Origin of the sequence: Actinoplanes sp. NPDC051513 (assembly GCF_044454685.1) — a bacterium.
Classification (GTDB): Bacteria; Actinomycetota; Actinomycetes; order Mycobacteriales; family Micromonosporaceae; genus Actinoplanes.
Genome location: NZ_JBITDW010000001.1, coordinates 1 through 114781, shown reverse-complemented (window position 1 = coordinate 114781; position 114781 = coordinate 1). Strand labels below are relative to the sequence as shown.

Here is a 114781-nt window from a genome sequence, read left to right as displayed (position 1 = left end):
CCCCGGTCAAGGGCACGACGATATAACCCGCGTCACACCAGGGTAGTAAGGGTGCCCGTGGGTGAGGAGGGGGTGATCGGGTGGTGCGAAACTCGGTAGGGTCCGTGGTGTGATCTGCCAGGCCTGCCGGGAGCGCCGCCACGACGACTGCCGTGGCGGCTCGTGGTGCGACTGCCAGCACAAGGCGCCTCAGCCGACGCCGCCGGTCACCGGCCCGCCCGGCCCGTGAGCGTCTTCCTCCCGTGGCCGGCCGACCTCGACGGCCTGGTCGAGCTCTACCCGCGCTGCCCCCGGCCGGCGCTGCGGGTCAACTTCATCGCCAGTGCCGACGGCGCGGTGACGGTCGACGGGCTGTCCGGCGGTCTGCACGGGCCGGGCGACAAGGAGATCTTCGATTCGCTGCGGATGGTGTGCGACGCGCTGATCGTGGGCGCCGGCACGATGAAGGCGGAGAAGTACGACGCGCTGCGGCTGTCGCCCTCGGCGCGGTCGTGGCGACTGAATCATGATCTGCCCGAGTTTCCGCTCATGGTGGTCGTGTCCGGTTCGCTCGACCTCGACCTCCACCAGTTGATCTTCAGCGACGCCCCGATCCGCCCGATCGTGCTCACCCACCGTGACGCCAAGGTGGGGCGTCTCGCCGGCGTCGCCGACGTGATCGCGGTCGGCGACGGCGAGATCGACCTGGCCGCCGGCCTCGCCGAGCTGCACGCCCGGGGAGCGACCCAGCTGCTCTGCGAGGGTGGCCCGGCCCTGCTCGGCTCGATGATCGCGAAGGACCTCGTGACCGAGCTGTGCCTGACGGTCTCGCCGCTGCTGGTGGGCGGCGGCCCCGGCCGCATCGCGACCGGGGCGCCGGGTGTCCCGCGTCAGATGTCGCTGCGGCACGTGCTCACCCTGCAGGACATGCTCTTCCTGCGGTACGAGCGTCAGGGCAGCTGACCGGCGCGGTCGACGATTCTGGGGCGCGCCTCCACAGCTTCAGCAAGATCTTGTGGATAAATCTGTGGATGGCCACCAGAAGTTGTGGACAACGCATGCCAACCCCGGCCGCCTGCTCGTTCTGTCGTACCCCTGGTGCACGATGATCGGCGTGTCAGACGAAACTTCCCCCGTCGGGCGGGTGCTGGGCACTGCCGACGCCACGCCGCTCCAGTTCTGGACGGCCGTGGCGCCCGGAAGCTACCTCCAGCTCGACGACGTCGTGGTGACCAAGCGCGAGCTGCCCGACCGCGAGCCCGTGACGATCGCCGGCGTGGTCACCCAGGTCCGCGCGCGGCACGAGGGCGCGCAGTTCGACTCCGACGTCTTCGCGATCGCCGAGGGCACGCTCCCCGCCGTGGTGCAGGAGGCGGCCGAGATCACCACCACCCGGGTCGACCCCGAGCTCTACGTGCCCCCGGCGCCGGGCGCGGTGGTGCACCGGGCCGAGGGCGAGGCACGCGACGCCGCGCTGCACTTCGACCGCATGGAACGGCGCATCCCGATGGGCACCGGCCGCGACGGCGTTCCGGTCTTCCTCAACGCCGACTTCCTCGACGGCACCCGCGGCGCGCACGTCTCCATCTCCGGCATCTCCGGCGTGGCGACCAAGACGAGCTTCGCGACGTTCCTGCTCTACTCGGTGTTCCGCTCGGGTCAGCTCGGCGCCGACGGCGCGAACGCCCGCGCCCTGATCTTCAACGTCAAGGGCGAAGACCTGCTGTTCCTCGACTACGCGAACACGAAGCTCGATGAGCCGACCACGGCGGCCTACAAGCTGCTCGAGCTGCCCGCGACCCCGTTCTCCGACGTCCGGGTCTACGCGCCGCCGCGGGCCGGCGACTCGTCCGGCGCGCCCGACGTGTCCAGTCGGCTGACCGGCGTCGACGCGTTCTACTGGACGCTCGAGGAGTTCTGCGCCGGCAAGCTGTTGCCGTACGTCTTCGCCGACGCCGACGACGAGCGCCAGCAGTACACGATGGTCGTCCACTCGGTGACCGCCCACCTCAACCGGTACGCCGCGCCGGCCGAGGGCGGCATCAGCATCGACGGCCGCCGCATCTCGTCGTACGGCGACCTGGTCGACCACATCGTCGAGCAGCTCACCGACGACGACACCCGTTCCACCTGGGCCGGCAGCGCGATCAACATGGGCACGGTCAACGCGTTCGCCCGCCGGCTGATCGGCAGCAAGCGCGACCTGGCCCGGCTGATCCGCGGCGACCTCGCCTCCCGCCGCCCCCATCAGATCAAGACCGCCGAGTCGGCCCAGGTCACGGTCGTCGACCTGCACAACCTGCCCGACCGCGCGCAGCGCTTCGTGGTCGGCGTGACGCTCAAGACCGAGTTCGAAGAGAAAGAGAAGGCCGGCACCGGCCGCCCCCTGCTGTTCGTGGTGCTCGACGAGCTCAACAAGTACGCCCCGCGCGAGGGCACCTCCCCGATCAAGGAGGTGCTGCTCGACATCGCCGAGCGCGGCCGCTCGCTCGGCGTGATCCTGATCGGCGCCCAGCAGACCGCCAGCGAGGTCGAGCGCCGCATCGTGACCAACTCGGCGATCCGGGTGGTGGGCCGGCTCGACCCGGCCGAGGCCGCCCGACCCGAATACGGCTTCCTGCCGCCCGCCATGCGCCAGCGCGCCCTGCTGGCCCGGCCGGGCACGATGTTCGTCAACCAGCCCGACATCCCGGTCCCGCTCTGCGTCGAGTTCCCGTTCCCGGCCTGGGCCACCCGCAAGTCCGAATCGGGGCCGCCCCCGGCCGCCTCGATGCGCTCGATCGTCCAGGGCGCCGATCCGTTCGCCGTCGTGGGACGGCCCGGCGCCGACGACGACATCCCGTTCTAGGCCATCTTTCTCATAGTTAGAGTGGGCGCGATGCGCATCCTGCACACTTCCGACTGGCACGTCGGGAAGGTCCTCAAGGGCCGCACCCGGCACGAGGAACACATCCGCGTGCTCGGCCAGGTCGTCGAGATCGCCCAGGCCGAGCGGCCCGACCTGGTGATCGTCGCCGGTGATCTCTACGACACCGCGGCGCCGACGGCCGACGCGACCCGGGTGGTGACCCGGGCGCTCTCGGCGCTGCGGCGCACCGGCGCCCAGGTGGTGGCGATCGGCGGCAACCACGACAACGGCCCGGCCCTGGATGCGCTGCGCCCGTGGGCCGAGGCGGCCGGCATCATCCTGCGCGGATCGGTGGGACAGAACCCCGATGAGTTGCGCATCTCGGGCGAGACGGCCGACGGCGAGCGGTGGCAGCTGGTCGCCGTCCCGTTCCTGTCCCAGCGGTACGCGATCCGGGCCACCGAAATGTACGAGTTGTCCGGCGCGGAGGCGAACCAGACCTACGCCGACCACATCGCCCGGTTGATCGACAAGCTCAGCGAGCCCTTCGCCGAGCCAAACGTGATCAACCTGCTCACCGCGCACCTCACGATCGTCGGGGCCTCGGCCGGCGGCGGCGAGCGCGAGGCGCACACCATCATGGGGTACGCGGTGCCGGCCACGGTCTTCCCGAAGAACGCGCACTACGTCGCCCTCGGCCACCTGCACCGCGCCCAGCAGGTGATCAGCCCCTGCCCGGCGCGCTATTCGGGAAGTCCCTTGGCGATCGACTTCGGGGAGGAAGAGAACGTCCCGTCGGTCGCGATCGTCGACGTGGCCACCGACAAGGCGGCCCGGGTGCGGGACGTGCCGATCTCCTCGGCGCGGGCCCTGCGCACCGTCCACGGCACGCTCGAACAGCTCACAAAGGTGAACCTTCCGGACGCGTGGCTGCGTGTCCTGGTGCGCGAGACGCCCCGGGTCGGCCTGCGCGAAGACGTGCAGGAGCTGCTGCCCAACGCGCTCGAGGTGCGGATCGACCCCGAAATGATGCCGAACAGGGCGGGTGAGCGGATGGGGCAGCGGGCCGGCCGGTCGCCGCGCGAGCTCTTCGGCGACTACCTGGACAGTCGCGGCAACGCCGAGGACGGCGTCCGCGAGCTCTTCGACGAGCTGTACGACGAGGTGAGCAGCGCGCAATGAACGAGCGACACGACCGCGGGCGGCTCGGCGGCCCGTCCGACCGGAGCGAGGCCGGATCATGAGGCCGATCAGGCTGGACATGTCGGGGTTCACCGTCTTCCGCGACGACACGATGGTCGACTTCACCGACGCCGACTACTTCGCGCTGGTCGGGCCGACCGGCTCGGGCAAGTCGACGGTGCTCGACGCGATCACCTTCGCGCTCTACGGCACGGTCCCGCGCTGGGGCGGCGCCCGCGGCATCGCGAACGCCCTCGCGCCCTCGGCCGTCGAGGCCAAGGTGCGGCTGGTCTTCGAGTCGGCCGGCGACCGCTTCGTCGCGACCCGGGTGGTGCGCCGCGACGGCCGGGGCAACGTCAAGACCGCCGGCGCCGGCCTGCAGCTCATGCCGCCGGGCTTCGACGTGACCAAGCTCGACACCGGCATGGACCTCGACGACCTGGGCGAGGTGCTGGCCGGCACCCCCGCCGAGATGGACGAGGCGGTCCTCGGCGCGGTCGGCCTGCCGTACGAGCAGTTCACCAGCTGCGTGGTGCTGCCGCAGGGCCAGTTCGCCGACTTCCTGCACGCCAAACCGGCCGTCCGTCAGCAGATCCTGATCAACCTGCTGGGACTGCGCGTCTACGAGGACGTGCAACAGCGGGCGGTCGCCCGGGAGCGCACCGCCACCGACAAGCTCAGCGTGATCGACCAGCAGCTGGCCGGGCTGGCCGACGCGACCGACGAGGCCGTCGAGACCGCCGAGCGCCACCTGACCCGCATGCGCGAGCTGACCGCCGCCGTCGAGGAATCGATGCCGGGGCTGCGCGCTGCCCGGGCCGCCGAGGCCGAGGCCGCCGCCGCGCGGGACGCGCTCGACGCGGAGCTGCGGGCGCTGGGCAGTGTCCGTACGCCCGAAGGGATCTCGGAGATCGCCGGCGCGACCGCGGCAGCCAGGGTGAGCGCCACCGAGGCCGCCGACGAAGTGCGCACCGCCGAGGAGCGCGAGGAGAAGGTGCGCGGCGAGCTGGCCGCGGCCGGCGACGCGGGCTCGCTCAAGCTGGCGCTCGACCGGCACGCCGAGCTCGAGCGGCTGCTCGGGCAGGAGGAATGGTTCGCCGGCGAGGTGCAGGTCGCCGAGGTCGAGTTCAAGGACGCGCAGGCCGGGGCCGAGCTCGCGCACAGCGCCCACCTGGGCGCCACCCAGCTGCTCGAACAGGCTCGGCTCGATTACACCGAGGCGCAGCGGATCGACAAGGCCGCCGCGCTGCGTGCCCACCTGGCCGCGGGCGACCACTGCCCGGTCTGCGAGCAGACCGTCACCACGGTGCCGCCCATGCCCGAGGGCTCGGCGGTCCGCGAGGCCGAGGCCACCGGCAAGGCCGCCCGCGCCGCCGCCGAGGTCGCCGAGTCGGGCTGGAAACAGCGCGACGCGGTGGCCCGCAAGCTGGAGGGCAATCTCGAGCGCAAGCGCGCCCAGCACGAGCATCACCTGTCCCGGCTGGCCGAGGTGCGCGGCGTGGTGGCCGGCTCGCCCGGCGTGCCCGCGCTGGAACGCCAGCTCGCCGAGATCGGCACACTGCAGCGCAAGCTCGACCAGGCCGGCGTCGCGGTGCGCACGGCCCGCGAGGCCCAGCGCCGGGCGCAGGCCGCGGCCCACCAGGCCGAGGAGCGGGAGCGTACGGCGTGGCGCACGTTCGACGGAGCGCGCGATCTGGTGGCCCGCTTCGCGCCGCCGCCGGCCGAGCGCGACGACCTCGCGGCCGCGTGGGCCACGCTGGTCGACTGGGCGCGGGGCGAGCACCGCAGCCGGGCCGCGGCCCGCGAGCAGGCCCAGGCCGCGGTCGCCGCCACCCACGAGGCGACCGTGCACGCGTACGCGACCGTCGCCGCGCTGTTCACCGCGGCCGGGGTGACCCCGCCGCCGCGTGCCCGCGAGGGCAGCGGCGAGTCCGATCTGATCCGGGCGGCCGCGGTCGCCGCGACGACGGCCGAGGGTGACTGGCGCAAGATCGCCGACCTGCGCGACCGGGCCCGTGGCCTCACCGGGCAGCGGATGACGCTGCAGCGCGACGGCCGGGTCGCCAAGGCGCTGGCCGGGCACCTGCGGGCCAACAACTTCGAGCGCTGGCTGCTCGAGGAGGCGCTCGACCTGCTGGTCGACGGCGCGTCGCGGATCCTGCGCGAGCTGACCGGCGGGCAGTACGACCTGATCCACGAAAAGGGCGAGTTCTCCGTGATCGACCACCACGACGCCGGACTGCGGCGCGGGGTGCGCACGCTGTCGGGCGGCGAGACCTTCCAGGCGTCGCTCGCGCTCGCGCTGGCCCTCTCCGAGCAGCTGGCCGGCATGTCCACGACCGCCGCGAGCCTCGAGTCGATCGTGCTGGACGAGGGCTTCGGCACGCTCGACGCCGCCACCCTCGACGTGGTCGCCGCGACCCTGGAGAACCTCGCGGCCCGCGGCGACCGGATGGTCGGCGTGGTCACCCACGTCAACGCGCTCGCCGAGCGGGTTCCGGTGCGCTTCGAGGTGACCAAGGACGCGCGGTCGGCGCACGTCGAGAGGGTGGGCCTGTGACGAAGATGTACGTCGACACGTGGGACCCGTCCTACGGCTCGTCGTTCGAGGGCGGGGGCGACGACGGCCCCGCATCGCAGTCGAGCGCCCAGGTCGACACCGACGTGGAGGTGCCGGCCGCCGAGTGGGCGCCGATCGACGTCGCCCGCGGCCGGAACCCGCCCGGCGTGGTGTTCCTCGTGGACGGTGTGCGCCGCAACGACGCCGGCCTGTGGACCGCCGAGGAGGACGGCACCTCCTACGCCGGGCTGGCGGCCTCCTTCGCGGCCGGCGTGGTGCGCTGCGACCTGGGCCGGGGCGCGGCCGAGCTGGTAAGCGCCCAGGTCGGTCGTGGACTGTTCACCGCCAGCCCGTCCGCGGGTGACGTGCAGGCCGGTTCGGTCCGCTACGAGGTGCACCGGGTCTCGGGCACCGGCGAGGCCAGCAAGCTGCCGGCCGCGGTGCAGCCCTCACTGACCGCGCTCGAGATCGAGATCTCGTCGATGGCGAGGGACGGCGACGGCGAGGACCTGCTGGTCGTGGACGGTCCGCTGCGCAACCGGCGGCAGTTGCCGCGCACGATCGGCTACGTGAAAACCCAGCAGAAGCAGTACCTCCCGGCCGCGCTGACCGCCGTGGTCACCGCGTTGAAGCCGGGTCAGCGCACCCCGGTCTTCCACTTGGGAACGGTCTGGGGTGGCTGGTCGTGGTATCTGCGGCTGCCGGGCGGCTCGGGCGCGCCGTGGTCGGGGATCGTGCGGGTGGAGTGCTCGCCCGACCTGACCCCGGAGCAGGCGATCGAGCTGGCCGAGTTGTCCGGGGTCACGCTGCCGCGGTTCGCGTCGTCGGCGTACAAGGATCCGCGCGCCCCGCAGAACCTGGTGCCGATAGCCGGGCTCGAGCGGCGGCTGCGCGGGATGCTCGGCGACGCACGGGTGCTCCATCGGGCCTTGACGCTGGCCACAGCGCGAAATCGGGCATAAGACCCGTGGGAGCGCTCCCAGATCGTGAGATGAGAACGCTCCGAGAGCGCGCGCCTACTAACCGGTCATAACCGCACCGCCAGTGCGTCATCCCTGCTCAGCAGGGCATTTCCCGGGACGCGTGTGGCTGAGTATTATTCGGTCGCCCTGGTAGGCATATCGGTCCAGATGGATGAATTTGATCATCTTCCGATATGCCCCGTGACGCCCCCACACGACACCGGAGGACAGTTGATCAGCCGTGTCCCGGAAATTTCCTCACCGCCGTTGATCCCGGCGGGCCTCCCCGGCCGTATCTCAGGCGACGGGGAAGGCTCCGGGCGGAGGTATCAATGCATGCGCTGGTCGAGGAACGACTCGCGCCGGGCGGGGTGTGCCAGATGACACAACAACGTTTCGGTGGTGGTCGGTGGCAGTCTCTCGACGGAGGCCCTCGTGCGGATGACGGTGGTTCGGTGATTCCGCGGCAGGCGCCCCGGCACGGCGCGACCGAACCGAGCCACGAGGACACCCTCGTCAAGATGCTCTACGAGGAGCACGCCGGCCCCCTGCTGATGTTCGTGCTGCGCCTGACCGGCGGCGACCGGCAGCGCGCCGAGGACATCGTCCAGGAGACGCTGCTGCGTGCCTGGCGCAACGCGCACCGGCTCGGCGCGCAGGGCCAGCAGTCGCTGCGTCCGTGGCTCGTGACCGTCGCCCGGCGGATCGCGATCGACGACCACCGCAGCGCCAGCGCCCGCCCCGCCGAGACCTACGACCGCGAGCTGGAGAGCTTCCCCAGCATGTCGGACGACACCGACCGCGTGCTGCAGTCGATGACCGTCTCCGACGCTCTGCGCGAGCTGTCCCAGTCGCACCGGGAGATCCTGATCGAGACATACTTCCGGGGCCGGACGGTGCCGGAGGCGGCGGAGAAGCTCAACCTTCCGTTGGGTACCGCCAAGTCACGGGTGTATTACGCTCTGCGTGCGCTGCGTGCCGCGCTGCAGCAGCGGGGGGTGACGGAGTGATGACACAGGAAGAGCACTACGACGTTGCGTCGTACGCACTGGGCGTGCTGGACCAGCACGACGCCGCGCGGTTCGAGGACCATCTGATCGAATGCCCGCGGTGCGCGTTCGAGCTGGAATCCTTCGTGCAGGTCGCCGACCTGCTCGCCGACGTCGACGCGGGCGCCGTGATCGCCGCCGAGGAGGCCAAGCGCGACGGCGTCATGCTGCACAGCATGCTCGGCGAGGTCCGCACCGAGCGACGCCGGGCCAACAGCCGCCGGCTCTACTCGCTGGCCGCGGCCGTGGTCATCTTCGCGATGTTGTCGATCGGCGCGCTGTTCGCCGGTGGCAAGTGGTTCGCGCCCGATCAGAAGTCGAGCTCGAACACGGCCCAGCGCGGCAGCTCGCAGCTCGACCCGCTGCCCAACAGCCAGGACGGCCCCGGCATCGGTGGCCCCGACCTGGCCGGCCAGAGGTACAGCGGCACCGACCCGCGCACCGGCGTGCACCTCGACGCCGCCCTGGAGAAGAAGGACTGGGGCACCCAGATCTCCTTCGCCATCTCCAACATCACGGGTCCGCTCGAGTGCCGGCTGCTGGCGGTGCACACCGACGGCACCACCGAGCCGCTCGTGTCGTGGAAGGTGGGGGACAAGGGCTGGGGCACGGCCGCCAACCCGTCGCCGCTGCTGCTCCAGGCGATCACGGCGACCTCCCGCGAGGACATCGCGCACATCCAGGTGCAGGAGGTCTCCGCCGCCGGCGGCGGGGACACGCTGGTCCGCGTACCCTAAAAAGATCTTGAAGTAATGAAGGGCCCGGCCGATCGGCCGGGCCCTTTGTGCATGCGCCGATACTTTGCGTGCTTCAAACAAAATTAAGGGAATTGATTGGGCCGATTGTTCAACCGACTCGGCCCGCCCCTCCGTACTACTGCGCGGAAACACCAGAAGCGGGAATCCCTGGAGGGGCACGTGGTACCGGAGAAGCGCAAGTTGATGGTCGTGGGAGCGGCCATCGCCGCGGCGTTCGCAGTTACCGGCTGCGCACCGGCCGGATACAACGCCGCCGACTACGGCAATGCCGCGGAGCCCGCCTCGAACACGGCGGCAAGCCCCGGCGCGACCGCCGATCCGGCGGCCACGAGCGACCCGGTTGCCGAGGCCGACCCGGACGCCACCGCGCCTCCCGGCTCGGACGCGAGCACCGCGCTCTCCGACGATCAGGTCACCAACAAGCTGACCGGCACCGCCGTGAAGCGCATGGGCCAGGTCGTCGAGAACGAGGACGGCTTCGTCCTCTACCGCTTCGACTCGGACTCCAACAACCCGGCGAAGACCAACTGCAACGGCGACTGCGCCAAGATCTGGCCGCCCGCGCTCACCAACGACGGCAAGCCGACCATCAAGGGCGTCGACTCGAAGCTCATCGGCACGATCACCCGCGCCGACGGCACGAAGCAGCTGACGCTCAAGGGCTGGCCGGTCTACACCTACATCGGTGACAAGCAGCCCGGCCAGTGGAAGGGCCAGAACGTCTCCGGCAAGTGGTTCGTGATCAAGCCGGACGGCGCCAAGAACCTGACCTGCCTTCCCGCGATCTCCAAGCCGGTCGCGCCGCCCGCCGACGACTCCGGCTCCGATTCCAGCGACACCGGCAGTTCTTCAGGTGGCGACTACAGCTACTAGTGAGGGTTATTCGCGACGGTGGAGACCGGGCCGCCTACCTCGCTCTTGCTGCAACTCGAGGTCGGTCGCGAACAACCCTCAAGTTAAGCGCGATTTAAGAAACTGCTGATTTCGGAGGTTGGAAATGGTTGCCGCCCGCTTCTCTCACCGGTCGTCGCGCTGGTTGGTGGGCATTTCGGCAATGGTCCTGACGTTCCTGCTGGCGCCGGTCTCGCCGGCCCGCGCCGACGGGAACGTCCCGGGTATCCCGGTGCCGCAGAACTCGTTCAACGCCAAGGGCGCCGGCTCGGTCAGCCCCGCCGATCGTGACTTCGTGATCAAGGTTCGGCTGGCCGGGCTCTGGGAGATCCCGGCCGGCAACATGGCTCAGGAGAAGTCGGACGACCCCAAGGTCGTCAACATCGGCAAGTCGATCGCCGCGCAGCACGTCCTGCTGGACAAGCTCGACCGCGACGTGGCCAAGAAGCTCAACATCGAACTGCCGGGCCAGCCCAACGCCGACCAGCAGTTCTGGCTCAGCGAGATGCGCAACGCGAACGCGACGACGTTCGACCAGATCTTCATCGACCGGCTCCGCGCGGCGCACGGCAAGATCTTCCCGGCCATCGCGACGATCCGGGCCAGCACCCGCAACGACTCGGTCCGCCAGCTCGCCCAGCAGACCAACCAGTTCGTCATGACGCACATGACGCTGCTGGAGTCGAGCGGGATCGTCGACTACGGCGCGCTGCCGACGGCGGCCGCTCCTACTACCCCCGGCAGCGGACCGGTGCCGGTGGACGGCCAGATGATCGCGGCCGCGCACAGCAGCACCGGCGGTATTCCCGGTGTCAACACCACTGTGATCCTGCTAGTCCTCGCCGCCGCACTCGTGGCCGGCGTCATCACGACCATGCGCATCTTCCGGGCGAGGTAGCCCCGAAACCCCGTCCAGGTCGAGACAGAGAAAGGTGTCCCCCCATGCGAAGGTCCAAGTACCGGCGCGCATCATCCAGGAATTCGGGTTGGTTCAGCGGCCGTCGCCGGATCATCGCGGTCGCCTCGACGCTCGTTGTGTTCGGCGGCATCGTGACCGTCACCCAGATTTCGAGCGCGTCGACCAACCGGACGCAACGGAAGGCGCTGTCGGCATGTGACAACGTCCAGGCTCCGGCCGGGACGAAGCTGTCCACCAAGACCCGGAAGGGCTCGTGGACCGAGGAGAACGGTGTCGTCACGCAGCATGCGGACGACGGTGCCGGTGACGTCGCAACCACGGCCGAGCTGCGGGCCCGCTGCCGCCGCTGGGTGATGAACAACGTCGGCAACAACGGCAACGCCACGACCGCGCCGACCACGGCCGCCACCACGGCGCCGACCGAGGCCGCGACGACGGAGCCCGCCGCCGACCCCAGCGCCGCCGACCCGAGCGCCGCCGACCCGAGCGCCGCCGACCCCAGCGCCGCCGACCCGAGCGCCTCGGGCGACACCGGCAACAACGGTGGCGACACCGGCAACAACGGCGGTGGCGACAACAACGGCGGCAACAACGGTGGCGGCCAGCAGGAGACCACCGCGCCGGCGCCCGACCCCACCAACTCGGGCGGGGCGACCACCCCGCCGCCCGGTGCCGGCCTCGGCATCCTGACCAACAACTGCTCCACCAGCAACCTGCCGCAGCACGACGGCTTCCAGAAGGGCGACCGCTGCGTCACCACCGAGTTCGGTGAGGTCTCCAGCGCCGCCAACAACTCGTCGCTGCTGATCACGCAGGCGCCGCGCAGCGTCACCGTGAACACCCCGTTCACGCTCACGGTGAGCACCCGCAACCTGATCCGTGACCGGTTCCTCGCGGCCGGCCAGGGTGGGTACTACGTGGAGAGCTCGGTTCTCCAGGACGGCATCGTCCGCGGTCACTTCCACACCGCGTGCCGCATGCTGCCGAGCACCAACGAGGCCCCCGACCCGTCGCCGGTTCCCGCGTTCTTCGTGGCCACCGAGGACAGCAAGGGTGGCAAGGCCCCCGACTCGGTCACCATCAACGTGGCGGGCCTGCCGGCCACGGGTACCGCGCAGTGCGCCTCGTGGGCCGGTGACGGCTCGCACCGTATTCCGATGATGGAGCGGGCCAACGAGACGCCGGCGTTCGACTCCGTGCGGATCCAGGTTCGCGCCGGCCGCGGAGGCAACTGACAACCGACGAGGAGCGTCGTCGCAGAGCCGGAGCCGAACCCGAGCGGGACGGGGCAACCGACATTGCCCCGTTCCGACCGGGACCCCCCGTTGGCGCCGGTTGGTCGCCCTTCCCCCTGACGGACGACTTCAGCGGCCAGCTCCCCAAGGCGACCCGGATCACTCGGGTGTCCGGTCGCCCCCCGATGGCCCTGACCGGGAGCGCGGTCAGGGCCATCGGCCTTTCCGTGTGGCAGAGTTGCCGGGTGACTCGTCGCCTGACGCCGCCCGAGCGGTATGCGTTCGGGGCCTCGCTGGCCACGTTGCAGGCGCCGAACGGCGATCCGTGCGTGCGCGTGACCGCCGGCGACCTGTGGATGGCGGCCCGCACGCCCGATGGTCCCGGGACGTTGCATCTCTCCCGGGAAGGCGACGAGCTGGTCGCCACGGCGTACGGGCCCGGCGCCGCCTGTCTCGAGGACCGCGCCGACGCCATCGCCGGCATCCGCGACGACGTGAGCGACTTCCCGCCCCTCGCCAAGACCCACCCGCTGGTGCATCAGCTGGCCCGCACCTTCGCCGGCCTGCGGATGCCGGCCACCGGACTCGTCTTCCACCGCGTGCTGCGCGCGATCCTCGAGCAGAAGGTCACCGGCGTCGAGGCGTTCCGGGCGTACCGGAAGATCTGCCGGAAATTCGGTGAGCCGGCGCCGGGCCCGATGGATCTGTTGCTCCCGCCCGACCCGGCCGCGATGGCGGCCTCGCCCTACTGGGTGTTCCATCCGCTCGGCGTCGAGCAGCGCCGCACCCAGGCCCTGCTGCGCGCCGCCCGCGAGGCCGCCCGCATCGAGCGCTGCGCCGACTCGGCCGAGGCCACCCGCCGGCTGACCGCGCTGCCCGGCATCGGCCCATGGACGGCCGCCGAGGTGGTACGCGTGGCCTACGGCGACCCGGACGCGGTGAGCGTCGGCGACTACCACGTGCCCAACACGGTCGCCTGGGGCCTGGCCGGCGAGCCGCGCGGCACCGACGAGCGCATGCTCGAGCTGCTCGAGCCGTTCCGGGGCCACCGCGGCCGGGTCTGCGACCTGCTCGCCCACGGCGGCATCGGGGCCCCGCGCTTCGGCCCGCGGATGCCGATCCGGTCGTTCGCGCGGTTCTGATTCGGCCGGGTCTGACGGGTGTGCGGGTGCCACTCCGGGTACGTTGATGCCCTCGTGATCGCTTCGGCCCGGGAGAACTGACGACAAAATGGGTGGCACAGGCGGAGAGATCGCCCTGGTCCTGGTGCTCGTACTCGTGAACGCCGCCTTCTCCGGAAGCGAGATGGCGCTCGTGTCGCTGCGGGACAGCCAGATCCAGCGGCTCGAACGGCAGTCCCGCGGCGGCAAGACCCTGGCCCGGCTCACCCGCGACCCCAACCGGTTCCTGGCCACCATCCAGATCGGCATCACGCTGGCCGGCTTCCTGGCGTCGGCCGCCGCCGCGGTGTCGCTCTCGAAGCCGCTGCTCGGCCCGCTGAGCTTCCTCGGCAGCGCCGCCGAACCGGCCGCCATCGTGATCGTCACGATCGCGCTGACCTTCGTGACCCTGGTGATCGGCGAGCTCGCGCCCAAGCGGATCGCGATGCAGCGCACCGAGGGCTGGGCGCTGCTGGTCGCCCGCCCCCTCGACGTCCTCGCGATGATCTCCCGGCCCGCGGTCTGGCTGCTCGGCGCGTCGACCAACGTGGTGGTGCGGCTGGCCGGCGGCGACCCGTCCGCCCAGCGCGAGGAGGTCACCACCGAGGAGATCCGCGACATGGTCGCCGCCCAGCAGGACTTCTCGATCGAGCAGCGCACGATCATCAGCGGCGCCTTCGAGATCGCCGACCGGATCCTGCGCGAGATCCTCGTGCCCCGCCGCGACGTGCTCACCCTCGCCACCGGCGCCCCCGCCCACCAGGCGCTGCGCTCGCTGATCGCCGGCGGCCACTCCCGCGCGCCCGTGGTCGGCCCGGCCGGCCTCGACGACGTGATCGGCGTCGTGCACCTGCGCGACCTGGTCGACGCCGAGGGCCCGGTCGACGCGGTCTCCCGCCCCGGGCTGTTCCTGCCCGAGACGCTGCGGGTGAGCGACGCGCTGCGGCAGATGCGCGGCGAGCACGCCCAGTTGGCCCTCGTGGTCGACGAGCGCGGCGCGATCGACGGCATCATCACGATGGAGGACCTGGTCGAGGAGATCGTCGGCGAGATCTACGACGAGACCGACCGGGATGTGGCCGCCGTGGTCCGTGAGGCCGACGGTGCGCTGCTGATGCCCGGCTCGTTCCCGATCCACGACCTGCCCGACATCGGCCTGCACGACGAGTCGCACGCACACGAGGACGGCGACTACACCACGGTCGCCGGCATGGTTCTGGCCGCGCTGGGGCACATTCCCACCGGGCCCGGCGAGGTGGTGGAATTGCCGGAGTTCACGGCGGAGGTGGTCGAGGTGACGGGCCGGGCCATCACGCGCGTGCGCCTTCGCCCGCTGCAGACCGCGGCCGAGGAGGCGTAGGCGTCACAATTACTGTGCGAGGAGGTGACCTCCATGCAAACTGGCGGCGTGGCATTCACCCTGACGATCGACTGCGGCGGCGGTGGCATCAAGGGCTCCGTGCTCGACGAGGCGGGCACGATGCGTGCCCAGCCCCTGCGCGTGCCCACGCCGTACCCGCTGCCGCCCGACCTGTTCGTGAAGACCCTGATACAGCTCGGTGAGCGCCTCCCGCAGGCCGACCGGGTCACCGTCGGCATGCCCGGCATGCTCCGGCACGGCGTGGTGGTGGCCACCCCGCACTACGTGACCCGCTCCGGCCCGCGCACCAAGGTCGACCCCGAGCTGCTCGCGGCGTGGGGCGGCTTCGACGCCCGTACCGCGCTCGCCGAGGCGTTCGGCCTGCCCACGCTGGTGCTCAACGACGCCGAGGTGCACGGCGCCGGCGTCGTGGCCGGCGCCGGCTGCGAGCTGATGCTCACCCTCGGCACGGGCCTGGGCTGCGCCCTCTTCGACGGCGGCGTGCTCGCCCCGCACCTCGAGATGTCGCAGGCCCCGGTGCGCTGGGGGATGTCCTACGACACGTACATCGGCGAGCACGAGCGCCGCCGCCTCGGCGATGCCCTCTGGTCCCGTCGCGTGCGCAACGTCGTCGACGGCCTGCGTCCGGTGTTCCTGTGGGACCGGCTCTACCTGGGCGGCGGCAACTCCCGCCTGATCACCCCCACCCAGCTGGCCCGCATGGGCGACGACGTGGTGGTCGTGCCGAACACGGCGGGCATCGTCGGCGGGGTCCGCGCCTGGATGCTGGGCACGTCGCGCTGACATGCGTCCCGGCGCCCTGCTCCTCGACTTCGGCGGTGTGCTCGCCGACGCGCCGCCGCAGCGACCCGCCCCGCCCGCGCTGGTCCTGCGCATCTACAACCTGTCCCGGGGCGCGCTGACCCCCGGCGAGATCCAGCGCGCGCTCACCGACGGCGCCGCGGCGTGGGCGCGCTGGCGCGACGAGGACTGGCCCGACGAGCTGTCCCAGGCCGAGGTGTGGGAGCGTTTCGTCATGCCCGGCTGGCCGCCCGCCGCGCGGGTCCCCGTGCGGGGCGCGGTGAAGAAGCTCTCCTACGACTGGGCATACCACGACAATTGGGAGCTGCGCCCCGGCATCCCCGAGGCCCTGTGCGCGGCCCGCGACGCCGACATCCCGCTGGCCGTGGTAAGCAACACCCTTTCCGGCGCCGCGCACCGAGACTTCCTCAAAAAAGCGGAAATATCAGGCTTTTTTGCTGCCCAGATCTACAGCGACGAGGCCGGCGTCCGCAAGCCCAACCCCCAAATGATCTGGAACGCCACCGATGTTCTGGGCGTCCCCCCGGAGTCCTGCTGGTTCGTGGGCGACAGCCGCCGCCGGGACATCTTGTGCGCCCGCCGAGCCGACGCCGCCATGGCCATCCTCATGCGCTCCCCGCGCACCGCCGCCGAGCCCGCGGGCCCGTGGCCCATCCCCGACGAGACCATCGCCGACGGCTTCGAGCTGTGCCAGCTACTGCAGAAACACCTTTAGTCGTACGAGGACCGGCCCGTTCCCGCCGCATTCACGGCCGCTCCCGCCGCGCAGAACCAGCTGGTTGCAACGCGATGCCGTAGACCCGCTGCGGGCCGCACGCTGGGCGTGACCGGGCCGCGCTCAGCGCGACCACCCGCGGCTCGGGCCATGGCAATCCAGGCCGGCCGCACGCTGGGCGTGACGGGCCGCGCTCAGCGTGACCGGCCGTGGCCGGGACCGGCCTGCCTGCCGTGACCGGCCGCGGCCGGGACCGGCCCACCCGCCGCGACCACCCCGATGCCGGCGAATGGCCACGTGGCCGCAGCGGGTCTACGGCCGGGGTTGCAACCGGCCGGTTCTGCGCGGCGGGGACGATCAGGAATTCGGTGGAAGGACCTGTTCCTCGTACCGGAAAAGGATCGTAACCACCCCCCTCGCCGGTGCGGCGCGAAAGAGAGCGACCACCGCTTAGCGTGCGTTTACCTGCCAGACGGTGGTGTGGCGCAATGGCACGCTCTCGAGTGACTCGATCACCGGGACGTCGTACGAAGCCCGCTTGATCAGGCCCTCGGACGGGAGATAGGCGCGCCCGGGATCGCCCACCAGAACCAGGCAGCCGCGGCCCGCCGCGCGGCGCAGGAAAGGCAGCACGCGGGCCGCCATCTCGCGGCTGTAGAAGACGTCGCCGGCCAGGATCACCGCGGCGTCGGGAGTCGTGTCCAGCACGTCGCCCTCGAAGAGCGCGACCTCGACGTTGTTGGCGATGGCGTTGGCCGAGGCGGCGGCCAGCGAATAGGGGTCGATGTCGTTCGCGGTCACGGGGGTGGCGCCGGCGACCGCGGCCGCCACCGCGACCAGGCCCGAGCCCGTCGCGAGGTCGAGCACCGACCGGGCCGCGACCAGGTCGGGGTGGTCGAGGACGTGGCGGGCCAGGGCCTGGCCGCCCGCCCACGCGAAGGCCCAGAACGGCGGCGGCTGTTCGGCTCCTGACTCCTCGGTCTTCTCCCAGAGCTCGATCGGCTCGGCGGCCTGGAAGAGGGAGATCTCGGGGACGAAGGGCACGGGGGCCAGGGCGGTGTTGGCGCGGATGAACTCGAGGAGCACGACCCGATTGTCTCAGCTGGCGAACGGCCGGGCCGATCTGCGACGAGGACGACGCACGAACGAGGACGACGCACGAACGAGGACGACGTCCGAACGAAGACGACGCACGAACGAGGAGCAGGATGCCGCCACGCTGGGCCGTCGGGGTCTTCGGCGGGTGGATGGCGGCGCTCGCGGTCGCCTTCTGCCTGGTTCCGGGGGAGCGGCCGGCCATTCGCCTGGCGGCGGGCCTCTCCGCGGTCGCGGCGATCTGGTGGGGTGCGCGGCGCAATCGGGCCGGGGATCGTACGCCGTGGGCCTGGCTCGCCGCGGCCGTCGCGTTGTCGACGGCGGGCTCGGCGCTCTACCCGGGCCACGTCGGAGCGGCGCTGGTCATCGCGGCCTATCCGGTGCTCGCGGGGGTGCTGCTGACGTTCGTGCGGCGCCGGGCGGGCGCCGCACGGGACCGGGCGGCGCTGCTGGACGCTCTCACCGTGACGGCGGGCGGCGCGCTGATGGCGTGGACGTTCGTGCTCGGGCCGCGGGTGGCCGACCAGGACTGGCTGATGCTGGCCTATCCGCTCGGCGACCTTCTCTGTCTCGGCCTGGTGACCCGGCTGCTGAGCCTTCGCCGGCTCGCGTCGGGCAGCCTGCTCGGCGGCGGCGTCGTGCTGATGCTGCTGGCCGACGTGGGGTACGAGCTTGGCGGGCTCGGCGACACGGCCGCGCTCGGGCGCCTCGCCTTCTACGCGGGCGCGGGCCTGGCCGCGCTGCACTCGTCGATGAACTTCCTGAGCGTCCCGGCCGACGAGTCGCCGAGCGAGCGTGGCCGCCTGCGGGTGGCGCTGCTGGGTCTGGTCGCGCCGGCCGTGCTGCTCGCGGTGGGCCCGACCGTGGTGGCGGTGCTGAGCGCGATCACGTTCCTGCTGGTGCTGCTGCGGATGGCCGGCGCGATGGCCAACCACCGGCAGGCCCTGGCCCGCGAGCGCGGCCTGCGGCAGGCGTCGGCGGCGCTGGTGTCGGCGGCCGATGTGGACGCGGTCGCCGACGCGGTGCGTACGGCGGTGGAGCAGTTGCTGCCGCCGCACACCCCGCACGGGGTGGTGCTGGCCCGGGCCGTCTCGCAGGAGGGCCCGGCGGTGCAGCGAAGTGCCGGAATTGTCGCGACCCGCGACCTGGACTGGTCGGTCGCGGTGCGGCTCACCCAATTCAGCACGACGCTGCGCTGCCCCATGGTGCTGGCGGACCGGCCGGCCGGCGAGCCGCTGGTGGGCGTGCTGCACGTGGGCGCGCCGGACAGGGAGCTGCCGGGGCTGCGGAGGGCGCTCGAGGTGCTGGCGGGGCAGGCGGCGCTGGCGCTGGAGCGGATCGAGCTCAGCCAGGAGGTCACGCGCCGCGACAGCGAGACCTATTTCCGGACATTGGTGCAAAACACAGCTGATGTCATTCTCATCCTAGATGATCTCGCCATCCGCTATGCCAGCCCGTCGGCGGTGCGAGTCTTCGGCGTCGATCCAACCGGGGCAGTTTTGTCCGATTTGATCCACCCGGACGACCTGCATCTTCTGGCGATCGACGGCGCCGATCTCCGTGGGCCGAATGACATGTTGCTCGAAATGCATATGTCCGACTTGTCGGATGAGCCGACCGTGGCCGGCCTGGTGGTCACGCTGCGGGACGTCACCCGGCAGCGCCGCCTCGAGCAGGAGCTCACCCACCAGGCGTTCCACGACGCGATGACCGGGCTCGCCAACCGCGTGCTGTTCCACGACCGGCTCGAGCACGCGCTGGCCCGCGGCGCCCGCGACGGCTCGGTGGTCGGCGTGCTCTTCATCGACCTGGACGATTTCAAGATCGTCAATGACACGCTCGGGCACGCCGTCGGGGACGCGCTGCTGATCGCGGTGGCCGACCGGATCGCCGGCGCGCTGCGGGCCGACGACACGGCCGCGCGGCTGGGCGGCGACGAGTTCGCCGCGCTCGTCGAGAACGTGCAGGACCCGGGCGCGGTGGAGGAGACCGCCAACCGCATCCTGGCCGCGCTGGCCCAGCCGATCGTGATCGACGGCGAGACGTCGCTGCACGCGGTGGCCAGCATCGGCATCACCACCACCCCCGAGGCGGACAGCGCCGACGCGCTGCTGCGGCAGGCCGACCTCGCGCTCTACGTGGCCAAGGGCGCCGGCAAGAACCAGTGGCGGCGCTACCAGGCCCACCTGCACGGCGCGATGGTCGAGCGGCTCGAGCTGCGATCGGCGCTGGACCACGCGGTGCACGAGGGTCACTTCCTGCTCGCGTACCAGCCGATCGTGGATCTCGGCTCGGGCGAGCCGGTGGGCTTCGAGGCGCTGGTCCGCTGGTCCCACCCGACCAAGGGGATCGTGGCGCCGGCCGAGTTCATCGCGGTCGCCGAGGAGAGCGGGCTGATCGTGCCGATCGGCCGCTGGGTGCTTCAGCAGGCGCTGCACACGGTCGCGCAGTGGCGCCGTGCCCTTCCGCCGGACCGCCAGCCCTACATGAGCGTCAACGTCTCGGTGCGGCAGTTCCGCGAGACCGGCTTCGTCGACGAGATCCTCCAGGCCCTGGACTACGCCGGCGTGCCGCCGGAGGCACTGATGATCGAGCTGACCGAGACCTTGCTCGCGGGCGATCACGAAACGGTCTGGCGCGACCTCGCGCTTCTTCGAGACCATGGCGTACGGGTGGCGATCGACGACTTCGGGACGGGCTATTCGTCGCTCGGCTATCTGCACCGGCGCCCGGTCGACGTCGTGAAGATCGACAAGATGTTCGTCGACGACATGGTGGACAGTCCGCAGCAGCTGGCTCTGGTGACCGGCATCGTCGGTCTGGCGCAGACGCTCGGCCTCACCGTGATCGCCGAGGGCATCGAGTCCCCGGTCCACCGCGACCTGCTGGCCCGCCTGGGCTGCCCGTACGGCCAGGGCTACCTGTGGTCGAGCCCGGTGGACGGCACCGAGGCACTAGCCCAGATGTCATATGCGCGGGGTTCGATGGCGGCGTAGCGTCCGCCCGATGAACATGATTTCTCTGCGCGGCCCCCGCCGGGCCGCCGTGGCCGCCGTGGCCATCACGGCGGCGGTCCTGGGTGGCGCCGGCGTCGGCTGGGCCGCCGCCACGAGCACGGCCCAGCCGGCGATCAAGACGATCACGCCGCGCTCCGAGAAGGACGTCACCAACATCGACGTCCTGCGTCAGCAGCTGCGCAACTACTACGGCGACCCGCTGGGCACCGGGCAGTTCGCGTCGGAAGGCAACTATGCGCGCGAGGCGTCGGGGGTCGCCGCCGACGGTGGTCGCTACCTGAGCCACTACAAGGCGCAGGGGCACGCCACCAAGGCGATCGTCCTGGACGTCGACGACACGACGCTCGCCACCTGGAACTACGAGGTGTTCAGCAACTGGGCGTACAACCCGGCGACCAACGCCGACTACGTCAACGGCCAGAAGTTCCCGGCGGTGCCCGGCATGGTCGCGACCGTGAAGGCGGCCGAGCGCGAGGGCTACGCGATCTTCTTCCTGACCGGGCGCCCGACCTCGCAGGAGCCGGCCACGCTCGGCAACCTCACCGCGGACGGCGTGGGCGTGGACGCCGGATACCCGAAGCCGACGACGCTGCGCGACGGCGAGGACGGCCTGTTCACCAAGCCGGACGTGAGCGTGTACCCGGATTACCTGAAGAAAGCGTGCGCCACCGACCCGGACGGCAAGTGCACGACGATCCACTACAAGTCGGCGACGCGGGCGCACATCGAGTCGCTCGGGTACGACATCGTGGCCAACTTCGGCGACCAGTACAGCGACCTCAAGGGTGGCTACGCCGACAAGACCTTCAAGCTCCCGAACCCCAACTACTACCTGCCCTGATCATCTGCTCCTTTTCGCGCCGAGCGCGAGCATGACCTCGTGGACCTGTTCGGGGCTGAGCGGCGCGGTCGGCAGCGGTTGGCTCGCCGCTGCCGGCCGTAGCCCGTCGAGCGTGAACGCCAGCGCCCGACGCCAGGCTTCCGGGGCCGTGTTCGCCGTCGCCCGGACCACGGTCGACGTCGTCCAGAGCAGGAACGGCAGGTCCTCGGCGGTGAAGTCCGCCCGCAACCGGCCGGCGGCGTGGGCCTTCGCGATGAGCCCGCGCACCCCGTCCAGCTGCGCCTCGCAGATCTCGGTGAGCCGCTGCGCGTCGGCGTAGCGCCGGCTCACCGCGTCGCCGAGGGCCAGATCGGCGGCGGTCATCTCGCACAGAAGCGTCACGTACAGCGCGAACCCCTCGAACGGGTCGTCCTCCGCCTCGGCGCGCGCCATCGCCTCCCGCACCTTGGCCTCGACCACTGTCGCTGAACGCCGAGATTGGCCCGCAGGGCGTCTTCGCCGGCGTCCTGCACGTGGCCGCGATGATCAGCGGTAGCGCCGGCCACGCGGCGGCCGTGTCGGGCGAGGTGCCGATCGACGTCACGAAGATCCCGCTGGTCGACCCGGCCGACCTGGCCGAGACCATGTGGACGATGCTGGCCAAGCGGGACCGGGCCGAAGAGGCGGTCCCGGCTTGACGGCTACCGCTTGACGGCTACCGCTTGGCGGCTACCGCTTGGCGGCTCGGCCGGCGTAGAGGCGGTCGGTCAGGAAGGGCAGGCCGTTCGCCACGGTGATCGCCGCCCGGTATTTCACCGGGACCACCATGCGGCGGCGCGGCCGGCGCAGGGCGCTCTCGACCGCGGCAGCGACGATCTCGGGGCCGGGGAGGTTCTTCCGGTTGTTGAAGCCGGTGTCGATGAAGCCCGGCTCGATCAGCGTCACCCCGATGCCGGTGCCCCGGAGCTCGCGGCGCACCGAGTCGGTCATGCCGCGCAGCGCGAACTTCGTGGCCGAGTAGGTGCCGCCGAGGCCGATCTCGCCGGCCACCGAGCCGATGTTCACGATCGAGCCGGCGCCCTGCGAAAGCATGGTCGGTACGACCGCGCGCATCAGCCGGATCGGGGCCAGCAGATTCACGTCGATCATCTGGGTGACCACGTCGTCGTCGGCGAGGATCGAGGACTTGCCGCCGACCCCGGCGTTGTTGACCAGGCCGTCGATGCGGCCGTTCACCTCGAGCGCCCGCGCGACCAGGGCCTCGATCGCCGCGGGGTCGCGCACGTCGGTGGGCACCGCCACGGCCGTGCCGATCTGGTCGGCGGCCTTTCGCAACTCATCGGCGCGCCGGGCGGCGAGCACCACGGTGAATCCGGCGCGACCGAGCCGGATCGCGGTGGCGCGGCCGATTCCGCTAGACGCTCCGGTGACGACTACGACCCGCATGGTTGTCTCCCTTTGCGAGGAAAACGGCGCCGCCGGGACTGGCGACGCCGTTTATCCGGCGATAGGGATCAACCTATCGCTTGCTGTGGTAGGCCTCGACGATGTGGCTCGGGATGCGGCCGCGCTCGGAGACCTCGTATCCGTTCTTGTTCGCCCACTCGCGAATCGCCTGATTCTGGTCGCGGCTGGCGCGGCCGGTGCTGGCCGGTGAGCTGCGCCGGGCGGGCGAGACCAGGTTGCTGCGACCGACCCGGGTGGCCGCGTTCAGGAACGGGTCGAGCGCCTTACGCAACTTGCCGGCGTTCTTCTCGGAGAGGTCGATCGTGTAGTTCACACCGTCGAGTCCGAACTCGACGGTGCGGTCGGCCTCTCCGCCGTCGATGTCGTCGGTCAGAAGGGTTATTACCTGCTTGGCCATGGTGTGCCCGCTCCTACAACGATGTCATTTGAGTGACGACTATGCGCACGCGGCGTGGCGCCGCGAATGTCGATACGCTTTCATTCTGTCTCTCTGCAGTTCTCAGTGCAAATTGCCGCTCTGCATGTCGCAATTCTCTCGGCGCGCGGGGGCACCCGGGCGGGCTCGTTCGGACGTTGTCGGTGACACGCACTTTTCAGGTTCGTCAATGTCCTGTAACGTGTCGTGGGAGCGCTCCCACCACCCCGTCCCCGCGGGATCCCCTCTCAAGGAGCATCGCAATGAGACGTGCCATACGCGCCCTCGCGGCCCTCGGCCTCATGGCCGGAGCGGTCGTGACGGCCTTCGCCGTCGCCGGACCAGCGGCGGCCGACACGCAGATCTGCGAGCAGTACGGCAGCACCACCATCGGCGGCCGGTACGTGGTGATGAACAACCGCTGGGGCACCTCGGCCCAGCAGTGCATCAACGTCACCAGCACCGGTTTCGCCATCCAGACCCAGCAGGGCACCGGAAGCACCAGCGGCGCCCCGGTCTCCTACCCTGCGGTCTACCTGGGCTGCCACTACACCAACTGCTCGCCCGGAACCAACCTGCCGATGCAGGTCAGCGCCATCTCCAGCGCCACCAGCAGCATCAACTACCAGTTCGTGTCGGGCGCCACCTATGACGCCGCGTACGACATCTGGCTGGACCCGTCGCCCAAGAAGGACGGCGTCAACCAGCAGGAAATCATGATCTGGTTCAACCGGCAGGGCTCCATCCAGCCGATCGGCTCGGTGGTCGGCAACGCGACCATCGGCGGCCGGAGCTGGGAGGTCTGGCGGGGCAGCAACGGGTCGAACGCCGTGGTCTCGTACGTGGCGCCGTCCCCGATCACGAGCTGGAGCTTCAGCGTCCTCGATTTCATCAACGACGTGAAGAACCGCGGCGCGATCACCAGTTCGTGGTATCTGACGAGCATCCAGGCCGGTTTCGAGCCCTGGATCGGCGGCGCCGGCCTGGCCGTCACCAACTTCTCGGCGGCCGTCAACAGCGGCGGCCCGACGACAACGCCCACCACGACGCCCACCACCCAGCCCACCACCCCGCCGACCGGCGGAACCGCGGCCTGCCGCGTGACCTACGGGACGAATGTCTGGAACTCGGGCTTCACCGCCAATGTCACCGTGGCGAACACCGGCGGCAGCGCGATCAACGGCTGGACTTTGGGCTTCACCCTGCCGGGCGGCCAGGCGATCACGAGTTCGTGGAATGCCACGCTCACGGGATCGAGCGGCGCGATCACCGCACGCAATCTCGCCTACAACGGCAGCATCGCGCCGGGCGCCAACACGTCCTTCGGATTCCAAGGAACCTACTCCGGGAGTTTCGCCAACCCGCCCTCTTTCACGCTGAACGGATCGACCTGTTCCAGGGCGTGAGAGCACAGACCCGAGCCGCCTCGTCGCCGATTCTCCGGTGCCGGGGCGGTTCGTCCATCCTTGCTGGCTCCGCTTCGCTCCGCGGGCGATCGCCCCTTCGGGGCTGATGAGGAGTCAGCCAATTTCCGGCGACGCAAACCCCGCGTCGACGAAAATCGACTGCCTCCTCATCAGCGGGGCAATCGCGGGCAGCTCACAATTTCGACAGGCGGAGCGCGGCCGGTGCTCCGACCGGAACGGCCGGGCTTCGCGGGGCGATCGGGTCGAGGCGTTCATAATTCGAACCCACCGGGGGGCGTTGATCGGCGTCGCCCTTGTTGGGCCAGAGGGCCATCGCGCGCTCGGCCATCGCCGTGATGGTCAGCGACGGATTCACGCCCAGATTCGCCGGAACCGCCGAGCCGTCGACGACGTGCAAACCGTCATACCCGTAAACACGGTGATACGGATCGAGCACGCCGGAGTCGCGGGAATCGCCGATGGTCGCCCCGCCGAGAATGTGCGCTGTCATCGGAATGTCGAAGATGTCGCCGACCGTGCCGCCCGGGAATCCGCCGATCTTCTCGGCGATCCGGCGCACCGCCTCGTGGCCCTGCGGAATCCAGGTCGGGTTCGGCTCGCCGTGCCCCGGGCCGGTGGTCAGGCGGCCGCGCTTCGTGCGCCGCACGGTGAGCGAGTTGTCCAGCGTCTGCATGACCAGCGCGATGATGGTGCGCTCGCTCCACCGGCGCACCGAGAGGGAGCGCGCCAGGACGTACGGATGCCGCAGCGCCTGAGCGAGGAACTTGACCGGACGGGGCACGCGGCCGCCGCCGTCGACCAGCAGCGTCGCGAGCAGCCCCATCGCGTTGCTGCCCGGGCCGTAGCGGACGGGCTCGATGTGGGTCGTGCCGTCCGGGTGGAACGACGACGTGATCGCCACGCCCCGGGAGAACGGCTCGGCGGGCACCGCGCCGGCCTGCGCGCCGAGCAGGGCCTCCGAGTTGGTGCGGGTCAGCGAGCCGAGCCGCGCCGAGATGCCGGGCAGCACGCCGGTGTCGCGCATGGCGTGCAGCAGCCGCTGGGTGCCGAGCGCGCCGGCCGAGAGGATCACGTGATCGGCGGTGAAGACGCGGTTGCCGGCCTCGACGATCCAGCCGGCGTCACCGGGGCGCACGGCGGTCGCCTCGGTGTCCGCGTACACGATGGCGCCGGCCTTTTCGGCGAGATAGAGGTAGTTGACGTCGAGGCGGTTCTTCGCGCCCACCTTGCAGCCGATCATGCAGTTGCCGCATTGGGTGCAGCCGGTGCGGTCCGGGCCCGCGCCGCCGAAGAACGGGTCGGGCACGGTCCTGCCCGGCTCTCCGAAGAACACACCCACGGGGGTACGGCGGAAGGTCGCACCCACCCCCATGTCTTCCGCCACCTGTTTGATGACGACGTCGGACGGCGTCATCGTGGGCTGCTCGGTCACGCCGAGCATGCGGGAGGCCTGGTCGTAGTGCGGCGCGAGCTCGGCCGCCCAGTCGGTGATGCCCGACCAGTGCGGGTCGTCGAAGAACGTGGCCGGCGGGCGGTACAGCGTGTTCGCGTACACGAGCGACCCGCCGCCGACCCCCGCGGCCGACAGCACCACGATGTCCTTGAGCAGCGTGATCCGCTGGATGCCGCGCAAGCCGAGGCGGGGCGCCCAGAGGAAGTTGCGCAGATCCCAGGAGGTCTTGGGAAGCGACGAGGGGGTGAAACGCCGGCCCGCTTCGAGCACGCCGACCCGGTAGCCCTTCTCGGTGAGGCGCAGCGCGCTGACACTGCCGCCGAACCCGCTGCCCACGATCACGACGTCGAAGTCCGCCATCGCCCCACCCTGTCATTACCGATCGGTAACCGGAAGGGGGCGGGCCTCTCATTTCGATGGCCCGATTTTCTACGGCCCGATTTTCTACGGCTCGATGAGCACCTTGATGTGCTCGCCGCTCGCGGCGTCGGCGAACGCGGCGGCGGCCTCGTCGAGCGGGCGGATCGCGGTGGCCAGGCCGGCGACGTCGACGGCCCCCGACGTCAGCAGGTCGATCGCGTCGGCGAAGTCTTCCGGCAGGTAGGTGGCGCTGCCCTGGATGCGCAGCTGGCTGTCCTGGATCATCGGCAGCGGGATCGTCACCGGTGCGGGCGGAACGCCGACCACCACGACCGTGCCGCCCTTGTTCGCCATGGCGAGGGCCTGGTCGATCGTGGACTGCTCGGCGACGCAGTCGAAGACCACGTCGGCGCTCTGTTTCAGGTGATCGCGCACCTGCGCCACCGCATCGGCCGCGGACGCGTCGACCACCGCGTCCGCGCCGAACGTGGTGGCCCGCTCCCGGCTGCGCGCCGACCGGGCCGTCATCACCACGCTGCTTGCTTTCTGGGCGCGCGCCACCTTCAGCGTGAGCAGCGCGATCGTGCCCGCGCCGAGGATCGCCACCGTCTTGCCGGCCAGCCCGCCCACGAGCCGGGACGCGTGCACCGGCGTGCCCAGCGGCTCGATGAAGGCGGCCCGCCGCCAGTCGAGCTCGTCGGGGATGACGTGCAGCCGGCGCTGGTCGACGGTGAAGTAGTCGGCCATGCCGCCCTGGTCGTGCGCGCAGCCGAAGAAGCGCAGCCGCTCGCAGATGTTCTGCCGGCCGGCCAGGCACTGCTTGCACTCCCAGCAGGGCAGGAACGGCTCCATCGTGACCCGCGTGCCGACCGCGAGCGAGGCGCCGGGGCCGACCGCCTCGACCGTGCCGCTGACCTCGTGACCCGGCGGGTAGGGGAGCGTGATGAACGGGTGTCTGCCCTGCAAGGCATGCACGTCCGACCCGCAGACGCCGGCCGCTGCCACACGTACCAGAACCTGGTTCTGATCGGGATCGGGAACCTCGGCGTCGATCACCTCCACTCCCGAGGGAGTCACGACGACCCGCCTCACGGCAGGTATCCCAGGCGGCGTGCGGTCACAATCGTCTCCATCCGGCCGTGCGTGCCCAGTTTGCGCATCGCGTTGCGAAGGTAGCTCTTCACCGTCTCGGGCAGCAGCCCCAGCCGTCGCGCCGCCTCCGCGTTGCCGCAGCCCACCGCCACCATCGCCAGCACGTCGAGCTCGCGCGGCGAGAGCGGGTTCAGGTCGCCTGCGGCGGGCCGATGCGTGACGAGGCGGTCGGAGATCTGCTGGAGACGCGCCTTCAGCTGCGGGTCCGAGGTCTCCGCGGCCAGCGTACGGAGGTCCGCGTGGGCCAGCCGCACCTCCTCCCACTCGCCGGCGGTGGCATCGGGCGCGCCCCGGACGGCGGCGGTCTCGAGCTCGGCCAACCGGCGGGCGACCTCACGCCGGACGGTCACCTCGGTGCCGAGCCGGAGCGCGACCTGGCTCATGGCGTCGAGCGCCCGGGCGCCGACGGCGATCGGCTCGCGGGTGCCGGCGTAGAGAACGGCCAGCACCGAACCGCCCATCGCGACCGGAACCGCGGCGATGGCCCGCAGGCCCTCGGCGATGACCGGCGCGTCGTACTCGTGGCTGATCCGCGGGTCGGCCGCGTAATCTTCGACCCGGCCGGGGCGCACGGTCGCCACGACCCGGCCGCCGAGTCCGTGGCCGGCGCTGACGATCAGCCCATGCAAGGCGAGCGTCGAGGTGCCGGCGAAGTCGGACAGCCGCATCTGCCGGCAGTCGGCCGCCACCACACCGCCGAACGCGACCGGAAGACCGGTGACCCGGCGGATCCGGCCGAGCGCTGCCGGCAGGTCGGCTGTTTCAAGCACGTTGACAGCATGTCACCGGACCTCTACCCCCGAACAGGGGTGGCGAAATTGCCGTCACCGGGCCCATGCTGCGGAAATGTTGTCCTACGCGTCCGGCACCAGCATCGCGCCCCTGCTCGGCGAGACGATCGGGGCCAACTTCGAGCGCGCCGTCGCCCGCTTCGGCGACCGGGAGGCGCTGGTCGACGTGGCGGCCGGCCGGCGGTGGACCTATGCCGAGCTCGACGCCGACGTCGACCGGCTGGCCCGGGGGCTGCTGCGGCGCGGGATCGCCAAGGGGGACCGGGTCGGGATCTGGGCGCCGAACTGCGGGGAGTGGGTGATCACGCAGTACGCCACCGCGAAGATCGGGGCGATCCTGGTCAACGTCAATCCGGCGTATCGGACCCATGAGCTCGAGTACGTGGTCAAGCAGTCCGGGCTTTCGCTGCTGATCAGCGCGGTGTCCTTCAAGAGCAGCGATTACCGTTCGATGATCTCCTCGATCGGCTTCGACGCCGTCGCGTACATCGGCACATCGTCTTTCGACGATCTGTCGGTCGACGGCGACGCGTCCGAAATTTCGGCACATGCTGCCTCGCTGGCCTTTGACGACCCGATCAACATCCAGTACACATCCGGGACAACCGGCTTCCCCAAGGGCGCCACGCTCTCGCACCACAACATCCTCAACAACGGCTACTTCGTCGGCGAGCTGATCAACTACAGCGAGCAGGACCGGGTCTGCCTGCCGGTGCCGCTCTACCACTGCTTCGGCATGGTGATGGGCAACCTCGGCGCGACCTCGCACGGGTCCTGCATCGTGCTGCCCGCCCCCGGCTTCGACCCGGCTTTGACGTTGGCGGCGGTCGAGGCCGAGAAGGTCACTTCGCTGTACGGCGTCCCGACCATGTTCATCGCGGAGCTCGGCCTGCCGAACTTCGGCGACTACGACCTCTCTTCGCTGCGCACGGGGATCATGGCGGGGTCACCCTGCCCGGTCGAGGTGATGAAGCGGGTCGTCGCCGAGATGAACATGGCCGAGGTGGCGATCTGCTACGGCATGACCGAGACGTCCCCGGTCTCCACGATGACCCGCCCCGACGACAACCTGGCCCGGCGCACCGAGACCGTCGGCCGGGTGATGCCCCACCTCGAGTCCAAGGTCATCGACCCGGCGACCGGCCTCGTGACCCCGCGGGGCGAGCCCGGTGAGCTGTGCACCCGGGGCTACTCGGTGATGCTCGGCTACTGGGAGCAGCCGGACGCCACGGCCGACGCGATCGACGCGGCCCGCTGGATGCACACCGGCGACCTGGCCACCATGGACGAGGACGGCTACCTCAACATCGTCGGCCGCATCAAGGACCTGGTGATCCGCGGCGGCGAGAACGTCTACCCGCGCGAGGTCGAGGAGTTCCTCTACGGCCATCCCGACATCGCCGACGTGCAGGTGATCGGCGTCCCCGACGCGAAGTACGGCGAGGAGCTGATGGCCTGGATCGTGATGCGGCCGGACGCGACCGCGCTGACCGCCGAGGCCGTCCGCGCCTACTGCGCCGGGAAGCTCACCCACTACAAGATTCCCCGCTACGTCCACGTCGTCGACGGTTTCCCGATGACGGTGACCGGCAAGGTCCGCAAGGTGGAGATGCGCGAGCGGGCCGTCGACATCCTGGGCCTTCACGAGGCTGCGGCGATCAGGAAAGCATGACGCGGGCGATTTTGATCGACGTGCTCGTGCTGCCCGCCGCCGGATAGGCGACGCTGCCGTCCGCGTACGCCTTGAAGGCCTGGTAGTTGTGGTCTTTGACGGCGATGGTCAGCTGTTTGCCGACCGTGGCGCCCGTGCCCGCGTCGTAGGCCTGTGCGCGCATCGACGAACCGGAGCCCCAGGCCAGCAGCATCTTGCCGGCGCCGTAGGAGACCAGGTGCGGGTGTGCCGACGAGGCCGAGGTCTTGATGGTCCTGCTCGCGGCCGAGCTTCCGGAGAAGCGCGACAAACGGACCGACCCGCCCTGGCTCCAGGCGGTCCAGTAGCCCGAGGACTTGGCCAGCACCAGGTCGCCGCCGAAGAGGGTGCCGTCGCAGGTGCCGGCGGCCACGGTGCGATAGGGGTTGGGCTGGGCCATCCGGCAGTTGTTGTCGGTGGCGCAGACCATGGTGAACTTCTTGGCGCGCGGATCCCAGACGATGCGGGACGTCCAGGCGTGACTGCAGCCGACCTCGAAGCTGCCGTGCCCGCCGAGCAGCGAACCCGACTTGCTGACCACCTGCATCCGGTCGCCCTCGTGGATGTCGACGCAGCTGCCGTTCTGGACGGTGATCGCCACCCCGAAGTACGCGGCGTAGTTGCTGCCGTCGGAGGCGAGCCGGCCGTGGTGCTGGTACCACCAGACGAACCGGGCGCCGTCGTCGTAGCCGCCGCGGCTGCCGGTCAGGTTGGTGACCTGGCGTTCCCACACCTGGTGGCCGGAGTTGTCGAACCGGACCATCCACATCGTGTTGCACGGGCTCGACTCGCCGCCGCAGAGGGGGCCGGTCTTGCAGTCGCCCTTGCGGGTGACCAGCAGGACGCCGCCCGTCGCGTCGGCCTGCACGTCCTGCAGGTCGATGCCGGTGAAGCTGGTGGGCGTGCCGGCGAGTTTGTCGTCGCAGCCGAGCTTGCCGAGGTGGACCTTGCCGTCGGCGCCGAGCCAGGCCAGCCACGAGCCGCCGCCGGGGGTGGCCGCGATCGCCATCGGCAGCGGGTCGGTGTCGCCCTCGCCGCCGTAGCCCTTCACCCCGGCCCCGACGCTGACCTGCGTGACCTTGGTGACGGGAGCGGCACCGACGGCACGGGCGCAGCCGCCGACCGTCTTGGGGGCGGCGGCCGAGGGGGAGGCGGCGGTGGAACCGACGGGGGCAGCGGCCGAAGAAGATGAGGCCGGGCCGGCGGAGGGTGCGGCGCTTGATGAGGACGAAGCGGACGAGAACCAGCCATTGGCGCCGGCCGGCAGGACAAAAGCCGCGACACCGACCGCCGCAATCACCCCGGCAGCCACACCGATCAGCGCGACACGCCGGGCGGACCCGGGCTTGCGGTGCCCGGCCGGGGGCGGCGGGGAAGGGACGTCATTCGTACTCATCAGCGCGGGACTTTACTGGGCGCGCTCCCACGCCGTCCTGCCCAAGATCTTTGGGCAGACTTAAATTCAGCGCCGATAAATGGTGATCGAGTACCCGACGTTGTCGATCGCCTGGCTGGAGTCGATGAGCTGCTTGAGCTTGCCCTTCGCCAGCGCGACCCGCGAGTCCGACACCACGAGGAGCCCGCGCACCTGATCGTTGGCCACCGTAAGCGGATTTTTCCCCGAAATCCCGTAGTACTGGGGCACGCCGCTTCCCTTGTAGACCAGCCACACCGTTTCCCCCGGATAGCGAGACTTCAGCCGAGCCGACAGCCGTGGCAGATCCTGCCCCCAGTCCACGTTCGAATCGTGCAGGTTCAGATGCGTATGAGACGTCCCGCCGAATGCCTCATTCGAATATGGCAGATAAAACGGAAATGTCAGAACAGAGCTGACGGCCACGAACCCCACCAGCGCCGCCGTCCCGATCCGGGCCCACCGGAAGCGAACCAGCACGACGGTCCCCGCCACCACGGCGCCGAAGATCGGCATGAAGATCACGTACCGGCTGCCGTAATCACGGGCGCCGGTCATCGCCACCAGCATCAGCACCCCGGCCGGCACCAGCAGATACAGCGTCGCCACCCGCAGCGCCGGCTTGACCAGCATCGTGATCGTCCCCGCCAGCCAGAGCGCCATCATCCCCAGCGGCGTCTTGATCACCAGCGCGGCCGGCTGGTAATACCAGAGCGACCCGCGATAGGCCCGGCCGAACAAGAACCCGTTGAAGGATCGCGATTCGAACCGGAACTGAATCAGCACCCCGTCCCGATAGGCCTTGGGCAGCGGCAGCAGATCCACCGCCAGCCCCTTGAGCCCACCCGGATTCACCGCGAGCGCCGGCGAGGTCCACCGCAGCCGCGGATCGACCGCCAGATAGACGAGCCACACCATCGCCGTCGCGATCAGCCCCACCCCGAGGGCCGCCACCACACGCCAGGCCATCCGTTTCCACCAGGCGCCCGGCTTGCCCACCACAAAAGGCGACAAGAGCGTCAAGAACACCACGATGGGTACGGCGGGGAGCACACTCATCCGCGTCGCCAGCGCCGCCCCGAGCGCCACCCCCGCCAGCGGAAGATAGAGCCGGGGCCGGGAGCGCGACCGCCACAGCATCCAGAACGTCGTCAGCAGCAGGCCCGCCGCCGGCACGTCCAGCGTGGCCAGCGACCCGTGGGCGATCACGTCCGGCGAGAAGGCGTAGAGCGCCAGCGCCACCAGCCCCGCCCACGGCCCCGCCAGATCGCGGGCGAACCCGAGCACCACCAGCCCGAACAGCAGCGTCAGCACGATCATCGGGAGCCGCGCGGCGAGCATCAGCCGATAGGGGTTGTTGCCGGTCTCGTACAGCAGGTGCCGGCCCAGATTCGTCTGGTCGCCGGTGAAGGCCGGGTCGAGGTACGGCCGCTCGAAGGCCAGGCCCGCCGCCATCACCAGCTTGCCGAGCGGCGGATGCTCGGGGTTGTACCGCAGGCTGTGCTGCTGGGCGAGCACCTCGGCGGTCCCGACATAGACCGGCTCGTCGATCGTCGGCGATTGCTGCATCGCGGTGGTGACCATGGCGAACGCCATCCCACCCAGCATTGCCGCCACAACGAGCAGGTAGATCAGGCGACCACGAGACACCGCGCAAATTTAGCCGGTGAATTCGCCCGCCGGCCGGGAAGCCGGGTCGGCGTGCTTCTCCTGCTCGGCGGCGCGCAGCTCCACGCGGCGGATCTTGCCGGAAATCGTCTTCGGCAGGTCGGCGAACTCCAGGCGACGGATCCGGGCATAGGGCGGCATGTGCTCTCGCGCGTACGCGAAAATGGTCTCCGCCGTCGTGGCGGAAGCCTCCCACCCCTGCGCCAGCACGACGTAGGCCTTCGGCACCGCCAGCCGCAGCGGGTCGGGCGACGGCACCACGGCCGCCTCCACCACCGCCTCGTGCTCGATCAGCACGCTCTCCAGCTCGAACGGCGAGATCCGGTAGTCGGAGGCCTTGAACACGTCGTCGGTGCGCCCCACGTACGTGATGTAGCCGTCGTCGTCGCGGGAGGCGACGTCGCCGGTGTGGTAGTAGCCGCCGGCCATCCGCTCGGCGGTCAGCCCGGGATCGCCGTGGTAGCCGACCATCAGCCCGGTCGGCCGCGGATCGAGCGCCACGCAGATCTCGCCCTCCACCGCCGGCGAACCGGTCAGCGGGTCGATCAGCTCGATCGTGTAGCCCGGCATCGGCCGGCCCATCGAGCCCGGCTTGACCGGCCGGCCCGGCGTGTTGGCGATCTGCACGGTCGTCTCGGTCTGCCCGAAGCCGTCCCGGATCGTCACGCCCCACGCCTTCGTGACCTGGTCGATGACCTCGGGGTTGAGCGGTTCGCCGGCGCCCACCACGAGGCGGGGCGGGGTGCGCAGCGCGGAGAGGTCGGACTGGATCAGCATCCGCCAGACGGTGGGCGGGGCGCAGAAGCTGGTCACGCCGCAGCGCTGCATCTCGGCCAGGAGGCGGCCGGCGTCGAACCGGGCGTAGTTGAAGATGAAGACGCAGGCCTCGGCGTTCCAGGGGGCGAAGACGTTGCTCCAGGCGTGCTTGGCCCAGCCGGGCGAGGAGATGTTGAGGTGGACGTCGCCGGGGCGCAGGCCGATCCAGTACATCGTGGAGAGGTGGCCCACGGGGTAGGACTGGTGGGTGTGCTCGACGAGCTTGGGCCGGGCCGTCGTGCCCGACGTGAAGTAGAGCAGCAGCGTGTCGGTCGCGCGCGTGCGGCCGTCGGCCTCGAACCCGGCATTTCCGGAATAGGATTCTTTGAACTGCAGCCAGCCTTCGACGTCGCCACCAACGGCGATTTTGGTGGCGGGGACCGCATCGAACTTCGCGGCGGCCGACGACAGGGCGATCACGTGCTTGGCGCCGCCCCGGGCCACTCGATCGGCGGCGTCGGCCGGGCCGAGCAGGGGAGTGGCGGGGATGAGAACGGCACCGAGCTTCATCACGGCCAGGATCGTGTCCCACAGCTCGACCTGGTTGCCCAGCATCAGGACGATCCGGTCGCCACGCGCCACGCCCTGCGCCCGCAGCCAGTTCGCCACTTGGTTGGACCGGCGGGACATCTCGGCGAACGAGAACCGCTGCTCGGAGCCGTCCTCCTCGACGATCCACAGCGCCGGCGCGTCGTTCCCCTCGGCGATCACGTCGAACCAGTCGAGCGCCCAGTTGAACTCGCCCAGCTCCGGCCAGGCGAACCCGGCCACGGCCTCGTCGTAGCGCTCGGAGTGGGCGAGCAGATAGTCGCGCGCCGCCCGGAAAGCCGCCGTCGTCATCCCCTCAGCCTGCGCCCTCGATTTGCGAACGCGCCACCCCCGGAAGGGGGTGCCTAGATCCCCATGGTCCGGGTCGCGACCAGGCCCCGCCGCACGTCACCGGTCACGCAGGCCATCATGACGGTCGCGCCCGGGTGGCCCTCCGCCGTCCCGTGCGCCTGCACGCAGGCGTCGGCCGGCAGCATGATCTCCGCGGCGTGCAGCCGGGTCGCCGGGCACGACGCCGCGGCGACGCTTCTGTAGACCTCGACGTGCAGGCGGGGCCACGCGCCCTCGTGCGAGCCCGGGAAGATGCTGGTGAAGCGCACCCAGCCGGCCGAGTCGGTGGCCTGCATCCCGCGCAGATAGTTCTCGTTCTCGAGCCCCGGCGAGCGCAGCGAGTAGTTGCCGTCCCGGTCGCAGTGCCAGAGGTAGACCGCGTGACCGGCGAGCGGACGGCCCGAGGTCGCGCTGGTCAGCCGCACGCGGATGTCGAGCGGCACGCCGCGGGCCACCCCGTTCGCCGTGCCGAAGCCGCGCCGGATGTCCCCGCGCACGATGCCGGAGCGGGCGATCGGGCCGGCCGGCGCGCCGAGGGTCGACACCGTGACGCCGCGGGCGAGCCCCATCATCCGGCGCCGGCGCGCCAGCGTGAAGTCGTTCGCCAGTCCGCCGTCGTGTCGCGTCCCCAGTTCGAGCATGAATCCATTGGGCGGGCGGTGGGTTGCGCGGCTGCGCCGGTCCCGGTTTCAGATGGGTTGTTTCGCGTACGCGTCATCGCGCGCGCCCGCGAGCTCGGCCGCGCGCAGTTGCGCCGGGAAGGCCTGGGTCTGCCGCCACAGCTTGGCCACCAGCCACGCCTCGAAGGTCAGCAGCAGGACGCCGGCCGCGACCGTCACCGGGATCAGCCACCCGGTCAGCGGCGCGATGATGAACACCGTCATCTCGTACTCGATGCCGCTGAACACGTGCGTGCGGATGCGATGCTGCCGCAGCCAGCCCCCGGCCCGCCGCTTCAAGCTGGCCTGCTGTTCCGGCCCGCCCTGCTCCGGCCCGCCCTGCTCCGGCCCGCCCTGCTCCGGCCCGCCCTGCTCCGGCCCGTCCTGTTCGCCTGTTTCGGCGGTGACCGGCCTCGCCTCCGTGAGCGCCCGGCGCATCTCGGCCCTGACCTTCGCGACCTGGCTGCCGTTGAGGTAGCGGAACAGGTCGAGGAACGTCACCACCGCCAGCAGCCACAGAAAGGCGATCCGCCCGGTGTGCAGGTACTGCCCGCCGAAGAGCGCGACCCCGCAGACGAACACCCGCAGCCGGTCGAAGACGAAGTCGAACCACTGGCCGAACAGCGAGCCGGTGCCGTTGAGCCGGGCGATCTTGCCGTCCATGCAGTCGACCACGAAGCTCGCGTGGAACAGCAGCGCCCCCGCGATCAGCCACCCGCGGGTCTGCCCGGCGAAGCACGCGGCGGCCGCCAGGCCGATCAGGGTGGCGATGACGGTCAGCACGTTGGGCGTGATCCGCCGGTACGGCGCCACCAGCCGGACGAGCCGGGACGCGAGCGGGTCGACGAGCAGCACCGTCCACCAGGCGTCCCGCGGCTTATAGGTGCGTTCGCGAACTTCCTCCAACGTGATCACGGCCCAGAACCGTACGGGTGATCTCTAGGAATTTGCTTTGTGTTCGCTTACATCCCGCTTGGTACTGTCCACCCATGGGTGGTGATCGATACGAAACGGGGACGGACGACCCGCCCGCCGTCCACTACGACGACGAAGAGTTGCCCGCCCGCAACCTGACCGGCCGCATCGGGCTCGGCGTCTCGATCGTGGCGTTCCTGGTCGCCCTGCTCGTGTTGTGGCAGGTCTTCCGCCCCCTCGCCCCGGGCAGCCAGTTCTACTTGATCATCTTTCTGGCGGGCACGTTGCCGCTGGTCTTCCTCGCGTACCGATCTCGCCTGTCCCGTCCGGCGAAAGCCGACCGCGATCGGCCGACGCTGCCCGATTGGGTCCTGGCCGGCGCCACGCTGATCGTCTGTCTCTACCCGGTGAACCCGCTGCGCGGCGGCTACGACGGCTTCCTCGACCGGCAGGGCCTGCTCGAGCCGATCGACATCGTCTTCGGGGCCGTGTTGCTGGTCCTGGTGGTGGAGGCGTGCCGCCGCACCACCGGGGTCGCTCTCCCGATCGTCTGTCTCGCTTTCCTCGCGTACGGGTACTACGGCGGTCTCCTGCCGCAGGACTGGCCGATCGCGCACGCCGGGCTCGACTTCTCGCAGATCGTCGACGCGCTGTACAACTCGGGGAGCGGCTTCTACGGCACCCCGCTCGACGTGGCGGCGACGTACATCGTGCTGTTCACCATCTACGGCGCGGTGCTCGACCTCTCGGGCGCGAGCCGCTTCTTCGTCGACCTCTCGGTGGCCGCCTTCCGCAAGTCGCGCAGCGCGGCCGGGCGCACGGCGGTGGCGGCCGGCTTCCTGCTCGGCACCGTCTCGGGCTCGGGCACCGCGACCGCGGTCAGCGTCGGCGCGGTCACCTGGCCGATGCTGCGCCGGGCCGGCTACCCCGCGGAACAGGCCGGCGGCATGCTCGCGGCGGCCGGCGTCGGCGCGATCCTCTCCCCGCCCACGCTCGGCGCGGCCGCCTTCATCGTCGCCGAGTATCTCGACGTCTCCTACCTCACCGTCCTCGGCTGGGCGACCATCCCGACGCTGCTCTACTACCTGGGCATCCTGCTGGCCGTCGAGATCGACGTGCGCCGCTTCCGGGTACGCGCCCTCGACACGCCACCGGCCTCGGCATGGCGGCTGCTGCTCCGCTTCGGCTACCACTTCTCCTCGCTGATCCTGATCATCGTGCTGCTCGCGCTCGACGTCAGCGCGACCCGGGCCGTCGTGTACGCCACGCTGGCCGCGTTCCTGCTGTCGTTCCTCGACCGGCAGGCGTGGATGACCCCGCGCCGCGTTTTCACGGCGCTGTCCGCCGGGGTGCGCGGCGTGCTCCCGGTCGTCGCGGTCTGCGCCGCCGCCGGCATCATCACGGCGATCACCACCAAGACCGGCCTCGGCGCGCAGCTCGCGTCCCTGCTCGTCTCCGGCGCTCGCGCCGTCACCTCGAACCCGACCGCGGTCCTGGCGCTGACCGTGGTCCTGGCCGCGATCGCGCTGGCCATCCTCGGCCTGGCGGTCCCGGTCACGGCCAGCTTCATCATCGGCTGGGTCATCATCGGCCCCGCCCTGCTGGGCCTGGGCGTCCCGGCGCCCGCCGCCGCGATGTTCGTCTTCTACTACTCGGTGCTCTCCGAGGTGACGCCGCCGACGGCGCTGGCCGCGGTGGGCGCCAGCGCGATCACCGGCGGCCGCACGATCCCGACGATGTGGCAGGCGCTCAAGTACGCCCTTCCCGCCTTCCTGGCCCCGATCGCGTTCGTGCTGACCGGCAACGGCTCCTACCTGCTGGGCCGCGGCTCGTTCGTGGACATCGTGTGGGCCACGGCGGTCGCGATGCTCGCGGTGGCCGGCCTGGCCGTGGCCACCGGCGCCTGGTTCCCCGGGATCGGGCCGGCTCCCGTCGGCGCCCGCGTCCTGGGCGCGGCGGCTGGGCTTCTCCTGCTCTACCTGGAGCCGCTGACGATCGCGCTCGGAGTCGGCGCGCTCGCGGCCGCGGCCGTCTGGACCCTGGTGGCCCGGCGTGCCGCTGCGCCCCCACCTCCGCCCGCCGCTGCGCCCCCGCCTCCGCCCGCCGCTGCGCCCCCGCCTCCGCCCGCCGCTGCGCCCCCGCCTCCGCCCGCCGCTGCGCCTCCGCCCGCCGCTGTGCCCCCGCCTCCACCTTCCGATCCGCCCTCCACTCCATCCGCCGACCCTTCCTCCGCCCCATCCGCCAAGCCTTCCTCCACATCGGACAATCTGCCCTCTCCCTCGGTCAAAGAAGAAACGGGGACGACATGAGACGCATGGCATCAACCGCCGCAGCCCTCGTACTCGTCGGGGGTCTCGCCGCGTGCGGCGGCCGGCAGGACGCCGCCTCCACCGACGCCGGCGGCGACGTGACCTGCGAGGTCACCAAGGACACCCGGGTCGGCATCGCCACCGGCAACGCGACCGGTGTCTACTTCGCGCTCGGCAACGCCTACGCCGAGCAGATCGGCGCGGCCGGCGGCAAACTCAAGGCCACGGCGGCCGAGACCGGCGCCTCGGTCCAGAACATCCAGCAGGTGGTCGCCGGCACCTACAACGTCGCGTTCTCCCTGGCCGACACCGCGGCCGACGCCATCAACGGCACCGGCAGCTTCACCGCCAAGCAGCCGATCGCCGCGCTGGCCCGCATCCACACCAACTACACCCACGTGATCGTCCGCTCGGCCGCCGGCGTCAAGGACGTGGCCGGCATGCGCGGCAAGCGCGTCTCCACCGGCTCCCCGAAGTCCGGCACCGAGGTCATCGCCAACCGCATTCTGAAAGCCGCCGGCCTGGACCCCGCCAAGGACATCAGCGCCCAGAAGCTCGACCTCACCAAGACCGTCGACGGCATGAAGGACGGCTCGATCGACGCCATGTTCTGGTCGGGCGGCCTGCCTACCCCCGGCATCACCGACCTGCTGACCACGGCGACCGGCAAGGTGCAGTTCCTGGACATCACGCCGCTGCTGCCCGACCTGCAAAAGATCAATCCGGTGTACGAGGCGGGCACCGTCCCCGCCGCCACCTACAAGACCCCCGCCGACGTCCCGACCGTCATCGTCCCCAACTTCCTGCTGGTCCGCGAAGATCTGGACCCCGACGTGGCCTGCGTCCTCACCAAGGTCCTGTTCGACCGCAAGGCCCAGCTGGAACAGGCGAACGCCGCCGCCAAGGAGATAAGCCTCGACACGGCCCGCAAGACCGACCCCGTCCCGCTGCACCGCGGCTCGGTCAAGGCCTTGGACGACCTGAACGCCCCGAAGTAGCCTTTCGCCGCCCGGGAATCGCCTTCCCGGGCGGCCATTGTTCGGTCCGCCATGAATTGCACGCCAAAAAGGATTGCTGGATGTGGCGGGCGTGCTCTACTGTTTGAAGAGTCCGCAGGGAGCGCGCACGAAAGGGGATCGAGATGATGTGGCAGGCCGCCAGTCAGGTCGACCTCGCCGCACATGGTGCGACGTTCGATCGTGACGGCATGGCCCGGCCCGTGTGCCGGCGCGTGCGACGAGCGACGAAGTGGCGCTCCCTGGGAGTGAGCTGGCGAAACGGCTGACGCCGTCACGGTTTCCGCCGCCGCCCTCCCATCTCGGGAGAGGCGGCTTTCTTCGTCTCCGGGGCCGGTGGCGGTTCTTCGCCGGCTGTCCCGGTGTGCCTGGGGGCGTCGTCCCGGAGGTGCTCCGGATGGCGTCCGGGGGCGGGGCGGAATTCGTGCGATATTCGACTTACGGGCGTAGCTCAATTGGCAGAGCAACGGTCTCCAAAGCCGTGTGTCGCGGGTTCGATTCCTGCCGCCCGTGCGTGCAATTCTCCATGCAATTGAATAAGCGATTCTGAGATCCCAGAATGGGGGCGAGGAGCGGCGGCCACGCGGGCCGGCTCGGTGGGTAAGGCGACCGCCGGGCTCGCTGGACGGGAACACTTGCGCTACCCGGCCAACGCGGCGTCGCCGCCCTCGCCCCAAGCGACCACGACACGACCCGCACCCGCGGCCGTCCCCGCGGTCCACGAGGGCTCGTAGCTCATCGGGTAGAGCGCCCGCCTTGCAAGCGGGAGGTGGCCGGTTCGAGCCCGGCCGGGTCCACGTGGTGCGACGCCGATCGCACCACGCCACGTCGTCGTAGCTCAGCGGCAGAGCGCCGCCCTCATAAGGCGGAGGCCGGATGGTTCGACACCACCCGACGACACACCCCCGTGGCGCAACGGACAGCGCGCCGGTTTACGAGACCGGAGGTTGGGAGTTCGAGTCTCCCCGGGGGTACTGGCAGGGTGGAGCAGCTCGGAGTGCTCGCGGGTCTCATAAGCCCGAGGTCGTGGGTTCGAATCCCACCCCTGCATCTGCTCGGCAAAACCCCTAGCGTTGACCCATGGCGTACGTGATCAAAGCTCTCGACGCGTCGACCTGGGACGACTTCGCCGCTCTGGTGGAGCGGAACAACGGGGTCTTCGGCGGCTGCTGGTGCATCGGGTTTCACGGCGAGCTCTCCCGGGGCGACGCCGAGGCGAACCGGACGGCAAAGGAGCGGCGAGTGCGCGAGGGGCGGAGCCACGCGGCGCTCGTCTTCGACGGGGACGACTGCGTGGGTTGGTGCCAGTTCGGCTCGCCCGGCGAGTTGCCGGCGATCAAAAGCCGGGCTGCATACGAGAAGGGCCGCACCACGGCGCTGCCCGACTGGCGGATCGCCTGCTGCTATGTGGGTAAAGGGCACCGGCGTCAGGGCGTGGCCACCGCGGCTCTCGAGGGCGCGCTCGATCTCATCGCCGAGCTGGGCGGCGGCACCGTCGAGGGGTTCCCGGAGGGCGCCGACGCGGTCCCGGCCGGCTTTCTCTACAACGGCGCCCTGTCGACGTACGAGAAGCTCGGCTTCGTCAAGGAACGCCCGATCGGCAAGCACCGCTGGGTCGTGAGCAGGGTCGTCGAACCAGCCCAACTCCATCACCCTTTCTCCGCATCCGATCCCTAACGTGCGGGTCATGCGCGTGACGATGATCCTGCCCGCCCTGACCGAGGCGACCAGCCCGCTGTTCCGGCCGATCAAGTACTCGCTGTTCCCGCCGCTCGGGCTGGCCACCCTGGCCGCGTACCTGCGTGCCGACGACGAGGTGCGGATCCTCGACGAGCACGTGCAGAAACTCGACGAGGCGGACGAGCCCGACCTGGTGGTGATCCAGGCGTACATCACCTCGGCCCGGCGCAGCTACGAGATCGCCGACCGCTATCGGGAGCGCGGCGTCTTCGTGGCGATGGGCGGGCTGCACGTGACGTCGCTGCCGGACGAGGCGGCCCGGCACGCCGACGCGATCTTTCTCGGGCCGGGGGAGGACACCTGGCCGCGCTTCCTCGACGACTTCCGCAACAAAAGGCCCCAGCAGAGGTACGTCTCGACCGAGCGCACCCTGCGCGGGCTGCCGCCGGTCCGGCGCGACCTGATCAAGCGGGAGCGATACCTCGTACCCAATTCGATCGTCGTGTCCCGGGGGTGCCCGCACCACTGCGACTTCTGCTACAAGGACGCGTTCTTCGAGGGCGGCAAGTCCTTCTACACCCAGCTGGTGGACGACGCGCTCGCCGAGATCGAGCGGCTGCCGGGCCGGCACCTCTACTTCCTCGACGACCACCTGTTCGGCAACCGGCGGTTCGCCGAGGCGCTGTTCGACGGCATGGCCGGCATGGGCCGCGTGTGGCAGGCCGCCGGCACGGTCGACACGATCCTGGCCCCGCACGGGCCGGGGTCCTCCGCCGGATCAGGCGCGGCCCGGGGGTTGCTGGAGAAGGCGGTCGACGCCGGGCTGCGCAGCATGTTCGTGGGCTTCGAGACGATCAACGCCGCGAACCTGGCCGAGCAGCGGAAACGGCAGAACGTAGGGCACAGCTACGAGGCGGTGGCGCGACGGCTGCACGACGCGGGCGTCATGGTCAACGCGAGCTTCGTCTTCGGGATGGACGGTGACGGGCCGGACGTGTTCGAGCGGACCGTCGCGTGGGCGGTCGGCAACGGCCTCGAGACGGCGACCTTCCACATCATGACTCCGTATCCGGGGACGGCCCTGTTCAAGCGGATGGACGCGGCCGGCCGGATCGTGCACCGCGACTGGGACCGCTACGACACCCGGCACGTCGTGTACGAGCCGCGCGGGATGACGCCCGAGCAGCTCGAAGGCGGCTACTGGCGCGCGTACCGGGACTTCTACCGGTGGGGCTCGATCTGGCGGGGCGCGCGGGGCAAGCCGCGCGCGGAGCGGCTCCGGCATCTCGCGTACGCGGGTGGGTGGAAGAAGTTCGAGCCGGTCTGGGACGCGCTGATCCGGTCCGGGCAGGTGTTGCGCGCGCTGCCCCTGCTGGAGAAGTCGCTCGACATGATGAGCGGCGCCGAGTGGGCCCGCCCGGCCGTCTCAGGTGGTGACGTTCAGCCAGCCCCCATCGACGTAGTACGTCGAGCCGACCGTGTATGACGCCCTCTGCGAGCACAGGAAGACGAACAGGTCGGCGACCTCTTCCGGGGTCGCGAAGCGGCCGATCGGTGCGTTGTCGTCGGCGATCTTCTGGAGGTACTGCTCCCACGTCTGCCCGGTGCCCTCGGTGAGCAGCTTCGCCGTCTTCACCCAGTCGCCGGTCATCACCAGGCCGGGGTTCACCGCGTTCACCCGGATGTTGTCGCCGATCAGCTCGTTGGCCAGGCACTTCGAGAACATCACCAGCGCCGCCTTCGTGACGTTGTAGATCGGCTCGTAGGCCAGCGGCTGGGTCGCACAGATCGATGCGTTGTGCAGGATCACCCCGCCGCCGCGCTCGCGCATGCCCGGCGCGAGCGTCCGCGCCAGCCGGACCGCGGCCATCACGTGCAGCTCCCAGTAGAACTGCCAGCGCTCGTCGGGCGCCGTCAGGATCTTCTCCTCGCTGCCGGTGCCGGCGTTGTTGACGAGGATGTCGGCCCCGCCGAACTCCGCCGTCACGGTCGCGGCCAGCCGCTCGGCGCCGTCGGGGGCGGTGAGATCGGCGGGGACCGCGAGAACCCGTACGCCATGAATCTCGGACGCCGCGGCCCGCAACCGCTCCTCGTCGCGGCCGCACAGCACCACATGCGCGCCCTCGGCCGCCAGGCCGTGCGCGACCGCCAGGCCGATGCCGGCGCTCCCTCCGGTGACCACTGCGACCTTTCCGGCAAGTCCGAGATCCATGAAGCAACTCCGTTCGCGCTGAGGACGGCCAGCACCCACCGTCCCACGGCCGGGAGCTTCGGCTACGCCTTTGGGCTACGCCTTTGGGCTACGCCTTTGCGCGGCGTAGGTCGGCGCCGACGTCGTGCAGGTGGCGCAGGGCCTGGGCGTAGGAGTCGGTCAGGGACGTCATCTCGTAGGAGACGCCGATCTCGGCGCAGAACTGCTGGACGATCGGCTGTGCCTTGCGCAGGTTGGGCGTCGGCATCGCCGGGAACAGATGGTGCTCGATCTGGTAGTTGAGTCCGCCCAGCGCCGCGTCGACGAACCGGCTGCCGCGGACGTTGCGAGAGGTCAGCACCTGCTTGCGGAAGAAGTCTTCCGAGCCGTCGGGGTGGGGCATGCCCTTGTGATTGGGGGCGAACGTCAGGCCCAGATAGACGCCGAACAACGCCTGGTGCACCACGAAGAAGGCCAGCGCCTGAAGCGGGGTGAGCACGAGGAGCAGCGCCGCCGCGTACGCGATGAGGTGGGTTGCCAGCAGGATGCTCTCGATGCCGCGGCGCTTGACCGTGCCGTCGCGCAACGCGCGGATGCTGTCTTTGCGCAGCGAGAGGCCGAGCAGCGTCAGCAGCGGGAAGAAGAAGTATGCCTGGTATCGGGTGAGGAATCCCTTCCCGGTTGCGGCCTCGCGACTCCAGACCAGCACGCCGGGGCCGACGTCGGGGTCGAGATCGTCATGGTTCGGGTTGGCGTGGTGCTTGGTGTGCTTGTCCATCCAGTAGCCGTAGGACATGCCGATCGCCAGGTTGCCCGCGATCAGGCCGGCCCGGCGGCTCGGCGTGTTGGTGCGGAAGACCTGGCGGTGGGCGAGATCGTGGGCGACCAGCGCGACCTGGGCGAAGACCACCGCGAGGAACACCGCTACCGCGAGCGTCCACCAGGAGGCGCCGATCAGGAAGAACGCCGCCCAGCCGCCGGCCAGCGCCGCGGCCACGAGGCTCAGCCGCACCGCGTAGTAGGCCGGTTGTCGTTGCAGGAGGCCGGCGGTGTTGATCCGCCGGCCCAGCTCGGCGAAGTCGCTCCCGGCCGCTGCCCGCGGCCGCTCTGCCATAGTCGTCATGTCCACCAGCCTTCCGGGCCGGCGGGCCCGCGTCAGGAGCGCCAGGTCTACTTCCGGGAGTAGTGCTAGCCCTACCGCGTTCTTGCGGGCCTTCGGTCACGATGGTGGGCATGGAGACGCGAGACTGGATTCGGGACGGGTTGCGGGCGGTGGCCGGCGGCGCGCTCGCGATTGCCCTGTCGATCGCCAATTTCGCGTTGTTCGTGCTCTTCGTCCTCGCGCTCGTCATGACGCCCGTGCTGGGCTTCGGGCTGGTGCTGCTGCCGCTGGTCACGCAGCTGGTCCGGCTGCGCGCCGACGCCGCCCGCCACGTTGCCGGCGGGTGGGGCGTGCCGGTCGCCCGGCCCTATCGGCCGCGGCCCGAGAAGTCGCTGCCGGTCGGCTGGGGCGCCTTCCGCTGGATCGTCACCGACCCGGCCACCTGGCGTGACTTCGCCTGGCTGCTACCCGGTGCGATCGTGGGCCTGACGCTCGGCCTGGGCTCGCTGCTCGCCCCGCTCTACGGCCTCCAGGGCATCGTCCTGCTTCCACTGTGGATCTATTTGGGCGCGGATTGGTACGGCTACGGCGTCATCTGGCCGATCGAGAGCGTCAGCGAGGGCTTCCTCTCCCTCCCGCAGGGCGCGCTTATCCTGGCCATCGGCCTGGCGGCCGCGCCCTATCTGCGCCGCGTCGACGCCCAGTTCGGCCGGCTGTTCCTGGGCCCCACGGGCAACGCCGCGCTGCGCCTGCGGGTCACCCAGCTGACCGTCACCCGGGCCGACACGGTCGACGCCCAGGCCGCCGAGCTGCGCCGCATCGAGCGCGACCTGCACGACGGCGCGCAGGCCCGGCTCGTCTCGCTCGGCATGACGATCGGTCTCGCCGAAGAGATGATCGAGCGCGACCCGGCGACCGCCCGGCAGCTGCTCGCCGAGGCGCGTGAGGCGAGCACCACCGCCCTGGTCGAGCTGCGTCACCTGGTGCGCGGCATCCATCCGCCGGTGCTGGGCGAGCGCGGGCTCGACGGCGCCGTGCGGGCGCTCGCGCTCAACCTGCGCGTCCCCACCAGCGTCGACTCCGACGTGCCCGAGCGGCTCGACACTCCGGTCGAGTCGGCGGCGTATTTCGCGATCGCCGAGGCCCTGGCGAACGCGACGGCGCACAGCGGGGCGACCTTCGCGTACGTGAGCATCAAGCGCGGCGACGACCGCCTCCACCTCGAGGTCGGCGACGACGGGCACGGCGGCGCCGACCCGGCACGCGGCACCGGCCTGCGCGGTATCCAGCGCCGCCTGGCCGCTTTCGATGGCACGATGGCGCTGTCCAGCCCGCCGGGCGGACCGACCATCGTGACCATGGAGCTACCGTGCGTGTTGTCATCGCCGAAGACCATGCTCTCCTCCGGGACGGACTGACCCGCCTGCTGGAGGCCTTCGACTTCGAGGTGGTGGCCACCGTCGACAACGGCCCGTCGTTGCTCCCCGCGCTGATCGCCCACAAACCGGACGTGGCGGTCGTCGACGTGCGTCTGCCGCCCACCTTCACCGACGAGGGGCTCCAGGCCGCGATCGCCGCTCGCACCGAGATCCCCGGGCTTCCGGTCCTGGTTCTCTCCCAGCACGTCGAGGCCCTGTACGCGCGCGAGCTGCTCGGCGACCGCATCGGCGGCGTCGGCTACCTCCTGAAGGACCGCGTCTCCAACGTCGCCCAGTTCATCGACGCCGTTCACCAGGTGGCCGAGGGCGGCACGGTGATGGACCCCGAGGTCGTGGCCCGCCTGCTCGACCGCAGCCGCCCGCTCGACGTGCTCACCGTCCGCGAGCGCGAGGTCCTGGGCGAGATGGCCGCGGGCCGCTCCAACGCCGCGATCGCCGCCAAGCTCTTCGTCACCGAGAAGGCGGTGAGCAAGCACATCAACAACATCTTCACCAAGCTCGGCCTGCCCCCATCGGACGACGACAACCGCCGGGTGCTGGCCGTCCTCGCCTACCTCAACGCCTGACCGACCTCCGCCAGCCCGGGAGCGGCATCGCCGGGGCGGTCTCAGCGGGCGGTCTCAGCCCGTCGGGCGCTTCGGGTCCTTGTCCATGACCGGCTTGGTGATCGGTTCGCGGCTCGGTTTGTCGTTGGTCAGAAAGACGAGCGCGAAGATCAGCGCCGCTACGGCGAGCGGAATGCCGGCGAACAGGAGGACCCCTTCAAGATCAGTCACCTGGTCAACGGTACGCCCGGATAGGTTGGTCCGATGCGGATCGGGGCCTGCCAGACGCCGGAGATTCTCCGGGACGTGGACGCTTCGCTGGGCGTCATCAGGGAGTTCGCAGAACGGGCGGACGCCGAGGGCGTCGACCTTCTGCTGTTCCCCGAGTGCTTCCTGCAGGGATACCTGGTCACCGAGCAGCATGTTCGCGAACAGGCGTGGGAGCTCGGGTCCACCAGGCTGACCGAGCTGGCCGGAATCCGGCCGATGCTGGTGCTGGGGATGATCGAGCGCGACGGCGACCGCTACTTCAACACCGCGGTGGTCGTGCACGACGGGCGGGTCGCCGGCCGGTACCGGAAGACGTTTCTGACGGCCGGGGAATCGGTGTTCACGGCCGGCGACGAGTATCCGGTCTTCGAGTGCGGCGGCGTGCGGTTCGGCATCAACATCTGCTTCGACACGCGGTTCCCGGAGGCGGCGGGCGGGGTCGCGGCGAACGGCGGGCAGGTGTTGCTGGTGCCGGCCCAGAACATGATGCCCCGCGTCAAGGCGTTGTATTGGCAGGAGCGGCACAACGCGATCCGGGCGGAACGGGCCCGCGAGACGGGCATGTGGCTGGCCTCGGCCGATGTCACGGGCGAGCGGGACGACGAGCGGGTCGGGCTGGGGCCGACCGGCTTCCTGAGCCCGGCCGGCGAGGTGGTCGCCCAGGTTCCGGCCGGGACGAGCGGGATGGTCGTCGCCGACGTCCAGCCTTAACGAGACGCCGGCAGATGCTCGTCGCTGAGCAGGAGGGAATGCAGTTCGGCGGATACGCCGGCCACCTGGTCCATGTGGGCGTTGTGGCCGAAGGTGCGCGGCCGCGGGATCGGGATCTCGACCAGGCGGCGCAGGCGGCCGGGGCGGGAGCTCAGCACCGCGACGCGGTCGGCCAGCAGGACCGCCTCCTGGATGGAGTGGGTCACGAAGACGATCGTGGTGCCCAGGTCCATGTGGATGCGCTGGAGCTCGACCGCGAGCTCTTCGCGGGTGAGGGCGTCCAGGGCCGAGAAGGGCTCGTCCATGAGCATGACCTTCGGGCTCTGGATCAGGGCGCGGCACAGCGAGACACGCTGCTGCATGCCGCCGCTCAGCTCGTGCGGCAGGCGCTTGCGGAAGCCGGTGAGGCCGGTCATCTCGAGGAGGTGATCGACGCGCGGGCGGTACTCGGACTTGCGCCAGCCGAAGATCTCGACCGGCAGGAGGATGTTGTCCTCGACCGAGCGCCACGGGAGCAGGGCCGACTTCTGGAAGACCATCGCGACGTCGCGGCGTGGCGAGCGGACGACCTCGCCGGCCACGGTCACCGTGCCCACGGTGGGCTCGAGCAGGCCGGCGATCATGCGCAGCAGGGTCGACTTGCCGCAGCCCGACCGGCCGATGATCGTGAGGAACTCGCCGTCGCCGATCTCCAGCGAGACGTCCCTGATCGCCTCGACCGGGCCGGACTTGCCCTTGAACGTCTGCGATACCCCGTCGATGGTGATCATTTCAGCCCCAGCTTCAGGAGGAGATGGCCCTGGCCCACGGTACGAGCAGGCGCTCGAGCCCGGCGACCAGGTAGAACAGGACGACGCCGACAACGGCCAGCAGGACGAGCGCGACGAAGGCCAGCGTCGTGTCGCTGGAGGCGCTCGAGCCGGCGATGACCGAGCCGAGGCCGTGGTCGGGGTTGACCACCTCGCCGATCACCGCGCCGATGATGGCGAGCGGGGTCGCCACCTTGAGGCCCACGAAGATCTGCGGGAGCGCCCACTTGAGCCGGACCTTCACGAAGGTCTGCCACCACGACGCCTTGAGCGAGCGGGCGAGCTCGCGCAGGTCGGCGGGGGTCGAGGTGAGGCCGGCCATGGTGGAGACGATCACCGGGAAGAAGCTCACCAGCACCACCATGACGATCTTGGGGGTGTTGCCGAAGCCGAGCCAGACCAGCAGCAGCGGCGCGAGCGCGACCTTGGGGATCGCGTTGACCGCGGCGAGCACCGGCATCGCCATCCGCTCGACGGTACGCGACGCGGCCAGCGTCACCGCGATGATCAGGCCGCCGGCGACGGCGATGGCGAATCCGATGAGGACGCGCTGGATGGTGATCCACGACTCCTCGAGCAGGAACTGCGGGGTCTCGAGGAACTTGTCGACGACGTCGGCCGGCGACGGCACGTAGAACGGGTCGATATCGAACACCACGGTCGCCAGCCACCACACCGCGACCGTGATGACCACGCCGAGGGTCGGCAGCACCGCGTTGGCCCAGATCCGCGACCCGCGCGAGCCGGCGTCGATGTCGGTCATGTGCTTGTTGCTCCGTCCATTGTGCGGCCGGGGCGGGATGCTACCCGCCCCGGCTCACCACGGTCAGCTCGCTGGGATGAAGCTGAAGTCGACGACCTTGTCGGGGCTCAGGCCGGCCGGCATCAGGCCGTTGCCCTGCAGGATCGCGATGCTGCGCGCGACCCGCTCCTGGTCGAGGTGGCCGAGCGGGGCGCCGTTCGGCGGCGACACGTACGGCTTCATCGCGTTGATCTCACCGACGGCCGCGGGAACGGCCGCGGTCGGCTCGGCCTTGTGCATGATCTCGGCCGCCTCTTCGGGGTGGTCGATCGTGTACTGCAGACCCTTCATGGCGGCCTCGGTGAACTTCTTCACCATGTCCTTGTCGCCGGCGATCACGTCGTCGCGGGCGATGATCGCGTTGCCGAACAGGTCGGAGAGGTACTGGCTGTACGGCATCACGACGACGTCCTTCTTGGAGGCCGTCTCGAGCGCCTTCTTGGACAGCAGGAACGTGCTCAGGCCGTCGACCTTGCGCTGCGCCATCAGGGAGTTGAGCGCGGTGGTCTGCGCGCCCTGGATCTTCACCTTGGTGGGGTCGAGGCCGGCGAGCTTCGCGTACGCCGGGAAGAGCAGCTCGCTCACCGAGCCGGTCGCCGTGGCCACGGTCTTGCCGTTGAGGTCGGTCGGCTTGGTGATGCCGGTGTCGGCGGTGGTCATGATCGAGACCAGCGTCTGCTGGTGGATCGCCGCGATCGCGCGCCAGTTGGTGAACGCGCCCTTGCCGGCCTGGATCTCGGCGCCGGTGAAGTCGAGCGCCGCGAAGTCGGCCTGCTTGCCCTTGATCAGGCCGAGGATCTGGGCGTTGCCGGCGCCCTTCTGGATCGTGACGTCGAGACCGGCGTCCTTGAAGTAGCCCTTCTCCTTCGCGACCCAGGCGAAGGAGTCACGGCCCACGGCGCCGAACGCGGTCACGTAGGTGACCTTCTTCAGTTCGCCGGACGAACCCGCGGTGCTGCTCGTCTTGCTGCTGTCGTCGTCCGAACTCGAGCACGCGCTCGCGGTCACGAGCACTGCGGCCAGCAGCGTCGCCGCCAGCACACGAGATCGTCTGATCATCCAAGCCTCCTGAGAATCCGCCCGTCCAGCCGGCGGCGTTGCCTTTTCGTCTGACCTGCGTGGACGTTGCGTCGATAGACACCCGTCCGTCCGGCCCCGCGTCCGGACGAGATCGTAGATCAGCCTCGTTGCCATGTCATGGCGTTCATTCCGCGCAAAACGGCCGTCGTATACTGCCTTTTGAGGTCCGAAAAGGACATCTACGCAGGTCAAGACGCGGTTGACAGAAGCGCGGCTGTACACAAGATTGTGAGCAATCCGTGCCCCGGCCCTGGAGAGGACTCCCTTGACGTCGCCCGTCGCTGACGACGCCTATGTGCGACTGCGCGGCCTGATCTACAGCGGCGAGCTGATGCCGAACGAGCGCCTGGTCGAGGCCGATCTGGCCCAACGGCTCCAGGTGAGCCGGGCGATCGTGCGCACCGCGTTGGTCCGCCTCGGACAGGACGGTGTGGTCATCCTCACGCCGCACCGCGGCGCCCGCGTCCGGGTCGTCACCGACGCCGAGGCGGTCGAGATCCTCCAGGCGCGGGCCGTGCTCGAGGCGCTCACCGCGCGCTCGGCCGCGCGGCACGCCACCGCGCGCGAGATCGCCGGGATCCGCCGGGTCCTCGCGGGCATGAGCCGCATGCTCGACGAGGGCGATCTGCTCGGCTACTCGGAGGGGAACGCGGCCCTGCATGCGGCGATCATCGCGGCGGCCCGGCACGAGACCGCGGCCCGGCTGATCACCGGGTTGCGGGCGCAGCTGGTGCGCTTCCAGTTCCGGACGATCCTGGTGCCGGGGCGGGCGTCGCATTCGCTGGCCGAGCACACCGCGATCGTCGAGGCGGTCGCCGGGCACGACGAGGAGGGCGCCGAGAAGGCCATGCGCCACCATCTCGGGCACGTCGAGGCCGCGTTGTCACACACCAACCGCCGCATCATTGGAGAGCCATGACCCATCCCGTTCCCTCGGAGGCCGCGCGTTCGCTGGTTGCCGGGGCTTATGACACGCATGTCCACATCGCCCCGGATGTGATGGAGCGGCGGATCGATGATTTGTCCCTTGCCGCGCGTTTCAAGGCGTTGGGGCTTGCCGGATTTGTCCTGAAATCTCATTACGTGACGACGGCTGAGCGGGCCGCGGTCGTGCGGGCCGCCGTCCCGGGCGTCGACGCGCTCGGGGCCATCACGCTGAACGGGTCGATGGGTGGGATGAATCCGGCCGCGGTCGAGATAGCCGGCCGGCTGGGCGCCCGGATTGTCTGGATGCCCACCGTGGACTCGCGCAACCAGCGATCGAGCACCGCCACCGATCTTCCCGGCAGCAAGCCGGCCATGTGGGGCGCGCTCCAGGCCGATCTCCACGCGCAGGGCATCGTGCCGGACGTCGTCGAGGTGATCGCCGGCGACGGCGCCGTGCTCGAGCAGGTGCGCAAGGTGCTGCGGGTGATCGCCAAGCACGACATGGTGCTGGCGACCGGGCATCTGTCGGCGCCGGAGATCCTCGCGGTCGTGCGCGCGGCCCGCGAGGAGGGCGTGCGCCGCATCGTGGTCACCCACCCGGAATTCACGTCGCAGCGCCTGACAGTTTCGCAGCAGCACGAGCTCGCCGCCGAGGGCGCGCTGCTGGAGCGGTGCTTCACGACGCCCTTCACCGGGAAAGTTTCGTGGGAGGACCTCTTCGACCACATCCGCGCGGTCGGCGTCGAGCACTCCATCCTGTCCAGCGACCTCGGGCAGCCGTTCAATCCGCCGGTCGAGGACGGGCTCGCCCTTTTCGCCGACAAGCTCCTCGAGGCGGGCTTCAAAGAGGACGAGGTGCGGGTCATGGCCGTCGACAACTCACGCTTTATCGCGATTTAACCCCTATTAATCGTACGGCTGCGCGGGGCCAGACAACCGCAGCGGCCGCGAACCCCGCCGAAGGCGGCTGCCACACGACCCGTGGCGGCCGCCTTCTTCATGTTCCGAAACTTTCGCTCAGATTGCCGATATGTTGGCGCTCTTATCGGTCCAGCTAGCGCTTACGGTGCCATTCTTGATCCTCTGACCAGGGCATTATCTACGCGGCTCTTTCGCTCCCTTTCCGGAAGTTGTTGACAGCCCCGACCGGCCCGCCAATACTTCATCCATCGATGGACTTCATCGTGGCGGGTGCGCCGGTTCCACCCCGGACGTGTCCACCTCCCCGTCCTCGCCAGGAAGGATGCACGCGCGTGAATTTCCCCGTTCCCCCGAAACGTCGCGGGCGTACCCGTTTGAGGCTCCTCATCAGCGCCGCCAGCGCCGTCCTGCTGGCCGCCGCCTCGGTCACGCTGTCCGGAGTGGCCCACGCCGAAGCCGACCGCACCGTCACCTCGAACACCACCGGCACCCACAACGGCTACTTCTTCTCGTACTGGAAGGACAGCGGCAACGTCACCATGACGCTCGGCGCCGGCGGCTCGTACAGCGTCCAGTGGAGCGGCATCAACAACACGGTCGTCGGCAAGGGCTGGAACCCCGGCTCCAGCCACACCGTGAACTACTCCGGCACGTTCAGCCCGAACGGCAACGGCTACCTGGCGTTGTACGGCTGGACCACGAACCCGCTGATCGAGTACTACATCGTCGAGAACTTCGGCAGCTACAACCCGAGCTCCGGCGCCACGCGGCTCGGCTCGGTCACCACCGACGGCAGCACCTACGACATCTACCGCACCCAGCGGGTCAACCAGCCGTCCATCATCGGCACCGCGACGTTCTACCAGTACTGGAGCGTTCGCCAGTCGCACCGCACCGGCGGCACCATCACCACCGCGAACCACTTCAACGCGTGGTCTCAGCTGGGCCTGAGCCTGGGCACCCACAACTACCAGATCCTGGCGACCGAGGGTTACCAGAGCAGCGGCAGCTCCAACCTCACGGTGAGCGAGGGCTCGACCCAGCCGACGCAGCCCACCACGCCGCCGACCCAGCCGACCACGCCGCCGACCTCGCCCACCAACCCCGGTGGTGGCGGCGCCTGCCGGGTGACCAACTCGGTCAGCGCGTGGAACACCGGCCTGACCGACAACATCACCATCACGAACACGGGGTCGTCGGCCATCAACGGCTGGAGCCTCAAGTTCAGCCTGGCCTCGGGCCAGAACATCACGTCGGGCTGGAACGCCTCCTACTCCCCGACGAGCGGCGCGGTGACGGCCACCAACGCCAGTTACAACGGCGCGATACCGGCGGGCGGCTCGACCACGATCGGCTTCCAGGCCACCCACAGCGGGAACAACGCCGCCCCGAGCGGCTTCACCCTCAACGGCGCAGCCTGCAGTTGAGTCACGATGCCGGGCCGGGCCCATCCCGGCCCGGCATCCCGGTAGCCAGCGGATCTCCGTTCGCGCATAGTGGAGCCGTGTCCGGATACGCCGACCCCGCCGCTCTGGCCGAGGCGCTGGCCGCGGCCGGCTATCTCGCCGACGAAGGGCTGGCGGTCGCCGGCTTCCTCGCGCTCAAACTGCACCGGCCCGTCTTCCTCGAGGGCGACGCGGGCGTCGGCAAGACGGCCTTCGCGAGCGCCCTGGCCGAGGCGACCGGGCTTCCCCTCGTCCGCCTCCAGTGCTACGAGGGGCTCGACGCCGCGCAGGCCCTGTACGACTGGGACTTCCCGCGCCAGGTGCTGCACCTGCGCGCCGTGGAAGCCGCCGCGGGTGGCGCGCCGAACGTCGAGGAGTTGGAGGCCGGCCTCTACGACCGGCGCTTCCTCGTCGCCCGGCCGCTGCTGCAGGCGATCGAGCAGGCGCCCTGCGTGCTGCTCATCGACGAGGTCGACCGGGCGGACGACGAGTTCGAGGCGTTCCTGCTCGAGCTGCTGGCCGACGCCGCGGTGACCATTCCCGAGCTGGGCCGGATCGTCGCGGCCGAGCCGCCGCTGGTCGTGGTGACCAGCAACCGCACCCGGGAGGTGCACGACGCGCTCAAGCGGCGCTGCCTGTACCACTGGGTCGGGCACCCGTCGCCCGAGCGCGAGGCGGCGATCCTGCGCGCGCGGCTGCCCGGGGTGACCGAGCGCCTGGCCGTGCAGATCGCCGCCGCGACGGCCCGGCTCCGCGCGCTCGACCTGGTCAAGCCGCCTGGCGTGGCCGAATCGGTCGACTGGGCGGCGGCGGTCGGAGCGCTCGGTGCCGACGCGCTCAGCGCCGAGATCACGGCCGTGACGCTCGGCGCGGTGCTCAAGGTCCGGGAGGACATCGACCGGGTCCGCGCGCTGCCCCCGGACCACCTCGTCGAGGCGCTGGATGCTCCTTGACCTGGTGGCCGCGGTCCGCGCGGCCGGCGTGCCGGCGACGCCGGACCGGGTCCAGGCGATGTTCCGGGCGCTGGACGCGACCGGTCCCGGCCTCCTGTACTGGGCGGCCCGCCTCACGCTGTGCGGCTCGCCGGACGACATCGCCCGGTTCGATGCGGCCTTCGCCGGATTCACCCGGGACGCGGAGCCGAAGGGCACCCCGTGGCAGGTGCGCCGACTGCCCGAGCGCGCGCTGTTCCGCACGCAGACGCCGCGGGACGAGGCCGCCGCCGGCGATGCGGGCCTCGCGGTCCAGGCCGGCGACGCCGAGGTGCTGCGGCACCGCGACCTGGCCACGTTGTCGGCGGCCGAGCGTACCGAGGCCCTGCGGCTGCTGACGCTGGCCGCGGCGGTCGATCCGTGGCGCGCGGGCCGGCGGTACCGGCCGTGGCGCCGGGGACGGGCCGACCCGCCGCGGACGATGCGGGCGATGCTGCGCGCGGCCGGCGAACCCCGCCTGCTGTCCCGCCGCGCCCGCCGTCCCCGGCCGCGCCGGCTTGTGTTGCTCGTCGATGTCTCCGGTTCGATGGCGCCGTACGCCGATGCGCTGCTGCGACTCGGGCACGCGCTGGTCCGGAACCGGCCGCGATGGACGGAGGTGTACACGCTCGGCACCCGGCTGACGCGGGTCACGCCGTCGCTGCTGTCCCGCGACGTGGAGGCCGCGCTGCGGGCGGCCGGGCAGGCGATCCCGGACTGGCGCGGCGGCACCCGGCTCGCCGAAACGCTCACCGAGTTCCTGCGCCGGCACGGGCATCGCGGCGTCGCCCGGCGCGCCGTCGTGATCGTGTTCAGCGACGGCTGGGAGCGGGGGGATCCGGCTCCGCTCGGCGCGGCGGCGGCTCACCTACGCCGGCTGGCGCACCGGCTGATCTGGGCGACCCCGCACGCCGGGCGGCCGGGCTTCGCGCCGACGGCCGGCGGGCTGGCCGCGGTGCTGCCCCACGTCGACGCCCTGGTGGCCGGGCACAGCATCGCAGCGATCGAGGCGCTCCTCCACGAGGCGTCGATCTGACCTTGCGCGGCCTCAGATCAGTGAGGAAACTCACTGGTGCAGTGGCCGACCCTCGGCCACCCGCGGGAGGCATCCATGTCCTCGGGAACCGCCGCGCCGTCTCAGGCGACCTCCACATCTCGCATCTCCGTGACCGTCGACGGCAGCCGGTACGCCGACACCGTCGAGGCCAGAACTCTCCTGGTCCACTATCTTCGCGAAACGATCGGCAAAGTCGGCACGGTCGTCGGCTGCGACACGAGCAACTGCGGCTCGTGCACGGTGCTCATGGGCACCGCCGACGAGCCCGGCTGCAGCGTCAAGAGCTGTTCGGTCCTCGCCGTGCAGGCCGACGGCGCGAGCATCACCACCGTCGAGGGCCTGGCCGGCCCCGATGGCTCCCTGCACGCCGTGCAGCGGGCCTTCCACGAGCTGCACGGCCTGCAGTGCGGGTTCTGCACCCCGGGCATGATCATGTCGGCCGTCGATCTGCTCCGCGAGAACCCGGACCCGACCGACGACGAGATCCGCGACGGCCTGTCCGGCAACCTGTGCCGCTGCACCGGCTACCAGAACATCGTCCGAGCCGTCCGAGCCGCCGGGGCCGAGCTCCGCGCCCAGGTCACGGAGGTGTCACCGTGACCGTCACGGACGACCGCGAGGTCGGTGCCGCCCGGCGCCGCAAGGAGGACGCCCGGCTCATCACCGGCCGCACCCGCTGGACCGACAACATCACGCTGCCCGGCCTGCTGCACATGGCGATCCTGCGCAGCCCCTTCGCGCACGCCAGGATCACCTCGATCGACACCTCGGCGGCGCTGGCCCGGCCCAACGTGGTCACCGCCTTCAGCGGCGCCGACGTGGCGGACGTGCAGGGCAGCCTGCCGTGCGCGTGGCCGGTGACCGAGGACATCGTGCACCCCGACCGGCCGCCGCTCGCCGTCGGCACGGTACGCCATCACGGCGAGGCCGTGGCCGTCGTCGTCGCGCGCGACCAGGCCAGCGCGATGGACGCGCTGGAGGCGATCGAGGTCGACTACGAGCCGCTGACGCCCGTGCTCGACCTCGAGCAGGCGCTCGCCGACGGCTCCCCCCTCGTGCACCCCGACAAGGGCACCAACCGGTCGTACACGTGGGTCTTCGACTCGGCGGCGGCCGGCACGGGCACCGACGTCGCCGACGCCGACGCCGAGGTCGTGATCGAGCGACGCTACGTCCAGCAACGGCTCATCCCGGCCTTCATGGAGCCGCGCAGCGTCATCGTCGACCCGGGCGCGGGCGAGTACACGATCTGGTCGGCGACCCAGATCCCGCACATCCTGCGGGTGTTCTACGCGCTGCTCACCGGGACGCCCGAGCACAAGGTGCGGGTCATCGCCCCCGACGTCGGCGGCGGCTTCGGCGGCAAGCTGCAGGTGACGCCGGAAGAGCTCATCACGTTCATGGCGGCGCGGCGGATCGGCCGCCCGGTCAAGTACACCGAGACGCGCAGCGACACGATGCTCTCGGCACACCACGGCCGCGACATGATCCAGGACGTGCGGCTCACCGCGCGCCGGGACGGCACGGTGACCGGCATATCGGTGAAGCTGATCGCCAACATGGGCGCCTACCTCGGGCTCGTCGGGCCGGGCGTGCCGATCCTCGGCGCCTTCATGTACAACGGCATCTACAAGTTCCCGGCCTACCGCTTCGAGTGCAGCGGCGTGTTCACCAACACGACGATCACCGACGCCTACCGCGGGGCCGGCCGGCCGGAGGCGACCTACGCGCTCGAGCGGGCGATGGACGAACTGGCCGTCGAGCTCGGCCTCGATCCGATCGAGGTACGCCGGCGCAACTGGATCAAGAAAGAGGAGTTCCCGTTCACCACGGTCGCGGGGCTCGTCTACGACTCCGGCGACTACGACGCCGCCACCGACAAGGCGCTCACCCTGCTCGACTACGACGCGTTGCGCGCCGAACAGGAGGCTCGCCGCGCGTCCGGCGACCCCGTGCAACTGGGCATCGGCACGTCGACGTACACGGAGATGTGCGGCCTGGCGCCGTCGCGCATCCTCGGCGCGTTGCGGTACGCGGCGGGTGGCTGGGAGACGGCGGCCGTACGCGTCCTGCCGACCGGCAAGGTCGAAGTGGTCACCGGCACCAGTCCGCACGGCCAGGGGCACGAGACCGCGTGGAGCCAGATCGTCGCCGACGAGCTCGGCGTGGCCTTCGACGACGTCGAGGTGCTGCACGGCGACACCCGCTCGTCGTACAAGGGCCTCGACACGTACGGCTCCCGGTCGCTCGCCGTCGGCGGCATAGCGCTCGTGGAGGCGTGCCGCAAGGTGCGCGACAAGGCCCGTACGGTAGCCGCGCACATGCTCGAGTGCAGTCCCGACGACCTGGAGTTCACCGGCGGCGCGTTCCGGGTGCGGGGCACGCCGGACGCGGCGAAGACCATCGCCGACGCCGCCTTCGCCGTGTTCGCGGCGCACGACCTGCCCGACGGCATCGAGCCGACGCTCGACGCGGACGCGACGTTCGACCCGCAGACGTTCTCGTTCCCGCACGGCACGCACCTGTGCGCGGTCGAGGTCGACACCCGGACCGGGCGCGTGGACATCCGCAAATACGTCGCAGTCGACGACGTCGGCAAGGTGATCAACCCGACCATCGTGGAGGGGCAGGTGCACGGCGGCGTCGCGCAGGGCATCGCGCAGGCGCTGCACGAGGAGGCCATCTACGACGAGTCGGGCACGCTGCTGACCGGTTCCTTCGTCGACTACACGCCACCGACGGCGGCCGATCTGCCGGACATCGTCAGCGACCGCACCGAGACCCCGGCGACGACGCACCCGCTCGGCGTCAAGGGCGTCGGCGAGGCCGGTGCGATCGCGGCGACCCCCGCCGTGGTCAACGCGATCGTCGACGCGCTCCGCCCGTTCGGGGTGCGCGACGTCCCGATGCCGTGCACGCCGGAGCGGGTCTGGCGGGCGATCAGAACAGCCGGAACGGATGGTGGACGGTCATGATCCCGGTTGCCTTCGACTACCTGCGCCCGTCCAGCGTGGACGAGGCGGTCGCCGCGCTCGCCGCGGGCGGGGAGGACGCCAAGATCCTGGCCGGGGGCCAGAGCCTGCTCCCGGTGCTGCGGTTGCGGTTGTCGGCGCCGAGCCTGCTGATCGACCTGGGCGGCGTCGCGCGGCTGCGGGGCGTGCGCGAGGAGGGTGACTCCCTGGTCATCGGCGCGATGACCACGCACGACGAGGTGGCGACATCTCCACTGGTACGCAGGTTCGCGCCGCTGCTGTCACAGATGGCGGCCACGATCGGCGACCGGCAGGTCCGCCATCGCGGCACGCTGGGCGGCTCGCTCGCGCACGCCGACCCGGCGGCCGACCTGCCCGCGGCGGCGGCCACGCTGGAGGCGCGGTTCGTGCTGGCCGGACCGTCCGGCCGCCGGGTGGTCTCGGCGGCCGACTTCGCGGTCGACCTGTTCACCACGGCGCTCGCCGACGACGAGGTGCTCGTCGAGGTCCAGGTGCCCAAGCTCGAGGGCTGGGGCTCGCACTACGAGAAGTTCCACCGGGTCGTGCAGGCGTGGGCGATCGTCGGGGTGGCGGCGATGGTGCGGCGCTCCGACGGCGGGATCGAGTCGGCCCGCGTGACGCTGACCAACATGGGCCCGACGGCGCTCCGGGCGACCGCGGTCGAGCAGGCGCTCGCCGGCTGCGCGGCCGATCCGGGCGCCATCGACGAGGCGTGCATGGCCGCGGCCGAGGGCACGTCGCCGCGGGACGACGTGACGGCCTCCGCGGAGTACCGGCGCCATCTCGTCCGGGTGATCGCCGGACGAGCGGTCGCCGCGGCCGCCGGCGTGTAGGGGACACGGCCAGGACTGAGCGGGCACGCTCAGTCCTGGCCACCCGTGGCCTGACCTCCGCTCAAGAGGGCTTGACCTTCACCCAAGGGAAGGGCCCAGCGTGGGTCGTGCCGGTCGACCGACCGGCACGAGGAGGATGGCGCCGTGGACCTGGTGACGATCGGGGCGTTCGCCCGCGCGGCGGAACTCACGCCCAAGGCGCTGCGGCTCTACGACGAGCTGGGGCTGCTGCCGCCGGCCGCGGTCGACGCCGAGTCCGGGTACCGGTTCTACGACCTGGACCAGCTGGGCCGGGCCGAGATGATCGCGCGGCTGCGGGGCATCGGGATGCCGCTGGCCGAGATCCGCGCGGTCTGCGACCTGGCGCCCGCCGCGGCCATCGAGGCGATCGCCGCGTACTGGCGGAAGGTCAGCGCCGACACGGCCGGCCGTGCCCACAACGTCGCCCTTCTCGTCGAGCATCTGTCTCAGAAGGGGGCAGCCATGTCCGACACCAATTTCCGGTACGCCGTCCGCTGCGATGCCGGGCGGGGACGCGACCGCAACGAGGACAACGCGTACGCGAGCGATCGGCTGCTCGCGGTCGCCGACGGGGTCGGGGGCGCGGGTGGCGCCGAGGCCGCCGCGGCGGCGATCGACGCCCTCAAGGCGCTCGAGCTGACCGACGGGCCGCCGGCCGATCTGCTCGCCCGGCTGGCGGCGGCCGTCGACGACGTCGACCGCACGGTGCGCGCCGGCGGGGACGAGGCGGCCACGACGCTGACCGCGGTGCTGCGGCGCGGATCGCAGCTGGCGCTCGTCCACATCGGTGACACGCGGGTCTATCTGCTGCGCGGCGGCGAGCTGTCGCAGCTGACCCAGGACCACACCTGGGTGCGCGGCCAGGTCGAGCACGGCAAGCTCAGCGCCGAGGAGGCCGCGGCGCATCCGCACCGGGCGCTGCTGCTGCGGGCGCTCGGGGCGGGCGCGCAACCGGTGGAGGCCGACCTGGCGCTGCGCACCGCGCTGGCGGGGGACAGATACCTGCTGTGCTCCGACGGGTTGTCCACGGTCATCCAGCGGGGTGAGCTGCACGCCGCGCTCGCGGAGGCGGGCGATCCCGAGGCCACGGCGGACAGGCTGGTCGAGCTGGCGTACGCGTCGGGCGCGCCCGACAACCTCGCCTGCGTCGTCGCCGACGTGGTCGCGGGGTGAGCCCGATGCACCGCGACATCGAGAGCCTGAATGCCGCCCGCCGGCGCCGGCGCGACCGGGCGCCGCGCGAGTCACGGAACATCGCGTTGGAGGCGCGCCGGGCGGAGGAGCGTCGACTCCTGGGCGGCTGACGAACGGCGGCTGACGAACGGCGCGACCGCCGGGCCGGCCCGGCGGTCGCGCTACCTATCAGGTCAAAGCCGGCTATCAAGTCAAAGCCGGTCGAGTCAGTGCCAGGCCGGTCGAGTCAGTGCCAGGCCGGTCGAGTCAGTGCCAGGCTGGTCGAGTCAGTGCCAGGAAAGCCTCGCGACCCGGCCCTGCTCGCCCGACGCCCAGCAAGCGCCATCGGCCGCGCACAGCACCGCGTCGAAGCTGCCGGTGTCGAACCGCTTCCAGGTGCGCCCGCCGTCGTACGAGAGATCGCTCCCGGTCGGCCCGACCGCCAGCGCCACCGGCCCGTGCCCCACCCAGGCCGCGCCCGACCGATACTCGCCCGGAACCGTCCGCGCGACCGTCCAGGTGTGGCCCTTGAGATACGCCGCCCCGGCCGGCGCCGTGGTGGGCGCCACGTAGTCTCCGCCCACGGCCAGCCCGTGCGACGCGTCGCGATACGCCAGGCTGTAGATTCCCGCGCTCGGACCGCTGGGAACCGGCGTGTTCGTCACCGACCACCGGAGCCCGCCGTCCCGCGAGGTGAAGACCCGGGCCGACGCGCCGCCCCCGGTCGCGAAGAACGCCTTGCCGCCCGCCGACACCAGGCAGGTCCCGCTGGCGGCGAAGGCGAACTCGCCCGCCAGCGCCGCCGGCATTCCCGCGGCCGGCAGCACCCGCCACGACCGCCCGCCGTCGCCGGTGGCGAGAATCCGGAACTTGCCGTCCACCGGGTCGGACAGGGCCAGCCCGTGCCGCCGGTCGAGGAACGTCATGCAGTCGTAGAACGCGTTCGCGTCCTGGTTGACGAAGGCCGACCGCCAGCTCCGGCCGCCGTCCGAGGTCGTGTAGATGCGGGAGTCGGCGCCGTTCCCGATGGTCAGCGCCACGGCGTTGCGGGCGTCGAACGCCTCGATGTCGCGGAACTGCAGCGCCGCGGCGTCCGCCGGGCCGACCGAGGCCCAGTTCCGGCCGCCGTCGCCGGTTCGCAGGATCGTGCCCTCGGTGCCCGCCACCCACGCGACCTTGCCGCTGACCGGCGCCAGGCCGCGGAAGCGCACGGTCACGCCGGTGTCGGTGACCTGCCAGTGCGGCCCGTGCCCGGTGAAGCCGGCGGTGGCGGCGAGCACGGCCACTCCGGCGATCGCGATCGACAACTTTCGGTGCAACATCATGAATCGGAACGTACCGCTATCGATCGAGCAGGTCACGCAGCCGTACGGTATCGGCGGTCGTCCATCCCGGCGGCGGGGCCAGCGCGGCCCAGCCGTCGACCGTCCCGGACTTGTAGACATGGCCGTGCCCGGTCGGCGCCTTGTTCGCGAAGATCAGGTCGACCGTGGTCTGCCAGAAGGTGATCACCGGGTACCAGTGCATGGCGGGGGTCACGTCGGGACCGCGCTCGCCGTGCAGCCACTCGGGCCGATGCCAGAGCAGGTTGGGGTTCACCCAGACGACCGGGTCGGACGAGTTCTGCATGTAGATGACCTTGGGCGGCGGTCCGGTGCGATCGCGCAGCTCCGAGGCGCGGCTGGCGAACTCGATCGGCAGCGCCGGGTACGACGGGTCCCACACGGGCGTGCCGTCGGCCCGGTCGCGGGTGAGCTGCTGGTGGATCGGGTTGGCGAAGGTCGGCCCCTCGAGCAGGATGCCGTCGGCGCCGGCGACCATCTTCTCGGCGCTGCCGAACGTATGTTCCGTGCCGTACGTCCCCAGGCTCTCCCCGAAGATCAACAGCTTGGGCCGTGCGCCGGCGGGCATCGCGGCCCATCGCTCGTGCACCGCCGTGATCAGGGCGGATGCCGCGTCGACGACCTGGGTGCGGCCGAAGAGGAAGCAGAGCGCGCTGGGCAGGTACGAATACTGCATCGACACGAGCGCGGTGTTGCCGCCGTACATGTATTCCAGCGAGCTGGTCACGTCGTTGTCGACCCAGCCGGTGCCGGTCGGGGTGAAGACCGCCACCACCGCGCGGTCGAACGCGCCGGTGCGCTCCATCTCACGCACCAGCAGGTCGGCCCGCTGCCGCACGTCGCCGGCCGAGGCGAGCCCGGCGTAGAGCCGGATCGGCTCGGTCGACGGCTCGCCGGTGAAGTCGGTGATCTGCTGCTGCGTCGGCGCGTTGGTCACGAAGTTGCGGCCCTGACGGCCCAGCGAATCCCAGCTGACCAGCGAGCCGGGCCCGCCCGAGCGCATAGACGTGGCCGGGCGCATGACGCCGGTGCCGGTGCCGCTGTCGGTGATCGCCGCCGAGCGGTCGGCGGTGGTGTAGAGGTTGTCGACCAGCAGGCCGTCGAAGGCGCCGTAGCTGAGCACGGTGACCAGCACGAAGCCGGCGCAGTAGGCCGCCGACTCGGGCACGAGACGCTCGAGGAGCCGGGCGATGCCGTGCGCGGACAGCCGCAGCAGCCGGGCGGTCAGCAGGAGCAGGGCGAAGGTGAGCAGGCTGACGCCGACGGTGCGCATCGCGTCGTACTCCGGCTGGGGCTCCATGCCGAGGCGGACGCGCAGGTCGCGCTGCCATCGGGTGCCGAGCCACAAGAAGATCAGGATGAGCACCGGCACCAGCGCGAACAGCAGGCGCCAGGCGATGAGCTCGACGCGGCGGCTCGGCCACCAGCGCAGCCGCACCAGGGCGCCGATCGCGGTGCCGAGCAGGTATCCGATGGCGGCGGTGAGCCCGGCGACCACGCCCTGCAGGAGCCAGGGGCGGGGGAGCAGGGACGGGGTGAAGGAGAGGCAGTAGAAGACGGCCGACAGGCCGAAGCCGGTCAGGCTGAGGCCGCACCGGACCACTCGCCGGACGGGGGGCGTGCTCTTCACCAACGAGGGGCTGCGCCGCTGCGCGGGAATCCAGCTGCGCCGCGGCGCGGATGTGTCCGGCGGAGCCGTCACCACCAGCCTGCGCATAGGCGCTCCCCCAAGCCGCTCGGCCGAACAGGTCGAAGGATCGTCCGATCCTTGCGACGCCGCAACTACGTTCCGCCGTCGCACCCCCATCTTCTGCCACACGGGCCACTCGCGCACTGCCATAAATACGTCAAGGTCGGACATTTGCGGGCGTGGCAAGGGATCTTCCCGGGGAATCCCCTAAGGAGGCGCGTTTTCCTTGAAGGTTTCGGCCCCGGTGCCGATGACATCCGGAGGAAGGGGTGAGTCATGCGGCTACGCAACTGGATCGCCGTGGTGGTCAGCGCGCTGTTGCTCGCCGCGGCCGGCACCATCGGCATCCTGGTGAACCGGTCGGCGCTGCGCGCGGCCGACACTGTGCACCGGGCCGACTCGCAGGCGCTCGCCGTCAACAACGGCACGCTCACCCGCCAGCTTCAGCTGCTGACCGCGGGCGAGCTGGCCGATTTCCTCACCGACCACGTGCTGCACCTCGGCAAGAACAGCCCGACTGATCTGCAGACGCTCAACACGCTGGTCGCCAAGAGCGACACCTTCGGGTACGGCGCGCTGATCACCGACCTCAGCGGCGACGTGCTGACCGCGACCCGGACCGACGGGCTGCCGGCGGCCGCCGACCCCGGCTGGAAGCCGCTGCGCACCCTGCTCGCCGCCGGTCAGGCCGGCTTCTCCGCGGTGATGGCCGTGGACGGCGTCCACCTCCAGGCGGTCGCCGTGCCGATCGTGGTGGGCTCGAGCGCGGCCGGCGTTCTGATCGGCCTGAACGCGGTCGCCTCCACCCCGTTGCAGAAGTATCTCGAGGGGCTCAAGGACGACACCCACACGACCAGCGTGGTCGACGCGAACGGCACCATCGGCTCCACCGACCAGGACGAGAACGTCGGCAAGCAGATCGACCCGGCGATCCGGGCGGCGATCGCACAGGCGCCGCGCAGCGGCATGTTCCTCGAGTACTCCAGCGGCAGCACCAAGATGATCGCCCTGGTGGTCGGTCAGCTCCCCGGTGGCTGGGCGTACGTGCGGGTGCAGACCAGGTCGTCGTTCGACGGCGCGGTGCACAGCAAGAGCCAGACGCTGAACATGACGCTGCTCGCGATCATTCTGATCGGCGTCACCGCGGTGTCGATCCTCGGCTACCGCACGATGGTGCAGCGCCGCCGCAACGACGAGCGGTTCCAGGCGCTGTTCCAGCACGCCCCCGACCTGGTGTCGGTGCTCGACGCGGACGGGAAGATCGCGTACTCGAGCCCGAGCGCCGGCGCGGTGCTCGGCTTCGGCAGCGGCGCTCTGGTCGGCACCAGCGTCTTCGACATCGTGCACCCGGACGACCGGCCGTACATGGTGCACCACTTCTCGCAGCTGATGGCCGAGCGGGACGCGGTGATGCGCCTGCAATGCCGGATCCGGCCGGCCAGCGGCGACTACCGCTGGTTCGAGTTCACCGCGTCCAACCAGATGCACAACCCGGCGCTGAACGGCGTGGTGATCAACGCCCGCGACGTCTCGGACACCCGCGCCTTCCAGGAGCGGCTGGCGCACGAGGCGGCGCACGACGCGCTGACCGGGCTGCCGAACCGGCGGCGCATGCAGGACGTGCTGGGCGCCTCGCTGCGCGACGACGCCGTGGCGGTGCTCTTCGTCGACCTCGACGGCTTCAAGCCGGTCAACGACGCGCACGGCCACGAGGCCGGGGACGAGTTGTTGCGCCAGGTGTCGCAGCGACTCAGCTCATGCGTACGGGAGAACGACGTGCTCTCCCGGGTCGGCGGCGACGAGTTCGTGGTCCTCATGCCCGGCGTGTACGACCCGGCCGACACCGAGGCCATGTGCGCCCGCATCCGCCAGTCCGTCGAGGCCCCGTTCGTGATCGACGGCGCCGAGGTACGCATCGGCGCGAGCGTCGGCGTGCACCTGGCGCCGCTCTCCTGCGACCCCGACGAGGCGCTGCGCGCGGCCGACCACGCCATGTACACGATCAAGAAGTCCCGTACCCGGCCGGCGCTCGCGGGCGGAAAGCCGGGCCGGGCCGGGCGTCACCGCGCGGAGCCCTGAGCGGGCACACTGGAGGTCCTGCCTCCGACTGGCGAACGGCGGTGACCGCGTGTCCCGGATCCTGTCCCGGCGTGACCTCGACTTCCTTCTGTACGAGTGGCTCGACGTCGAGACGCTGACCGCGCGGGAGCGGTTCGCCGAACACTCGCGCGAGACGTTCGACGCGTTCCTCGACGTCTGCGCGCGCATCGCCGAGCGCGACTTCGCCCCGCACAACCGCCGCAACGATCTCGAGGAGCCGACCTTCGACGGCGAGCGGGTGCACGTCATCCCCGAGGTGGCGGCGGCGCTCAAGGCGTTCAACGAGGCCGGCCTGACCGCGGCCACCATGGACGAGCGGTTCGGCGGCTCCCAGCTGCCGGTCGTCGTGGCCCGGGCCTGCTTCCTGTGGTTCCAGGCCGCGAACATCGGCACCTCGTCGTACCCGATGCTGACCATGGCGAACGCACATCTGCTGATCACCCACGGCAGCCAGGAACAGATCGACACGTACGTCCGGCCGATGCTCGAGGGCCGGTTCACCGGCACGATGTGCCTGTCCGAGCCGCAGGCCGGCTCGTCGCTGAGCGAGGTGACCACCAGGGCGGTCCCGGCGGGCGACGGCACCTACCGGATCACCGGCTCCAAGATGTGGATCTCGGGCGGCGACCACGAGCTGAGCGAGACGATCGTGCACCTCGTGCTGGCCCGGGCAGCCGGCGCCCCGGCCGGCGTGAAGGGCCTGTCGCTGTTCATCGTGCCCAAGCACCTGGTCGCCGCCGACGGCACGGTCGGTGAGCGCAACGGGGTCGCGCTGGCCGGCCTCAACCACAAGATGGGCTACCGCGGCACCACCAACGCCGTGCTCTCCTTCGACGACGCCACCGGATACCTGGTCGGGGAACAGGGCAAGGGCCTCGCCTACATGTTCCTCATGATGAACGAGGCGCGGATCGGCGTGGGCGCCGGCGCGGTGGCGCTCGGCTACACCGGGTACCTGCACGCCCTCGCCTACGCCCGGGAGCGGCTGCAGGGCCGTCCGGTCGCCGCCAAGGACCCGGCCGCCCCGCCCGTCCCGATCGTGGACCACCCCGACGTGCGCCGCATGTTGCTCGCCTCCAAGTCGTACGTCGAAGGGGGTCTCGCTCTTGTGCTCTTCGCCGCGAAGCTCCTCGACGAACCGTCGGCCGAGAACGGCCTGTTGCTCGATGTGCTCACGCCGATCGTGAAGGCGTGGCCGTCGCAGTGGTGCCGGCTCGCCGACGACCACGCGATCCAGATCCACGGCGGGTACGGCTATACCAGGGAGTACCCGGTCGAGCAGTTCTACCGCGACAACCGGCTCAACTCGATCCACGAGGGCACCGACGGGATCCAGGCGCTCGACCTGCTCGGCCGCAAGGTCGTGATGCGTGACGGCGCCGGCCTTGCCCTGCTTCTCGACAAGATTCGCGAAACGGCCGCCGACGCCCCCGCCGATCTTGGTGAGCCGGTGCTGGCCGCGGCCGACCGCCTGGCCCGCACCACCGCCAAGCTCTGGGCCGGCGGCGACCCGACCGTCGCGCTCGCCAACGCGACCGCCTACCTGGACGCCGCCGGCCACCTGGTGATCGCGTGGCTCTGGCTTTCGCAGCTGCGGGCCGCGGGGAACAAATCGGGCGATTTCTACGAGGGCAAGCGGCTGGCCGCGCGCTACTTCATCACCCACGAACTGCCGAGGACCGGTCCGCTTTTCGATCTGCTCGACTCCCGGGACACCTTGATGGTTGATCTGAAGGATGCCTGGTTGGGCTAGGTTGAGCCAATGGCGTCCCCTTCGACGCAGGTCGAGGTCGGTGACTACGAGGTCCGCGTCTCCAACCCGGGGCGGATCTACTTTCCCGACCTCGGCCTGACCAAGCTCGACCTGGTCAACTACTACCTCTCGGTCGGCGACGGCATCGTCCGGGCGCTGCGCGAGCGCCCGTGCATGCTGCACCGCTTCCCCGACGGCCTGGCCGGCGAGAAGGTGCACCAGAAGCGGGTGCCGCACGGCGCGCCGCCGTGGCTCGAGACGGTCCGGGTGAAGTTCCCGCGCTACAACCGGCACGCCGACGAACTGTGCGTCACCAAGCTGGCCGACGTGATCTGGGCGGTGCAGATGTCGACCGTCGAGTTCCACCCGTGGAACTCGCGGCGTGCCGACACCGAGAAGCCCGACGAGTGGCGCATCGACCTCGACCCGATGCCGGACTGCCCGTTCGACCGGGTTCGCCGGGTCGCGGCCGTGGCCCACGAGGTGCTCGACGAACTCGGCATCACCGGCTATCCGAAGACATCCGGCGGCCACGGCCTGCACGTCTACGTGCGGATCCGGCCGGACTGGCCGTTCGGCGAGGTGCGGCGGGCGGCCCTGGCGTTCGCCCGCGAGGTCGAGCGGCGCGCGCCCGACGACGTGACCACCACCTGGTGGCGCAAGGACCGCGACCCGTCGAAGCTGTTCGTCGACTACAACCAGAACGCGCGCGACCACACGATCGCCAGCGCGTACTCGGTGCGCGGCGTGCCCACCGGCACGGTCTCCACCCCGATCGAGTGGTCCGAGATCCCCGATGTCGACCCGCGCGAATTCACTCTGCTCACCGTGCCGTCGCGCTTCGCCAAGCTCGGCGATCTGCACAAGACCATCGACGACGAGGCGTTCTCGCTCGATACGCTGCTGGAATGGGCCGACCGGGACGGCCTGGACCTGTCGGAGGACGAGGCATGAGGCTGACCATCGAGCTCCAGCGCACCGGCGGCAACACGACCGGCTTCGAGATCCCCTCCTCGGCGGTGGACGAGCTCGGTGGTGGCGGCCGTCCCAAGGTCGCCGCGACCGTGAACGGCTTCACGTTCCGCTCGACGATCGCCAAGATGGGCGGCGGCTACTGGCTCGGCGTCAGCGCCGAGCGCCGCACCGCAGCCAAGATCGAGGGCGGCCAGGTCTACGACCTCGACATCGAGCTCGACACCGCCCCGCGGGTGATCGAGACGCCGGACGACCTTCGGGCGGCCCTCGACTCCGATGTCGCCGCCCGCGCCACCTGGGAGAAGCTCTCCTATTCCCACCAGCGTCAGCACGTCGACGCCATCAACGCGGCCAAGACCCCTTCGACGCGCGAACGTCGCGTGGTCAAGGCGATCGAGATGCTGCGGCGCTAGGGCCTAGCCCGGCTTGTAGGCGATCGCCGGGTCGAGCAGGCGCACCCACCCGGGCCGCCACGCCAGGGCGCGGGCGTCCATCTCCTCCTGAAGATTCGTACGCCACGGGCCGGAGACGCCGTCGTCGGCCCACCACTGCGGCCACGAGTCGTACCGCCGCTCGATCTGCACGCTCGACGCCGTGGTCTGCACCCGCAGGAACAGCCAGCGGCCGTACCGCGGGTCGGACTCCGCCTGCCGCAGCCGGCGCACCAGGCCGTTCAGCTCGTGGAACGCCTGGAAGCGCTGCTCGCCGGGCCGGTCGGCCGGCGGCCCGTCGCCCGGCTGCACGCTCATGCTGGCCGCGTCGGCGTAGGCGAGGAGCGTGCAGCGCCCGTCCCCGGACGGTGACCGCTCGCGCATCCAGCCGGCCAGCGCGTCCAGCTCGCCGGTGGCCGGGGGAGCGGGCCGGCGCAGCTCGTCGGCGTCGTGCATGGCGCCCCACACCAGGCGGTCGTGCTCGCTCTGGCTCAGGCGCCGCACCCGGCGTATCGGCGGCCGCTCGCCGGCCGCGATGCGCGGCGGGCGGGTGCCGGACGTGATGCCGCCCCGGCCGGCCGCGAACAGCGCCGCCCGCAGGTCGAGCCGCGGCTCGGTGAGCCGGCCCAGCAGCCGCTCGAACGCGCCGCCGCTGACCTCGCCGCGCACCGCGGCCGAGAGCAGCCGCTCGGACGCGTGCCGCACGTCGTCGCGCTCGGCGGGAGTCGCCAGGGTGTGCTGCCCCCATTCCTGGACGATCTCGCCGAGCTCGCGCAGCGTGTTCTCGCCGCTGAGCACCGCGCCGACCGTGTCGACCAGGCCGTCGGCGACGCCGTCCCGGTAGCGGCAGCGCGACCAGCGGCCCTGGTCGTGCCAGACCACGAAGCCGAGCCGGTCGGCTTCGGCCAGCGCGGCCAGGTCGTCCCAGGGCAGCCAGCCGGGCGCGCCGGTGAGCAGGTCGATCGGCGGCTCGGCCGAGGCGGTCGCACTGTGATCGCGGTCATAGCCGAACAGCACCGCCCGCGCGCCGTCGAGCAGCGCCAGCCGCGCCCAGCTGCCGCCATGATCGTCGTGGTGGGCGCCGCGCTCGTCGACGTACCAGACGTCGGCGAAGCCGATGCCGGCCAGCGACGCGGCAAGCGTCGCCCAGCGGGTCCACAGCAGCCCGGGCGCGGGCAGGTCCACGTCGGTCAGCATCCGTCCACTGTGCCAAATGGCTCGCCGCCGATGTGACCCCCTCGCGCCGTTCGTTGCCCAATGCGAAAGGTTGCAGGTCGGTGGCAGCGCGGGGATCCCGGTAAGGACGTGCGGCAACCGGGCGAAGGGACATTCGGCCCTGACCCCGACCGGAAACGGATCATGCTTACCCACGCCCTCGGCTGCCTCGGTGCCGCGCTCTCCATGTCCCTGTCCTGGCCCCAGGTCTATAAGTCCTGCGTACAGCGCCGCACCGGCGGCCTGTCCGCCACCGCGAGCGCGCTGGGCGTGGCGCTACCGCTCGGGTGGATCACCTACGGCCTGCTCAGCGGCGAGCGCATCCAGATCGTCACGAACGTGGTGACCGGCACGGCGGCCTCGGCGATCCTGGTGGCGCTGCTGGCGACGCAGCCGGCGCTGCGCTCGGGCCGGGCGCTGCGGCTGAGCGCCGGCACCTTCGCCGGCGTCCTGACGATGGTCCTTCTGAGCGGTCTGGCGGCGGCCCTTCCGGGTGTACGGGCGGAGAAGGTCGCCCCGCTGCTCGGCCTGGTGCTGGCCGCCGTCTCGGTGCTGTCGGCGATCCCCCAGCCGCTCGCCCTGCTGCGCGACCGTGATCAGGACCTCTCCGGCCTGTCCCCGCTGCGCTGGCGGATGGGCGCCGGCGCGTGCGCGTCGTGGCTGGTCTACGGCCTCGGCACGGCCCAGCCCGCGGTCTACGCCTCCGCCTCGGTGGGCCTGATCAGCGCCCTGATCGTGTGCACGATCCTCCACCTGCGCAGCGAGAAGACGGCCACCGTGATCGACCACGACGCCGCCCGCTGGCGCGACTCGATCACCACCCGCAACCTCGCGATGGCCGGTATCTGAGAACCCGGGCCGGGCTCACCGACGGTGACCCGGCACCCGCGGGGCCGGCCTGGCGGCCAACCTCGGCCGCCATCGCCAACCCGGATCAGATGTCCTCTCGGCCAGGCTTCGTGGCGTGATGGCGCAGGTAGGCAAGCACGGCGAGCACGCGCCGGTGTGAGTCGGGGTCGTCGGTGAGGCCGAGTTGCAGGAACGCCTTGGTGATGTGCGATTCGACCGTCCGTTCGGTGATGTGGAGGCGGGCGGCGATGGCGTGGTTCGACAACCCCTCAGCGACCAGGCCCAGGACTTCGGTGGCGCGCTTGCTGAGGGCGTCGAGAGGATCGGCGGTCCGGCGGCGGCGGAAGAGGCGGGAGACGATCGTGGGGTCGACGACGGTTTCCCCTTCGGTGATGCGCCGGAGGGCGTCGACGAGCACGGCGACGTCGAAGACGCGGTCCTTCAGGAGGTATCCGACGCCCCCGGGCCGGTCCTCGATCAATCGCATGGCGTAGCTGGGCTCGACGTACTGGGAGAGGACAAGTACGCCGACCCGCGGGTACACGCTGCGGATGTGTCGCGCCGCGACCAGCCCTTCGTCGGTGTGGGTGGGTGGCATGCGGATGTCGACGATGACGACGTCGGGACGCGACACGTCAACCATCGACACCAGTTCCGCGGCGTTGTCCGCCTGACCGACGACATCGTGGCCCTGCCCGGTGAGCAGGTGGACGAGGCCCTCCCGGGTGAGCATGGAGTCGTCGGCGACGGCTATCCGCATGGGATCTCCGCCCGCAGGGTTCCGTTCTCGTAGATCAGGGTGCCGTCGGCAGCGCCGATCCGATCGAGGAGATACTGCGTCGGCGCGCCCTGCGTGCCATCGAGCCGCAGCACAAGTCTGTCGCCCAGCGTGCCGGCGTGGACGGTGAGGCCGGCGTGGACGGTGAGGCCGGCGGGCCGGTTCGTCGCCAAAGACTCGGTCACGACGAGGTAGGCCGTCTGCTCGGTTGCTGCCGGAAGCCGCCGGTCGGGCATGGCGCCGATCTGGATCACCGTGCTGGCTTGATCGGCGAGCGTCCAGAGTGCGGCTTCGAGGCCGGACTCTTCCAGGATGGCCGGGAAGATGCCGTGGGCGAGGTCGCGCAGGTCGACGAGGGATCGCTGCGCGGCGTCGATCAGTCCGTCCAGCGCCGCCGCCTGCCCGCCGTGGACGGATGGGTCCGATCGGGCCAGGCGGAGTTCGTAGAGGACTGCCAACAGCCGCTGCTGAGCACCGTCGTGCAGGTCGCGCTCGATGCTCCGGCGGGCCGAGTCGGCGGCCGTGATGATGCGCCGCTGAGAGGCGCGCAGGTCCTCGAGATGGGCGAGCAGCTCGGCGCTGAGCCGCTCGTTGTCGATGGCGAGCAGGGCGGCGGATCCGATCTGCTGGCGCAGCGCGCGATCGTCGATGAGGTCCCGTTCGTGGGAGACGACCGCCAGCGGGGTGCCGTCGCGGACGATGGATGTCAACGCCCGCCCCTCGCCGGCGCGCGGATGAACCTCGTGGCCCGATCGGTCGACGTACCGCTCGACGCCGGGCAGCCAGTAGGCGACGGTCAACGAGGGGTCGCCCAGCAGCCGCGACAGTGCCGCCTGCAGCGATCCGGTGCCGCGCGGTTCGTCGAGCTCGTTGACCAGGGTGACGAAGGCGGCACGGCGCCGCCGCCGTTGCCACAGGAACCAGATCGCGCCGGCGGCGAGCGCCGTGAGGGCAGCCGCACGGGCCAGGAACAGTCCCGCGAACAGGTCGCGTTCCGGGTCCTCCGCCGGACCGCCGAGGCGGGCCGCGGCGTACACCGCCTCCGCGGTGGACGCGAGGGCGGCCGGCAGGATGATGGGCCATCCGACGGCCCGGGCGATCGCCGTCGCGGTGGCGAGCTGCCACGTGACCGCGATCAGCGTGCCGACGCCGATCACCATGACCGTGGCCGGCCAGGCCTGCTCGATCACTCGCGCTCCTCCCGGACTCCCGGCGAGCAGGAACGCGTTGTCGGTGCAGTCGCTCCAGCATCGCGGGTCCCGAAACGGGTCCCATGTGATCGCGTAGCCGAAGCCGGCCAGCGTGGTGAGCCCGTACGCGGCCGCCACCGCGATACGCCGGGGGGCGCCGATCACCCGCCCGGCCGGAGCAGCCACCGCGATATGCGCGAGGACCGGGACGAGAAAGGGCGCCGCGACGATGCCGATGCTTCGCGCGAGCGGCGGCCCGCCTTCCCAGCCGACGAGCGCGGGAGCGAGCCAGGCCGCCGAGGCGAGGACGCAGAGGGAGGACAGCGAACCGGTCGCGGGGTCGCGGACGGCCAGCCATCCGGCGGCGTCCAGCCCGAACCCGGCAACGACGATGGCGGCGGCCGCCACGGCGGACGCGGCGGCGTACGTCGTCACCACACCACCGTCGTGTGCGAGGGCAACCATCGTCAGGACACTCCAACAGCCACCTGACACGGCCAGGAGTACCGTCGAAAATGCCCGTCGACGCATGGGTCGATTCTCGCCGCTTCCGCGTTCCGGGGCGACTGTGGCCAGCCACGATATTTCGCCGGGCAGGACTGGTGCCAGCCGCGATGTGCGAACGCCGCTGCCTCCCTAACGTCGGTCTCATCCCGATGGTGCGCAGGAGAGGACAGGACGATGAGGCAACTGGATCGGAAAATGGTAGCGATCGCGGCAGCGGCGGCGGTGTTGGCCGTGTCCGGGTGCACCGACAAGGCCCGCAGCAAAGCCGGCGGGAATTCGCCACCCGTGACGCTGCGGATCGGGACGAATGACGAGCCCGGCCGGCCCTCGTCCCGCGAGATCGAGGAGTTCGCCCGTCAGGTGGGAACGAGGTCGCACGGACAGATCCGGGTCGAGCCGGTCTGGCAGGCGGCCGGAACAGATGTCGCCACCGGCTGGGATCAGGCAGTCGCCCACCTGGTCATGAAGGGCGACCTGGACATGGGAATGATCCCCACCCGAACCTGGGACACCGAGAACGTGACTTCGCTGCGCGCTCTTCAGGCGCCCTTCCTGGTGGACTCCGACGGCCTGGCGAAACAGGTGGTGGCCGCGGACCTGGCCGGCGAGATGCTCGCGGGGCTGGACCGGGCAGGTGTCACCGGCCTTGCCCTGATCCCCGAGAGCACCCGCCACATCTTCGGCTACGGCAAGCCCTTGCTGTCGCCGGCCGACCTCCACGGCGTGAACATCCGGGTTCCGCTTTCCAACACGAGCTTCGCGCTGTTCCGCGCCCTCGGCTCCACGCCAACCGACCTCGAAGGACCCGAGGCCCGACTCGCGGGCGCCGAATCCTCCTTCGAACTGGTCCCGCATGACGCGACGACCGCGACCGGCAACGTCACGCCGTACTCCAAAATCAACTCGGTGGTCATCAACAGCAAGAGATTCGCGGCCTTCGACCAGACACAGCGTGAACTGCTGCGGGCGGCCGCGATCGCGACCCGCGACTGGGGAATGCGGTCCATGCCCGTCACCGCCGACGAGGCGAAGCAGTTCTGCCAGAACGGCCACACGGTCGTCCTGGCCGCGCCGGCCGACCTCGCCGCGTTCCGGCGCGAAGCACAACCCGTCTACGCCGAACTGGAGAAGGACTCCCAGACCGCGGCGCTCATCACCGCGATCCGCGGCCTCGCGGCACGCACGGAGCCGGCACCGCCGGTCGCCGCCTGCAGCCCTCCGGCCGCCGCCACCGCGTCCGCCCAGCCCGCTGCGAGCGTCTTTCCCGACGGCACGTATCGCAAAGAGGCTTCCGAACAGGCGATGCTCGCCGGCGGGGTCAACGGACGTGACGCCAAGGACCACGCCGGGCTCTGGACGATGACCTTCGACAAGGGAGCCTTCACCATCCAGCAACGCGGCTATCCGGTCGGCCCGGGCGTCTATTGCATCGCGGGCGACACGATCACGGTGGCGGAAGGACGATCCCGGTGCGGTGGAACCGACGGACGCGAGATCTTCGTCGCCACCTGGCGGCTGGACAAGGACCAGTTGTGGTTCACCGCGACCGTAGCCGGCAACGGCACCACCCCGGGCGCCCTGATGAGAACGCTCTTCGGCGGTGAGCCGTGGACGAAGATCGACTAACCGTGCTCGCATCATCGAGGCTGGCCGCCGAGCGGAAACTCGGCGGCCAGTGTCGTGCCGGCTCCGGACTCGGAGTCGACCCGCAACGTGCCGCCGACGGATTCCACCCGGTCCATCAGACCCCGGATGCCGCTTCCGCCGGCAACTGCCGCGCCGCCCACCCCGTCGTCGGCCACCGTGACGACCAGCGCCCCGAGCCGCACCGCCGCCTCGACCCGCGCCGCCGACGCCGCGCCGTGTTTCGCCACGTTGGTGAGGGCCTCGGCGCACAGGTAGTAGACGGCCATCTCGATCTCCGGGTCGAAGCGCCGGCGCGTCACCGAGACCTCCACCGGAACGGGACAGCGACTCGACAGCGCCGCCACCGCCGAGGACAGACCGTCGGCGAGCTCGCGCGGGTACAACCCGCGCGCTGCATCGTGCAGGTCGACCAGTGTCCGCTCGAGCTGATCCACCGCCCGTGCCAGGTGAGCATCGCCGTACCGCGGGATTCGGCGGAGCTCGGCCGACATGCCGACCAGACGCGATTCGGCAGTGGTGGCCAGCCTCTGCTCCAGACGTCGCCGCTCCTCGTCGACCGCACGCTGCAGCCGGCGACGCGACGCCGACACGTCGGCGACGCGCGTTCGGATGCCCGCCTGCAACACGGCGTGGGCCGACGTCAGCCGGCCGGCCGCGGCGACCGCCTCGGCGATCGTCGAGTCCGCCCGGAGGGAGCCATGGAGCAACGCCGCGAACGGACGACCCTCGCGATCGACTTTCGTCAACATCTGCCGGCCGGCGGCCGGTGGGCTCAGCACCCCGCCCGCCTCATCGATGTAGGCCGCCCGGGACGCCTCCCAATATCCGAGTCGCACGGCCGGGTCGCCGAGCAGATCGGCCAGCGCGTCGCGCAGCGGTTCCGACCGGATGCGCCCGAGCTCGACGACCAGGTCGGTGACGGCGGTGACGGCGGCGGGACGAAGACCGGTCCAGAGGATGCCGACCGCGACCACGAGCGCCGCCTCGTACGCCAGCAGCGACGGCAGCACCGCCTCGGCCGGCCACGCCAGACAGGCCACCGCGGCGAGCACCACCACCGCGGCGAGACCCGTGCCGACCTTGCACGCGACCTGCCGGACGCGCTGCCCGCGTAGGCGCGCCCGACGCAGGCCCGCCGCTGAAACGCCCAACGCGATGCAGCCGGCGACCAGGCTGGTCGCCTGGTCACGCCAGATCGGGCTCGACACCGCGGCGGCGTAGCCGACCCCCACGACCAGCCAGCCGCCGCGGGAGGCGGAACGCCCACCCGGGTACGCGACGAGCAGGTGAACCAGCACCCCGCGATGCCAATAGGTGGCCTCCGGCACGACCGTCCCGGCGAACCACGCCACACCCGTGGCGGTCAGCAGGAGACCCGTGCCGCGAACCCGGACCACCAGCGACGCCCCGGCGACGAACAGGACGACACCCACGGCCAGATCGGGAAGCCACAGCAACGGCTGATCCACGTCGAACGCCCAGGCATCAGCGATCGCGCCACCGGCGATGCCGATGGCCGCGATCACGAGCCGGGCCCGACGCACCACACACCTAGCCGATCAGTCGCCGCAACGATGCGCCGCTCACGTCGATCTTGGCCAGAAATCCCCGTACCGGGGCATTCGCCAATCGAGGGCCGTAAGCCGCTCCATCCCGGCTGGACACCAGCACCACCACGGGCGGATCGGGCATTCGCGCCACCGACTCGGCTACCGCGATCCCGTCCATGTCCGGAAGCCGGACGTCCAGCAGCACGACGTCCGGGCTCAGCCTGCCGACGGCGCGGATCGCCTCGGCCCCGGTACCGGCCTCACCCAGCACGACGAACCCGTCCGCCTCCAGCAGCGCTCGCACCGAGATCCGATACTCGGCATGATCGTCAACCACCAGAACGGAACGCGGCACAGGGTCATCATCCCCGCACCCAGCGCCACCGCACATTGTGGCAGACCACAGTCCCTGCACTGTCGGCGCCGGGCAGTCCTTGATCACCTTCCGGCGTCTTGTATCGCGGGACGCCGCGAAGGCCACGGCCAGCATCGCCGAGCGACGCTACCTGGAGTCCCGCGCCGGTCGACCGAGAACCTGCGGCAAGCCGGTCCGATGCTGCGCCGGAGCGGAACCGGCCATCGCAGATCCGAGCCGATGAGCGTCTCCCTGCCGGCAACGGCCGTGTGGACGCTGGTTCGCCTGGGTGTGCGGCTGTTGTCGATCCGGCCGGTTGCCGTTCGTGTAGGAGGTGGAGAGCGGACGGAGGAGGAGACATGCGTAAGCCTGAGGTTCTGCTGACCGGTTTGGGAATCCCCGAGTCGCCGCGCTGGCATGATGGCCGGTTGTGGTTCTGCAACTGGATCGACCGCCAGGTCGTGGCCGTGAGTCTCGACGGCAAACCGGAGGTCGCGTCCGTCACGGGTGACCGGTCGATGGGGTACTCGATCGACTGGCTGCCCGATGGCAGCTTACTGATCACCGGCGGTCAGCTGCGGCGTCAGGAGCCGGACGGATCACTGGTCGTTCTCGACGACCATCCGTGCAACGAGATCGTGGTGGATGGCCGCGGCCACGTCTACGTCAACGGCGCCGACTTCGACTTCGCCGGTGGCGGGGCACCCACCCCCGGTTACATCAAACTGGTCACACCGGACGGCGAAATACGCCAGGTCGCGGGTGACATCGAGTTTCCCAACGGTATGGCCATCACCCCCGACGGCGAGACGCTGATCATTTCGGAGTCGTTCGCCGGCCGGCTCACCGCCTTCGACATCGACGCGGATGGAGGGCTGCGCAACCGGCGGGTGTTCGCCGCCGGTCTTGGCCCGGACGGTATCTGCCTCGATGCCGAGGGCGCCGTCTGGGTCTCGACGGGCGGGTTCTCGTTCGTCCGTGTTGCGGACGGTGGCGAAGTTCTGGATCGCGTCGAGCTCCCGGAAGACCGGGCCCCGTTCGCGTTGATGCTCGGCGGCCCGGACCGGCGCACGCTGTTCATCATGACGGCCGAATGGCGCAACGCCGACAGCATCACCGACAACCTCGCGCGGCTGAACAACGGTCCGCGTACGGGCGAGATCCTGACCCTGCCGGTCACGGTGCCCGGCGTGGGCAGGCCGTGACGACCTTGGGGTCGAGAGGATTGCTGGGGCACCGAACGTAGCCCCTGGTCCGGCTCTGGGGGCAGTAGCGGGTGCTGGGGAGGCGTGCTGTGGGTGTTATTTGCGTGGGTGGTAGAGGTTGCGGCGGGGTCGTTGGTGGGGGTCGGTGCTGCGTGGGGGGATGAAGTCGGGTTGGTGGTCGGTGCCGAGGCGGATGGTCCAGCCTGCGTTGGGGTGGTGGATGAGTCGGTGGTGGTGTCGGCAGAGTAGGACCAGGTTGTAAGCCCTTCCCTAGTTGGTAGAATTGATGGATGTCGTCCAATGCCAACGCCTCGCCGCAGACAGCACGGGAATATCTACGGGTAAGCCGCGACAAATCGGGTCGAGAGCGGTCCCCGGACGAGCAACACGCCGATCATGTCGTGGTCGGCGCTGAGCGAGGGTGGGCTCTGGGTGCCGCGTACCGCGACATCGGTAGCGCGTCGAAGTATGCAGTCAAGGCGCGTGCTGGGTTTGACCAGTTGGTTGCCGATCTTGAGACGGATTGCTTCGGAGCCGAGTTGCTGATCTTGTGGGAGGGTTCCCGCGGGTCACGGCGGACGAACGAGTGGGTTCGCCTGATCGAGCTTTGCGAGGACCGTCACGTGAGGATCTTCATTTTCACGTATGAGCGGGTGTTCGATCCGGCCAATCCGTACGATCGTGCGGACTTGCTCGAGTTGGCGATCAAGAGCGAGTTGGCGTCGGCGGAGACGTCCAAGCGGACCCGGAGGGCGGCTGCCGCTACTGCCGCTGCGGGCCGACCGGCCGGGCGGTGTCCGTATGGGTATCGGCGGCGGTATGACCCGGTGACGAGAAAATTCGAGGCGCAGGAGGAGGAGCCGCAAGAGGCCGCTGTCGTGCGGGAGCTGTTCTCCCGGCTGCATGCCGGTCATTCGCTGCGGTCGATTGCGATGGACTTCGAAGAACGCGGGATCCGGACGAGGTCTGGCAGGTTCTTCAGTTCGCAGCATCTTCGATCGTTGGCGCTGATGCCCGCCTATGCGGGGATCCGGGTGCATGATCCTGGCCGGGAGAGCGGCCATACGCTATCGCCCGATGCGAAGTTCACGGACGCAGTGTGGCCGGCTCTCGTAGACCGTCTCGTGTTCCTAGCGGTGAAGCGACGGCTGACCGACCCGGCGCGAGTGACTACTCGGCCGGGCCGGGGTGTGCATCTGCTGTCGATGATCGGGCTGTGCGATCCATGTGGTGGGCCGCTTGCTGCAGTGCGGATGCGGGAGGGTCAGGAGTACCGGTGCCATCGCAAGAGTTGCGTGCGGATCGGGTATGCGGAGTTGAACACGTTCGTGGAAGCCGCCGTCGTCGCGTATATCTCGCGTCCGGAAAATCTGGCCTGGCTGACCGCTCGTGATGATGACGAGGAGTTGCTGGCGGCGCGTCGACAAGTCGCGGAGATCAGGTCCGAGCTGGACGATCTCGCCGATCAGGTGGGAGCGGGTCGGTTGTCGGCTTCGCTGGCCGCGCGAGCAGAGCCGGGAATTCGCGCTCGTCTGAATGCGGCCGAGGCCCGCGAGGCCGAACTGGCGACGCCTGCCCCGCTGAGGGATCTGATCGGAGCGGACATGGATCCGGTCGAGCGATGGCAGAATGCCCCGATGTCCGCGCGTCGCGAAGTGGTGAAGCTGCTGTTTTCGCCAGAGTTGATTGGGCAACTGCGGGTGTTGCGGTCGCCAACGCGAGGCCATCATTGCCCTGTCTCGGAACGGGTCCGGTGGGATCGTAAAGGTCAATAGTCAGCCGCTCGGCTATGTTGGGCGGATGCTGGCAGCCGCCCGCAGCCCTCGGCGTCCTAATTAGTCATCGACGAGTCGGTGGAGACGTACGGCGCTGAGGATTGAGTATCGGCGTGAGGGCGTCCTGTTGCTCGGTGGTCAGCTGTGGCCACTGTTCAACGACCGCGACGACGTGAGACATGTAGGCGGTGTCGCCGAGGATCCTGCGCAACGCGGTCGACTCCGGGGTGTCCCCGGGCCGGGGCCGCGCTGCGAGAGCGAGTGCCGTCATGAGATCGGCATGGTGCGGTTCATTTGCGGCGGCTGTGATTTGCGGCGGACGGTCGGGTCGGGCAGCGTGGACGGCGATCGTTTTGGCGGTCAGCTGTTCAGAATCCGCCATAGGCAGTCCATTGCGAGAGTGTCGGCCGTCGCTGGGGATGGGCGTTCATCGTGGACCTCCTGGAGTGCGGGCGGGGAGTGGATGGTCTGCCAGGCGGCAGGACTTGGACACGATTTGTTTGCTTGCGGAGCGGTGGCGTGCCGGGGGTGTTCTGCCGCAATGCCGGATCATCCATAGGCGGTCGGGCTGCTTCGTGTCCCGGAGGCGCTGGGACGATGGGCTGGAACGGTTGAGCCAAACATGATTGCGACTCCGTTCGTCGGTACGGAAGAGCCCGCCGGGCGGTCGCTCGGCGGGCAAGTTTCGGTGCTCTGCCTGCGTGTCGAGGGGCCACGGGCACGTCAGGCGCGGATGGCTCGCCCTGCCGCCGAGCGCGCCTACGGCTCCGCCAAGCAGCAGCTGGTCAATGACGCTGCCGAGGGCTGCCGTCGGTCGCTGACCTGACGTCGCCGAGCTCCGGGTCTTGACGAGTCCGCCGAGATCCACACACGCCCTGCCTGGGCGTGGTCCCGGTCGCAGCGGTCAACGATCAGGGCGAAGCCGCCGCTACCGGGCATCCGACCGCAGGCCAGATCTATGCCGAGCAGCCGAATATGTCTTCCGCTCGCCTCGTCACGCAGGACCTTGTCAGGGCGGGCCTCGCCCTGCAGGAGAAGCGGACCGGCGAGGCTGTCTACGGGATGTGCACCCTGGACGTCCGCGGGCGTCTCGCCGACAAGGCCCTGCTCGCCGCGCTGGGCTGGGACACCGGCTTACGCCTGGAGATCCGCGCGGCCAGGCCGGGTGAGCATTCGCCTGCCCCGGGCGCCATGACCAGCCTCGGCCGGTCGCGGCCGCCGCCGGGTAGACGTCGGCACGGGGAGGCCAGCGCAGGATGACGGCGCCGGTGTCGAGTATCGCCTGGGCGCCGCCGAGCCCGTCGATGGTCGGGCCGAGGTCGTGCGGCAGGACCCGGCGGTTGTTGAGCGGGATGGTCCGGTCGTACGCGCCGGTGACCAGGACGACGGCGAGTTCCTCCATCGGGGTCGGCGCGCCGACCCCGATGGAGGCGAGCAGGCCGTCTTCGTGGTCGTCAGCGACGATCTGCTGCGGTGTGTGTCCGCGCGGCAGGAGCAGGGTGCTGATGGTGATCCGGAACCGCCGTTCGACGGCGAAGCCGGTCCCGTCGGGGTGTAGTCGCCCGCGAGCCGGTACGCGATCTCGCCGATGTCGACCCGGCAGACGGCCACGGTCAGCCGCCCGGCGGCGGTGGTCATGCTGAACCCGTCAATTCAGTCGATCTGCCACGGGCTGCTGTCGTCGCCGGTGACGTCGCCGAGGCCGGCTCCGGCGAGGCACTGGATGTCCGAGTTAGAAGAGCGTGATGATCAGGTCGAGCCCTCGCCCTGGCGCCGAGCGGCAGTAATCGGCGAATTCCCGGACGTAGCCGAGTACCCGAGCGAAGGCCTCGTCGTCGTCATCCTCAGGGTGCACCTTGTAGACGCCGAGGCGGGCCATCTCGGCCACCGAGAACTCGCTGCGGATGGCGTCGACCTCCAGGTCGTCGATGTATTGGACAGCCGCCGTGAGGAACGCCGCCGTCGAGCAACGCCAGTGCGGCCCTTGACCGCTTTGCGCGTGCTCGGCGAACAACTCGTCGCCGAGGATGATGCGGTAGACCATCGACCGCTCCCGCTCCTCCCATGTGCGCGGCGCGCGGTAGGCAGCCGGATCGAGAAGGTACTCGGCCTGTTCGAAGGCCCGGCCGTTGAAGTGGGAGATCCATCCGCTGCCGGGTGGGAGTACGGCGAGGAGCTGCCGGCTGACCTTCGGTAGTGGCACGTCGTAATCCGGGTCCGCGAATGCGAACGGCGGGTGAGTGTCGGCCAGCTCCCACAGGCCGGGGTCGGTACGGATCATTCGCATCGGAGCGGCGTCCAACGGCACCGTGATGCTGATGAAATCAAGACCCACGAATACCAGCAGAACACATCTGCGCGCCTCCGCATGTCGGTTTCGGATCGACGACGACCTCGCTGCCCGAGGACGTGTGGCGCGACGCTGGCTCCGGAGACCGGGGGCCGTCGCCGTACTGCAGGGCGCGACGCTCGGCAGCCACCATCGGCGCCTGGACGGCCAAACCCTCCTCACCGCTTTCGGCAGGGGTTCCGGCGCTAGCAAGCTGATTCGCGGTCACGAATGCCGTCACGGTCAGTCGGTGTCGGTGGCGGCCAGAACAGCGACGTGCCGCCGGTCGGGCGCCATGGCGACCAGTGCGATGTCCCAGGCGACCTGGGCGAACCACGTCGTGGTCGTGTCGACGGTGTACCAAGAGTGATCGTTTGCCCGCTGTTCTACCTCGTTAGCGGGAGCGTCGGCTGGTGAGTCAGTCAGTGCTCCGACCGATCGCCACGCGGCGAGCCGCCCCTGCGCGCCGCCCTCGCCGACGCTGTACGCGCCTCCCTCGCTGGCTGCTACGAACAGCAGCTGCCAGGCGTGCGCTGGGGTGCACTGCCTGATCTGCGGTATTGCCGAAGCTCCTGCCATGCACTCGAGATCCAGGAGCGCCAGCAGGTCTGCCAAGGAATCCTCGGCTAGGACGTCGGCCAGTTCGAACGTGCGGGCTTCGCAGGAACCATTGGACCGGTCGACCCAGTTGGCCACCGCCGAGCCGATCGCGGCGGCCGTCGCCGAGGTCGTGGTCTCTCGCCATGTCGGGACGCGCGTACCGCCGACCGCCGCGGGCACGGCGGTACCGCTGGCCGCAGTGGTGGGACCGCTGAAGCTGGTTCCGTCGAGGCGGTAGCGCGGCAGCTGCGGCCGGCCTTCGAGCGCGGTCAGCGATCGCGGGAGCCAGTCGCTGGAATACTGCTGGCGTTGGGGCGATCTCAACCACCACCCGATCGCGGGAATCTTCTGCACCTCGACCCCACGAAGGACCAGCTCCTGCACCAGACATGCGCACAACTCCTCGTCGGCGTCGCCGTCGGAGAACAACGCGGCCAGACCCCAGCTCGACTGGCCTGCGGACAGCAGCGAGGCCGCCTGGCGTCGGAGCGTGGCGTCGTCGGTAGCCGTGACCATGCGTACGGCCTGGGTGATGTATTGCGCGCCAGCTGTGAGGGCCAGCAGCCGCAGCAATCGCTCGTACACGCTGCGGGACTGCCACGGCCGAACGGGTGCCGAGCCGTAGCGGCCCCACACTGCGATTCCGAGATCAGCGACGAAGGACTCCTGGCCGGCAGCCATCTTGGCTTCAGCCAGGTCCCATACCTCACGCACGTCATCGAGCTGATCAAGGCTCGCTGCGATCCGGACGGGGTCGTCGTTCACGATGTCTTCTTCCTTCGTCGCCTTCGAGACGGCAGATGCACGTACGACCTTCAGCTCTACGGTGGCAGCGGAACCGGACGGGCCTGACCTGGTGTCAATGACCGATCATGGGTGGACGCGTTGGCGGCCAAACCATCCCGCAACGGCCGCCAACGCCCTCTCCACCGCGTCTGGCCGCCGGTTGGAGAGAGACAGTTTGGCGGAGCTCCCGCGTCGTCATGGCCCGCACGGTAGAGGAGGCGTCGGCAGGCGTCGCCAGATTCTGGACGACTAACCGCGAGCAGTTCCAGAAGCACGTCGGCATCGTAGGGTCGGTTGGGGCGTCAGTGCTTTTCCGCGTCGCGACGCAGCAGAACGGTGAAGATCCCGTCATCCTCCGGAAGGAAGCAGCCGTAGTCCTGGATCGTGTGCTCCTCGTCCAGCAAGATCAGGCTGATCGCGCCAGCCGGCGACAGCCCGTCCGGCCGGTCGTGGACACGATCCTTCGGCAGCAAGCCGACGCCGCCGTGCATGCGACGCCGAGGAGTAGAGCCCGCGGCGACGTCTGGGTGGTCGGATCCGATTGACCCGTACAGGTCCATCAACGCATTCACGGCGTCGTATACATCGTTGATCGTCTGAGCGGCCTCGTCCTCGGTGATGTCGGGATCCTGGGCTCGGTACGCCCTGCGCGCGGCGGCCAGGAATCGGTCCGGGTCCATCACCACCACGTCCTGCCGGGTGAGCACACTGATGACCATCCCGCGACGCGGAGGTATGCCAGCATCGTCGTCAGTCATCGCCCGAGCATAGAAGCGACCGACCAGTCGGCGACCCATCGGCATCGCGTCACTTGGGCTCGATCTGAGCGCCATCAGCATCCGAGACTGGGCCGTTCACCAGCGAGCCGACGTCTGGGAAACGCCGCCTGGCCAGCCGATATTGGGACATGTCGGCCGGGCTCGGTCAGCGGACCAGGAAGGTCAGCTCCTGGCCAGCCAGCGAGTAAACGGGTGGTCGGGTGCGGCCTCGCACAGCGTGCGGGCCGCGGCGGCGAGGTGCCACCAAAGGAGCGCGGCTACGTACGTGGCGGTGAGGTAGCCGATGGTGGAGACGTCGACGACCAGGGCATAGCCCGGGACCAAGATAAGGCAGATCGCGATGCGGATGCCGAGGTGGCGCGTTGCGGTGGCGGCGGTGGCCGCGCCGAGCATGGCGGCGCCGATCGCGGCGGTCAGGCCGGGAAGGCCGATGAGGCCGGTCGGGAACGTCAGCGTGTAGGCGGACTGAACGAGGTACGCCCCAGCCGCGGCGGCGGCGATCGCCCAGGCGGGTGGGCGCATTCGGGACAGCCAGCTGCCGAGTCTGGCGGCGGGGATGCGCGGGGAGACCACGGCGATGACGGCTGCGCATGCGGCGATGGGGATGGCAGCAGTCACAGCCCAGCGCAGGTACTGGCGGTCGATCCAGCCGACGCCGACCCCGGCTCCGAGGCCCCAGAGTCCGGCGAGGGCGAGGCCGGCAGCGGCGGCGGCGAGGTAGGAGCGGCGCAGGAGGTAGCCGGTGGAAGCGGGGTCGTTCGCGCCTTGCGGGGACAGCCAGGTGGTGGGGGCGAGTTGCGCCGCTGCGACTGCTGCGGTGGCGGCGATGGCGGCGGCGAGTGCGAGGTTGGCGACGGGGAGGCGTACGCCGACGATCCTGGCCGCGATGGTGGAGACATCGGCGGTGGTGACTGTCTGAAGAAGCAGGATGGCTGAGGCGACGGCGAGCACGGCGACCGTGGTCAGGCTGCCGATGGTGAGCCGGGTACGCGGTAACCGGGTGGTGGCGGCCGTGGGCGCCGTGGCCGTGTGCATCGTTCCGGTGAGGTGCGCGGCTCCCCAGGCGACTTCGTCCGGCCGGGCGAGGACGACCGGCGCGGGGAGTCCGGCGTCGGTGAGTGCCGTCCGGGCGGCCGAGGCGGTGGCGTCGTATGCCACCAGAACGGTCGCCGCGATGTCCGCCCGGTCGATGTCAGCGTCGGCCAGGGCTTGGGTCAGTGCCGGCGTGAGCTGGTCAAGGTGCGGTTGGGCGGCCTTCTCCAGGTCGGCCAGGTCGATGACGACCGGCTCGGTGGAACCGGGCAACAGGACCGGAGTACGCGGGGCGCTGATCAGCGCGCTGCGAGCCTGGTCGATCTCCGCCGAGGTCGGCCAATCCAGTTCCTGCTCAAAGTCCGGGGCTGCGCCGCTGCCGGCGCGGCCCCGGGCCAACGCTGCAAGGGTTTGATCGATGCCCGGAGTGTCCGGGGCTCGCACGGTGACGGCTGCGAGTTGTGTGTACTGGCCGGCGGCGTCCAGTACGGCGATGCGGGGATAGTCGTGGTCGATGGTGCAGACGAGCACGAACCGCTCCCGCTGCAGGTCCAGTCCGGGCGAAGCCGCTGCGGCCGCTGCCGCCGTGACGATCGCCGGTTCCGGCAGTCCGGCGGCGATCGCCGCCTCGGTGAGCCGTTGCCGCGACTTCGGCCCCCACGGCTGCGGGGTCGTCACGGTCAACGTCACCACGGCGGTCCCGGCTTGCACGGATGCCGCGTTGGCCACGTGGGCTAGTACGGCAGAGACTGCTCCTGCTGGCCGCGGATCGGTCTGCGCGCTGGTGGTCCGCAGCGCCGCGAGGGGATCCGGCAGATACCCCTCGTGATCGGTGGTCGCGGCGACCAGTCCGGCCGACGCCACTGACGGGCTGCCGGACTGCGGATCGATCCACACGCCGCTGGGCATGCGAGTTCGTCCATCGAACGTGACCGGCCACGCACGCCCTCCGATCGAGGCGACGGCCGCGGTCCAGCGCGGACCGAGGTAGACGCTCAGATGCAGATCTTGCGTGGCCATGGGAGCCAATGGTGCCTTGTCCACACTGGATGGCGGTGCCCGTATACGGTGGCAGAGGTCAGATCTTCGCATCGTGAAAGTTCGATGTTGCCATCTAGCGGGCGGTGCCGTTCGGCCGGTAGCCACGGTGATTTCGGCCGATGGCTTGAGGGAAACGAACTGATGAAAGACGAGCAGGTCTCGGAAGCGGCACGCCGTCAAGCAGCCCGCTATGGGCGCCAGCAGTCGTTGTGGGCTGCACCGGGCCCGGACCCGAAGGCGTCGGCAAACGGCAAGCGGCGGACGGGTCAGGTGATTCGAAGCGCCATGGCGGCTGCGCTGCTGCTCGGCGGGCCGCCGTGGCTTCTATGGACTGCGATCGGGAATCCAGTCTCTGTGTGGTCGTCCTGGTGGAGCAGCGGGCCATTCACGGCCGCTTCGTCGCCCGAGGCCGGACTGCGTACCGCCTTGATCTTGGCGGGTTGGCTGGTGTGGCTTGTGCTCGTGGTTCTGCTTACCGGCAGTGTCGCCGGTGTGCTTCGAGGCCGCCGGCTGCCACGATGGCGGCTGCCGATGCCTTTGCACCGCCTCGTCGCCGGGCTGACCGGAACCGCGACAGTCGCTCTGGTCGCCTCGCCCGCCGCCGCAGCCGCAACACCGAGCCCTGCCGTCCACGCCGATCGTTCAGACGGGCAGGACGACAGTGCACCTGCGGTGCCGCTCTGGGCACCGGCAGCCACATCGTCCCTGGTTGAGCGAGGCACCGGCGACACCGAGGGCACGACTACCCGCGCGGGCACCCTGACTGTCAGGGTCGGGCATGCCCGCTTCGACTACCGGGTCCGCCGAGGCGACACCCTGTCGAAGGTGGCGAAGATCTGGCTGGGCGATCCGGACCGATGGCCCGAGGTCTGCCGTCTGAACAAGCACCACCACTTCGGCGACGGCCGGGAACTGACAGACTGCGACCTGATCTACCCCGGTTGGGAGATCCGCTTACCCGCCGACGCGACCCCGCCGCAGGAGGCCACACCAACCGGCCCAAGCCGGACGCCTGCCCGCTCGGCGGAACCCCCAGAACAAGACCAGCCCCCATCCGCCGCCCCACCAGCAGCTACTCCCAGCCGAACCCTCGATGGGCCGAGCGCCGAGGCAGGCAGTCGGACCGTCCCGGCGCCACCGGCCGCGAATCCCGCCGAGGACAACGGCGCACGCCAGCCGACCGGCTCAGATCTCGTCCTGCCCGGCGGAAGCGTCCTCCCCTGGGCATTGGCCTGCGCGATCACCGCCACCGCCGCTCTCGTCTGGCTGCAACGCCGACGCCGCTACAAGCCCGGGACTGCCGACGACGATCTGCTCGACCTGCCCGCGCCGGTCCTCGCCGCCCAGCACCACACCGGACACGCGATCGCACCGCCGCCGCCGTCTGAATCGGCTGCGACCTGGCGGCTGCCGACCGGCGGTGTCGGAGTCATCGGCCCGGCGGCGGACGCCGCGGTCCGCGGCCTGATCGTCACCGCGCTCACCAGCGGAGCACCCACCGATCCCGCCCAGCAGGCCGAAGTCATCATTGACCAGGACACGCTCACCCTGCTCGTCGGTGAGAGACCGATCACCGGGTGGCCCCGGTTGCGCATCACCGGCACCCTCGAACAGACCCTGACTCTGCTCGACACCCACCTGCTGCGCCGCGCTCGCATCCTGGACGAACACGATCTCTCTGACATCGAAACCCTGCGTGACGTCGCGCCGTCCGAGGAATCTCTGCCGCCGCTGCTGGTCATCGCCCACGCCGAGCAGGCCGCCGGCAGCAGCCGAGCCCGGATCACGTACGGCCTCACCCATGGCTTGGACGTCACCGTCGTCGTTCTCGGTCATTGGCCCCACGGACCGTCCGTCTCGGTGTCCGATGACGGCCACGCTCGAACCGAGCCCGACAGCCCACAGCTCCCCACGACCCGGCTTCCGGTCCTCGACGCGACCACCACACGGGAACTTCTGGACACGGCCCGCGAAGCTCACACCGGGCAGCCCCCGCCGAGCAGCGCACGACCGGTGCCACCGTCATCCGCCGCCGCAGCGACCGCCGACCCGGCCGCGACAGCATCTCCGACAGCCAGTCGGCCGGAGAGCGCCGTCCCGGAAACGTCGACCGGGATCGCCGCGCCCAAACGTGCGCGGCTACGCGTGCTCGGCAAAGCACGAATCGAGGACATCACGGCAGAAGGCCGGCCGCTGCGCGCCAAAGCCCTGGAACTCGCGGTGTTCCTCGCCGTGCATCCCGACGGCGCCAGCACCCGCGACATCGGCGAGTACCTCGAACCCGACGCCCGCATCAGCCAAGCCGACCAGCGCGTACACACCAACGCCTCGAACCTGCGCCACGTCCTTGGGCGGGCCGGCGACGCCGAGGCCAAGAACGCCTACGTCATCAAGTCTTCAGGGAAGTACCGGCTCGACCCGGACACCGTCGACATCGACCTCTGGACGCTGCGCGACCTGCTCCGCGCCGCCTCCACCGCGCCCAGCCCGCGCCGACGCGAGCTGCTGAGCTCCGCCTGCACCCTCTACACGGGGCCGTTGGCCGACGGCAGCGACTACGAATGGCTCGCGCCCCATCGCGAAACCGTCCGCCGCTGGGGCACCGACGCCCACCTTCTTCTCGCCGAAGAGCTGCTCGCCACCGAGCCGCAGACCGCCTCCGACCTGCTCGACAAGGCGATCGCGCTGGACCGGTACAACGAAGCGCTGTACGTCAAAGCCATGCACGCCCGGCACGCCATCGGCGACAGTGCAGGTATCCGCACTCTTCTTCGAGTCCTGACCAAGGCATTGTCCGACCTCAACGCCGAGCCGAACGAAGAGACCACCGCCTTGGCCGCGCGACTACCCGCGACGTCCGACGAACAGTAATGCTCGGCGGTCCACTGGTCCGGCCCTGTTTGAGAGCGGTCACCGACCAGCACGCAACCGTCGTGATCTGATAGCGCCGCATGGCGAACGTTGGCGGTGATGGCGTGGGCACCGGCGAAAAGCAGCCCGACTACGAAGGTGGCGCCCGGCGTTGGCTGCGAGGTCGCCCGCTCGTTCCAGGACCTCACCGGTCCCGGACTCCTCGTCGTCGACGGGCCTGAGCAAGTCCCGGATCACCGCAACGGCAGAGCGCTGAGGCACCGCTGGCCTGGTGCCCCTCTCAACAGGTGGAGGCACCAGGCCAACAAGAGCATTTGTCGTTCAAGCTACCGGCTCTCGGCGACGTCGGTCGCGATGGCGCGGGCACCGGCCATGAGGTGAGCGCCGGTGACGAGGTGACGGCGGGCATCACCCGCGAGGTCCGTCGCGCGTTCCAACGCCTCGCCGGTACCCGGCTCCTCGTCGTCGGCGGGCGGAGCCGATACCCGCAGCAGAAGCTCGGTGAGTTCCCCGGTCGCGGACGCAGTGTTCAGCATGGCCGTCACCATCTCCCGATCGGGGTTTCTGATCATCGGAGAACAGCGCAGTATGGCCTCCCGGACGGCGGTGAGCGAGTCGATCATTAGTTCCGGATGTTGTGTGTGCGGATGGGTCATGTCGTTTCCCCTCACAGCCATGATCGGTTCATGCCGGACGGACGCGATTGCCGCTCCATCCGCGCGAACCGTCAAGCCCCCCACCCGGTACACCCGGCCCGTACCAGCGCAACGACGCCAGATTGGATGGTCACGGCGACCCGATCGGGGCGGCGCGACCCGCCCGGGATACGGGACACTGGCCAGGTGCCCCGGGTTTATCGCGCGGACCACACCGCGCACATCAGGGATCGACTCAAGCGCCAGGCGCTCCACTTCACCAGCGGCGTGATCATGGCGGTATTGGGTGCGATCACCTTCGCCGTCCTCCAGTCGCTGCAGGACGCAGCCCCGCACACTCTGACCACCGTCGGGCGGAGACTCGTGATCCTGCTGGCCCTGGTCGCCGGGCTTGGCCTGCTCGTCACCGGCGCCCAGTACCTCGTCTACCGACGCCGAAGGGCTGACCTCGACGCCGCGGGCGCCGAAGCCATCGGCGAGCTGTATGCCAGGCTGCACCGGCCCGAGTCAGACAAGTAACCCCTGACGCGCCGTCAACCCGGCCCACGGTGAACTTGTGTTCGTCGGCGACTGAACGCGCGGATCGCGGCATGTGAGTGCGGAGTTGGTCGCAAGACGGTGCGTGCAGGCCGGCCCAGTTGCGCATGCTGCAAAGGGACAATGCGTGCAGCTTGTCGCGCACGCTCGCCAAGGCGGAGACCGTACGATTGCCGCAGCGTAGCAATGGGGTTGGTCAGCCGACCTGGATAAGAGCCACCGATGGCTCAGAGTAGACACTGCCGCCACCGACGTAGCGGAGCTGACCAACCTTCGTGTCCGACGGAATCTGAAACGCGATAGCGGTTACTGCCGTCTCCCGGGGATTGATCGAGACCGACGCGCCACCGAACGCCTCCCTGTTCTTATGGGTTATAGGGTCGGCGATCACAGCGGTCAGCTTATCGTCCGAGTCATATTCCGCGCCAGCTGTATCCACAGCTTGAAGGACCGGGTCGTGCTGAATCTTCTTCTTGCCGGTGTTGGAAATCTTTAGGCTTGCCACGCATAACGTGTACCCTGAGTCGGCCTTCGCATCGGAGCTCTCACCATAGCTGGTCTTGTAATACTCCTTGCCAGCCTTGAGTAGTGCCTCGGCGCCCGGGCCACATTCAAATTTGGTTGCCGTAATCGTTACGTTCACGTCCTCGGGTTGGTCAGTTGCTTCAGCTTCCTTCCAAGCGAGCGTGAACGTCTGGCCCAACGCATACGATCCGCCACCCTGGCTCGCAGCGGCGGAGGCCGGTGAGGACGGCGGCTCCTCGATCGGTTTAGTCTGCGGCTCCGCCGCCTTCGGCGACGAACACCCGGCGAGCAGGAGCACGGCGACGACCGCCGCAAACGGTCTAGGAACGGTCATGGTCCTATTGACCGCCAACAGGCCAGATAAGTCAGGTCCTACTGTCCAGTAGAGACTGTGTGATGGATGGACCTTCGCCCATGGAACTTCCCCTACTCGGCCATGTGGACCGACGGGCCGTCTCAAAGGTTGAGAGCATTGACGATGAATCGATGGCTGACTAACGACAAGGCTGAGGGATTCCGAGCACCTTCGAACGCCCACCCGCGGGCGCACGCCCTTCACCCATGATCGAGTGCATTGTCATCGGCAGAAGTTTGCACCGCACCTACGCCATTCGATGGGTGCGTCAATACAACTTAGTGTGACGGCGTCTGCCTGAAGTCACATGCCAGCTCCTGCTGCGGCCGCCCCTGACCGCGGAAGGTGTCTAGTTTTGATTCGGCGTGTCGTCTTCGGCCGGCTGCCGAACGCGGATGAGGCGGTCGGCTTGGGTCAGAGTAAGTACTACGTGCTGGACGAACTCCAATAGGAGATCTCGTGCGATTTCGTTGTCCACGGCGATGATCTGGAGGCGGCCGCGATACTGTTGGGCGACGGTGTTGAGGAGCCGGTATACATCGCGGACGCGTTCCTGGTCGAAGCCTTCGTGGCCGGCGTTGGCTGATAGGCCGTCGAGGACCAGAAGCCCCGGCATGGGTAGTCTTCGGTCGATCGTGACCGTATGGTGTGCGAGCGCGTGGGCGATATTGACCAGGGTTTTGAGTCCTTGGCTCGAAAGTTCGTCGAAGGTCCGCCCGGATACTTCGGGCAGGTACGTCGTGCGGTTGAGGTGGACGGACAGTTCTTGCCCGAGGTCGGGGATGTGGAGCTCGGTGAGGTATTCCAGCATGCGCTGTTCGAGTGCTTGAACATTGCCTTCGGCGTCGACCTGGCTTATCTCGCGGCTGTTGATCTGGGCGGTGAGGTCGTCGCGTTGGGCTTCGAGTTCGTCGCGGCCCTGCAGCTGCGCGGCGTGACGACGCAGTAGGTCGAGGTACTCGCGAATGCGCTTGATGTCACCTTCGATGCGGGCTTGCTCGGCGGCGTGGTGCTCGAGTCGGGTGGCTCGGTCTGAGACGAACACGGCCGTGCGTTGGTTGAGGTCTTCGGCTAGCTCGCCGATGAGGGTGTCGAGGCGGGCAGCTTCGCTGCGTAGCTGGTCGTAGCTGGCGCGGCGGCCCGTGATGACGGCGGCGGTTTCGGTGATCTGGCTGGCGACGCGTTCTTGTTCGGCGAGCATCTGTGTCCGGGACGGTGCCGGTTTGGGCTGCTGGCCGCACAGGTAGCACAGGTGGGGTTCGGTTCGGCCGGGGTTGACGTCGTTGCCGCATCGGGGGCAGACGACGAAGTCGAAGTCGACCAGCCACTCGTCAGCCACGATCGCGCGGGTTAGGCGCGCTGATTGAGCCGACAGTTGTCGGTGCAGGTCGTTGAGGTCGGTGATCTGCGCGTCGATACGGTTGATCCGTTCGGCGACCTGGGCGCGTTGAGCGCGTGCGGCTAACAGTGTCTGGCGGAGTTCCTGCACGCCGGGCACCGCATTGGCGTCGCTGCTGAGCTGCCGGCGCTGGGCGAGGACCCGCTCCAGCTGAGTCTGGTCGACGTCGAGCTGCTGCTCGAGGGCGGTGACATCGGCGAAGGGTGTGTCGGCGAGGAACTTCTCGCGGATGAGCGCGTTCTGCTCAAGCGCGGCGAGTTGAAGCTCGACACTCCGCAGCTTCGCGGTCAGCAGCGCGAGGGCGGGGTCGTAGTAGCCATAGGCGAGTTCGAACACCCAACGGCGCTTGGCGTCGCGCCAGTCGCGGCGGTGACCGAATACCTCGGTGTCGAGCTCATCGCCGGGAACGACGCAGTAGCCGAGCCAGTCGGTCATGGTGACCGGGCTGAGCGCGCCGGTCGGGTCGGTCCGGGCCCGCGGCACACTCACCGCCGGCAGGGCCAATCGGTCGAGTAGGAACAGACTGTAGGAGCGGTCGGAGCCGGTAGCGGGCAGCCGCAGCGAGACCGACTCGTGGTCGCGGTCCGGGTATTCCTCGCTGACTTCCACGAGGGCGTCATTGGTGGTGGTGCGGGGCCGGTAGACCTGCCAGCCCTGGGAGCCGAGCAGCAGGCGGCCGCGGATGGCCTTTATGTAGTCGACCTCGGGTGCGAGATTCTTGGGCATCGTGCCGAGCATTGCCCGGATGAGGCGGACCAGGGTGGTCTTGCCGGTGGTGATATCGCCTTGGATGATGTTGAGCCCAGGGCGAAACTCGACGCGTCGACCGCCGCCGAGCAGGTCCACCTCGAGCAATTCAAGGCGGTGCGGTTCGTTCTCAGTGCTCGGCGGTTCCGGTTGCGCCGAGGTCGGCGAGAGGCTCATCTGAGGTCCTCGAACCAGGTGGCGTCGGCGACCTCGGGCAGCTCATACACGTAGGTCATCAAGGTCCTGCCCGACTTGTCCAGGTGACGGCGCAGCAGGGTGAGGCGCTCATCGAGGTGTGTGAAGGCCTCGTCGGTCCGCAGGTTGGCGGCTAGGCCGGCGCCGCTGGGTGAGGTTCGGTAGCCGAAGCCGCCGCCGCCGGGCAATGCTGTCACCTCGACCAGACCCCGGCCGATCAGCGAGCCGAGCACGGCGAAGTACGACGGATCCCAGGGTCCGTACCGGTAGCGCATCATCCGGGCGTCCAGCGGGGCCTCGTCCGGGTCGATCCGGCTCAGTTGATCGGCGCTCGCGCCGTGGGCCAGAAGGACTCGGCGCAGGTGGCGCGGGTAGCGCAGCAGGAAGTCCAGCTTGGCGAGTTTCACCCGGCCCTCCAGGTGTCGCTCGCCTCCGTTGGCCTTGCGGCTGAAGGCGTCGATCAAGAGAAGTAGACGCCCTTCGGCCTCGCGGGATGGCCGAAACCGGGCGCGTGCCAGCGGCGTGTCCGGCGGTGCGGGAGGTGCGACACTCGTGCCCTGTTGGGTCTGGCCTGCGGTGACCGTCATGCCGCCCGCCACCCGAACCGGCATTGATCTGACAGGTGTCCGACGTAGCCGTAGACCAACTGCCCATCGCCGCCGAAGAGCCGGTGTCGATCGCAGTGTCCGAGGTCGCTCGGTCTGCTGAGCAGATCAGCGGCAATCGCTTCAGCGGGCCGTGCGGCAGCGGAAGGATTGGCCGCTGCCGACAACGCGGTCTTGCGCGCCGTGCTCTCCGCGACGGTCAGCACCCGGCTGGCGAGGCGTTCGAGGTCGTCTTCGGCGTTGTCTCGGCTGGCGAGCAGCAGTTGCCGTTCGACCTCCATATCGGCGCGCAGATCCTGGGCCTGGCGGATCGTCTCCGTTGCCGCGCCGGCCGCGATCATCTTCAGCTCCATCATCGAGGCGTTGGCGCCCGAGGAGATCCGGGCGAGGAGGCTCTCCCTGGATTCACCAGGCAGCGGCGGTGTCAACGCCGCTAATGCGCTGCGGCTGAGTACCTGCGGGCGAATTGGATCGATGGCGTCCTGGGCGGCTTCCTGTTCGGTATGCCACTGACCGAGCCGGCCCCGGGCAGCGGACAGATGCGCCTGGACCGAAGCGGGCATCGCGGCCGCGGCCTGGGCGGCGGTCGCTGCGGACAGCAGCCGGTCGTACACCAGATCCAGTTCCGGCCGCGCCCGCGACGGCCACAGGGCACTCAACTCCCACATGGCCTTTGCATCGATATGGGCGCGCGTTGGCTGATCTGGGTGTATGACGAGCCTGCCCAGGAAATCCGGCAGCCACGTCCTCTTGAGACCACAGCCAACGATCTTCGTCTGCACAGCCTTGATCGCAGACGTAGGGTTCTGCACGAATTTGACCGTGTCGACGACGTCGGAAATCGGACCTTCCAACCACAGTTCGAACGTCGACGCCTCATGCAGGCCCACCTTGCGGGCTGCGAGATAGGAGCGGACGAGGGCATCGAGGCCACGATCACACATCGCGCTCGCGCTCCACGACCCACGATCACGCGTCTTGAGCTGGATAAACCGCAACTTGTCCGCGTACACCAGAACCAAGTCGTCGACCAACTCGCATACCGTGAACAACGGCCCATCCTGTACCGAGAAACATGTCAGCCACTGGCGAACCGCCTGCTTGGCCTGCCACAGATACCGCTCGAACGTATCAACGCCAGTCGAATCACTGTCGGCCTTCGCCAACCGGCCCAGCAGACCTGTCGGCAGCGCTGACTGCGCCTCCGTCTCTGTCACGGCACCCCCATGACCCGCACGTGGCGCATCTCGGCAATCACGCATAGTCTCGGCCCGACAGCGGCGAGTGTTTTTGATGGTATCGGGGGCGCCGTCTGGGGCATAGGTCTGGATGCCACCGACCTCACCGACGGTTCGCTACCGGGCTACGACGCGTCCGCTGATGCACGGGGGTCCCAGCGACGTCCAACTTGACCTTCTAATCCAGACTCCGTACCCGCAAACGCCGGCCGGCTCCACCCTCGTGGGGCTGAATCGGTTGCCGACTGCCGCCGAGCGCTCACGGACAGTGCGCTGGGTGCGCCGCGCGCTTATCAGCGGCATGAGCGGATACTTAGACTCTGCGCTCGAGGAGGTCGTCGCTGCTGACTACCGGGCATTCGAACATGTCGCCGAGGACGGTTCGCTGGTGTCGGGTCAATGGGTTGAAGTAGACGACCACAGCGACCCCGGCTGACCGGCACGCGTCGGCAACTTCGCGGACCTTGCCCGTGCTGAGCAACGTCCTTCGAGAGAACGGCAGGTCCATTTTCCCAGCGCCGCCGTGCGAGACGCCTCGCCGCTGGATGTGTCGACCTACCACTCGTCCGCCGAGCGCTTCTACTGCGGCAGCCAGGAGATCGAGCTTCTCGTCAACCTCCTTGTCCTTGGCGGAGAACAAGCCGACAAGCACCACGTCGGCGCCCGGCATTAGGCTTTTCGGTTCTTCGCCTCCGCGTCCCCTCACGGGTCCATGTTACGAGCGCGATCGCCCTGCGGGCGTTCAGCGCAGGTTGACAGCGGCAGATCAATGTGTGAGCGGCAGCCCGACGTCACACGGTGACAGTCGCCCAGCTGGCACCCAGCGGGTACCGTGAAACGTACGTGAATCGATCGGAGCCGCAACTCCTTCCGATTCGCCTGGGAAACGGAGGCCGTGGCAAGCCACGCACTCCACATGCTGGCTCGGCTGATGCCGGGCCAGCCGGGGCGGCCTCGAATTTCGGCCGTGCCATAGCGGGGCCGACCGAGCTTCCGGGTCGCCCACACCCTCCCAGGTGATTGGAAGGTGGTTCGATGATCGATCCACGTGGCACAACTGAAAAGCCTGAGCAGAGTCACCTCCCGTTGCGGTGGGTTGTGATTCTGGCTGTCGGCACCGGCGTGGGACTTCTGATCGGCTTTACGGCTGGTCCCGCAGCAGGTGTGACGGTGGGCGTCGCGACGGTCGGTTTGCTTCATCGCATCGTTCGCTAGCCCTGCTCAGGACTGCCTGAAATTGCTCAGGCACGGAGAGGTTTCGACCTGCTGCCCCGCGCTGGCCGAACCCGTCTGGCCCTCGGCTATGTGTCGAGGGCCAGCTTCGTCTTATGAATGCACGCGTGTGGGCAGGTCGGTTCTCGCATGTTGCCGCCGCGCTTCGATCAGCGGCATGTCAGTGCGCCGGTTCGCCGAGTCTCAGGCTGACGGAACCTATTGGAAGAGTCCACTAAAACCGCGGCATTCGGTGGAAACTCTGCCTATCATTCGCGCCGCTCGTCGGTCAACTAAATTCAGACCCACCTGCTGGCGACAAACTATTCCTTCATGTTTGGGCTTCGTCGAGCAATGATTCGTGTGGACTTCTTAGAGGGCGAGACTAGGCCACTTTTGGCGAACACCCTCTTGCAGACTTCGAATTCAACGTCCGTATACGCAAGAAGGTAAACGTCCCGTATGGCGGTATTAGGTCGGTCGACGAGGTAGCTGCTAACCGATCCGAGGAATACTTCGACAGCGCGCTCGACATCGCCATGAGCATGACCTGTACCGAGAAGTGGGAAGAGCACGCTTTCCCCCAATCGTTTTCCATCATTATCAACAGCAACTAAGGCGTTTGTGAAGCATCGCGCCATATCTTGCACTGGACGGAACCCTTCTCCGTCCTGACCAGTAACAGCTGCGGCATGTATTATTGCCAGGACACCCCTGCGTTGTAGCTCTCCAGATCCCGTGACTATAGCGGCACCTGAAGGCACTGGACAATGGCCCCTAACCTTAAGCGCAAGCTCGTTGCCGATTAGGTCCTCTTCCAAGTGGCCTAGCTCGTCTTTACGTCCGCCTTCATAGCGAATCAGTCCGGAGATGGAGTTGTGATTTGCCACAGCCATCGACATATTAGTGTTTTCAGAGTTGACCCAGACTTGGGCGCACGTAACTTGTTGCATGCTGCCAGTTATAATAGTGATCCTGCAGTCGCTAGCGCGGCGCACCTCGTACTGATGGCGCTCGGTAGCAATAAGGGGTTGAGGCTGCCGGATCGCCCGCTCGAGTTTAATTTCTAGCTCAGCTATCCGCTGATCCCGCTGGCGCAGTTGGCGGTCAAGAGAATCTCGCCGAGCAGCGGCATTCGACGCGCGAATGGCCGCCGTCCAAACCAGCAGGACGAAGGCGCCTGCACCTCCTAAGCTAAAGCCCAAGATGTCACCGGTGGCCTCCGAGTTGGGGAACATCGAAAAGATTACGAGCGTGGCTGCGAGAGCCGCACAGAGCCATGAAAGAACGAGAATGCTGTGTCGAGAGCCAGCCGAATCGGGCCGGGACGCCCACCAGAAGGTGACTAGACAGACTGCCAGGAAGGTGGCAGCTGCGGTTAAACCGATCTTGTCACCGCTCATGGCAAGTTGTGCAGCAGCGCGGGATGTCAAGGCCACACAAGGTAACCTCCATTGCGTCGTCGCGTTTGTCAGTGTCAGATCGCAAAGCTTGGATGGACAACACGGTAGCTCGTTGTCGACAAGCCGACAACGCACTGAAATCGGCCTGAGCGTGCATCCTCCCGTCGTCGATCCCTGCGACGAGCGTCAAGAGAGTTACCGATCGAATAGACGCCTACCGGATCGGTCGATGCCGGAAGCCGTATGCCCTCAGGCGAGCAGGTGAGCCATCACAATGCCGACGATTGCGACAAAGAACCCCGCGATGGTCCACCATGTCTGCCTGCGGGTCCACCGCAGGCTCGATCTGGCCACCTCGTCGCCGCCGCCCGCACCGGCGTCGCCCAGCCCGGCTTGGTTGACGTGGATCTCATTGTTGGAACCGCTGACGTGCAGTGCGACAGCCTGATCGGCTACCGCCGACAGTGTCTCGCCATCCGTGGCGCTCCGCGCCTCGCCGGCCTCCATGCGGACCTCCGTCACGATCGACACAGCCGTGGTACGGATTCGGTCGAGCAAGCCCTCGAACGCGGCAGCGGCGATGCTCCAGAAGATGCGGCTGTACACCAGACGGCCAGCGTTCTCGGCTATTGCGGCGCGCAATCGAGCCTCGTCCGGTACGTCGTAGACGACAAGGCCTCTGCTGTGCTGGTGCGCCCTGGCCACGATCGTCGTGATCTCGGCGACGCTGTCGCGGACTTCGTGGCGGCCGTCCATTTCGATGATCAGTTCCAGCACATCCTCGGGGACAAGGCGTAAGTCGATTCGCTGGGCCTGGCCATGCGACGGACCGCGGTGGACCTCGCCGAGCAGCGCCGCACCGATCACACGGTAGGCGGGCAGTTCAGTATCTGGCGGGTAACCATCAGCTCGCGTTGAGCCCATGAGCGCAGCCGCGCCGAGCGAACGTCCGCGCCGAGGGCGAGACACATGCGCAGGCAGTCGGCGAGCGGAGTGTCGCAAAGCAGTGCCCGCTCAATGTCAGCCAGGCGCTGCATTGTGGAATCTCGCACGCAGCACATGATGCCATCGACGCGCCCGACCGCGCGTCGCCCGGGGCGCGCCGGGCTCCGGCACTTATGCTGCCGAGCTGACCCGGGGTAGCCCGAACTTGCGCAACGGCCACAGCGGCAAAACGGTGGCGACCGAGGTCGGCGACGTCGTCTTGGCGGTGCCGCGGGACCGGGCCGGCTCGTTCGAGCCGCGGCTGGTCCCGAATGGCGTCCGCGGCGCCGGCGGCCTCGACGAGATGATCATCTCGTTCCTCGCGTTCCCGCCTGAGCTCCGGAAGATCATCTACACCACTAACGCGATCGAGTCCCTGAACTACCAGCTGCGCAAGGTCATCAAGAACCGCAAGCACATCCCGTCCGTGCTGACCCATCAGCCGCTACCGGAGCCATCCTGCACCAACAGGCTGACAGAACCTATTAGGTGAGGGCGTATCCTTGACTCCTGCGTTGCATTTAAGAACGCATGCATTTGAGCGTGGAACTCGCGGTATGGCAGGGGCCACGATTAATCGTTTGGCGGTTTGTCTGCTGAGTTTCTGAAAAGGTCGGCGGTGGAAGCGCTCAGGTCGGAAGATTGAATATAGCCGTTCTCCAAAAGGGCATTAAGCAGTCGAGCCTTAGAGGCCTGCTCCTCATTGTCCGCTCGAGTAGCATCTGCTCTCTTTGTAGTAACTCCTTCGCGCCGTATCCGATTGCAGAACTATCGCCCTGCAGCAAGAGTGCAACTTTCGCGCGAACAGTATCTCGCAGCTCTCTACTTTCAATGGTGGCAGCGAGTTCGCGCGCCGCGCTAAGGCGGCGATCATCTCGGCTCTCCTCGCGCAGATTGGCAGCCTGCTTGACCATACTGCTTTGCGCGCGATTCGAGTTTACATAGAAAACCGAAGATGTCAGATTTATGACGACACCTGCAGTACCCGCCACTATCGAGGCGTATTGTTGCCCGCTCGTCTGGGCGAAATAGATTGCCAGGCCTACCCCGACGAGGAGCAGCGAGGATCCTGCTATTGCGAAGCGGATACTTGCCTTGAAGCTTGCTCGGGCCTGCGCCGTTCCAGGCATCTCTCGAGCAATGCGAGCAGTTCGTCAGGGCCGCTCAGGACGCCGACTACGCCACTCGGCCGTTGCAGCTCTTCTACGCGATGTCACAAGGTACGCGTGCCGCGGTCGCCGCGTCACCTCGCGTCGGACAGGACTGGCGGGTGCACGGCCATGGTCTCAGCGCGTTGACCGAGCCCACCGAGCTGCCGGACGTCGAGGTCTTCGCGAACGGAAACGGGCTTTTCCAATACATGGCGCGGGTGCTGGACTTTTCGCCGCTCGTTCAAGAGGAGCGTATAAGGCTCGGCGACTTGTGGCCCCTGATACCGGAGTCAATCGAGGCGCCACTTGAGGGGAACGGGGAACCTTCGGCGATCATGTTCTGGCCTGGGGTATGGTCGCAGCACCACACCCTCTATGGGGCTGAGCTGCACTGGATTCGCCAAGACGTTGTGTCGCGATACGGGCAGGACAAGGAAGCTCTGGCGCGACAGTTCGCCCAGTATCCCGCATTGAAGGGCTTGCCATGGACGGCAAGTCTCAATGTGCCCTGGCAGGTGGGCAAGTCCACCGTGTCGCTCGCCATTCATTTTGACCTGACAGACGGACAGCGCCCCGACGTAATCAAGCCTGGCTCGCGGCTCGGGGCACGATACGGCGTTCAGGTGGGGGATGAACGCTTCATCGCGCCGGCCGTTGGCAGCATGTCCGGCCCCATGCACCCAGTTCTGGCGTGGTGGGCGGTTTTGCTGGGGTTGTCATCGCTGGCCCGTTACGAGCCCGCCGGCTGGGCGAAGATGATTGACGTCAACTCGTCCCCTTACGCGACAGCTGTTGAGCACCTGCTGGACGATGCCGTCCTCCGGATCCCCGGAATGCTCCTCAACATCCTGACCAACGTCGACGATCCGGGTTAGCAGAGGTACGCGCCGGATGTAGCCGATCTCCGACCGCTCACGATCGGCTACTTCATCGTCACGAGTCATGCCGGGGCCGGTTTGGTCGTCCTCGTGGGGCGAACTTCCCGCTATCGCGGGAGGCCGTCATCTGGGCCCAGTTGGCCAGTTCCGGGCGAACTGTATCGAGCATCCGCTTCAGCATGTGACGGGCCTGCTCCTCGTCGTCAAAGTAGTGGGCGACCTCCTTCTCGTCGGCGCCGCCTTCTCGGCCAATCACCTGCCAGCCTGTCGATGTATGCAGGAGGGCGGTCTGCACGCGGGCTGCGACACCCAACGGCGGCTGCCGCTTCCGAATCTCTTAAGATCGTCGCTCAACCCGCCCGTCGCGGTACCGAAGTTAGCAGGCATGAAACGGCTGATGCGCCACACCACCTGCCGCCGAGCCTTTGCTGTTGGAGGCGTGGCCGTTGGGTTGACGCTCCTCTTCTCGTCGGCCGGCTCGGCGGCCACCAATGCCGCCAAGACCATCGCGGCATGTCAGCACAAGACCACGGGTGCACTGCGGGTGCCTCCCGCCGGCAAGACGTGCACAAAGACCGAGACCTCGCTTGCCTGGAACGTTCGTGGCCTTGCCGGCCCTCGGGGTGTCGCGGGTCCCGCCGGCAAACAGGGCCTCAAGGGCGAAAAGGGTGATCCGGGTGCGAAAGGCGATGCTGGTGCCAAAGGCGAGACTGGAAGCCCTGGCCCAGCCGGGTTGTCAGGCGCTGCTGGAGCGGCAGGGCCACAAGGCGCGCCGGGACCAACTGGTCCTGCCGGTCCTGCTGGTCCCGTAGGTGCAACGGGGGCTCAGGGGCCAACAGGCCCGCAAGGGCCAGCAGGAGCGTCGGGCCGCACAGTCGCAGCTATTCGCCTGGGATATTTCAACTGCATGCCCGGTGTCGTATGCCAGGGAACTGTCGACACGACGGCAACAACAAGCGGACTCACGGCAACAATGGGAAGCCCGTACCACTTCTGCATCGACGGTGTTCCGGACACTGCGGTTTCTATACTTGCCCAGTCGGAATTGCCAGAGCCTAACGGAATGTGGACGACACGCGGAGCGGACACCTACTACGACACCCGTTTCAGTGCCATCCGTCCGGCGGCGTCGGTGCTTTCGTGGGCTGGATGTTCTGCGGGTACCGATGCGGTGGTTTACGCAGAATCGGATCAGTTGGTTATAGGCGGAAACTCCGTGAGCCGATCTTGGACCCTGTGGTTCGTCTAGTTTCGCGTGTCTGAAGTGATTTGACGGTGGCGGTGGGCGACAACGAAGCTCACATGTTCGCCAACCCTCGAGATCCTGCTGACACATAAGCTGCGGCGCACACTCATCTCGGCAAATCCGGACAATGCCGTCCACACACGCGCTGACTCGCCGTAATCGGCGGATGCTCGGGAGGCATCCTGTAGACATGCCGACATCGCTATATCTGCTACGTGCTTTGTAGAGCGAGTTGAACGCCTCGGCCATGGAGTTTTCGTAGGAGTCGCCCATGGAACCGACCGAGCCGACCGAGCCGACCGTAATGAGGCCCTGGTATGCGCGGGTCACCGCAAGCGCGTGCCGAGGCCATCTCCGTCGGCCTCATACCGCGTGACGGTGCCCTCAGCAGCCTGCATCGCAGATGTCCGGTCGAGGCGCGGCCAAGCTTGTTGCGCAGCAGCCGCTTCTAGGCGTCCGCCCTGCGCGGCGTGCGTGCCCAGCTCGAACTAGCGCTGTCCTGCTCGCCGGATTCACGCCGGTTCGATCGAGGGAAGGGGCAGGCATGGGACAATTCATCATCGACATGGATGCGCATAGGCGGTCCGCGACTCGCAATCACGGTCGCTCAGCGGCTGGGCGTAGGTTGTGGCGATCGCGTGCGAATCGAGTGCCAAGGCTGTTGCTCAGCCGCACGTTAAGTTAGATCAACGCGTCGGGAGAGGGCGATCGGCCGTCAGCTGCTGCGTCGTCGTATCCATTGGTAGAGCAGCCACAGTGCGAGCGCGACCGGTGTCAGGACTGCTGCGCACAGGATTCCGAAGATCAATCCGTAGCCGTGCGGATCGGAGATCCATCCGGCGGCGCTGAACACCGCCTCGCCGATGAGGACCGCGATCACCGCGATGGTGCAGGCGAACAGGCCGAGCGCGAGGCGCCGAAGCGCTACCTGAAGGGCGCCGGTGCGGGTTGTGCCATCGGGGGTGTCCATGTGTTGCTCCGCAGGGTGGGTGCTGTCATCGGTTCGGATCGGGGGTGCAGATGGTCAGGAACGATTTCTTGTTCTCGCGTTGAACGCCGGAGGCGTCCAGCCAGCCGCTCTTGCCGAACAGGTAGTCGTCGGACGGGTGCTGGGCCGACTCGCGGAGTACCTGGGCCACGTCGGCCGTGGCACCGTACGACGTTGGGCCGTTGATGTAGACGACGAGCGAGCCTGCCGTGGTCCAGTCGTAGCCGGCGGGCAGCGGTGTCTGCACCTGCAGAGGTCCTGCGGTGTCCGGGGCGGAACCTCCGGCGCTGGCCAGCAGGTCCATGCGCTCCAGAAGCACACCCGGCTTCGGCGCCGTCCACACCTGTTGCGTGCTCTGCTTGGTGCCGCTGTCGAAGACCAGCGTCAGGCCGATGACGCCGGCGCACGGGGTGCCCGTCCACAGTTTCAGGACGCCGCCGTCGACACGGAACCCGGCTTCCGGCGGCAGCGACGGCTCGAACTGCGACTTGGTGTCGCAGCCCGCGGTCAACACCGCCACCAGCAGGGCGGCGCAGGCGAGCCGCCGCCGCCTTCTAGTACCCGCCATCGGAGAGCCCCGCGTCTTCCTCGGTCTGGTTGCCGCCGGTGAGCTGTTCCCAAATGTAGGAGGTGACGTATTTCGTGTAGCCCTCGTTCGCCCATTGCTGGGAGTGCCGCTCTTCGTGGTGCAACAACCGGTCCAGATCGAGATTGCCGGGGTGCGCCGGCTGGCCGTCGCCTTCGTACCACGCCCTGCCCGAGGTCACCATGTCGCGCAGCTGCTGCGCCGGATCGTCCGGGTCATCGATGTTCACCATGAACGTGTCGCCCCAGGTCGTGCCGCCGCGCTGACTGAACTGGTCCTGGATGAGGTTGCCGCCCAGGCCCATCATCATGCCGTTCGGGGTGGTCACCAACCGGCCACCGTTGCCGTGCACGAAACCCACATCGTCGTCGTAGCTGAACGAATTGTCCTTCTGCCGGTCGATGATGCGCTGTAGTTCCTCGGAGCTGTACGGGGTCGGCGCGAAGTCGCCTCCGCCGTAGTCGGTGCCGGCATTCAGGAGGTAGGTCATCTGCACCGCTTTGGCGGCGTCGTCGCCGCTGATGTCGGTCGGCATCAGGAAGTACGACTTGAAGGTCCCGTCGCCGTCCTCGTCCTCGCGGATCTCCTCCATGCCGTCGAGGATCGTGAAGTCCTCCGGCGTGATGTGATGATCGGTAATGATCTTCTTGATCGTGTCGACCGCCACGCCGCGGCGCACCGCGTTCTCCAGCCAGTCCCGGTAATGGCCGGCCACGGGCGGCCCGGTCAGCAGCCCGGCGTCGCGCAGCGACTGTTCCATGTCGACGACCTGGGCCTCGATGTCCCCTTCCTGGCCGGCGCCGGCCAGGGTGGTCGCGCCGTTGTCGCCGATCTGGCGATCCAGGGCGAGTTGCATCACCCGGGCCAGGGTGGTGTCGATGTTGTTCGCCGCCGTGAGGATCGCCCTGGTCTCCTGCACCAGCTGCTGCCGGATGCCGTCGCGATACCGGGCCGCCTCGGCGCGGTCCTCCGCCTCGAACCGCGACCGCGGTGGCGAATCGGCGGGCTTGTTGTCCACGATCGCGCCGTCACCGCCGATGTGGAACTGGTACGTGCTGGCCAGGGAGTCGTTGTTGGCGACCCGCGTCTTCAACGTCACCACGTCGTCCGCCGCGTTCTGCAGCGCTCGTTCGACCGCGGCCAGCTCCGCGATCAAGACCTCGGCGTTGTTGCGGGTAGTACCCAGCGACGTACGGGCCTGCTCGCCCGCGGTCGCGTGCCAATCAGGCAACCTCCGGGCGTCGTCGAGCTCATCCTGCAACCCGATCAAGGTGTGCTGCCGCCCATGTAGATCACCGGCCGCCGTATCGACCGGCTTGTCGTCCCACTTTCGGACGTCGTCGTAGGTGATCGTCATTTACCGAAAGCTCTCTTCGCAGCGTCATCGCTTTCGGCGTAGGTCTTCGCCACCGACGTGATCGAGGTGCTCCACCGGTCGATCTCATCCGCCCACTCCTTGCCGCGGTCATTGAACGCCGACACCAGAGCAGCCGCCTTCGACGCCGCAACCCCACCAGGCAACGCCGCAGCAATCGCCTCCAGGCCGGTACCCGGATTCACCACCCTGGCCTGATCGGCGGCAGATCCCGCCGCCTTGGCCGCGTTCCGCAGCTGACCGACCTGGACCTCGAATCCGCTCACCGTCCGTGGCCACCACCCTCTGAGTCCGTCATCAACCGACACGGTACTAAAAACTCGCCATCATAGGTCAACCTCAATCCGACAAGGCAGCTCCGCAGGTCCGAGCGGGCTCGCCCGCCCTGGAGCACCGAGGTGACCGAACCCTCAGCGGCGCAGACGGCGGGCGACCAATCCCGCGCTAGAGGCAGCGAAGAACGGCACGCGGCCGTTGTCCAACTCGCCAGTCAGCACGAACAAGAACCCGCCAGATATGTACTGCACCCCGGCGCCGCTTTCTTGGTCCCTGGCTCGAGGGACGCCGCTTGTCTGGTCCCACCAACCACGAGCAAGATCGCGTGGCTTTGAATGCTGTTGACGACACTGTTCTCGGCATTGCAGGAAGCCCTGCGAACGCGAGCCCGATCACCGAGCGTGACGGCCGTCAGGAGTCCGCGCCCGGTCGGCGGCAGATCAGAATGCCAAGATGGTCTTGGTGATCATCAGGATTGCCGCGGTGGCACTGCTTGAGGTAGACGATGTTCCGGTTCGAGTTTGAGCTTCGCCCTCTGGCCGCGGTGCCGCCGTGGGGAGGCGACCGCCCGACGCTGCTTGATGTAATCGCTGACACGTTCAAACACCTACTCGGCCAGCTCCGCGACGCCGAAAACCAGGCCACCGCTTACGGGTGCGTACGTGAACTCACTATCGATGGCGATCGTATGCAGGTAATCATCGCCTCGAACGCGCTCGCCGAACTCGACCTGGATGATGCCGAGATTCGGGTTCAGTTAGCGGTGGATCCACAGTCCGTTGAGATTCTCCGGGAGTATCTGGGGCGCATCCTGACCTACGGCCGGCCCGACGCGCAGCCGGCGGTATTGCGGTTGTAACGCCTGCCCGGCCCTGATGCACGCTCCCAAACACCAGCTTGTCGGTAGGCGGACGAGTGGAGACTGGCTCCCCGTGGCTCCAGGTAGCGCGCGATTCGCGGCATGACAATGCACCGAAAGCGGCGGCCTCAGCTGCAGTCCGGCCCATAGGATTGCCCGAACGAGAGCAAGACTCTCCAGATCACCGCCACCTGCCGGATCGAAGGCATCACACGACCGACCTACCCCTGTCGAATACCCTGATCCGGTGCGCGACGCATCCGACGGCGATCCCCGGGCCACCCGAGCGGTCTACCCCGGAACGTTCGACCCCGTCACCCCCGGACACCTCGACATCGCCGACCGAGCGCGACGGCTGTTCGAACACCTCACCGTGCTCGTCGCAGTCAACGACGACAAACAACCGACCCGACCCGACACGGCACGGGCAAACGCCGTCCGGACAGCTCTACCCCCGACCTGGACGAACGTCACGGTCGCAGCCTGGACCGGCCTGACGGCCGACTATTGCCACCACGACCGCAGCACAGTGATCATCCGCGGCATCAGGAACTCGACCGATGCGCTGTACGAGTACCAACTCGCCGCCATGAACGAAACGCTCGGGATCACCACACTGCTCATACCGGCCAGTCCGGACCTGGCAACTATGTCCTCGACCGCGATGCGGAGCCTGCACCCATGATCAGGAACTACACACCGTAACGATCGGACTGCGGCATGAGAGTAAGGTCAACCAACCAGCCTCATAGCGCTAGTTTGTCCTGGCTGGATAGGCTTTTCCACCACCCCCAATCAAGAAGCAACTCGACGCCACGCTTGACGCACAGATGCCAGAAGTGCACGCCGAATCATCGCCCCATCCGGTCCAGGTCTACGCAGTGACTTTGCTGCCCGTGGCTGACCTCGTGGCGGCTCAGCGATGTCCAGCGAGCGGCACCTGTTATCACGAACATCCGTGCGGGGCCCGCGCCTTGAGTCCGACCCGGACGAAGCTCCGACACGCGGGCGGTCAACCACGCTATCTAAGAGACAAAGAAGAAAGTTACACCGAGCCCACCGAGCAGAAATGCGTGGGCCGCCACAGTACCCAAGATCGAAATGAGCTGTCTCCATTAGGTACGAACGGGTGGCTACAGGCAAGCCATTCTCACTGTATGAATGTCGTGTGGATCCTATGGAAAAGCTCGCGCAGGGTGGCTTGATGCAGGGTGACTTGCTGCTGGCTGACGCGCTGGAGAGTCTGCGAGATCAGCTTGCCGAAGCCGTCGACCGCGCACAGGGACAAGACCTGTCCTTTCTCTGCGAGAGCGTTGAGGTGCAACTCCAGGTAGTGGTCACCAACACGCAAAAGGCGGAGGCCAAGGCCGGATTGTGGAGTGTGGTCACGGTCGGTGGTGGACGAGACCGCGCGACCAGTGCCACCCACGTCGTAAAGCTTGTGCTCAAACCCGAGCTCAACGGGTCCGGGGGCAAGCTCAAGCTGAAGGGCGATTGACCGTTGCTGCCGAAAGAGCCGGACGTTCTGTATCGGGTGGTCGAGGTGCTGTGCGCCGCCGGCGCGCGTGGCTCCGGCTACGGCGTAAACGCCGACCTGGTTCTAACCGCGGCGCATGTCGTCGGTGACGACACAGAGGTGCTGATCGTCGCCGACGGTGAGGATCTTCGAGGCGACGTCGTTTGGCGTGACGCTTGGCTTGACGCGGCGCTGGTGCGCCTGCCGGCTCCGCAGTGGGAGGCCGAGGCCACGCTATGGGCCTCAGTCGCAGGCGTCCACGCGGTCTCATGCACGGCGATCGGCTACCCGAAGGTTCAGAGGACCACCGACGGCACCCGGGTTGAGGAACACATCGCCGGTTTCATCATGCCGGCGACGGGACGGCGGATTCGCCGCTACGCGATCAACGTGACGACCGCGCTGCCCTACGAGTTGAGACGCGTCGACTCGCCGTGGGCGGGTATGTCCGGGGCGGCGGTACTCAGTGGCGACGGTCGGCACATTCTCGCTGTCATTACCGAGGACCCCACCGGCTTCCAACCCTCACGCCTGGAGGCGGTCCCAGTGTCGGAGTTACTCCGTGACCCGTCGTTCGCCGAGCTAGTCGGGGCCGGTCCTGCTGCAATGTCGACAGTTGACGCCGCTGCCCCCGAGGTCGTCGCCGACGTACATCCCCGGCGGCCAAAGGGCAGTCCCTCAAGCGCGAGTAGCCTGTCGACTTCGTCTGCAGAGGCCATCGACTACGACGTGCGGCAGGACGGCCTTTTCGCGCTTGGTACCTGGAGCCCTGCCCGAAAACTAGAGCCGAGTCTTCTGGTCACCGACAATGTGCCCAGCAAGGACAGGCCTGCGCAGCCATACATTGACCATGAAACCCTCGCGGCGTCAGTGCGAGAACGGAGCAGGAAATCGTCCGGCGCCACCGTTTATCTCACGGGTTTTCGTATTGATCATCGAGAGTCCGACGAAACCCAATACTGTCGAATCCGGCAAGCTTCCAGCACGTATCCTGAGGTCCTGGCAATTGAGGACCTCCGCGCGGGACATCCGGCGCTGTTCGAAGAATGCGACAAGGCGATCGAGCGGAACGTGCGTGACTATCTTACCAAAGCTGTGCCGTCATCGCTCGCGATGAACCTCGTCGTTGTATCGTCCGCCAATGAGGAATTGCTATGCGCCGAACGGTCCGCTGCCACCGATAGCGCAGTCGGATGGTGGACGATCGGCGTGTTCGAGACCATGAAGCAACCGGATAAGAATCGCCCGGGGGCGCCAGAAGACATCTATGGCCTCGCGATGCGGGGATTGAGGGAAGAATTGGGTCTCGAGCCTCACGACTACCACCCGATTCAGATCTCCTGGATCGGAATTTTCCGACCAATTTTACGGGCGCACGTAGTTGCCGTCGTGAAGCTGAAGATTCCCAAGGCGGAATTGCATTCTCGGGCAGGTGTCGCCCATTCCGGTTACGAACATGCCGCACTTGACTGGGTTCCACTTCGGCGGTCGCTGGTCCAAACGTTTGTTCGGGCGAGCAGATCGTTTCCCCCAAATACGGCGGGAACCACAATCGAAATCAATAATCGCACATGGACGGATCAATCGAGACTGGCCGTTCTAGAAGCATGGCGGTTCAGGAACGTTCTCGATAGTTGATTCACTTCGCACTCAAAGGCAGAGCGTTGCTGCTTTCGTCGTGCGCAACCACTTTCGGCATAGAAAGTGCGCCTGATCACGGGTTGGTGCTTTGAACTGTCCACTCAGCCGCCGGGTCAGGCATCACCTTCCGGCGCTCATCGCCTCGCCCGGGCGCGCGGGCGGAGCTGACTACCTTCGGATGACCGCAGTCCCCGACAGGCGGTCGTAGGGTGTTCGTCCCGTGCCGATGAACAGCGAGGCGAGGTACACGATCGGAAGGACGTAGGACACTCCCGTGAGCAACCAGACCCCGGTGGGTACCGCACCCGAGTCGCCCGTCTCCACGATCGCGTACACGGCCGCGTGGCCGATGAGCCACGGAACAGCGATCTTGAGTGTGTTACGGAGCAGCGCCCGGCCGAGGGTAGAGCGAGAACCGTCGGCGGTCTTGATGACCACCAATCTGCGCAGGCGCTTGCCCGGCGTTGCCTGGCGGGCGCCGGATTCCAGCCGGGCGAGCCAGAAGGTGAGTGGGAAGACCACGACCGCGGCCGCGACGAGGTTCAGGATCGCCGTGTCGAGCGCACCGGTCACGCCGGCGATGAAGAGCGGAACACCGACGGCCGCGGTGACCGCGACCCAGACAACCATGCAGCCCCAATCGACGACCCAGGCCACAATCCTGTTCAGCGGTTCACGAACGACCTCGAGCTCACTGCTCGATACGGTGTCGTTACTCGTCATCCGCCGGCCACTCCGCTTTCCTCCACAGTGAGAGTCTGGCGTACCCGTCAACCGAGCGAGCGCCCGGGACCCGGATATCTTGCCATCGGCACGAGCGGCTGTCGGAGAACTCGGCCGGTCATTACATCGCGTGACTGCACTGGAACCGGCACGCACGCCCAGCGGCATGAGAGTGCGTCGCGCGCATGGCTCGATCGCCTACTGCGAGGCGAGGCCAGGGTAAAGCAAGTGGATCTAATTGCCGTTTCGGGATGCAAGAAACTTGCTGGCGAGCGGAGCGTAGTATTTCCATAGTTCGGTGGCTTCGCGTGAAGGAGGATCATTCGGATCTAGCGCTCCGCCATGAATTTGATTCCGATAGCGAGATAGCTCCCTAAAAGTTGAAACATCTTTTGCGGCCCTCAGAGGTGCCAATACCACCGCCATGGCGCAGAAGCTGAAGACTGTATTGCGATCGGGATCGCGTCCGTCTTCCCGTGAGGGCCAGATTAGTTCGTGCGCCACGGACTCTTCGGCATCTGGGGCGCCTGCGATACTTAGAGACAGTAGTAACTCCGAACGCCCCGCGCTAGCGATGGATTTAGATATGACTTCGAGTCCTGCATAGTGCCAAAGAAACCGGCGGAATGAATCTTCCTCGGCTACGGCCAAGGAGTGCCACCGGGCAATTGTGGCTAGCTTTCCCCTAGCGCTACTCGCGAGGCTCGATGGAATTGACAGCCGGCGTATCCGCTCGATAAGTTCGCTCGAATCGGGTGATCTGGAGGAAATCCCCACTGTCCCCATGCTGAAAGTTGGAATCGCGCACGGGTGGCTGCGATCGCGCTCAAGCCACGCCAGCTGACCGGTCCAGCGATGAGTCAATAGCTCGCTACCCATCTGAGCCAATAGGGCACCAAGAGCGAACTGTGCCGTTTCGACGCCCTTTGTGTGATTGTCGGCAAGGGCGCGTATAGCGGACGCCATGTCGTACCAGCAGTAGCGCTGATCCGAGCGTTCGGGGTGAAGATTTACGTCAACATCTCTCCACACCTCAATCGAGGTAAACACCCTCTCTTCGTCTCTCCAGATATCCGGCAACTGAATACTGGCAGCAGAGGCTCCGATGTGTGCATCTCTCGCCTTGATAGGGTTGCTGGCATCAGCCCACGCGGCGTTCTTTATATTGAATTTCCGGACAGGATTGCATCGAAAAGTGCTGGCGTCGAGGTGATATAGGTTCTAACAATTTCTGCGATGGCACCAATAGTGACTCGGTATTTCCAGGCATCAAGGGAGCCGGCTTGATCAGTAAGTTGCGCTGGCCGATTGGCGTACGTGTCCTTGCTTCCAAAAAGCAACGCCACGTGCAACGTAACTGTCAAGTCAACCACCGCTCCCCTTGGCTCGAAAGATCGATATTCTAGCCTGAGGGAAGATGATCCCTCATGCATCGTTGTCCGAACCGGCCGGTGGGCACCGCCGATCCGAACACGGTGGCATTGGGGTGCTCGAACGAAAGCACTCAATTCGGTAGAAAATGCACAGCCCTTTGTGGTCGGCGCGGCAGAAGACGGGTATCGCCATGCGACTGTTTAGACACCTGAAGACCGGCCCGGTTTGCTCACCTGTGGCGTCTATATGAGTGGAGAGGTATCTGAACGACGATCTAGTGTTGTAGGCGTGACGACAACCAGCGACTCGGCCGCGAGCATTCCGCTCGAGTTATTCGACGACGTCGTCACGTGGCAGCAGCGCCGGTCTGACCGCGACGCGTGGCACGTACAGCCTGGCTCAGCGCTGAGCGGCGACGACCGCTGGACTGATCCCTATCGCCTCAGCCAGGCCGCCGTGCACCGGCTGCACAGTGCGATTGACCTGCATGCGATCAAGTTGCTGCTTGTTGATGCCTCGGCACTGCCGACGTTCGCTCTATTTACGCGGAATCGTGCCGCCATGGAGAACGCTGCGTCGGTCGCGTGGCTCCTGGAGCCAGCTTCGCGTTATGACCGGGTCGCGCGCAGACTCCAGATGGCCGCCGACAATGCCCGCAGCGGCGACAGCGCGATCGCCCTAATCCAGCAGAACGTCGAGCCTGCGCAGCAGGTCCCGGTCACCCACTGCAAGATGTCCTCGGCGCGGTACAGGTCTCGGCGGAGCGGCACGAGATCTCGCCGGCCGTAGCAGTCGCAAAGCGACCCTCTTGGTCGCAGATGGTTCGGGAGGCAGCCAGTAACCCGCGCCTGGCCAACACGAACCTGTTCTTATGGCGGATGTGCAGCGCCTTCGCGCACGGCGACGAATGGCCCTCCCTTGCGCTGCTGTCCACGCCCGACGGGCCGGACGTCGACGGGATCGTGCCGCTGAAGGTGCAGACACCCACCAGTTTGGCCGCTGTGTCCTTCGGGCTGGCGACCCGGATGGTGCAGCACGCCATCACCCTGTATGACAGCCGGCGTCGCTCCCCCTACTGAGCCGATCTCGGCAGATCGTTCCCGGCGAAGGACGGCCGGTCCCCGGCGGCGAGGGGCGACGATCTCGGCGTCCAAGTCCTCCCGCGAACCGGGAGCACACTGCGTGCGACGGATCTCCGCTGGCTGGTGTGACCGTGCGGATGCCGAAACCTCATCCGCGCAGCTCAAGCGGCATGATCGTATTCGTGGAGGAGTCCGCCGAGGCGATCGTTTCGGCGAACGCGGAGACCGGTGAGCGTCGCCGGATCGGTGAGCGGGTCGGGCAGCGGCTGCAGCGGTCGGGCGTTCGCGATGCCCCGGTGAGGACGATGATCGTTGTGATGCCGTTCGTACTCACGCAGAGCTCGTAGCAGGAGCGCCTGGTTAGAGCAGTGTCCGGTCGAGTAGCTCGTGGCGGCAGGCTTGGATCCACCTTTCATGACCGAATTCATGCGAGGCATCCGGACACCGCTGAGCACGACCGTGATCCCGCCAGACGCACACTAACTGGCGGATCGACTGGATGGTTCGTGGCCGCCTGACCCGGGTAGGCCGACAGATCCGGGCGTGTCGGCGGGCGATCAGATCACGGTGCCACCGCGGAATTTGTCAAGATCGGTGAGACCAGTGGGTGTTAAGCAGCGAGGGTCATGGCCTCGGGCTGGTCGGTGGCGGGTTGGGGTTTGTTGATCCAGGCGGTGTCGGCCAGTCGTAGGCTCTTCGGTTGGGGTCGGCGGGTGAACCGTTCGGGATTCTGGGCGAAGGCGGTGTCCAGGACCTGTTGGCGGGCAACGGTTATCGCGTCGGCGTGGCCGTAGTGGACCGCGGCCGGGGTGTGCAGGCCGATCCCGGTGTGGTGGTGTTCGTGGTTGTACCAGGTGAGGAACGTGTCGCCGAACGCCCGGGCGTCTTGGATCGACCCGAACCGGCCCGGGAAGCTGGGATGGTATTTCACCGTTTTGAACGCCGCTTCGGAGTACGGATTGTCGTTGGAGACGTGCGGACGCGAGTGCGACCGCAGCACGTGCAGGTCCGCGAGGAGATCAGCGACTTTCTTCGAGGTCATCGAGGTGCCCCGGTCGGCGTGCACGACCTGCGGGATGCCGTGCACGGCGAACACGCCGGTGATGAAGTCCTCGGCCAGCACTGCGGACTCGGTGGCGGCGACCTTGTGCCCGACGATGTACCGGCGGTAAATGTCGATCATCACGTAGGCGTCGTAGTAGAGGCCTCTCGTGGGGCCGGGCAGTTTCGTGATGTCCCAGGAAAACACCTGCCCCGGGCCGGTCGCGATCAACTCGGGCCGGGCCCGAGCAGGGTGCCGGGCCAGGCGGCGGCGCTCCACGACCTGCCGATTGGCGCGTAGAACCCGGTAGAGGGTGGCCACCGAGGCCAGGTAGACGCCTTCGTCGAGCAGGGTCGCGAACACCTCGATCGGGGTCGTGTCGACGAACCGGTCGCTGTTGAGCACCGCCAGGATCCGGGCCCGCTCACCGGCGCTGAGCCGGTTGACTGGCGCCCGGCGCGGCACCGGGGGCCGGACCGGGCCCAGGACGGCCTGGCGGTGCGCGGTGGCCCGGGAAACCCCTGCCAGGCCGGCCGCGGCCCGGTGGGAGACGTGCACCCGTAGCTGGTGATAAGCGCTGGTCATCACCGTCTCGACGTCGGCGGCCTGTCCAC

Annotated in this window: 102 protein-coding genes, 5 tRNA genes and 1 pseudogene; 63 read left to right on the top strand and 45 right to left on the bottom strand. The window is 68.9% G+C overall.

Translation table 11 applies throughout. The features are described 5' to 3' along the window. Positions 1 to 225 precede the first annotated feature (225 nt). The 14 genes from ACIA5D_RS00540 (at position 226) to ACIA5D_RS00475 (ending at position 16440) form a co-directional block, all read left to right on the top strand. Positions 226 to 942: a pyrimidine reductase family protein gene (locus ACIA5D_RS00540; RefSeq protein WP_396027686.1), complete on the top strand. Its 717-nt coding sequence runs from the start codon at positions 226 to 228 to the stop codon at positions 940 to 942. Between the two features lie 142 nt (positions 943 to 1084). Beyond that, positions 1085 to 2827, top strand: coding sequence for an ATP-binding protein (locus tag ACIA5D_RS00535; protein WP_396028551.1), 1743 nt, complete (start codon positions 1085 to 1087; stop codon positions 2825 to 2827). 30 nt (positions 2828 to 2857) lie between these two features. Beyond that, positions 2858 to 4009, top strand: coding sequence for an exonuclease SbcCD subunit D (locus ACIA5D_RS00530; protein ID WP_396027685.1), 1152 nt, complete (start codon positions 2858 to 2860; stop codon positions 4007 to 4009). Positions 4010 to 4067: 58 nt separating this feature from the next. Continuing rightward, complete coding sequence (locus ACIA5D_RS00525; RefSeq protein WP_396027684.1) at positions 4068 to 6569, top strand: AAA family ATPase; 2502 nt, start codon at positions 4068 to 4070, stop codon at positions 6567 to 6569. Then, positions 6566 to 7531, top strand: a complete 966-nt coding sequence (locus ACIA5D_RS00520) for a hypothetical protein (RefSeq protein ID WP_396027683.1) — start codon at positions 6566 to 6568, stop codon at positions 7529 to 7531. Before ACIA5D_RS00525 ends, ACIA5D_RS00520 begins: the two co-directional genes overlap by 4 nt. 332 nt (positions 7532 to 7863) lie before the next feature. Further along, the gene (locus ACIA5D_RS00515) at positions 7864 to 8541 is read left to right on the top strand and encodes a sigma-70 family RNA polymerase sigma factor (RefSeq protein WP_396027682.1); all 678 of its coding nucleotides are present in this window, start codon (positions 7864 to 7866) and stop codon (positions 8539 to 8541) included. Then, the gene (locus tag ACIA5D_RS00510) at positions 8541 to 9317 is read left to right on the top strand and encodes a zf-HC2 domain-containing protein (RefSeq protein ID WP_396027681.1); all 777 of its coding nucleotides are present in this window, start codon (positions 8541 to 8543) and stop codon (positions 9315 to 9317) included. The genes ACIA5D_RS00515 and ACIA5D_RS00510 overlap by 1 nt, the downstream gene beginning before the upstream one ends. Before the next feature lie 180 nt (positions 9318 to 9497). Continuing rightward, on the top strand, positions 9498 to 10211 hold the full coding sequence (locus ACIA5D_RS00505) for a hypothetical protein (protein WP_396027680.1): 714 nt from the start codon (positions 9498 to 9500) through the stop codon (positions 10209 to 10211). A 181-nt stretch (positions 10212 to 10392) separates the two neighbouring features. After that, positions 10393 to 11127: a DUF4142 domain-containing protein gene (locus ACIA5D_RS00500; RefSeq protein WP_396027679.1), complete on the top strand. Its 735-nt coding sequence runs from the start codon at positions 10393 to 10395 to the stop codon at positions 11125 to 11127. 44 nt (positions 11128 to 11171) lie between these two features. Further along, on the top strand, positions 11172 to 12383 hold the full coding sequence (locus ACIA5D_RS00495; RefSeq protein ID WP_396027678.1) for a Pecanex-like protein 1: 1212 nt from the start codon (positions 11172 to 11174) through the stop codon (positions 12381 to 12383). A gap of 245 nt (positions 12384 to 12628) precedes the next feature. Beyond that, positions 12629 to 13525: a DNA-3-methyladenine glycosylase family protein gene (locus ACIA5D_RS00490; RefSeq protein ID WP_396027677.1), complete on the top strand. Its 897-nt coding sequence runs from the start codon at positions 12629 to 12631 to the stop codon at positions 13523 to 13525. An 88-nt stretch (positions 13526 to 13613) separates the two neighbouring features. Further along, complete coding sequence (locus tag ACIA5D_RS00485) at positions 13614 to 14903, top strand: hemolysin family protein (RefSeq protein WP_396027676.1); 1290 nt, start codon at positions 13614 to 13616, stop codon at positions 14901 to 14903. A 48-nt stretch (positions 14904 to 14951) separates the two neighbouring features. Further along, positions 14952 to 15707 carry an ROK family protein gene (locus tag ACIA5D_RS00480; protein WP_396027675.1) on the top strand — a complete coding sequence of 252 codons (756 nt, stop codon included), beginning with the start codon at positions 14952 to 14954 and terminating at the stop codon, positions 15705 to 15707. 1 nt (position 15708) lies between these two features. Next, a complete protein-coding gene (locus tag ACIA5D_RS00475) occupies positions 15709 to 16440 on the top strand; it encodes an HAD family hydrolase (protein ID WP_396027674.1) in 732 nt (243 codons plus the stop codon). Positions 16441 to 16890: 450 nt separating this feature from the next. Here ACIA5D_RS00475 and ACIA5D_RS00470 read toward each other — a convergent pair whose 3' ends face one another. Further along, positions 16891 to 17526 carry a class I SAM-dependent methyltransferase gene (locus ACIA5D_RS00470; RefSeq protein ID WP_396027673.1) on the bottom strand — a complete coding sequence of 212 codons (636 nt, stop codon included), beginning with the start codon at positions 17524 to 17526 and terminating at the stop codon, positions 16891 to 16893. Between the two features lie 122 nt (positions 17527 to 17648). Between ACIA5D_RS00470 and ACIA5D_RS00465 the strand changes: the two genes are divergently transcribed. Beyond that, entirely contained in the window at positions 17649 to 20531 is a 2883-nt protein-coding gene (locus ACIA5D_RS00465) for a putative bifunctional diguanylate cyclase/phosphodiesterase (protein WP_396027672.1), read from the top strand. Between the two features lie 10 nt (positions 20532 to 20541). Further along, positions 20542 to 21393, top strand: coding sequence for an HAD family acid phosphatase (locus tag ACIA5D_RS00460; protein ID WP_396027671.1), 852 nt, complete (start codon positions 20542 to 20544; stop codon positions 21391 to 21393). On the opposite strand, the gene ACIA5D_RS00455 is transcribed toward ACIA5D_RS00460, so the two are convergent. Then, positions 21394 to 21825, bottom strand: coding sequence for a hypothetical protein (locus ACIA5D_RS00455; RefSeq protein ID WP_396027670.1), 432 nt, complete (start codon positions 21823 to 21825; stop codon positions 21394 to 21396). An 89-nt stretch (positions 21826 to 21914) separates the two neighbouring features. Here ACIA5D_RS00455 and ACIA5D_RS00450 point away from each other — a divergent pair, with 89 nt between their 5' ends. Beyond that, positions 21915 to 22070, top strand: coding sequence for a hypothetical protein (locus ACIA5D_RS00450; protein ID WP_396027669.1), 156 nt, complete (start codon positions 21915 to 21917; stop codon positions 22068 to 22070). A 31-nt stretch (positions 22071 to 22101) separates the two neighbouring features. Here ACIA5D_RS00450 and ACIA5D_RS00445 read toward each other — a convergent pair whose 3' ends face one another. Beyond that, positions 22102 to 22818, bottom strand: a complete 717-nt coding sequence (locus ACIA5D_RS00445; RefSeq protein ID WP_396027668.1) for an SDR family NAD(P)-dependent oxidoreductase — start codon at positions 22816 to 22818, stop codon at positions 22102 to 22104. 73 nt (positions 22819 to 22891) lie between these two features. Next, complete coding sequence (locus ACIA5D_RS00440; protein ID WP_396027667.1) at positions 22892 to 23236, bottom strand: Lsr2 family protein; 345 nt, start codon at positions 23234 to 23236, stop codon at positions 22892 to 22894. Between the two features lie 281 nt (positions 23237 to 23517). Here ACIA5D_RS00440 and ACIA5D_RS00435 point away from each other — a divergent pair, with 281 nt between their 5' ends. After that, on the top strand, positions 23518 to 24660 hold the full coding sequence (locus ACIA5D_RS00435; protein WP_396027666.1) for a cellulose binding domain-containing protein: 1143 nt from the start codon (positions 23518 to 23520) through the stop codon (positions 24658 to 24660). A gap of 193 nt (positions 24661 to 24853) precedes the next feature. Here the strand turns inward: ACIA5D_RS00435 and ACIA5D_RS00430 are convergent, their stop codons facing one another. From ACIA5D_RS00430 to ACIA5D_RS00420, 3 genes are all read right to left on the bottom strand, one after another. Beyond that, positions 24854 to 26494 (bottom strand): GMC oxidoreductase, encoded by a 1641-nt coding sequence (locus ACIA5D_RS00430; protein ID WP_396027665.1) that lies wholly within the window; start codon positions 26492 to 26494, stop codon positions 24854 to 24856. An 84-nt stretch (positions 26495 to 26578) separates the two neighbouring features. Then, positions 26579 to 27586: a zinc-binding dehydrogenase gene (locus tag ACIA5D_RS00425; protein ID WP_396027664.1), complete on the bottom strand. Its 1008-nt coding sequence runs from the start codon at positions 27584 to 27586 to the stop codon at positions 26579 to 26581. Beyond that, positions 27583 to 28416, bottom strand: a complete 834-nt coding sequence (locus ACIA5D_RS00420) for a LuxR C-terminal-related transcriptional regulator (protein ID WP_396027663.1) — start codon at positions 28414 to 28416, stop codon at positions 27583 to 27585. Before ACIA5D_RS00420 ends, ACIA5D_RS00425 begins: the two co-directional genes overlap by 4 nt. A 76-nt stretch (positions 28417 to 28492) precedes the next feature. Between ACIA5D_RS00420 and ACIA5D_RS00415 the strand changes: the two genes are divergently transcribed. Then, positions 28493 to 30109, top strand: a complete 1617-nt coding sequence (locus ACIA5D_RS00415) for an AMP-binding protein (RefSeq protein WP_396027662.1) — start codon at positions 28493 to 28495, stop codon at positions 30107 to 30109. Here the strand turns inward: ACIA5D_RS00415 and ACIA5D_RS00410 are convergent. The 5 genes from ACIA5D_RS00410 to ACIA5D_RS00390 all read right to left on the bottom strand — a co-directional run bounded on the left by ACIA5D_RS00410 (position 30096) and on the right by ACIA5D_RS00390 (position 36478). Beyond that, positions 30096 to 31523, bottom strand: coding sequence for a hypothetical protein (locus ACIA5D_RS00410; RefSeq protein ID WP_396027661.1), 1428 nt, complete (start codon positions 31521 to 31523; stop codon positions 30096 to 30098). The genes ACIA5D_RS00415 and ACIA5D_RS00410 overlap by 14 nt on opposite strands. Before the next feature lie 66 nt (positions 31524 to 31589). Next, positions 31590 to 33191, bottom strand: a complete 1602-nt coding sequence (locus ACIA5D_RS00405) for an ArnT family glycosyltransferase (protein ID WP_396027660.1) — start codon at positions 33189 to 33191, stop codon at positions 31590 to 31592. Positions 33192 to 33200: 9 nt separating this feature from the next. Continuing rightward, positions 33201 to 34865 carry an AMP-binding protein gene (locus ACIA5D_RS00400; RefSeq protein WP_396027659.1) on the bottom strand — a complete coding sequence of 555 codons (1665 nt, stop codon included), beginning with the start codon at positions 34863 to 34865 and terminating at the stop codon, positions 33201 to 33203. A 53-nt stretch (positions 34866 to 34918) separates the two neighbouring features. Next, the gene (locus tag ACIA5D_RS00395) at positions 34919 to 35545 is read right to left on the bottom strand and encodes a hypothetical protein (protein WP_396027658.1); all 627 of its coding nucleotides are present in this window, start codon (positions 35543 to 35545) and stop codon (positions 34919 to 34921) included. Between the two features lie 48 nt (positions 35546 to 35593). Then, a complete protein-coding gene (locus ACIA5D_RS00390) occupies positions 35594 to 36478 on the bottom strand; it encodes a CDP-alcohol phosphatidyltransferase family protein (RefSeq protein ID WP_396027657.1) in 885 nt (294 codons plus the stop codon). Between the two features lie 74 nt (positions 36479 to 36552). Here ACIA5D_RS00390 and ACIA5D_RS00385 point away from each other — a divergent pair, with 74 nt between their 5' ends. The 9 genes from ACIA5D_RS00385 (at position 36553) to ACIA5D_RS00345 (ending at position 42969) form a co-directional block, all read left to right on the top strand. Then, positions 36553 to 38787, top strand: coding sequence for a TRAP transporter permease (locus ACIA5D_RS00385; protein ID WP_396027656.1), 2235 nt, complete (start codon positions 36553 to 36555; stop codon positions 38785 to 38787). Between the two features lie 5 nt (positions 38788 to 38792). Beyond that, positions 38793 to 39785, top strand: coding sequence for a TAXI family TRAP transporter solute-binding subunit (locus tag ACIA5D_RS00380; RefSeq protein ID WP_396027655.1), 993 nt, complete (start codon positions 38793 to 38795; stop codon positions 39783 to 39785). Between the two features lie 458 nt (positions 39786 to 40243). After that, a tRNA-Trp gene (locus ACIA5D_RS00375) sits at positions 40244 to 40316 on the top strand. Between the two features lie 211 nt (positions 40317 to 40527). After that, positions 40528 to 40600, top strand: a tRNA-Ala gene (locus tag ACIA5D_RS00370). 30 nt (positions 40601 to 40630) lie between these two features. Next, positions 40631 to 40703 (top strand) — tRNA-Met (locus ACIA5D_RS00365). 1 nt (position 40704) lies between these two features. Continuing rightward, positions 40705 to 40777, top strand: a tRNA-Arg gene (locus ACIA5D_RS00360). Between the two features lie 3 nt (positions 40778 to 40780). After that, positions 40781 to 40853, top strand: a tRNA-Met gene (locus ACIA5D_RS00355). A gap of 30 nt (positions 40854 to 40883) precedes the next feature. Then, positions 40884 to 41480: a GNAT family N-acetyltransferase gene (locus tag ACIA5D_RS00350; protein WP_396027654.1), complete on the top strand. Its 597-nt coding sequence runs from the start codon at positions 40884 to 40886 to the stop codon at positions 41478 to 41480. A gap of 10 nt (positions 41481 to 41490) precedes the next feature. Beyond that, positions 41491 to 42969, top strand: coding sequence for a B12-binding domain-containing radical SAM protein (locus tag ACIA5D_RS00345; RefSeq protein WP_396027653.1), 1479 nt, complete (start codon positions 41491 to 41493; stop codon positions 42967 to 42969). Here ACIA5D_RS00345 and ACIA5D_RS00340 read toward each other — a convergent pair. Further along, positions 42910 to 43695 carry an SDR family NAD(P)-dependent oxidoreductase gene (locus tag ACIA5D_RS00340; protein WP_396027652.1) on the bottom strand — a complete coding sequence of 262 codons (786 nt, stop codon included), beginning with the start codon at positions 43693 to 43695 and terminating at the stop codon, positions 42910 to 42912. The genes ACIA5D_RS00345 and ACIA5D_RS00340 overlap by 60 nt on opposite strands. 88 nt (positions 43696 to 43783) lie before the next feature. Next, entirely contained in the window at positions 43784 to 44797 is a 1014-nt protein-coding gene (locus ACIA5D_RS00335) for a fatty acid desaturase family protein (RefSeq protein WP_396027651.1), read from the bottom strand. Between the two features lie 110 nt (positions 44798 to 44907). On the opposite strand from ACIA5D_RS00335, the gene ACIA5D_RS00330 reads away from it, so the two are divergent. Beyond that, positions 44908 to 46194 (top strand): sensor histidine kinase, encoded by a 1287-nt coding sequence (locus tag ACIA5D_RS00330; protein ID WP_396027650.1) that lies wholly within the window; start codon positions 44908 to 44910, stop codon positions 46192 to 46194. Beyond that, positions 46146 to 46781, top strand: a complete 636-nt coding sequence (locus ACIA5D_RS00325; protein ID WP_396027649.1) for a LuxR C-terminal-related transcriptional regulator — start codon at positions 46146 to 46148, stop codon at positions 46779 to 46781. The genes ACIA5D_RS00330 and ACIA5D_RS00325 overlap by 49 nt, the downstream gene beginning before the upstream one ends. A 54-nt stretch (positions 46782 to 46835) precedes the next feature. On the opposite strand, the gene ACIA5D_RS00320 is transcribed toward ACIA5D_RS00325, so the two are convergent. Continuing rightward, positions 46836 to 46991, bottom strand: a complete 156-nt coding sequence (locus ACIA5D_RS00320; RefSeq protein WP_396027648.1) for a hypothetical protein — start codon at positions 46989 to 46991, stop codon at positions 46836 to 46838. A 33-nt stretch (positions 46992 to 47024) separates the two neighbouring features. On the opposite strand from ACIA5D_RS00320, the gene ACIA5D_RS00315 reads away from it, so the two are divergent. Then, on the top strand, positions 47025 to 47741 hold the full coding sequence (locus tag ACIA5D_RS00315; RefSeq protein WP_396027647.1) for a carbon-nitrogen hydrolase family protein: 717 nt from the start codon (positions 47025 to 47027) through the stop codon (positions 47739 to 47741). Here ACIA5D_RS00315 and ACIA5D_RS00310 read toward each other — a convergent pair. From ACIA5D_RS00310 to ACIA5D_RS00300, 3 genes are all read right to left on the bottom strand, one after another. Further along, the gene (locus ACIA5D_RS00310; RefSeq protein WP_396027646.1) at positions 47738 to 48511 is read right to left on the bottom strand and encodes an ABC transporter ATP-binding protein; all 774 of its coding nucleotides are present in this window, start codon (positions 48509 to 48511) and stop codon (positions 47738 to 47740) included. The genes ACIA5D_RS00315 and ACIA5D_RS00310 overlap by 4 nt on opposite strands. Positions 48512 to 48524: 13 nt before the next feature. Then, on the bottom strand, positions 48525 to 49313 hold the full coding sequence (locus ACIA5D_RS00305; protein WP_396027645.1) for an ABC transporter permease: 789 nt from the start codon (positions 49311 to 49313) through the stop codon (positions 48525 to 48527). Positions 49314 to 49376: 63 nt separating this feature from the next. Beyond that, a complete protein-coding gene (locus ACIA5D_RS00300; RefSeq protein WP_396027644.1) occupies positions 49377 to 50411 on the bottom strand; it encodes an ABC transporter substrate-binding protein in 1035 nt (344 codons plus the stop codon). A 286-nt stretch (positions 50412 to 50697) separates the two neighbouring features. Between ACIA5D_RS00300 and ACIA5D_RS00295 the strand changes: the two genes are divergently transcribed. The 9 genes from ACIA5D_RS00295 to ACIA5D_RS00255 all read left to right on the top strand — a co-directional run bounded on the left by ACIA5D_RS00295 (position 50698) and on the right by ACIA5D_RS00255 (position 60773). Beyond that, positions 50698 to 51351, top strand: coding sequence for a GntR family transcriptional regulator (locus ACIA5D_RS00295; RefSeq protein ID WP_396027643.1), 654 nt, complete (start codon positions 50698 to 50700; stop codon positions 51349 to 51351). Beyond that, on the top strand, positions 51348 to 52259 hold the full coding sequence (locus ACIA5D_RS00290) for a DUF6282 family protein (protein ID WP_396027642.1): 912 nt from the start codon (positions 51348 to 51350) through the stop codon (positions 52257 to 52259). The genes ACIA5D_RS00295 and ACIA5D_RS00290 overlap by 4 nt, the downstream gene beginning before the upstream one ends. A gap of 395 nt (positions 52260 to 52654) precedes the next feature. Further along, positions 52655 to 53707 carry a glycoside hydrolase family 11 protein gene (locus ACIA5D_RS00285; protein WP_396027641.1) on the top strand — a complete coding sequence of 351 codons (1053 nt, stop codon included), beginning with the start codon at positions 52655 to 52657 and terminating at the stop codon, positions 53705 to 53707. A gap of 77 nt (positions 53708 to 53784) precedes the next feature. Next, complete coding sequence (locus ACIA5D_RS00280) at positions 53785 to 54678, top strand: AAA family ATPase (protein ID WP_396027640.1); 894 nt, start codon at positions 53785 to 53787, stop codon at positions 54676 to 54678. Further along, entirely contained in the window at positions 54668 to 55732 is a 1065-nt protein-coding gene (locus ACIA5D_RS00275) for a VWA domain-containing protein (protein ID WP_396027639.1), read from the top strand. Before ACIA5D_RS00280 ends, ACIA5D_RS00275 begins: the two co-directional genes overlap by 11 nt. Before the next feature lie 75 nt (positions 55733 to 55807). Then, on the top strand, positions 55808 to 56353 hold the full coding sequence (locus ACIA5D_RS00270) for a (2Fe-2S)-binding protein (protein WP_396027638.1): 546 nt from the start codon (positions 55808 to 55810) through the stop codon (positions 56351 to 56353). Continuing rightward, positions 56350 to 58728: a xanthine dehydrogenase family protein molybdopterin-binding subunit gene (locus tag ACIA5D_RS00265; RefSeq protein WP_396027637.1), complete on the top strand. Its 2379-nt coding sequence runs from the start codon at positions 56350 to 56352 to the stop codon at positions 58726 to 58728. Before ACIA5D_RS00270 ends, ACIA5D_RS00265 begins: the two co-directional genes overlap by 4 nt. Continuing rightward, a complete protein-coding gene (locus ACIA5D_RS00260; RefSeq protein ID WP_396027636.1) occupies positions 58725 to 59579 on the top strand; it encodes an FAD binding domain-containing protein in 855 nt (284 codons plus the stop codon). Before ACIA5D_RS00265 ends, ACIA5D_RS00260 begins: the two co-directional genes overlap by 4 nt. 144 nt (positions 59580 to 59723) lie before the next feature. Next, positions 59724 to 60773: a MerR family transcriptional regulator gene (locus tag ACIA5D_RS00255; RefSeq protein ID WP_396027635.1), complete on the top strand. Its 1050-nt coding sequence runs from the start codon at positions 59724 to 59726 to the stop codon at positions 60771 to 60773. A 287-nt stretch (positions 60774 to 61060) separates the two neighbouring features. Here the strand turns inward: ACIA5D_RS00255 and ACIA5D_RS00250 are convergent, their stop codons facing one another. Both ACIA5D_RS00250 and ACIA5D_RS00245 read right to left on the bottom strand, forming a co-directional pair. Further along, positions 61061 to 62098: a YCF48-related protein gene (locus ACIA5D_RS00250; RefSeq protein WP_396027634.1), complete on the bottom strand. Its 1038-nt coding sequence runs from the start codon at positions 62096 to 62098 to the stop codon at positions 61061 to 61063. Between the two features lie 16 nt (positions 62099 to 62114). Further along, positions 62115 to 63833 (bottom strand): alpha/beta hydrolase, encoded by a 1719-nt coding sequence (locus ACIA5D_RS00245; protein ID WP_396027633.1) that lies wholly within the window; start codon positions 63831 to 63833, stop codon positions 62115 to 62117. Positions 63834 to 64082: 249 nt separating this feature from the next. Here ACIA5D_RS00245 and ACIA5D_RS00240 point away from each other — a divergent pair, with 249 nt between their 5' ends. From ACIA5D_RS00240 to ACIA5D_RS00225, 4 genes are read left to right on the top strand one after another with little or no spacing between them, the layout of a single operon-like run. Next, the gene (locus tag ACIA5D_RS00240; RefSeq protein ID WP_396027632.1) at positions 64083 to 65885 is read left to right on the top strand and encodes a diguanylate cyclase domain-containing protein; all 1803 of its coding nucleotides are present in this window, start codon (positions 64083 to 64085) and stop codon (positions 65883 to 65885) included. A 49-nt stretch (positions 65886 to 65934) separates the two neighbouring features. After that, on the top strand, positions 65935 to 67659 hold the full coding sequence (locus ACIA5D_RS00235) for an acyl-CoA dehydrogenase (protein WP_396027631.1): 1725 nt from the start codon (positions 65935 to 65937) through the stop codon (positions 67657 to 67659). A 9-nt stretch (positions 67660 to 67668) separates the two neighbouring features. Further along, positions 67669 to 68613, top strand: coding sequence for a non-homologous end-joining DNA ligase (gene ligD, locus ACIA5D_RS00230; RefSeq protein WP_396027630.1), 945 nt, complete (start codon positions 67669 to 67671; stop codon positions 68611 to 68613). Continuing rightward, positions 68610 to 69047 (top strand): YdeI/OmpD-associated family protein, encoded by a 438-nt coding sequence (locus ACIA5D_RS00225; RefSeq protein WP_396027629.1) that lies wholly within the window; start codon positions 68610 to 68612, stop codon positions 69045 to 69047. The genes ligD and ACIA5D_RS00225 overlap by 4 nt, the downstream gene beginning before the upstream one ends. A 3-nt stretch (positions 69048 to 69050) precedes the next feature. Here the strand turns inward: ACIA5D_RS00225 and ACIA5D_RS00220 are convergent, their stop codons facing one another. Next, positions 69051 to 70262, bottom strand: a complete 1212-nt coding sequence (locus ACIA5D_RS00220; RefSeq protein WP_396027628.1) for a hypothetical protein — start codon at positions 70260 to 70262, stop codon at positions 69051 to 69053. Between the two features lie 162 nt (positions 70263 to 70424). Here ACIA5D_RS00220 and ACIA5D_RS00215 point away from each other — a divergent pair, with 162 nt between their 5' ends. Continuing rightward, positions 70425 to 71129 (top strand): SemiSWEET transporter, encoded by a 705-nt coding sequence (locus tag ACIA5D_RS00215; RefSeq protein ID WP_396027627.1) that lies wholly within the window; start codon positions 70425 to 70427, stop codon positions 71127 to 71129. An 85-nt stretch (positions 71130 to 71214) separates the two neighbouring features. On the opposite strand, the gene ACIA5D_RS00210 is transcribed toward ACIA5D_RS00215, so the two are convergent. Further along, entirely contained in the window at positions 71215 to 71889 is a 675-nt protein-coding gene (locus tag ACIA5D_RS00210) for a response regulator (RefSeq protein ID WP_396027626.1), read from the bottom strand. Continuing rightward, entirely contained in the window at positions 71880 to 73562 is a 1683-nt protein-coding gene (locus ACIA5D_RS00205; RefSeq protein WP_396027625.1) for a sensor histidine kinase, read from the bottom strand. The genes ACIA5D_RS00210 and ACIA5D_RS00205 overlap by 10 nt, the downstream gene beginning before the upstream one ends. Before the next feature lie 237 nt (positions 73563 to 73799). Between ACIA5D_RS00205 and ACIA5D_RS00200 the strand changes: the two genes are divergently transcribed. After that, positions 73800 to 75230: a TRAP transporter substrate-binding protein gene (locus ACIA5D_RS00200; protein WP_396027624.1), complete on the top strand. Its 1431-nt coding sequence runs from the start codon at positions 73800 to 73802 to the stop codon at positions 75228 to 75230. Positions 75231 to 75241: 11 nt separating this feature from the next. On the opposite strand, the gene ACIA5D_RS00195 is transcribed toward ACIA5D_RS00200, so the two are convergent. Both ACIA5D_RS00195 and ACIA5D_RS00190 read right to left on the bottom strand, forming a co-directional pair. Beyond that, positions 75242 to 76795, bottom strand: coding sequence for a sensor histidine kinase (locus tag ACIA5D_RS00195; protein WP_396027623.1), 1554 nt, complete (start codon positions 76793 to 76795; stop codon positions 75242 to 75244). A gap of 7 nt (positions 76796 to 76802) precedes the next feature. Beyond that, on the bottom strand, positions 76803 to 77291 hold the full coding sequence (locus ACIA5D_RS00190; protein ID WP_396027622.1) for a response regulator transcription factor: 489 nt from the start codon (positions 77289 to 77291) through the stop codon (positions 76803 to 76805). A 224-nt stretch (positions 77292 to 77515) separates the two neighbouring features. Here ACIA5D_RS00190 and ACIA5D_RS00185 point away from each other — a divergent pair, with 224 nt between their 5' ends. The 5 genes from ACIA5D_RS00185 (at position 77516) to ACIA5D_RS00165 (ending at position 81694) form a co-directional block, all read left to right on the top strand. Beyond that, positions 77516 to 78361 (top strand): SMP-30/gluconolactonase/LRE family protein, encoded by an 846-nt coding sequence (locus ACIA5D_RS00185; RefSeq protein WP_396027621.1) that lies wholly within the window; start codon positions 77516 to 77518, stop codon positions 78359 to 78361. Between the two features lie 290 nt (positions 78362 to 78651). Then, on the top strand, positions 78652 to 80136 hold the full coding sequence (locus ACIA5D_RS00180; RefSeq protein ID WP_396027620.1) for a recombinase family protein: 1485 nt from the start codon (positions 78652 to 78654) through the stop codon (positions 80134 to 80136). A 622-nt stretch (positions 80137 to 80758) separates the two neighbouring features. After that, positions 80759 to 80962, top strand: a complete 204-nt coding sequence (locus ACIA5D_RS00175) for a hypothetical protein (protein WP_396027619.1) — start codon at positions 80759 to 80761, stop codon at positions 80960 to 80962. A 149-nt stretch (positions 80963 to 81111) separates the two neighbouring features. Next, on the top strand, positions 81112 to 81396 hold the full coding sequence (locus tag ACIA5D_RS00170) for a hypothetical protein (RefSeq protein WP_396027618.1): 285 nt from the start codon (positions 81112 to 81114) through the stop codon (positions 81394 to 81396). 61 nt (positions 81397 to 81457) lie between these two features. After that, positions 81458 to 81694, top strand: a complete 237-nt coding sequence (locus ACIA5D_RS00165; RefSeq protein WP_396027617.1) for a hypothetical protein — start codon at positions 81458 to 81460, stop codon at positions 81692 to 81694. A gap of 174 nt (positions 81695 to 81868) precedes the next feature. On the opposite strand, the gene ACIA5D_RS00160 is transcribed toward ACIA5D_RS00165, so the two are convergent. The 4 genes from ACIA5D_RS00160 to ACIA5D_RS00145 all read right to left on the bottom strand — a co-directional run bounded on the left by ACIA5D_RS00160 (position 81869) and on the right by ACIA5D_RS00145 (position 86682). After that, positions 81869 to 82471 carry a DUF1877 family protein gene (locus ACIA5D_RS00160; RefSeq protein ID WP_396027616.1) on the bottom strand — a complete coding sequence of 201 codons (603 nt, stop codon included), beginning with the start codon at positions 82469 to 82471 and terminating at the stop codon, positions 81869 to 81871. A 237-nt stretch (positions 82472 to 82708) separates the two neighbouring features. Beyond that, positions 82709 to 83830, bottom strand: a complete 1122-nt coding sequence (locus ACIA5D_RS00155; protein ID WP_396027615.1) for a DUF6183 family protein — start codon at positions 83828 to 83830, stop codon at positions 82709 to 82711. A gap of 323 nt (positions 83831 to 84153) precedes the next feature. After that, entirely contained in the window at positions 84154 to 84609 is a 456-nt protein-coding gene (locus ACIA5D_RS00150) for a hypothetical protein (protein WP_396027614.1), read from the bottom strand. 183 nt (positions 84610 to 84792) lie between these two features. Continuing rightward, positions 84793 to 86682 carry a hypothetical protein gene (locus tag ACIA5D_RS00145; RefSeq protein WP_396027613.1) on the bottom strand — a complete coding sequence of 630 codons (1890 nt, stop codon included), beginning with the start codon at positions 86680 to 86682 and terminating at the stop codon, positions 84793 to 84795. Between ACIA5D_RS00145 and ACIA5D_RS00140 the strand changes: the two genes are divergently transcribed. Further along, on the top strand, positions 86662 to 89574 hold the full coding sequence (locus ACIA5D_RS00140) for a BTAD domain-containing putative transcriptional regulator (protein WP_396027612.1): 2913 nt from the start codon (positions 86662 to 86664) through the stop codon (positions 89572 to 89574). The two genes, ACIA5D_RS00145 and ACIA5D_RS00140, sit on opposite strands and share 21 nt — an antisense overlap. A 326-nt stretch (positions 89575 to 89900) precedes the next feature. Here the strand turns inward: ACIA5D_RS00140 and ACIA5D_RS00135 are convergent, their stop codons facing one another. Next, positions 89901 to 90197 carry a hypothetical protein gene (locus ACIA5D_RS00135; protein ID WP_396027611.1) on the bottom strand — a complete coding sequence of 99 codons (297 nt, stop codon included), beginning with the start codon at positions 90195 to 90197 and terminating at the stop codon, positions 89901 to 89903. 159 nt (positions 90198 to 90356) lie between these two features. Between ACIA5D_RS00135 and ACIA5D_RS00130 the strand changes: the two genes are divergently transcribed. Then, positions 90357 to 90749, top strand: coding sequence for a hypothetical protein (locus ACIA5D_RS00130; RefSeq protein ID WP_396027610.1), 393 nt, complete (start codon positions 90357 to 90359; stop codon positions 90747 to 90749). Between the two features lie 214 nt (positions 90750 to 90963). Here the strand turns inward: ACIA5D_RS00130 and ACIA5D_RS00125 are convergent, their stop codons facing one another. The 5 genes from ACIA5D_RS00125 to ACIA5D_RS00105 all read right to left on the bottom strand — a co-directional run bounded on the left by ACIA5D_RS00125 (position 90964) and on the right by ACIA5D_RS00105 (position 96537). Then, positions 90964 to 91626 carry a DUF4352 domain-containing protein gene (locus tag ACIA5D_RS00125; protein ID WP_396027609.1) on the bottom strand — a complete coding sequence of 221 codons (663 nt, stop codon included), beginning with the start codon at positions 91624 to 91626 and terminating at the stop codon, positions 90964 to 90966. Positions 91627 to 91996: 370 nt separating this feature from the next. Further along, a complete protein-coding gene (locus tag ACIA5D_RS00120) occupies positions 91997 to 93970 on the bottom strand; it encodes a hypothetical protein (RefSeq protein WP_396027608.1) in 1974 nt (657 codons plus the stop codon). Further along, entirely contained in the window at positions 93967 to 94452 is a 486-nt protein-coding gene (locus tag ACIA5D_RS00115; protein WP_396027607.1) for a hypothetical protein, read from the bottom strand. Before ACIA5D_RS00115 ends, ACIA5D_RS00120 begins: the two co-directional genes overlap by 4 nt. 119 nt (positions 94453 to 94571) lie before the next feature. Then, positions 94572 to 95810: a dsDNA nuclease domain-containing protein gene (locus ACIA5D_RS00110; RefSeq protein WP_396027606.1), complete on the bottom strand. Its 1239-nt coding sequence runs from the start codon at positions 95808 to 95810 to the stop codon at positions 94572 to 94574. 334 nt (positions 95811 to 96144) lie between these two features. Further along, a complete protein-coding gene (locus ACIA5D_RS00105; RefSeq protein WP_396027605.1) occupies positions 96145 to 96537 on the bottom strand; it encodes a hypothetical protein in 393 nt (130 codons plus the stop codon). A gap of 329 nt (positions 96538 to 96866) precedes the next feature. On the opposite strand from ACIA5D_RS00105, the gene ACIA5D_RS00100 reads away from it, so the two are divergent. Then, complete coding sequence (locus ACIA5D_RS00100) at positions 96867 to 97046, top strand: hypothetical protein (protein ID WP_396027604.1); 180 nt, start codon at positions 96867 to 96869, stop codon at positions 97044 to 97046. 320 nt (positions 97047 to 97366) lie between these two features. Here ACIA5D_RS00100 and ACIA5D_RS00095 read toward each other — a convergent pair whose 3' ends face one another. After that, on the bottom strand, positions 97367 to 97939 hold the full coding sequence (locus tag ACIA5D_RS00095) for a macro domain-containing protein (protein WP_396028550.1): 573 nt from the start codon (positions 97937 to 97939) through the stop codon (positions 97367 to 97369). Positions 97940 to 98695: 756 nt separating this feature from the next. After that, a complete protein-coding gene (locus ACIA5D_RS00090) occupies positions 98696 to 99370 on the bottom strand; it encodes a hypothetical protein (protein ID WP_396027603.1) in 675 nt (224 codons plus the stop codon). Positions 99371 to 99596: 226 nt separating this feature from the next. On the opposite strand from ACIA5D_RS00090, the pseudogene ACIA5D_RS00085 reads away from it, so the two are divergent. Further along, positions 99597 to 99857, top strand: a pseudogene (locus ACIA5D_RS00085) (transposase); the annotation flags it as partial. A 202-nt stretch (positions 99858 to 100059) separates the two neighbouring features. Here the strand turns inward: ACIA5D_RS00085 and ACIA5D_RS00080 are convergent. Next, positions 100060 to 100560 carry a hypothetical protein gene (locus tag ACIA5D_RS00080; RefSeq protein ID WP_396027602.1) on the bottom strand — a complete coding sequence of 167 codons (501 nt, stop codon included), beginning with the start codon at positions 100558 to 100560 and terminating at the stop codon, positions 100060 to 100062. Here ACIA5D_RS00080 and ACIA5D_RS00075 point away from each other — a divergent pair. After that, on the top strand, positions 100533 to 101456 hold the full coding sequence (locus ACIA5D_RS00075; protein WP_396027601.1) for a YaaC family protein: 924 nt from the start codon (positions 100533 to 100535) through the stop codon (positions 101454 to 101456). The two genes, ACIA5D_RS00080 and ACIA5D_RS00075, sit on opposite strands and share 28 nt — an antisense overlap. Positions 101457 to 101514: 58 nt before the next feature. On the opposite strand, the gene ACIA5D_RS00070 is transcribed toward ACIA5D_RS00075, so the two are convergent. From ACIA5D_RS00070 to ACIA5D_RS00050, 5 genes are all read right to left on the bottom strand, one after another. Then, positions 101515 to 101754 (bottom strand): hypothetical protein, encoded by a 240-nt coding sequence (locus ACIA5D_RS00070; RefSeq protein ID WP_396027600.1) that lies wholly within the window; start codon positions 101752 to 101754, stop codon positions 101515 to 101517. 1666 nt (positions 101755 to 103420) lie between these two features. After that, positions 103421 to 103675, bottom strand: coding sequence for a hypothetical protein (locus ACIA5D_RS00065; RefSeq protein WP_396027599.1), 255 nt, complete (start codon positions 103673 to 103675; stop codon positions 103421 to 103423). A 25-nt stretch (positions 103676 to 103700) separates the two neighbouring features. Continuing rightward, positions 103701 to 104261: a hypothetical protein gene (locus tag ACIA5D_RS00060; RefSeq protein ID WP_396027598.1), complete on the bottom strand. Its 561-nt coding sequence runs from the start codon at positions 104259 to 104261 to the stop codon at positions 103701 to 103703. Continuing rightward, the gene (locus tag ACIA5D_RS00055) at positions 104248 to 105636 is read right to left on the bottom strand and encodes a hypothetical protein (RefSeq protein WP_396027597.1); all 1389 of its coding nucleotides are present in this window, start codon (positions 105634 to 105636) and stop codon (positions 104248 to 104250) included. Before ACIA5D_RS00055 ends, ACIA5D_RS00060 begins: the two co-directional genes overlap by 14 nt. Further along, a complete protein-coding gene (locus ACIA5D_RS00050) occupies positions 105633 to 105920 on the bottom strand; it encodes a hypothetical protein (protein ID WP_396027596.1) in 288 nt (95 codons plus the stop codon). The genes ACIA5D_RS00055 and ACIA5D_RS00050 overlap by 4 nt, the downstream gene beginning before the upstream one ends. Before the next feature lie 515 nt (positions 105921 to 106435). On the opposite strand from ACIA5D_RS00050, the gene ACIA5D_RS00045 reads away from it, so the two are divergent. The 4 genes from ACIA5D_RS00045 (at position 106436) to ACIA5D_RS00030 (ending at position 109943) form a co-directional block, all read left to right on the top strand. After that, positions 106436 to 106789 (top strand): hypothetical protein, encoded by a 354-nt coding sequence (locus tag ACIA5D_RS00045; protein ID WP_396027595.1) that lies wholly within the window; start codon positions 106436 to 106438, stop codon positions 106787 to 106789. Between the two features lie 247 nt (positions 106790 to 107036). Then, on the top strand, positions 107037 to 107474 hold the full coding sequence (coaD, locus tag ACIA5D_RS00040) for a pantetheine-phosphate adenylyltransferase (RefSeq protein WP_396027594.1): 438 nt from the start codon (positions 107037 to 107039) through the stop codon (positions 107472 to 107474). Between the two features lie 492 nt (positions 107475 to 107966). Beyond that, complete coding sequence (locus ACIA5D_RS00035; protein ID WP_396027593.1) at positions 107967 to 108287, top strand: trypco2 family protein; 321 nt, start codon at positions 107967 to 107969, stop codon at positions 108285 to 108287. A 3-nt stretch (positions 108288 to 108290) separates the two neighbouring features. Next, the gene (locus ACIA5D_RS00030; protein WP_396027592.1) at positions 108291 to 109943 is read left to right on the top strand and encodes a serine protease; all 1653 of its coding nucleotides are present in this window, start codon (positions 108291 to 108293) and stop codon (positions 109941 to 109943) included. Positions 109944 to 110114: 171 nt separating this feature from the next. On the opposite strand, the gene ACIA5D_RS00025 is transcribed toward ACIA5D_RS00030, so the two are convergent. After that, positions 110115 to 110669 carry an RDD family protein gene (locus tag ACIA5D_RS00025; RefSeq protein ID WP_396027591.1) on the bottom strand — a complete coding sequence of 185 codons (555 nt, stop codon included), beginning with the start codon at positions 110667 to 110669 and terminating at the stop codon, positions 110115 to 110117. A 1662-nt stretch (positions 110670 to 112331) separates the two neighbouring features. On the opposite strand from ACIA5D_RS00025, the gene ACIA5D_RS00020 reads away from it, so the two are divergent. The 3 genes from ACIA5D_RS00020 (at position 112332) to ACIA5D_RS00010 (ending at position 113472) form a co-directional block, all read left to right on the top strand. Continuing rightward, entirely contained in the window at positions 112332 to 112832 is a 501-nt protein-coding gene (locus ACIA5D_RS00020) for a hypothetical protein (protein WP_396027590.1), read from the top strand. A gap of 89 nt (positions 112833 to 112921) precedes the next feature. Continuing rightward, complete coding sequence (locus ACIA5D_RS00015) at positions 112922 to 113122, top strand: hypothetical protein (RefSeq protein ID WP_396027589.1); 201 nt, start codon at positions 112922 to 112924, stop codon at positions 113120 to 113122. Between the two features lie 128 nt (positions 113123 to 113250). Beyond that, entirely contained in the window at positions 113251 to 113472 is a 222-nt protein-coding gene (locus tag ACIA5D_RS00010) for a hypothetical protein (RefSeq protein ID WP_396027588.1), read from the top strand. A 263-nt stretch (positions 113473 to 113735) separates the two neighbouring features. Here the strand turns inward: ACIA5D_RS00010 and ACIA5D_RS00005 are convergent. After that, on the bottom strand, positions 113736 to 114781 hold a 1046-nt coding region (locus ACIA5D_RS00005; protein WP_396027587.1), incomplete at its 5' end, for a transposase.

Bases quoted from the DNA above. Each gene is read 5' to 3' on its own strand.
- ACIA5D_RS00535 (WP_396028551.1), top strand. From the start codon at position 1,085: ATGATCGGCGTGTCAGACGAAACTTCCCCCGTCGGGCGGGTGCTGGGC.
- ACIA5D_RS00530 (WP_396027685.1), top strand. From the start codon at position 2,858: ATGCGCATCCTGCACACTTCCGACTGGCACGTCGGGAAGGTCCTCAAG.
- ACIA5D_RS00525 (WP_396027684.1), top strand. From the start codon at position 4,068: ATGAGGCCGATCAGGCTGGACATGTCGGGGTTCACCGTCTTCCGCGAC.
- ACIA5D_RS00515 (WP_396027682.1), top strand. From the start codon at position 7,864: ATGCATGCGCTGGTCGAGGAACGACTCGCGCCGGGCGGGGTGTGCCAG.
- ACIA5D_RS00510 (WP_396027681.1), top strand. From the start codon at position 8,541: ATGACACAGGAAGAGCACTACGACGTTGCGTCGTACGCACTGGGCGTG.
- ACIA5D_RS00500 (WP_396027679.1), top strand. From the start codon at position 10,393: ATGGTCCTGACGTTCCTGCTGGCGCCGGTCTCGCCGGCCCGCGCCGAC.
- ACIA5D_RS00495 (WP_396027678.1), top strand. From the start codon at position 11,172: ATGCGAAGGTCCAAGTACCGGCGCGCATCATCCAGGAATTCGGGTTGG.
- ACIA5D_RS00485 (WP_396027676.1), top strand. From the start codon at position 13,614: ATGGGTGGCACAGGCGGAGAGATCGCCCTGGTCCTGGTGCTCGTACTC.
- ACIA5D_RS00475 (WP_396027674.1), top strand. From the start codon at position 15,709: ATGCGTCCCGGCGCCCTGCTCCTCGACTTCGGCGGTGTGCTCGCCGAC.
- ACIA5D_RS00465 (WP_396027672.1), top strand. From the start codon at position 17,649: ATGCCGCCACGCTGGGCCGTCGGGGTCTTCGGCGGGTGGATGGCGGCG.
- ACIA5D_RS00460 (WP_396027671.1), top strand. From the start codon at position 20,542: ATGAACATGATTTCTCTGCGCGGCCCCCGCCGGGCCGCCGTGGCCGCC.
- ACIA5D_RS00455 (WP_396027670.1), bottom strand. From the start codon at position 21,825: ATGGCGCGCGCCGAGGCGGAGGACGACCCGTTCGAGGGGTTCGCGCTG.
- ACIA5D_RS00450 (WP_396027669.1), top strand. From the start codon at position 21,915: ATGATCAGCGGTAGCGCCGGCCACGCGGCGGCCGTGTCGGGCGAGGTG.
- ACIA5D_RS00445 (WP_396027668.1), bottom strand. From the start codon at position 22,818: ATGCGGGTCGTAGTCGTCACCGGAGCGTCTAGCGGAATCGGCCGCGCC.
- ACIA5D_RS00440 (WP_396027667.1), bottom strand. From the start codon at position 23,236: ATGGCCAAGCAGGTAATAACCCTTCTGACCGACGACATCGACGGCGGA.
- ACIA5D_RS00435 (WP_396027666.1), top strand. From the start codon at position 23,518: ATGAGACGTGCCATACGCGCCCTCGCGGCCCTCGGCCTCATGGCCGGA.
- ACIA5D_RS00430 (WP_396027665.1), bottom strand. From the start codon at position 26,494: ATGGCGGACTTCGACGTCGTGATCGTGGGCAGCGGGTTCGGCGGCAGT.
- ACIA5D_RS00415 (WP_396027662.1), top strand. From the start codon at position 28,493: ATGTTGTCCTACGCGTCCGGCACCAGCATCGCGCCCCTGCTCGGCGAG.
- ACIA5D_RS00410 (WP_396027661.1), bottom strand. From the start codon at position 31,523: ATGAGTACGAATGACGTCCCTTCCCCGCCGCCCCCGGCCGGGCACCGC.
- ACIA5D_RS00400 (WP_396027659.1), bottom strand. From the start codon at position 34,865: ATGACGACGGCGGCTTTCCGGGCGGCGCGCGACTATCTGCTCGCCCAC.
- ACIA5D_RS00395 (WP_396027658.1), bottom strand. From the start codon at position 35,545: ATGCTCGAACTGGGGACGCGACACGACGGCGGACTGGCGAACGACTTC.
- ACIA5D_RS00385 (WP_396027656.1), top strand. From the start codon at position 36,553: ATGGGTGGTGATCGATACGAAACGGGGACGGACGACCCGCCCGCCGTC.
- ACIA5D_RS00380 (WP_396027655.1), top strand. From the start codon at position 38,793: ATGGCATCAACCGCCGCAGCCCTCGTACTCGTCGGGGGTCTCGCCGCG.
- ACIA5D_RS00350 (WP_396027654.1), top strand. From the start codon at position 40,884: ATGGCGTACGTGATCAAAGCTCTCGACGCGTCGACCTGGGACGACTTC.
- ACIA5D_RS00345 (WP_396027653.1), top strand. From the start codon at position 41,491: ATGCGCGTGACGATGATCCTGCCCGCCCTGACCGAGGCGACCAGCCCG.
- ACIA5D_RS00340 (WP_396027652.1), bottom strand. From the start codon at position 43,695: ATGGATCTCGGACTTGCCGGAAAGGTCGCAGTGGTCACCGGAGGGAGC.
- ACIA5D_RS00335 (WP_396027651.1), bottom strand. From the start codon at position 44,797: ATGACGACTATGGCAGAGCGGCCGCGGGCAGCGGCCGGGAGCGACTTC.
- ACIA5D_RS00330 (WP_396027650.1), top strand. From the start codon at position 44,908: ATGGAGACGCGAGACTGGATTCGGGACGGGTTGCGGGCGGTGGCCGGC.
- ACIA5D_RS00315 (WP_396027647.1), top strand. From the start codon at position 47,025: ATGCGGATCGGGGCCTGCCAGACGCCGGAGATTCTCCGGGACGTGGAC.
- ACIA5D_RS00310 (WP_396027646.1), bottom strand. From the start codon at position 48,511: ATGATCACCATCGACGGGGTATCGCAGACGTTCAAGGGCAAGTCCGGC.
- ACIA5D_RS00305 (WP_396027645.1), bottom strand. From the start codon at position 49,313: ATGACCGACATCGACGCCGGCTCGCGCGGGTCGCGGATCTGGGCCAAC.
- ACIA5D_RS00300 (WP_396027644.1), bottom strand. From the start codon at position 50,411: ATGATCAGACGATCTCGTGTGCTGGCGGCGACGCTGCTGGCCGCAGTG.
- ACIA5D_RS00290 (WP_396027642.1), top strand. From the start codon at position 51,348: ATGACCCATCCCGTTCCCTCGGAGGCCGCGCGTTCGCTGGTTGCCGGG.
- ACIA5D_RS00275 (WP_396027639.1), top strand. From the start codon at position 54,668: ATGCTCCTTGACCTGGTGGCCGCGGTCCGCGCGGCCGGCGTGCCGGCG.
- ACIA5D_RS00270 (WP_396027638.1), top strand. From the start codon at position 55,808: ATGTCCTCGGGAACCGCCGCGCCGTCTCAGGCGACCTCCACATCTCGC.
- ACIA5D_RS00260 (WP_396027636.1), top strand. From the start codon at position 58,725: ATGATCCCGGTTGCCTTCGACTACCTGCGCCCGTCCAGCGTGGACGAG.
- ACIA5D_RS00250 (WP_396027634.1), bottom strand. From the start codon at position 62,098: ATGATGTTGCACCGAAAGTTGTCGATCGCGATCGCCGGAGTGGCCGTG.
- ACIA5D_RS00245 (WP_396027633.1), bottom strand. From the start codon at position 63,833: ATGCGCAGGCTGGTGGTGACGGCTCCGCCGGACACATCCGCGCCGCGG.
- ACIA5D_RS00240 (WP_396027632.1), top strand. From the start codon at position 64,083: ATGCGGCTACGCAACTGGATCGCCGTGGTGGTCAGCGCGCTGTTGCTC.
- ligD (WP_396027630.1), top strand. From the start codon at position 67,669: ATGGCGTCCCCTTCGACGCAGGTCGAGGTCGGTGACTACGAGGTCCGC.
- ACIA5D_RS00225 (WP_396027629.1), top strand. From the start codon at position 68,610: ATGAGGCTGACCATCGAGCTCCAGCGCACCGGCGGCAACACGACCGGC.
- ACIA5D_RS00220 (WP_396027628.1), bottom strand. From the start codon at position 70,262: ATGCTGACCGACGTGGACCTGCCCGCGCCCGGGCTGCTGTGGACCCGC.
- ACIA5D_RS00215 (WP_396027627.1), top strand. From the start codon at position 70,425: ATGCTTACCCACGCCCTCGGCTGCCTCGGTGCCGCGCTCTCCATGTCC.
- ACIA5D_RS00210 (WP_396027626.1), bottom strand. From the start codon at position 71,889: ATGCGGATAGCCGTCGCCGACGACTCCATGCTCACCCGGGAGGGCCTC.
- ACIA5D_RS00205 (WP_396027625.1), bottom strand. From the start codon at position 73,562: ATGGTTGCCCTCGCACACGACGGTGGTGTGGTGACGACGTACGCCGCC.
- ACIA5D_RS00200 (WP_396027624.1), top strand. From the start codon at position 73,800: ATGGTAGCGATCGCGGCAGCGGCGGCGGTGTTGGCCGTGTCCGGGTGC.
- ACIA5D_RS00190 (WP_396027622.1), bottom strand. From the start codon at position 77,291: ATGCTGGCCGTGGCCTTCGCGGCGTCCCGCGATACAAGACGCCGGAAG.
- ACIA5D_RS00185 (WP_396027621.1), top strand. From the start codon at position 77,516: ATGCGTAAGCCTGAGGTTCTGCTGACCGGTTTGGGAATCCCCGAGTCG.
- ACIA5D_RS00180 (WP_396027620.1), top strand. From the start codon at position 78,652: ATGTCGTCCAATGCCAACGCCTCGCCGCAGACAGCACGGGAATATCTA.
- ACIA5D_RS00175 (WP_396027619.1), top strand. From the start codon at position 80,759: ATGATTGCGACTCCGTTCGTCGGTACGGAAGAGCCCGCCGGGCGGTCG.
- ACIA5D_RS00170 (WP_396027618.1), top strand. From the start codon at position 81,112: ATGTCTTCCGCTCGCCTCGTCACGCAGGACCTTGTCAGGGCGGGCCTC.
- ACIA5D_RS00150 (WP_396027614.1), bottom strand. From the start codon at position 84,609: ATGACTGACGACGATGCTGGCATACCTCCGCGTCGCGGGATGGTCATC.
- ACIA5D_RS00140 (WP_396027612.1), top strand. From the start codon at position 86,662: ATGCAGATCTTGCGTGGCCATGGGAGCCAATGGTGCCTTGTCCACACT.
- ACIA5D_RS00145 (WP_396027613.1), bottom strand. From the start codon at position 86,682: ATGGCCACGCAAGATCTGCATCTGAGCGTCTACCTCGGTCCGCGCTGG.
- ACIA5D_RS00135 (WP_396027611.1), bottom strand. From the start codon at position 90,197: ATGATCGACTCGCTCACCGCCGTCCGGGAGGCCATACTGCGCTGTTCT.
- ACIA5D_RS00130 (WP_396027610.1), top strand. From the start codon at position 90,357: ATGGTCACGGCGACCCGATCGGGGCGGCGCGACCCGCCCGGGATACGG.
- ACIA5D_RS00125 (WP_396027609.1), bottom strand. From the start codon at position 91,626: ATGACCGTTCCTAGACCGTTTGCGGCGGTCGTCGCCGTGCTCCTGCTC.
- ACIA5D_RS00120 (WP_396027608.1), bottom strand. From the start codon at position 93,970: ATGAGCCTCTCGCCGACCTCGGCGCAACCGGAACCGCCGAGCACTGAG.
- ACIA5D_RS00100 (WP_396027604.1), top strand. From the start codon at position 96,867: ATGATCGATCCACGTGGCACAACTGAAAAGCCTGAGCAGAGTCACCTC.
- ACIA5D_RS00095 (WP_396028550.1), bottom strand. From the start codon at position 97,939: ATGGCTGTGGCAAATCACAACTCCATCTCCGGACTGATTCGCTATGAA.
- ACIA5D_RS00090 (WP_396027603.1), bottom strand. From the start codon at position 99,370: ATGGGCTCAACGCGAGCTGATGGTTACCCGCCAGATACTGAACTGCCC.
- ACIA5D_RS00080 (WP_396027602.1), bottom strand. From the start codon at position 100,560: ATGCCTGGAACGGCGCAGGCCCGAGCAAGCTTCAAGGCAAGTATCCGC.
- ACIA5D_RS00065 (WP_396027599.1), bottom strand. From the start codon at position 103,675: ATGGACACCCCCGATGGCACAACCCGCACCGGCGCCCTTCAGGTAGCG.
- ACIA5D_RS00060 (WP_396027598.1), bottom strand. From the start codon at position 104,261: ATGGCGGGTACTAGAAGGCGGCGGCGGCTCGCCTGCGCCGCCCTGCTG.
- ACIA5D_RS00055 (WP_396027597.1), bottom strand. From the start codon at position 105,636: ATGACGATCACCTACGACGACGTCCGAAAGTGGGACGACAAGCCGGTC.
- ACIA5D_RS00045 (WP_396027595.1), top strand. From the start codon at position 106,436: ATGTTCCGGTTCGAGTTTGAGCTTCGCCCTCTGGCCGCGGTGCCGCCG.
- ACIA5D_RS00035 (WP_396027593.1), top strand. From the start codon at position 107,967: ATGGAAAAGCTCGCGCAGGGTGGCTTGATGCAGGGTGACTTGCTGCTG.
- ACIA5D_RS00025 (WP_396027591.1), bottom strand. From the start codon at position 110,669: ATGACGAGTAACGACACCGTATCGAGCAGTGAGCTCGAGGTCGTTCGT.
- ACIA5D_RS00015 (WP_396027589.1), top strand. From the start codon at position 112,922: ATGTGCAGCGCCTTCGCGCACGGCGACGAATGGCCCTCCCTTGCGCTG.